71 protein-coding genes, 5 tRNA genes, 1 other RNA gene and 3 pseudogenes (1 of these 80 only partly in view) are annotated in these 88,982 nt (G+C 47.5%); 35 read left to right on the forward strand and 45 right to left on the reverse strand.

Translation table 11 applies throughout. The annotated features are described in order from the left end of the window. The 3 genes in view from lspA to K7J14_RS15655 are tightly spaced (at most 36 nt apart) and all read right to left on the reverse strand, a layout consistent with a single transcriptional unit that may run on beyond the window. Positions 1 to 214: the 5' end (the start) of a signal peptidase II gene (lspA, locus tag K7J14_RS15645; protein ID WP_230758627.1), read on the reverse strand. 311 nt of this gene lie to the left of the window's left edge; 214 of the gene's 525 nt are visible here — the first part of the coding sequence; its start codon is at positions 212 to 214; the stop codon falls past the left edge of the window. A gap of 36 nt (positions 215 to 250) precedes the next feature. After that, positions 251 to 1,012: a Nif3-like dinuclear metal center hexameric protein gene (locus tag K7J14_RS15650; RefSeq protein ID WP_230758638.1), complete on the reverse strand. Its 762-nt coding sequence runs from the start codon at positions 1,010 to 1,012 to the stop codon at positions 251 to 253. Continuing rightward, a complete protein-coding gene (locus K7J14_RS15655; RefSeq protein WP_230758640.1) occupies positions 990 to 2,078 on the reverse strand; it encodes a hypothetical protein in 1,089 nt (362 codons plus the stop codon). The genes K7J14_RS15650 and K7J14_RS15655 overlap by 23 nt, the downstream gene beginning before the upstream one ends. A gap of 56 nt (positions 2,079 to 2,134) precedes the next feature. Between K7J14_RS15655 and K7J14_RS15660 the strand changes: the two genes are divergently transcribed. Then, the gene (locus K7J14_RS15660; RefSeq protein ID WP_230758642.1) at positions 2,135 to 4,498 is read left to right on the forward strand and encodes a Lon protease family protein; all 2,364 of its coding nucleotides are present in this window, start codon (positions 2,135 to 2,137) and stop codon (positions 4,496 to 4,498) included. A gap of 48 nt (positions 4,499 to 4,546) precedes the next feature. Further along, positions 4,547 to 6,043 carry an HDOD domain-containing protein gene (locus K7J14_RS15665; protein ID WP_230758644.1) on the forward strand — a complete coding sequence of 499 codons (1,497 nt, stop codon included), beginning with the start codon at positions 4,547 to 4,549 and terminating at the stop codon, positions 6,041 to 6,043. On the opposite strand, the gene K7J14_RS15670 is transcribed toward K7J14_RS15665, so the two are convergent. From K7J14_RS15670 to rsmI, 4 genes are all read right to left on the reverse strand, one after another. Then, a complete protein-coding gene (locus K7J14_RS15670; protein WP_230758646.1) occupies positions 6,010 to 6,819 on the reverse strand; it encodes a TrmH family RNA methyltransferase in 810 nt (269 codons plus the stop codon). The two genes, K7J14_RS15665 and K7J14_RS15670, sit on opposite strands and share 34 nt — an antisense overlap. Further along, entirely contained in the window at positions 6,819 to 7,967 is a 1,149-nt protein-coding gene (locus K7J14_RS15675) for an iron-containing alcohol dehydrogenase (RefSeq protein ID WP_230758649.1), read from the reverse strand. Before K7J14_RS15675 ends, K7J14_RS15670 begins: the two co-directional genes overlap by 1 nt. Before the next feature lie 104 nt (positions 7,968 to 8,071). Next, entirely contained in the window at positions 8,072 to 8,353 is a 282-nt protein-coding gene (locus K7J14_RS15680) for a flagellar biosynthesis anti-sigma factor FlgM (RefSeq protein WP_330165607.1), read from the reverse strand. A 32-nt stretch (positions 8,354 to 8,385) separates the two neighbouring features. Beyond that, positions 8,386 to 9,081 carry a 16S rRNA (cytidine(1402)-2'-O)-methyltransferase gene (gene rsmI, locus K7J14_RS15685; protein WP_408033994.1) on the reverse strand — a complete coding sequence of 232 codons (696 nt, stop codon included), beginning with the start codon at positions 9,079 to 9,081 and terminating at the stop codon, positions 8,386 to 8,388. A gap of 62 nt (positions 9,082 to 9,143) precedes the next feature. Between rsmI and K7J14_RS15690 the strand changes: the two genes are divergently transcribed. From K7J14_RS15690 to K7J14_RS15700, 3 genes are all read left to right on the forward strand, one after another. Further along, positions 9,144 to 9,563 carry a hypothetical protein gene (locus tag K7J14_RS15690; RefSeq protein ID WP_230758654.1) on the forward strand — a complete coding sequence of 140 codons (420 nt, stop codon included), beginning with the start codon at positions 9,144 to 9,146 and terminating at the stop codon, positions 9,561 to 9,563. 240 nt (positions 9,564 to 9,803) lie between these two features. Beyond that, the gene (locus K7J14_RS15695; RefSeq protein ID WP_230758656.1) at positions 9,804 to 10,664 is read left to right on the forward strand and encodes a flagellin N-terminal helical domain-containing protein; all 861 of its coding nucleotides are present in this window, start codon (positions 9,804 to 9,806) and stop codon (positions 10,662 to 10,664) included. A 107-nt stretch (positions 10,665 to 10,771) separates the two neighbouring features. Beyond that, positions 10,772 to 12,334, forward strand: coding sequence for a hypothetical protein (locus K7J14_RS15700; RefSeq protein ID WP_230758658.1), 1,563 nt, complete (start codon positions 10,772 to 10,774; stop codon positions 12,332 to 12,334). Here the strand turns inward: K7J14_RS15700 and recR are convergent. The 3 genes from recR to dnaX are packed head-to-tail and all read right to left on the reverse strand — an operon-like array spanning position 12,326 to position 15,158. Further along, positions 12,326 to 12,913 carry a recombination mediator RecR gene (recR, locus tag K7J14_RS15705; RefSeq protein ID WP_230758670.1) on the reverse strand — a complete coding sequence of 196 codons (588 nt, stop codon included), beginning with the start codon at positions 12,911 to 12,913 and terminating at the stop codon, positions 12,326 to 12,328. The genes K7J14_RS15700 and recR overlap by 9 nt on opposite strands. Further along, positions 12,910 to 13,221 (reverse strand): YbaB/EbfC family nucleoid-associated protein, encoded by a 312-nt coding sequence (locus K7J14_RS15710; protein ID WP_230758674.1) that lies wholly within the window; start codon positions 13,219 to 13,221, stop codon positions 12,910 to 12,912. The genes recR and K7J14_RS15710 overlap by 4 nt, the downstream gene beginning before the upstream one ends. Beyond that, positions 13,218 to 15,158 (reverse strand): DNA polymerase III subunit gamma/tau, encoded by a 1,941-nt coding sequence (dnaX, locus tag K7J14_RS15715; protein WP_230758677.1) that lies wholly within the window; start codon positions 15,156 to 15,158, stop codon positions 13,218 to 13,220. The genes K7J14_RS15710 and dnaX overlap by 4 nt, the downstream gene beginning before the upstream one ends. A 128-nt stretch (positions 15,159 to 15,286) precedes the next feature. Here dnaX and K7J14_RS15720 point away from each other — a divergent pair, with 128 nt between their 5' ends. Beyond that, positions 15,287 to 15,901, forward strand: coding sequence for a GNAT family N-acetyltransferase (locus K7J14_RS15720; RefSeq protein ID WP_230758680.1), 615 nt, complete (start codon positions 15,287 to 15,289; stop codon positions 15,899 to 15,901). Here K7J14_RS15720 and K7J14_RS15725 read toward each other — a convergent pair. Further along, a complete protein-coding gene (locus K7J14_RS15725) occupies positions 15,879 to 16,643 on the reverse strand; it encodes a type II CAAX endopeptidase family protein (protein WP_230758683.1) in 765 nt (254 codons plus the stop codon). The genes K7J14_RS15720 and K7J14_RS15725 overlap by 23 nt on opposite strands. 132 nt (positions 16,644 to 16,775) lie before the next feature. On the opposite strand from K7J14_RS15725, the gene K7J14_RS15730 reads away from it, so the two are divergent. Next, complete coding sequence (locus K7J14_RS15730) at positions 16,776 to 17,369, forward strand: manganese efflux pump MntP (RefSeq protein WP_230758685.1); 594 nt, start codon at positions 16,776 to 16,778, stop codon at positions 17,367 to 17,369. A gap of 9 nt (positions 17,370 to 17,378) precedes the next feature. Here the strand turns inward: K7J14_RS15730 and K7J14_RS15735 are convergent, their stop codons facing one another. The 9 genes from K7J14_RS15735 to K7J14_RS15775 all read right to left on the reverse strand — a co-directional run bounded on the left by K7J14_RS15735 (position 17,379) and on the right by K7J14_RS15775 (position 22,359). Further along, positions 17,379 to 19,202, reverse strand: a complete 1,824-nt coding sequence (locus K7J14_RS15735) for a methyl-accepting chemotaxis protein (protein ID WP_230758688.1) — start codon at positions 19,200 to 19,202, stop codon at positions 17,379 to 17,381. Positions 19,203 to 19,220: 18 nt separating this feature from the next. Further along, positions 19,221 to 19,631, reverse strand: coding sequence for a chemotaxis protein CheX (locus K7J14_RS15740; RefSeq protein ID WP_230758691.1), 411 nt, complete (start codon positions 19,629 to 19,631; stop codon positions 19,221 to 19,223). Positions 19,632 to 19,713: 82 nt separating this feature from the next. Continuing rightward, positions 19,714 to 21,471 (reverse strand): B12-binding domain-containing radical SAM protein, encoded by a 1,758-nt coding sequence (locus K7J14_RS15745; RefSeq protein WP_230758693.1) that lies wholly within the window; start codon positions 21,469 to 21,471, stop codon positions 19,714 to 19,716. Positions 21,472 to 21,529: 58 nt separating this feature from the next. Further along, an RNA gene (gene ffs / locus K7J14_RS15750) (signal recognition particle sRNA small type) lies at positions 21,530 to 21,628 on the reverse strand. A 67-nt stretch (positions 21,629 to 21,695) separates the two neighbouring features. Next, a tRNA-Ser gene (locus K7J14_RS15755) sits at positions 21,696 to 21,781 on the reverse strand. Positions 21,782 to 21,802: 21 nt separating this feature from the next. Continuing rightward, positions 21,803 to 21,887, reverse strand: a tRNA-Ser gene (locus tag K7J14_RS15760). Positions 21,888 to 21,957: 70 nt separating this feature from the next. Next, positions 21,958 to 22,031, reverse strand: a tRNA-Arg gene (locus tag K7J14_RS15765). Positions 22,032 to 22,135: 104 nt separating this feature from the next. Next, positions 22,136 to 22,223 (reverse strand) — tRNA-Ser (locus K7J14_RS15770). 51 nt (positions 22,224 to 22,274) lie between these two features. Beyond that, a tRNA-Ser gene (locus tag K7J14_RS15775) sits at positions 22,275 to 22,359 on the reverse strand. 124 nt (positions 22,360 to 22,483) lie between these two features. Here K7J14_RS15775 and thyX point away from each other — a divergent pair. Beyond that, positions 22,484 to 23,320, forward strand: a complete 837-nt coding sequence (gene thyX / locus K7J14_RS15780) for an FAD-dependent thymidylate synthase (protein ID WP_230758697.1) — start codon at positions 22,484 to 22,486, stop codon at positions 23,318 to 23,320. A 5-nt stretch (positions 23,321 to 23,325) separates the two neighbouring features. Here the strand turns inward: thyX and K7J14_RS15785 are convergent, their stop codons facing one another. Then, entirely contained in the window at positions 23,326 to 25,017 is a 1,692-nt protein-coding gene (locus K7J14_RS15785; RefSeq protein WP_230758700.1) for a hypothetical protein, read from the reverse strand. Between the two features lie 10 nt (positions 25,018 to 25,027). After that, entirely contained in the window at positions 25,028 to 26,065 is a 1,038-nt protein-coding gene (locus K7J14_RS15790; protein WP_230758703.1) for a DUF2804 family protein, read from the reverse strand. 88 nt (positions 26,066 to 26,153) lie between these two features. Here K7J14_RS15790 and K7J14_RS15795 point away from each other — a divergent pair, with 88 nt between their 5' ends. The 3 genes from K7J14_RS15795 (at position 26,154) to trhA (ending at position 29,063) form a co-directional block, all read left to right on the forward strand. After that, complete coding sequence (locus tag K7J14_RS15795) at positions 26,154 to 27,563, forward strand: MBL fold metallo-hydrolase RNA specificity domain-containing protein (protein ID WP_230758706.1); 1,410 nt, start codon at positions 26,154 to 26,156, stop codon at positions 27,561 to 27,563. Next, entirely contained in the window at positions 27,560 to 28,342 is a 783-nt protein-coding gene (rlmB, locus tag K7J14_RS15800; RefSeq protein WP_230758708.1) for a 23S rRNA (guanosine(2251)-2'-O)-methyltransferase RlmB, read from the forward strand. Before K7J14_RS15795 ends, rlmB begins: the two co-directional genes overlap by 4 nt. Positions 28,343 to 28,412: 70 nt before the next feature. Beyond that, entirely contained in the window at positions 28,413 to 29,063 is a 651-nt protein-coding gene (gene trhA / locus K7J14_RS15805) for a PAQR family membrane homeostasis protein TrhA (RefSeq protein ID WP_230758710.1), read from the forward strand. Positions 29,064 to 29,099: 36 nt separating this feature from the next. Here the strand turns inward: trhA and K7J14_RS15810 are convergent, their stop codons facing one another. Next, positions 29,100 to 30,680 carry a sensor domain-containing diguanylate cyclase gene (locus tag K7J14_RS15810; protein ID WP_230758712.1) on the reverse strand — a complete coding sequence of 527 codons (1,581 nt, stop codon included), beginning with the start codon at positions 30,678 to 30,680 and terminating at the stop codon, positions 29,100 to 29,102. A 95-nt stretch (positions 30,681 to 30,775) separates the two neighbouring features. Here K7J14_RS15810 and aspS point away from each other — a divergent pair, with 95 nt between their 5' ends. From aspS to K7J14_RS15825, 3 genes are read left to right on the forward strand one after another with little or no spacing between them, the layout of a single operon-like run. Continuing rightward, positions 30,776 to 32,548, forward strand: a complete 1,773-nt coding sequence (gene aspS / locus K7J14_RS15815; protein ID WP_230758951.1) for an aspartate--tRNA ligase — start codon at positions 30,776 to 30,778, stop codon at positions 32,546 to 32,548. A 24-nt stretch (positions 32,549 to 32,572) separates the two neighbouring features. Next, the gene (locus K7J14_RS15820; protein WP_230758713.1) at positions 32,573 to 34,789 is read left to right on the forward strand and encodes a diguanylate cyclase; all 2,217 of its coding nucleotides are present in this window, start codon (positions 32,573 to 32,575) and stop codon (positions 34,787 to 34,789) included. A 50-nt stretch (positions 34,790 to 34,839) separates the two neighbouring features. Continuing rightward, complete coding sequence (locus K7J14_RS15825; RefSeq protein WP_230758716.1) at positions 34,840 to 35,880, forward strand: FAD:protein FMN transferase; 1,041 nt, start codon at positions 34,840 to 34,842, stop codon at positions 35,878 to 35,880. Positions 35,881 to 35,887: 7 nt separating this feature from the next. Here K7J14_RS15825 and K7J14_RS15830 read toward each other — a convergent pair whose 3' ends face one another. Beyond that, positions 35,888 to 36,196, reverse strand: a complete 309-nt coding sequence (locus tag K7J14_RS15830; RefSeq protein WP_230758719.1) for an isoamylase early set domain-containing protein — start codon at positions 36,194 to 36,196, stop codon at positions 35,888 to 35,890. 89 nt (positions 36,197 to 36,285) lie between these two features. On the opposite strand from K7J14_RS15830, the gene metK reads away from it, so the two are divergent. From metK to K7J14_RS15845, 3 genes are all read left to right on the forward strand, one after another. Then, a complete protein-coding gene (gene metK, locus K7J14_RS15835; RefSeq protein ID WP_230758721.1) occupies positions 36,286 to 37,455 on the forward strand; it encodes a methionine adenosyltransferase in 1,170 nt (389 codons plus the stop codon). An 83-nt stretch (positions 37,456 to 37,538) separates the two neighbouring features. After that, positions 37,539 to 38,096: a hypothetical protein gene (locus K7J14_RS15840; protein ID WP_230758724.1), complete on the forward strand. Its 558-nt coding sequence runs from the start codon at positions 37,539 to 37,541 to the stop codon at positions 38,094 to 38,096. Then, the gene (locus tag K7J14_RS15845; RefSeq protein WP_230758726.1) at positions 38,093 to 39,277 is read left to right on the forward strand and encodes a hypothetical protein; all 1,185 of its coding nucleotides are present in this window, start codon (positions 38,093 to 38,095) and stop codon (positions 39,275 to 39,277) included. The genes K7J14_RS15840 and K7J14_RS15845 overlap by 4 nt, the downstream gene beginning before the upstream one ends. Here K7J14_RS15845 and K7J14_RS15850 read toward each other — a convergent pair whose 3' ends face one another. Continuing rightward, on the reverse strand, positions 39,278 to 41,659 hold the full coding sequence (locus tag K7J14_RS15850) for a methyl-accepting chemotaxis protein (protein WP_330165608.1): 2,382 nt from the start codon (positions 41,657 to 41,659) through the stop codon (positions 39,278 to 39,280). Positions 41,660 to 41,676: 17 nt separating this feature from the next. On the opposite strand from K7J14_RS15850, the gene K7J14_RS15855 reads away from it, so the two are divergent. Further along, positions 41,677 to 42,663 (forward strand): RluA family pseudouridine synthase, encoded by a 987-nt coding sequence (locus tag K7J14_RS15855; protein WP_230758731.1) that lies wholly within the window; start codon positions 41,677 to 41,679, stop codon positions 42,661 to 42,663. A gap of 67 nt (positions 42,664 to 42,730) precedes the next feature. On the opposite strand, the gene ilvC is transcribed toward K7J14_RS15855, so the two are convergent. Continuing rightward, entirely contained in the window at positions 42,731 to 44,200 is a 1,470-nt protein-coding gene (gene ilvC, locus K7J14_RS15860; RefSeq protein ID WP_230758734.1) for a ketol-acid reductoisomerase, read from the reverse strand. Positions 44,201 to 44,304: 104 nt separating this feature from the next. Here ilvC and K7J14_RS15865 point away from each other — a divergent pair, with 104 nt between their 5' ends. Both K7J14_RS15865 and K7J14_RS15870 read left to right on the forward strand, forming a co-directional pair. Then, on the forward strand, positions 44,305 to 45,237 hold the full coding sequence (locus K7J14_RS15865) for a LysR substrate-binding domain-containing protein (RefSeq protein ID WP_230758737.1): 933 nt from the start codon (positions 44,305 to 44,307) through the stop codon (positions 45,235 to 45,237). A 48-nt stretch (positions 45,238 to 45,285) separates the two neighbouring features. Continuing rightward, positions 45,286 to 46,791: an ATP-binding cassette domain-containing protein gene (locus K7J14_RS15870; protein WP_230758740.1), complete on the forward strand. Its 1,506-nt coding sequence runs from the start codon at positions 45,286 to 45,288 to the stop codon at positions 46,789 to 46,791. Between the two features lie 2 nt (positions 46,792 to 46,793). On the opposite strand, the gene thrH is transcribed toward K7J14_RS15870, so the two are convergent. Beyond that, positions 46,794 to 47,399: a bifunctional phosphoserine phosphatase/homoserine phosphotransferase ThrH gene (thrH, locus tag K7J14_RS15875; RefSeq protein ID WP_230758743.1), complete on the reverse strand. Its 606-nt coding sequence runs from the start codon at positions 47,397 to 47,399 to the stop codon at positions 46,794 to 46,796. 106 nt (positions 47,400 to 47,505) lie between these two features. Further along, entirely contained in the window at positions 47,506 to 48,105 is a 600-nt protein-coding gene (locus K7J14_RS15880) for a nitroreductase family protein (RefSeq protein WP_230758746.1), read from the reverse strand. Positions 48,106 to 48,190: 85 nt separating this feature from the next. Here K7J14_RS15880 and K7J14_RS15885 point away from each other — a divergent pair, with 85 nt between their 5' ends. Continuing rightward, positions 48,191 to 49,018 (forward strand): DNA/RNA non-specific endonuclease, encoded by an 828-nt coding sequence (locus tag K7J14_RS15885; protein ID WP_230758749.1) that lies wholly within the window; start codon positions 48,191 to 48,193, stop codon positions 49,016 to 49,018. A gap of 4 nt (positions 49,019 to 49,022) precedes the next feature. Here the strand turns inward: K7J14_RS15885 and K7J14_RS15890 are convergent, their stop codons facing one another. Next, a complete protein-coding gene (locus tag K7J14_RS15890) occupies positions 49,023 to 49,550 on the reverse strand; it encodes a DUF1836 domain-containing protein (RefSeq protein WP_230758762.1) in 528 nt (175 codons plus the stop codon). A gap of 151 nt (positions 49,551 to 49,701) precedes the next feature. Here K7J14_RS15890 and arfB point away from each other — a divergent pair, with 151 nt between their 5' ends. Beyond that, positions 49,702 to 50,118, forward strand: a complete 417-nt coding sequence (arfB, locus tag K7J14_RS15895; protein WP_230758765.1) for an alternative ribosome rescue aminoacyl-tRNA hydrolase ArfB — start codon at positions 49,702 to 49,704, stop codon at positions 50,116 to 50,118. 288 nt (positions 50,119 to 50,406) lie between these two features. Here arfB and K7J14_RS15900 read toward each other — a convergent pair whose 3' ends face one another. From K7J14_RS15900 to gyrB, 5 genes and pseudogenes are all read right to left on the reverse strand, one after another. Next, positions 50,407 to 50,769, reverse strand: coding sequence for a type II toxin-antitoxin system VapC family toxin (locus K7J14_RS15900; RefSeq protein ID WP_230758768.1), 363 nt, complete (start codon positions 50,767 to 50,769; stop codon positions 50,407 to 50,409). Further along, positions 50,766 to 50,924, reverse strand: coding sequence for a hypothetical protein (locus K7J14_RS15905; RefSeq protein ID WP_230758771.1), 159 nt, complete (start codon positions 50,922 to 50,924; stop codon positions 50,766 to 50,768). Before K7J14_RS15905 ends, K7J14_RS15900 begins: the two co-directional genes overlap by 4 nt. A 42-nt stretch (positions 50,925 to 50,966) precedes the next feature. Further along, positions 50,967 to 51,068 (reverse strand): annotated as a pseudogene (locus K7J14_RS16475) (FitA-like ribbon-helix-helix domain-containing protein); the annotation flags it as partial. 146 nt (positions 51,069 to 51,214) lie between these two features. Further along, positions 51,215 to 53,833: a DNA topoisomerase (ATP-hydrolyzing) subunit A gene (gene gyrA, locus K7J14_RS15910; RefSeq protein ID WP_230758775.1), complete on the reverse strand. Its 2,619-nt coding sequence runs from the start codon at positions 53,831 to 53,833 to the stop codon at positions 51,215 to 51,217. Between the two features lie 17 nt (positions 53,834 to 53,850). Then, on the reverse strand, positions 53,851 to 55,764 hold the full coding sequence (gene gyrB / locus K7J14_RS15915) for a DNA topoisomerase (ATP-hydrolyzing) subunit B (RefSeq protein WP_230758778.1): 1,914 nt from the start codon (positions 55,762 to 55,764) through the stop codon (positions 53,851 to 53,853). An 85-nt stretch (positions 55,765 to 55,849) separates the two neighbouring features. Between gyrB and dnaA the strand changes: the two are divergent. From dnaA to K7J14_RS15950, 7 genes and pseudogenes are all read left to right on the forward strand, one after another. Then, positions 55,850 to 57,255 (forward strand): annotated as a pseudogene (dnaA, locus tag K7J14_RS15920) (chromosomal replication initiator protein DnaA). Positions 57,256 to 57,491: 236 nt separating this feature from the next. Next, on the forward strand, positions 57,492 to 58,595 hold the full coding sequence (gene dnaN / locus K7J14_RS15925) for a DNA polymerase III subunit beta (protein ID WP_230758788.1): 1,104 nt from the start codon (positions 57,492 to 57,494) through the stop codon (positions 58,593 to 58,595). Between the two features lie 10 nt (positions 58,596 to 58,605). Continuing rightward, on the forward strand, positions 58,606 to 59,682 hold the full coding sequence (gene recF, locus K7J14_RS15930; RefSeq protein WP_230758791.1) for a DNA replication/repair protein RecF: 1,077 nt from the start codon (positions 58,606 to 58,608) through the stop codon (positions 59,680 to 59,682). Then, complete coding sequence (locus K7J14_RS15935) at positions 59,672 to 60,145, forward strand: DUF721 domain-containing protein (RefSeq protein ID WP_230758796.1); 474 nt, start codon at positions 59,672 to 59,674, stop codon at positions 60,143 to 60,145. Before recF ends, K7J14_RS15935 begins: the two co-directional genes overlap by 11 nt. A 51-nt stretch (positions 60,146 to 60,196) precedes the next feature. Beyond that, entirely contained in the window at positions 60,197 to 61,489 is a 1,293-nt protein-coding gene (locus tag K7J14_RS15940) for an ISNCY family transposase (RefSeq protein ID WP_230751995.1), read from the forward strand. A 15-nt stretch (positions 61,490 to 61,504) separates the two neighbouring features. Continuing rightward, entirely contained in the window at positions 61,505 to 62,251 is a 747-nt protein-coding gene (locus K7J14_RS15945) for a hypothetical protein (RefSeq protein ID WP_230751994.1), read from the forward strand. A gap of 109 nt (positions 62,252 to 62,360) precedes the next feature. Then, entirely contained in the window at positions 62,361 to 62,765 is a 405-nt protein-coding gene (locus tag K7J14_RS15950) for a YHYH domain-containing protein (RefSeq protein WP_230751993.1), read from the forward strand. Positions 62,766 to 63,359: 594 nt separating this feature from the next. Here K7J14_RS15950 and K7J14_RS15955 read toward each other — a convergent pair. Both K7J14_RS15955 and K7J14_RS15960 read right to left on the reverse strand, forming a co-directional pair. Further along, positions 63,360 to 64,067 (reverse strand): PilZ domain-containing protein, encoded by a 708-nt coding sequence (locus K7J14_RS15955; protein WP_230751992.1) that lies wholly within the window; start codon positions 64,065 to 64,067, stop codon positions 63,360 to 63,362. Then, on the reverse strand, positions 64,045 to 64,491 hold the full coding sequence (locus tag K7J14_RS15960; RefSeq protein ID WP_230751991.1) for a hypothetical protein: 447 nt from the start codon (positions 64,489 to 64,491) through the stop codon (positions 64,045 to 64,047). The genes K7J14_RS15955 and K7J14_RS15960 overlap by 23 nt, the downstream gene beginning before the upstream one ends. Positions 64,492 to 64,664: 173 nt before the next feature. Here K7J14_RS15960 and K7J14_RS15965 point away from each other — a divergent pair, with 173 nt between their 5' ends. The 5 genes from K7J14_RS15965 to K7J14_RS15985 all read left to right on the forward strand — a co-directional run bounded on the left by K7J14_RS15965 (position 64,665) and on the right by K7J14_RS15985 (position 74,245). Further along, positions 64,665 to 65,483: an ArdC-like ssDNA-binding domain-containing protein gene (locus tag K7J14_RS15965; RefSeq protein ID WP_230751990.1), complete on the forward strand. Its 819-nt coding sequence runs from the start codon at positions 64,665 to 64,667 to the stop codon at positions 65,481 to 65,483. Between the two features lie 104 nt (positions 65,484 to 65,587). Continuing rightward, a complete protein-coding gene (locus K7J14_RS15970; protein ID WP_230751989.1) occupies positions 65,588 to 70,837 on the forward strand; it encodes a MuF-C-terminal domain-containing protein in 5,250 nt (1,749 codons plus the stop codon). A 107-nt stretch (positions 70,838 to 70,944) separates the two neighbouring features. Next, the gene (locus tag K7J14_RS15975) at positions 70,945 to 71,325 is read left to right on the forward strand and encodes a hypothetical protein (protein ID WP_230751987.1); all 381 of its coding nucleotides are present in this window, start codon (positions 70,945 to 70,947) and stop codon (positions 71,323 to 71,325) included. A gap of 982 nt (positions 71,326 to 72,307) precedes the next feature. After that, positions 72,308 to 73,738 (forward strand): SIR2 family protein, encoded by a 1,431-nt coding sequence (locus K7J14_RS15980; RefSeq protein ID WP_230758799.1) that lies wholly within the window; start codon positions 72,308 to 72,310, stop codon positions 73,736 to 73,738. 21 nt (positions 73,739 to 73,759) lie between these two features. After that, the gene (locus K7J14_RS15985; RefSeq protein ID WP_230754684.1) at positions 73,760 to 74,245 is read left to right on the forward strand and encodes a TIR domain-containing protein; all 486 of its coding nucleotides are present in this window, start codon (positions 73,760 to 73,762) and stop codon (positions 74,243 to 74,245) included. Between the two features lie 379 nt (positions 74,246 to 74,624). On the opposite strand, the gene K7J14_RS15990 is transcribed toward K7J14_RS15985, so the two are convergent. The 5 genes from K7J14_RS15990 to K7J14_RS16010 form a co-directional block, all read right to left on the reverse strand. Continuing rightward, on the reverse strand, positions 74,625 to 80,288 hold the full coding sequence (locus K7J14_RS15990) for an Ig-like domain-containing protein (protein ID WP_230754682.1): 5,664 nt from the start codon (positions 80,286 to 80,288) through the stop codon (positions 74,625 to 74,627). 163 nt (positions 80,289 to 80,451) lie between these two features. Further along, positions 80,452 to 81,810, reverse strand: coding sequence for a TrbI/VirB10 family protein (locus tag K7J14_RS15995; protein ID WP_230754680.1), 1,359 nt, complete (start codon positions 81,808 to 81,810; stop codon positions 80,452 to 80,454). Positions 81,811 to 81,813: 3 nt separating this feature from the next. Then, the gene (locus K7J14_RS16000; RefSeq protein WP_230754678.1) at positions 81,814 to 82,794 is read right to left on the reverse strand and encodes a TrbG/VirB9 family P-type conjugative transfer protein; all 981 of its coding nucleotides are present in this window, start codon (positions 82,792 to 82,794) and stop codon (positions 81,814 to 81,816) included. Continuing rightward, on the reverse strand, positions 82,794 to 84,833 hold the full coding sequence (locus K7J14_RS16005; RefSeq protein ID WP_230758804.1) for a VirB8/TrbF family protein: 2,040 nt from the start codon (positions 84,831 to 84,833) through the stop codon (positions 82,794 to 82,796). The genes K7J14_RS16000 and K7J14_RS16005 overlap by 1 nt, the downstream gene beginning before the upstream one ends. Further along, positions 84,833 to 85,063, reverse strand: coding sequence for a hypothetical protein (locus K7J14_RS16010; RefSeq protein WP_230754827.1), 231 nt, complete (start codon positions 85,061 to 85,063; stop codon positions 84,833 to 84,835). Before K7J14_RS16010 ends, K7J14_RS16005 begins: the two co-directional genes overlap by 1 nt. 177 nt (positions 85,064 to 85,240) lie before the next feature. Between K7J14_RS16010 and K7J14_RS16015 the strand changes: the two genes are divergently transcribed. Further along, positions 85,241 to 85,543 carry a hypothetical protein gene (locus tag K7J14_RS16015; RefSeq protein WP_230758807.1) on the forward strand — a complete coding sequence of 101 codons (303 nt, stop codon included), beginning with the start codon at positions 85,241 to 85,243 and terminating at the stop codon, positions 85,541 to 85,543. Between the two features lie 429 nt (positions 85,544 to 85,972). On the opposite strand, the gene K7J14_RS16020 is transcribed toward K7J14_RS16015, so the two are convergent. From K7J14_RS16020 to K7J14_RS16035, 4 genes and pseudogenes are all read right to left on the reverse strand, one after another. After that, on the reverse strand, positions 85,973 to 86,239 hold the full coding sequence (locus K7J14_RS16020) for a hypothetical protein (protein WP_230758810.1): 267 nt from the start codon (positions 86,237 to 86,239) through the stop codon (positions 85,973 to 85,975). Next, positions 86,236 to 86,754 (reverse strand): hypothetical protein, encoded by a 519-nt coding sequence (locus K7J14_RS16025; protein ID WP_230758813.1) that lies wholly within the window; start codon positions 86,752 to 86,754, stop codon positions 86,236 to 86,238. The genes K7J14_RS16020 and K7J14_RS16025 overlap by 4 nt, the downstream gene beginning before the upstream one ends. Further along, positions 86,755 to 87,441 (reverse strand): annotated as a pseudogene (locus K7J14_RS16030) (TraG/VirB4 family ATPase); the annotation flags it as partial. A 650-nt stretch (positions 87,442 to 88,091) separates the two neighbouring features. Further along, a complete protein-coding gene (locus tag K7J14_RS16035; RefSeq protein ID WP_230758815.1) occupies positions 88,092 to 88,271 on the reverse strand; it encodes a hypothetical protein in 180 nt (59 codons plus the stop codon). Positions 88,272 to 88,982 lie beyond the last annotated feature (711 nt).

Genomic DNA, 88,982 nt, shown 5'->3' on the forward strand with positions numbered 1-88,982 from the left:
TGCTCCGGATATCATGCGAAAGCCCTCCGCCGATGCTGAACGCGATTCCGGGATTATACACATGAATTATACGAAAAAAGTCGCCCCAGAGCGAAAAACCGACAGACCAGGGACGAACCAAAACGCTCACCGCGAGCTTCGTCAGTTGATCTGCCGCCAGGACGGCGGCTGTCAGGGAAAACGGCAACAGTTTCGCCAGAAATTTAGTATCCATACGAACCCTCGAATGTAAAAGTTAGGTTCATTGTACCTATAAACCGGTGGGTACGTCTATAAAAACCGTATCCAGGGAGGTTTCCCGTCCGAGCCGTTCGGCAAGCAGCTTCACGCCGACTGTTTCAGTCTGGTAATGGCCTCCGGAAATCACCGATATCCCCTGCTCTAAACAGGCATGATATATTTCATGGCTGACGTCTCCGGTTATGAACAGATCGCATCCTTCGGCGATGGCCTGGTGAACCTCGTCGGTCGCGCCTCCGGAAACCACGGCGGCCGAATGTATTTCCCGCGGTCCGAACGGCAGAATAGACAGGGGCTTCGAACCGTCCGGAAAAAGCCGCCGGACAGCCTCGTCGATCGAAACCGGCGAGGCGAAAACCCCTTTATATCCGATCCGAACGCCCCGCCACTCGCCGAAACTCTCCAGATCGATCAATCCCAAACGAGCGGCGATTCCGGCGTTATTCCCCACCTCCGGATGAGCGTCGAGGGGGAGATGGGCCGCGTACAGCGCGAGATTGGCGTCCAGCAGCGCCTTGATCCTGCGGTAATGGGCGCCGGTAACGACAACCGGATCCCGCCAAAAGAGCCCGTGGTGAACGATAAGGACACCGGCGCCGGCTTCGGAAGCCCGTAGAATCGTTTCAAGCGACGCGTCCACGGCAAAGGCGGCCCGCGAAATATCGCTGCCGTCGTTTTCCACCTGTATTCCGTTCCGCGAAGGATCCGAACCGCTGTATCTTTCCAGGTCAAGAACGGAATCAAGCCATTTATCGATCTCCGGCAGCCGCATACGCCCTCCTCATGTCAAACCAGGAGCCGATCCTCCGCGCCAGCAAAACCGCCGCGGAGCGATCCTTCTCCCTCGGATAACCGAGAATCACGGCTCCGAGCGGATCGTCGAAAACAAGCTCGCAGGGAATTTCTTTTCCCCCGTCATGAAAAAACACCGCCGGAGCAGACGAATAAACCGAAGGCATGCTGCCCGAACGGATATCGAACGCCGGCAACGAATCGGAAAGAACCGCTATTCCGTCGCAGATGCCCGGACCCGCCTCCCACGTTTTGACAACTACGGAAACGGCGTCCCCCTCAGCGACAACATAGAGCGGCTCGTCGTCCGCTTTCATTGCAAGCGCAGTATCGAAGCGCCGGCCGACAGAACGCTGCAGGGCATCGCCTGCTTCATCAGGCAGGAGAGCGTCGTTCCGGAGCAAGGCCGCCGAGTAAAACAGTATCTTCCGAATGCCGGATGCGTTAAATAGAGGGGAAATGAAATCGGAGGCGCTCGAAAACCTCGGCTCGATCACCCGAAAGCCCATTCCGGCGAGAGAGGCCGCAAGGGTGTTCCGGGAGCCTTCCGTGAAAAAATCTCCCTGAAGAAGCACGAGGCCCCTGCTTCCCGGATATAGCTGCGGATCAGGCTTCCATTCCGAAACAGTCCGCCATGAACCCGGATAAAACTGCTCCCTGGACTCGGCGTGCGAAATATCCGAATCGGGAACCGCTTCAGCGACCGGCGCGAAGTACGCAGCGCCGTACGATACGGGGACTAAAAGCAGCAACAGCAACACCGCCGCAATATAGGAACCGATACCGTACCAATCCGTCGGAAGCCGGAAACAGAACCGCGCGAAACGCGGGAGGTTGAGCAGATTCAGAAAAACGGAAAACGCCAAAACGGGAACAAAGGAGAGTTGAAACCCGCAGGCGAAAATCAGCGAAACCGCCAAAGCCAGCGAAAGCAGCGGCAGCAGGGGAATGCCTTCGATGCGCTGGAGCCGCCTGAAAAACGGCCGAAGCAACACCGGAACAGACAGCAGCAATACAAGGATTTCGCCGACAAGTAGATCGCTCATGATGCCCTCACAGGAAAATTAGGGTATACTTTAGTCTGGAAACAAGGAGACTCAAAATGACGCACACCGAAAAAGAGCTTACAGTCGGCCAGATTGCATTCGCCGTTTCCGAAGAACGAATAAAAAAACTGCGTATTGAAGGAAGAAAGAATCCGCTCATCGGACAGCAACGGGCGATAGAAGCGCTCGAGCTGGGGCTCGGCATACGGGCCGACGGCTACAACATCTTCATCATGGGAGCGTCCGGAACTGGGCGCAGGACAGTGCTGACTTCGCTTCTGGCAGAATATAAAGCAAATACCTCCGAGCTACAAGACATAGCGTATGTATATAATTTCACAAAACCGCTTGAACCGAAAGCCCTTTTTTTTCCGCCGGGTACGGGCGGCTATTTCGCCAAAAACCTGAAAAGCGCGATCGAATCGATCCGGAGGCAGGCTCTTCAGATAACCAAGTCCGAAGTCTTCGCGGCGGCGAGAAAAAGAGTAATAAGCCGGTCCGAGACCGACGAGAACCAGGTACTCGCAGAATTTGAAACTCAGATGGCCGCTGAAGGCTTCAAGCTCATCCAGATCAAGGACGACGACGCTCAATCGATGGATCTTGTTCCCGTGATAAAAGGCCGCGCCGCTTCATTCGACGAGCTTCAGGAACTCGTGGGCCGGGGGAAATTCCCGCTCCAGCAGCTGAACTCGCTGAGGGAGCGCTATTACCAATGCCTCGACCGCATGGCGGATCTCTTTAAAATTCTGCGCGAGAAGCGCCGCGCCACCGAGAAGCAGATTCGGGCGCTCAAGGCAGAATCCGCCTCGCCCATCATAGACAACGAGCTTGCCATGCTGAGAAGCCTGTGCAAGAAAACCCCGGAAAACACAGAAGCCCTGAACCATCTCGACGCGATCCGGGAGGATCTCCTCGCGCGAGCCGCGGTGTTCATGGAGCCCTTCAAATCCGCCGCGCATAAAAAAGCCTTCTTCGGAAGATACGCGGTAAATCTCGTTTCCGAACATCCGGCGGATAAAAAATACATCATCCATGAAGAGGTTCCGACCTTCCCGAATCTGTTCGGAAGCATCGAAACGACCGGCGCAACTGACGACATCAGCATAAACGGACATCTCAAGCTCAGGCCCGGAGCCGTTCACCGCGCGATGGGCGGCTTCCTCATACTCAGGCTTCAGGACCTCCTGCAGGAAGACGGCGCATGGACCTACCTCAAACGGGTCCTCCAGTCGGGAAAGATCGAAATTCAGGCGCCACCCTCGAGCATCCACGGACCCAGCCTTCTCAAGCCGCAGGCGGTTCCCGCCAAGCTGAAGGTAGTCATTATCGGCGGCCTGCACTCGTACGACTTCCTGTATCAGGAAGATCCGGATTTCCAGAAATTGTTCAAGGTATGCGCCGAATTCGACAATGTAATGCCCCTGTCCGACCAGAATCTCGGTGAGTTCATCGCGTTTTGCGACGATTTCATCCAGAAAAACACGCTGCTCCCCATCGACGAGGGCGGACTCGCGCGCATCACCGCCCACGCGGCAAGGCTCGCGGAATACCGCGGCATGCTCACTACCCGCTTCATCGCGATATCCGATCTGCTCACCGAAGCGGACTATCAGGCAAGAAAAAACGGCGAGTCGGCGATCACCTACGGAACGGTTGCCAAAACAATAGAACGGAGAAACTATCTCCACCGCCTGCCTGAAGAAAAATACGCGGAAATGATCCAGTCAAAAGAGATTCTTCTCGATGTAAGCGGAACCTCTATAGGCAAGGTGAACGGCCTCGCCGTCCAGGACCGCGGTTATCACGCCTTCGGCATCCCGGTGGCCGTAACCGCGCAGGCCGCCCCGGGCGACGCCGGAGTCATCAATATCGAGCGGGAATCAGGACTTTCCGGAGAAATCTACGACAAGGCCCACCTCATCATCCAGGGGCTGCTGCACCGCCGCTACGCCCACAACATCCCCCTCGCCCTCTCGGCGAGCATCTGCTTCGAACAGTCTTATACGGAAGTGGACGGAGACTCGGCCTCGTGCGCCGAATTTTTCGCCCTCCTTTCCGCGATCGCGGGCATACCGCTCCGCCAGGACATCGCGATTACCGGCAGCCTGAACCAGCTCGGAGACGTGCAGCCGGTCGGCGGAATTCCGGAAAAAATCGAAGGCTTCTTCGACGCCTGCTCGATTCTCGGCATAACCGGAACCCAGGGAGTCATCATCCCCCGGCGCAACGCGGAAAACCTCTTCATCCCGGACAGAATGAACGAAGCCGTAACGAGCGGACGGTTCCATATCTGGGCTATCGATACGGCAGACGAAGGACTGGAAATTCTTTCCGGAACTTCCGCGAAGGAATTCGGCGACAAGGTGTACGCGGTGCTGGAAGACTACGCAAAACGGATGCAGAAATGCTGCAAATAGCAAAATCCGCTGGAAAAATGAACAACGGTAGGTTACACTAAACGAGTTATGCAGGAAAAAAACAAAACGTCGATCGATGTTGCAAAGATTAAAAAAGCTACCCGGATGGGCGTGCCCTTGTCCATTACCACCTTTACTCTTCCCCACGAGATAGAGCTCTACATCGCGGATGTGCTGTCCTATTTCCTGGAAGAAATCAATCAGGAAAAGCTGAAAGACTACCTCATTTACTGCATCAACGAACTCGCGACGAACGCGAAGAAAGCGAACACCAAGCGGGTATATTTTACGGAAAAAGAACTCGACATCAACGACGCCGGGGACTACACCGTCGGAATGTCGAAGTTTAAGGAAGACACCCTTTCAAACATCAACTACTACCTCCAGCTCCAAAAGGAAGCCGGGTTATACGTAAAAATTGTCATGCAAGTGAAGGGAAAGGACATTCTGCTGGAAGTCCGGAACAACTCGGAGATGACGAAGGTCGAGTTCAAGCGGGTGTTCGACAAGCTCGCTCGTTCCCGCCAATTCACCTCGCTCGAAGAAGCCTTTTCACAGGTTCTGGACGACTCCGAAGGCGCGGGACTCGGCCTGGTTATCCTCATTCTCATGCTGAAAAAGGCAGGCCTCAACGACGATAACTACCAGGTGTTCGTCGAAGGCGGCGAGACGATTACCCGCATAATCATCCCGATGGACACCCAGATCGAAGAACAGGTGGCGTCTCTCACCAAAGAAATCATCGAGTACATCGACACCTTGCCGAAATTTCCCGAGAACATCGCCGAAATCGAAAAGCTTCTCAACGATCCGGATTCGAAAATGTCGGCGATCGCGGCCCACATCAGCAACGACGTCGCCCTTACGACGGATTTGCTGAAATTGGTAAATTCTGCGGCTTTCTCGCTCGCGAAAAAATGCACCAGCATCACCGAAGCGGTGAAGATGATCGGAATCCGCGGCATCAAGAACCTTTTGTTCTCCGTCGGAACCCTTCAGATCCTCGGACACATGTCCGACGAGCAGAAAAACCTGTGGGACCACTCCTACAAGGTGGCCTTCTATTCCTACAACCTTGCCAGAAATTTCCTGCACGACCGCATCGTCACAGAGGACGCCTACGTATGCGGACTTCTCCACGACCTGGGAAAGATCATCTTCAGCGCCCTGTATCCGGAAACGCTGGCTAAAATGGAAGAACTGAAGCACCGGCACAACATACCGGATAAACTCTATAATGCTCTGCTTTCCGGCATGAACCATCCGGACATCGGCGCGGCCCTGGCGGAAAAGTGGAACTTCCCCCCTGCCTTGATAGCGGCGATCAAGCATCACCATTCGATCGAGACGGCTCCGGAAGAGTACCGCATGCTCGCGTCGACCGTATGCCTTGCCGACATGCTGGTTCATTTCTCGGAAGGCGGTCTCGAATTCTACCAGATCAATCCCGAGCTTCTGGCCAAATTCAAGATAACGAACGAAGCGCACCTCACCAAGATATGCGCCGCTTTTCAGAAGGGCTTCGACGCCGAACAATCAAGATAGGAAGTCCACCGTTCCATGAGGATTCCGAAGGCGACGCCGACATTGAGCGACGCCTTCAGGCCGTACATCGGAATGGTGACCCTCCCGTAAGCTGCCTTTTTCAGCCCTTCAGGGCTCACTCCCAACTCTTCAGACCCGATAATCACGATGCCCCTCTCGGGAAATTCGAAGTCTTCCAGCGGCGTTCCGCCGGTTTCAAGGGCGAATACCGGCAGGTCTCCGGGAAGATCGTCCAACGACGATACGGAATGCGGAAGATAGTCTTGCGTTCCCATCGAGGACCGCACCGCGCGCGGATGAACCATCGGAGCGCACAGGGGCGACGCGTACAAACGCTCAGCTCCGAAAGCCTCGGCCGTGCGGAAAATCGAACCCAGATTGAACGGAGACCTGATGTCTTCCGCGTATACGCAAACTCCCGGAAAAAAAGGCCGGGCGGTTCTGGGGCCGTCGACAACAGCGGCGAGGCCGGCGGGAACCACGAGATCCCATTCCGCCGGAAAGGTTCCGATCGCGCCCAATAGCGCGTGGCGGGCATGGTTGCACACCCGCAGGGGATCGCGGTTTTCAGGCGGTCCGGAAACCAGAGCGGACAGCTCGTCCCGATGAACGGGATCTATCGAGGAATCCTCAAGCGCGAGCTTTACCAGCCCCCACAGATACTCCAAGTCTCCCGAACCGGCAAGAATCTGCCGCTCCAGGGTCGCGAACGACATCGCGAGCTTTCTCCTCCGCTGTCCGAACGGGAGACGATCGAGTCTATAGAGAGGAACCATCAATACGCCTGCTTGATCAAATCGAAGAGGTCGTCGCTGGACATGGCGCGGGGAATGTAGTTCATCAAATCCAGGGCAGCCGCGTCTTCGGCGGCCGGAACAAGCTGGTCAATCGAAAGCCCGAGATCCTTTAACCGGGTCGGGATTCCGGAAAGAGCAAGACGGCGGCGAACATCGTCTATCGCGGCTTTCGCTCCGTCGCTGGCGCTCAAGCCAGCCGTCGAGACGCCCAGCATTTTGCCGATCGTCGCGATCCTGTCCACGCGGGCGCGGGCGGCGTCTTCCATGATATACGGCAAAAGCACGGCGCACACCAGGGAAGTCGAGGTTTTATAGCGCGCGTTGCAGGCAAGCGAAATCGCGGTGGCCACGCCGGGAGAACTCGCCGCGACTCCCATGGACGCCATGCATCCGCCCTGGGCGATGAGCATCTCGGAAGGAGTTCCGACAAGCTTGCTCTGTTCGGGATCCAGCGCGAGAAGCAGCATTTCAATGGATTTTCCCAGAATGGTTTCCGAGAAAAAATTCGATTTCGTGGAGACATAGCCTTCGATAGCCAGGGAAATAGCGTGGAAAATCATCGAGGTCGCGGTGTTGGGCGACATGTGCATGTAGAGATTTGGATCCATCACGACGGCTTTGCAGATTCCCGCTTGAGTCTTCATCAGCCTGATCTGCCTGTTTCTGGCGTCGATGACCGGCGTCCTGTCCATGAAAACAAAGGCGTCGCGGCAGGTAGAGGGTACTTCTATAAAGGGCATTGCGCCGGAATACGGCTGCGCTCCTGCAAGATACTCGTATATATCGTGGTTTTCGTTATACAAGGCCGCGAGCGCCCGGCCGAGAGAGGATGTTTTCGTTCCGCCCAGGGAGATGAACCCATGGACGTGAGCGCCCCGGGCAAGGGAAAGAGCTTGTTCAAGAGTAGTCGAGGTCGCGGCGGAGGGGATGTCGTCGAACACGAATACGGAAATCCCCTTGTCTTCCAAAGCCGCTACGGCTTTTTCCACAATGCCGAACTCTTTCAGAATAGGATCGGCGATCAGCATGAAGTTGCTGCCCCAGTTCGAAGCAACCTGTCCTATTCTGGCTAACGTATGCGGCCCGAGCATGATATTGGGCGATATGCGGAAAACAAAATCTGCCATAAGAAATCCTCTTGTCCTTAAATGTATCATCTTCCGGAGAAAAAAAAAGCGGTTCCCCCGCAAGGGACCGCTTTTTTCCGAAACAACCGCTATTCTGCGTCGTCTTATATTCCGTATACATCCATTAGCCGGTCGGCGACTATGTCCACAACCGCGTTGTTTATATAGGAGGGATCCTTGATTTTCTGCATGACTTCGGCAACACGATCCGCTCGCACGTCCGGAGCCGAAGAAGCTGCCTCGTTGGCGAAGTAGATCTCGGCTAGTTCTTTCGCTTCAGCGGAAACCGCTATCGAATCCGACTGCGAAACCTCGCCGGTTTTCCGGGTTTTATGAGCGTTCTGAACATTGTTGACGGGGTCGATTCCCCCCAAACGGTCAATCATCATACATATCCTGCCTTCATACTAACTATCGGTTACTCATCCGGACAAGTTGAGCTTTTTTTTCCGGAAACATACACAGAAAATTCGCCGAGAATCTTCTCCCGATCCGCGAAACTGTCCCGAACTTCGATCGCCGTGCCTGAAACGATTTCTTCGTAGAGCTTGGTAAGCTCCCGACCGACGACAACCATCCGCTCTCCGTCTATTTCGGCAAGTTCAGTCAAAAGCTTTACAATCCGAAACGGAGATTCATATAAAACAAAACCGAATCCTGTTTCCGCCAGTTCCCGCAAACGTCCCCGGCGCCGACCCGGCCGCGGAGACAGGAAACCTTCAAATACAACCGACTTGTCGTATCCGCCGGCGACGCTCAAGAGGGTTGCGAAAGCAGACGCTCCGGGAATCGGTATAACCGCATGGCCGGCGTCGCGGGCCGCGCGAACAAGCACGGAACCGGGGTCGCTCAGCGCCGGAGTTCCCGCATCGCTCGCGTAGGCTACTTTCTGCCCTTTTTTCAGGATCTCTAAAACGCGTTTAGAGGCTTCCTCTTCATTCCGGGCGCGGCAGGACACCAGCGGCTTCCTGATGCCGAAATGGGTCAGCAGCTGCAAAGTATGGCGGGTATCCTCGCACGCGATGACGTCCACCGTTTTGAAAGTCTCGAGAGCGCGATAGGTGATATCCCCGAGATTTCCAATAGGGGTTGCGACAATATACAGTTCTGACACGTTTTAATGATAACCCAGTTTGAACATTGCGACAAGGCTCGTTTCATGAGACAATGAAGGATATGAATCTTTCGCTTGCGTATATCGTCGTTCTTCTGTTCGTCGGAATAGCCTTATTAGTCTTTGCCTACGGCCTGTTTACGCTCCCGAACCGCAAAAACAAACGGCCGCCCTTGCTGAAAAAAACGGGAGTTCCCGGAACCCCGGGAGTCTGTCCTATATGCGGAACCGTTCTTAATAAGAACGAACAGATTAAAACAGCCCTGTATCCGGGAGAAGACGACCGAATCTGTCATATCTTCGGCTGCCCGCATTGCCATCCCTACGCCGATGAAAACACCGCCCGGCGCTGCCCTGTCTGCAAAAAGCCGCTTCCCGCCGAAGGATATCTTTTTGCCCGCCTGTTTTCCCGTCCCGGAAACAAGAATCATGTGCATATTCTGGGATGCTCCTCGTGCCGATTGCCCAAGAAAAAAAACTGACCCCCGAATGTCATGTTTTCATGACATTTTTCTTACAAATCCCCTCAAGAGTTTTCTCCCCGCTCCGATATTTTTAATATGCCGCCGACGACCCCGGAACAGCTGACCGGGGAAGAAAGCGGCACCGTCTTCTGATGCAGGTAGTCAGAGATCCGGAAAACAAAGATTGGACCGATCGGCAGGGATGCCGCGGCAGGTATATTAAAAAAAACCGCCGAAAATCGCCAAAGGAGTAGCATTATGATCATCAATCACAACCTGAGCGCTATGTTTTCTTCTCGTTCGCTGGGGGAAACTTCAGGGGCTAACCAGAAAAACATAGAAAAACTGTCTTCTGGCATGCGGATCAACCGCGCTGGAGATGACGCGTCCGGACTTGCCGTATCTGAAAAGATGCGCAGCCAGGTGCGCGGTTTGAATCAGGCGAATACCAACGCACAAAACGGTATTTCCTTCATTCAGACCACCGAGGGCTACCTTCAGGAAACCCAGGACATTCTCCAGAGAATCCGTGAACTGAGCGTCCAGTCTTCTAACGGCATCTATACCGCAGAAGACCGAATGCAAATCCAGGTCGAAGTATCGCAGCTTGTCGCAGAAATCGACAGGATCGCGAGCCAGGCCCAGTTCAACGGAATGAACATGCTCACCGGACGTTTCGCACGGGAAACCGGAGAGAATTCTGTCACCGGATCCATGTGGTTCCATATCGGCGCCAACATGGACCAAAGAACCCGAGTGTACATAGGCACCATGACCTCTACGGCCCTTGGTGTCAGGAATACCGGCGACGAGAAGATCATGTCTCTCGAATCGCCCGATTCCGCAAACAGATCAATCGGAACTCTTGACGAAGCGCTGAAGAAGGTAAGCAAGCAGAGAGCAGATCTCGGCGCTTACCAGAACCGCCTTGAGTATACAATGAAGGGCCTCGCCGTCGGCGCGGAAAACCTTCAGGCAGCCGAGTCCCGCATCCGCGACACCGACATGGCAAAGGAAATGGTCGACTTTACGAAGAACCAGATCCTTTCCCAGGCAGGAACCGCAATGCTCGCCCAGGCGAACCAGTCGACACAGGGCGTCTTGAGCCTCCTCAGATAAAGGACTGCTCAGGCGGACGGAACGGGCAGTTTACAGCGAGTCGCGGCTCCCTCGAGCCGCGATGCCACTGTAAATTGCCCGTTTTTTTTGGTATAAAGAGAGCCACTATGCGCAGTTTGTCGGATCTACAGAAAAGAATACTCACGGAAGAATACCCGCATATCAGCCTCGATCACGATTCCGACGTCGAACGGTATTTCGATCTCCGCAGATCCGGCCGGCAGACAGACGCGCTCAACCTGTACAATTCAAAAATCGTTCAAAAATATCCAAAAGCGGAGCAGAGAAAGCTTCTGATTCAATATTACCGTTCGAACGATCCCCGGTTCGCGGAAATACTGCAGGAAAGCCTCGTCGAGCTCGCGGATCGGCTTTTAAACAAAACAAGATACATCATCAGTCTGCTCTCAAAAGACATAGATACCGTAAATCTATCGGACGCCTACGCGGTAATAAGGCTCGCAGAGAACCTCCTGGCCGTAATCTCTCCCGATAGATACGCTGCCATCGGGTTCGCGGAGAAATACGCGCGATACGCAAAGCTTCTGAATTTTCAGGAAGTCCAGATGGAGCGTACGGCCGAACTGATCCGGCTGTACGTCACGGAAACCCTCGACAGCGTCCAGGAACTGAAAAAGGAGCGGGAAGAACGTCGGCGTAAAACCTTGAGGAAGCGCATCGAAGGACGAAGATTCCAGCCTAACTTCAATGTGAGCCAGATCGTGTTTTCCGCGGAAGACATAAACAAGATCCTCATACCGTCAGGAATCACCCGCATCGAGGACCAGGTAATCGCATACGCCCTGAAGTACTGGAATAAAGCGTCGGACCCGTCCTTTGAAAAAATAATTGTACTGTACAGCAAGAAATACCATACGCAGCATGCCGACATTTATCAGGCGGTAAAAAACGGGCGGGATCATGCGTGGAAGGATGAAGAAATACTCAACGCGGTTCTCGCGACGGTCGTGAAAGGCTACTATTACAGCATATCCGGAGACGCCTATCTCCAGCGCACCTGGGCGCGCTACAAGCAAAATCTCGCTCCGGCGCCGGAAGCAGAGCCGCTGCCGGCTGAGACGGAGAGCCGGACTGTTCCCCGCTCGCAGAAAAGGCCTTATACCAGGAAGGCTCCTGCCAACAAACGTCGCTTGCCTTCGAAAATTTGCAAACAAGGAAAAACAGCCGCGGCCGCCGGGATCGCGCAAATCGGATCGTCGTCCCCGAAAAAAGAAATCCGCAGTACGCACGCGTATTCTAAACATCCGACGAGGAAGGGCGTCAGAAGCTTCATTCCGGAAGACAAGGCCCTGCGCAATGGATATACGCGAGCCGTGCCCGAAGCGCATCTTTCAAATTCGATAGCGGACATGATTAAAAAAATGACGGGAAAAACATACACGGTGTATAAGGAACTCTTCTTTAAGAACGTGAGACCGGCTATCCGATCGGTATTATCCGCGTCATCCAGCCGAAAAGGGCTCTTTTTCGACGCAAAGCAAAACGACGCAGAAGAGCTCGTGTATCAATTTTTATTCGCGCATTACAACGATCCGTACCAGAATTGGCAGCAGAGCAGCGAATGCAAAAAGCTGAGCGATCTCGGCTATAACATTCCCGAAATCGAACCAATCATACAATCATGGATGAAGACATCGGCGCTACAGTGACGTTCTGCCCCTGAAACTGCGCGCGAGAGTCAAACGGTCAGCGTATTCCAGATCGCCCCCGACGGGCAGACCGGATGCAAGCCTGGTGACGCTCACGTTCGAGTTTTTCAAAATTCGTTGAATATAGAGGGCCGTCGTATCGCCTTCGACGGTCGGATTGGTCGCGAGAATCACCTCGGTGACGGATTCGGCCGATATCCGGGCCAGCAGGCCCGAAAGGTTCAACTGCTCGGGCCCCATGCCGTCGAGCGGGGCGATAACGCCGCCGAGCACATGAAAAAGCCCGTTGAACTCGTGTACCGCTTCTATCGTCTGCACATCCTGAGGCTGCTCGACAATGCAAATGGTGTGCCGGTCGCGCCTGGGATCCGAGCAAACCTCGCACAGATCGTCCTCGGTATAGGCTCCGCAGATTCTGCAGGGTTTGATTCTCTCATGCAGCACCGATATGTCCCGAGCAAGCTGATCGCACAGCGACTTATCCGTTTTCAGAAGATAATGAGCGATGCGGGACGCGCTTTTTTTACCGACGCCCGGAAGCCGCGAAAAGGAATCGATAAGATCGTCGAGGGCGTTCATAAACCGGGAAAGCCCCCGGGCATTCCGGCGGCCATCGGACCGAGCTTGGCCTTGAGCAATTCTTTCACCTTATTCGAAGCGTCGGCATGGGCTGCTACGATCAAATCCTGCAGCATGGGAATGTCCCGCTGGTCCACCGCGATCGGATCGAGCTGGATGCCGGTCATGCCGAAGTGTCCGTTCAAGACGACTTTCACAATTCCGCCGCCCGCTGATCCGGTAACGGACACAGTCTCCAGTTCGGATTGAACCTTCGCGATCTGTTCCTGGATCGCTTTCGCGTTTTTCAGCATATCAAACGGATTCATTTTGTTTCTCCCATTATAGTACCTCGAAACACATGCCGAATCATTTCGACCGATGCCGGTATTTTATTTTCGCTCTCAGAGCGGGCGGTGCCGCCCCGTGTTTGATCCAAACGAATAGTCAAGGAACCTTTTTTCCCGAGCAGCCGAAAAGCCGCGTCGGCAATGTTTTTGTGTTCCTGTTCAAGGAAATTGTGCACGAACGGTTTTTCAACCGCGAACGAAATGCCTTCGCCGCTTTCGAGCCAGTCGAACGCCTGTTCTATTCCGGTTGCGATCATATTCTTCGACGCGCGGAATTCCTCGACAAGAGCAGCCTGCAAGTCGGCAAACGAAACCGACGCGTTCGTCTTCGGAGCTTCATCCTCTTGGCCGGATGCGGAATTACGCTCAGGGGCCTGTTCCGGCTGATCGCCGGCGGGATTGCGGGAGGGGAAAACATCCGGTGGTTCAGCGGAGGAATCGCGTACCGGCGAATGTTCCGGCTGTTCCCAAACCTGTCCGCGCGATGCCGTATCGGCGTTCTGCGCCGGAACTTCGGCCGGCTTCTGTTCCGTCCTCACCCCGAATCGTTGTTTGAGAGCGGCGAAGGGGTTTTCGAGAAACGCGTCCGGATCGTCTGAATCTCCGGCTGCTCCTGCCGGAGCGAGCGCGGCCGTTTTTTCCTCGCGGCTCGGGGCATCTCGTCCGGACGACGACGGGATCTGAACCGCCGCTTGTTCTTTCGTCTCGCGGACCGATTCGCTTCCCGAGAATCGGGAAGCGCGATCCGCTCCGTCAAAAGGGCCGCTGCCGCCTGAGACTAAAAGGCCTCGAGCCCTTTCCAGGGAGTTTTTCAATTCGACGGGCGACACATACGACGAAAGCCAGCACAGCCGTGAAACAGCAAGCTCGAGCTCATAACGCGGGTCCATCGAGTACCGTATGTCCCGATACAGTTGAAGCATCAGGGAGAGGGCCCGCTCTGTTTTTATTCGATCCCAGGACTCGCGGACTACCGCGGAAAACCTCTCGGGATCATGTCCCAGAAGAGAATCCCGCGTAATGCCGCTTTGCAGCAGCAGCAAAGACCGGAAATAATCTGCCAAGTCCGTAACGAACTGCTCGACGGAAACACCGCCGAAAATGATGGAATCAAGCAAGGACAAGGCCGAATCCGCGTTTCCTGATACGCATTCTTCCATCAGAGGATTGATGCGGTCCACGCCTACCAAGCCGAGTTTGTCCCGAATCTTCGCGAAGGTTATCTCCCCGTCGGAAAAAGCGGCGACCTGGTCGAACAGCGTATACGCGTCCCGGACGCTGCCTGTTGCCTCGCGCGCGACCCAAAACAGGGCTTCGTCCTCGGCTGCTAAACCTGATTCCGAAGCGGCGTCCGACAATACAGCTTTCAGCTGTTCTACCGACACAAGGCGGAAATTGAACTGCTGGCAGCGGCTCTTTATCGTCGCCGGCACTTTATGGAGTTCAGTCGTGGCGAATATGAAAATAACGTAGGGCGGAGGCTCTTCGATGGTCTTCAGCAACGCATTGAACGCGCTGGTCGAAAGCATATGCACTTCATCGATTATATATATCTTGTATTTTGAAGAATTCGGAGGAAACTGAACTTCATCCTTTATCTGGCGCACGTCGTTGACGCTCGTGTTCGAGGCGCCGTCGATTTCGATCACGTCAAGGCTCGATCCCCGGGTAATTGCCCGGCAAGAGTCGCATTCGCCGCAGGGAGTCGCGGAAGGGCCCGATTCGCAATTCAGAGCCTTGGCCAAAATACGCGCGGAACTTGTTTTACCGCATCCCCTGGGGCCTGAAAACAAATACGCATGAGCTATTTTTCCGGCCGAAATCGATTTCTGGAGGGTTGCGACCACGAATTCCTGTCCAACCAAATCTTCGAATTTCTGAGGCCGGCGGCGGGTAGCCGTTACTTCATATGCCATAACAAGCAGGATACCATAAAATAAAACCAGATGAAAGAGATTTCAGATTCTGTCCTGCTCGGAAGACTCGGCTGTTCTCGTTTTACTTGTATTATTCTATACTACATTCATAAGCGAACGGAGGAACAATGACGCAGAACATCAGACCGGCTGCTTTAAGCGACATGCCCTACTTATATGAAATCTGCCTTAAAACAGCTGCGAACGGAGGAGACGCCACAGCTCTCTATTCAGACCCATGGCTTGTCGGCCAATATTTCGCCGCGCCGTATCTCGCCAACGACCCGTCGGCATGCTTTGTAGCCGAGCTGGACGGCGTACCCCGCGGATACATCGTCGGAACAACGGATACAGCCTCGTTCGAACGCTGGATGCGCGAATCATGGCTTCCTCTCCTTAAACAAAGATATCCGCCCGCCGGAACCGAAAGCGGACTTTCGTCCATGGAACAATGGATGCGCTCCGTGCTTCACGAAGAACCGGACGGAAGCGAAGAAAAAAGCCGGCTTATTTCTGAATATCCTGCGCATCTTCATATAGATCTGTTGCCCGAACTTCAGGGGATGGGAACCGGCAAACTGCTTATCCGCACATTCATGGATGCGCTCAAAAAACGCAACAGTCCGGGACTTCATCTGAGCGTCAGCAAAAAAAACGAAAGAGCTGTCGCTTTTTACGAAAAAACAGGATTCTCGGTGATCGCCGACTATTCGAACGCGATTACGATGGGGATGCGGTTCTAATAAAACGATTCTTGACCGCAAACCAGGCGATGACACAGCATGCGAATCCGGCGCCGAGCAGAATGAGCATTTCTACGACGCCCGGATCCATCGCGCTCCAAACCGGAACGATCGCCAGCAACAGCGAATTATGAAGAACATGCATCAGAATCGAGGGAACGACAGAACCGGTTAGCCCGGCGGCCGCGCCCAGCGCCAGACCCGCGACGAAAACAACCGGAAGGCTGGCCGGAATCGGATGCAGTACAGCAAACAATAAAGATGAAAGAATCAAGGCTTTGCGGTTGCTCATCGTCCTCCGCAACGAAAAATAAAAAAAGCCCCTGAATGTAAGTTCCTCGCATATCGCGGGAAGCAGGGCGGTTAAAACGAATTTGACGGCAAATCTCTCGTATCGGGGCATCGCTCCGCTTGAAATCTCGGGAAAAAGCCGATGCACGGGAGCGAGGAGGAGGGACAACCCCAACGTTGAGGCGAACATCGCGATAAAAAGCAAAACGCAAATGCCGGCGGCGAAACCGGGTAGGCTCTTACAGACTCCGTTCTTGCCCCATGCAAAAAAAGAACGCCGTCTCGCCATAGAGTAGAAAAGCGGAACCGCAACAATGGCGAGAGAGGTCGAAGCCGACAGAAACTGCGCAGGCATATCGCCCAGAAAAAGCGGAATCAGGTAAATCGCGGAAACAATGCCGAGATATACGCCGAAGAGAGAAGATACGCTCGTTTCAGTTGTACTGTTCATCCTCAGTTTTATACCTGTTTTACGAAATAACTAACACACCCTCGGTTGACCTCATCCCTTGTCAGGTTATATTCTGTGCCCTGAATTTCCCGCTCGACGAACTCAATTCTTGTTTAGGACGCACAGAGACGCATGACAGAGATCATTTTAATTGCTTTGAGTCTTTCGATGGACGCCTTCGCGGTGTCCGTATCCTCGGCTGCATGCACAAAAAATCTCAGAAAGAAACATATGCTCCGTGCGGCTCTGGCCTTCGGCGTATTTCAAGGCGCGATGCCCCTGGCGGGATGGTTCGCCGGATACGCATTCATCGAGCGGATTTCCCGCATCGACCACTGGATAGCGTTCGGCCTCTTGTTTCTGATCGGAGGCAAGATGCTGATCGAGGCGGCCGAAGACTTCGTAAAACATCCGAATCCGGCCTGTCCGACGGACGCCGAAAAGAAAAAGCGCGATCTTTCCAGCAAAAGAGTGCTCATAGCTCTCGCCATAGCGACGAGCATCGACGCTCTCGCGGTTGGGATGAGCTTCGCCGTCATTCGGCAGCCAATCCTGCTTCCCTCCGCCGTTATCGGTTTTGTCACGGCGCTGGTCTGCGGAGCGGGTTTCATCTTCGGAAAACGCATCGGGCTGTTGTTCGGGCGGTTCGCCCAGATCGCCGGCGGGATTACGCTCATCGCCATCGGCGCGAGAATCCTCGCCGCCCACCTGCGCCTGGGCATATAGAAAAATAAGCTAAATAATAAAACGCCCCACTATATCCGACACCTTTTCGATATGGTTCTCGTTTTCGCCGGTCGCGTTCATGAAGCGTTCAACCGACTCGCGCATTTCCGCAATCTGATCCTTCGTCGAATCCGCCTTGCTGAAAATTTCGTTCGTCAGCCGCCGGAGCGCTTCTACTTCCTTCATAACCTGCCGGGCGTCGCCCTTTATGGCGGCAGAGTCGGACGTAACGTTCTTGCAGCTCGTCTTCATACCGGTAACGGTTGTAAGAACCTGGCGCGATCCGGTTTTCTGCTCGGCCATCGCGTAAGAGAGCTCCGTCACCATATTGTTTATTTCTCCGATTTTACTGTTTATCCCCGTAAAGCTTTCTGTCGACGACCTTGAGGACGCAACGATTTGTTCGATCAATCCGTGGATGCCGTCGAGCATGGTCTTGATGGACGAAGATTGGTCGAGAGACGTTGCGGCCAATTTTCTGATTTCATCCGCGACCACGGCGAACCCTTTGCCGGCGTCTCCCGCGTGGGCGGCTTCGATCGCGGCGTTCATCGCCAACAGATTCGTCTGGTCGGCGATCGCCTGAATCAGGGTGTTCGCTTCGGAAAGTCCTTCAGAATGCTGCATGATCGCCGCGATCTTCGTCGACACTTCTTCCTGTATCGTCTTGCCCTGCTCTGATTCTTCCACCAGATTGCGATAATGGTCCGAAATCCTGTTGATCGTAGAATTCACCGTTTCAATATTCGCGGTCATCTCTTCAATGGCGGAAAAAGAATCGTTGAGTTCATTCGCCTGATCAGACACCAGCGTGTCCAGCGAATCGATCCGCTTTTCAAGATCGCTTATTTCATTGAAGGTTCCGTCCGTCATCGCATCCTGCTGCTGGGCAAGTCCGCGGATTTCATCCACAGTTTCGATGAATTTACCCAGCGAATCCCGGGCGACAAGCGAGTTCTCCCGGAGAGACTGTCCGGCAATCCGCAGATGGCCGACGGCATCCCGAATTCCCCCTATTATGCCGTGCAAAGTCGACACGAACCGGTTAAAACAGCTGGCAAGATATGTAACCTCGTTTTCCTTATGCACGGGAATCTGAACCGTCAGGTTTCCGGCGCCTTGTGCGATCTCGGTCAAGGGTTCGGCGATGGCTTTCAGAGGACTGAATATCAAACGGGTTATAAAATAAATAAAAACAAGGCCGACGAGTACCGACAAAACGGTTATCAAAATCTGGATGCGGGTAAACGAATCTATTTGTGCCTTCAAGGCCGATCCGTCGTAGTCGCAGGCTACAATGCCGACTATCGATCCCGATCTGTCTTTTATCGGAGTCGCGACTGTTATCAGCCAGCCCCATCCTTCCTGATACTCCAAACCGGATTCATACACCGCCCCCGAATCGAATACAGCCTGAAACTCAGGCCCGTAGGTGCTTACATCCTCCTCCGATCCGAGCGGAGAAAAATTTTCCTCGTCGTCCGGAGTAGAGCTTCCGTCGATGATGTACAAAAAGCGATTGTCGGGCGTTCGGAACATCGAATACAGATACTGGCAATTGTACTGCGTTTTCAATTGGTGCAAAGACTCGCAGGCGGCAAGATACCCCGGATCGCTTGAATCCAGGGTCGCCGACAATCTTGAGAACAGATCCACATCGAGCAGGGCGACCGCCTTCTCGGCCAGGAAAAGCGCGTCTTTTTGGGAGACCTGCACGGTTGTCCGTATCATCGCATTCGTTGAAAGAACGCCGAGAACGACGCACAAACCGATTACAAACACGTTAAAAAGAACCAGAAATTTAAATTTAATCGTTTTAAAAATAGGAATCATCGAAAACCTCTTTATGGATTATTTTTTCTTAAAACACACATCCACCTCGAACGGACCGCTGGGAGAAGAAAAAGGAATGGCGATTACCGGCATAGTTTTGGGCCAGGCGATGCGATGGTTTTCGCCGAAAATGACGACCGGCGGCGAAATATCGATCGACGCGTGGTCTATCGCGGACGAAGCGTTTCCGGCAATGATGTTCGTCATTTCTCCGATCATCCCGTACACCGTTTCCTGTCTTTCTTCCTCGGTCTTCGTTTCAATGCCCGAGCGCTCGAGCATTTTGTCGGCTAATAACCGGGGCAGGCGAAAGCCGACCAAGCCTTGATAATCTCCGGTCAATCCGAGAATTCCCGAAATTTCCCAGCGATGCTTAAGTTCATCGCCGAGAAGATATGGTTCCCCTGCCTGGGCATCGATAGAAAACATATGAGAGAATAAATTTAATGCTGAAGACAAAAATGGATTAATAATCTTTACGTCCATGAGAACTCCTGTAAAGAAAATTGTACTACACCTTTGTCATCTTTGCCCTTTTTCCATTATTTTTTGTGCGGGAATACTCGAAAAAATACCCTTCGGGTTCTGAGGAACCGGATAAATCCAGTCGTTCATATTCAGTCCGGGCGAAAAGCAGACGATTTGGTTCTTCAGGAGAGGAAGAAATGCATGTCGCGATCGCTTTTTCATGCTCTTCGCGCGAATACCGCCTCACAAACCAGTCTGGATAGAACCCGGGCTTTCCCATCATGAGATAATCGAGCTTTAAATATTCCAGTTCAAGGCCGCTACAACGAGTCCTCAAAAATGAGGCAAGACAGGCAAAAATATCGATCGGTTTTCTCGGCAGATATAAATCCCCGTCGGGAAACCAATCGCGGACGAATCGGACAAGATCCAGAAACAGACGGAACGGACCGCCTGGATGCATCGAGGCGGCGCGGAAAAGCGCGTTCGGGGCAAAGCCGGAATTATACCAGCCGTCGAGCAGATGCTCCACGTCTTTTAAAATCAACAGTTCGCTGTACGACAAAGATCCCGATGAATACACCTCGTACGGCGGAACGCGGGACCAGGAATATTCAGGGTGCGAGACTGCGTACTCTTCCATCGGAGCCCCGGGGAGAATTTTCAGGAAACCCAGCTGCAGTTGATCAGAGCGCAAATTCCAGGCGAAGTTGAAAGACTCCTCGAACAGCGAAACGTCTTCGCCGGGCAACCCAGCGATCAGATCGACATGAACATGGATCGTTTTCGGTATTTTCCGGATGCGGTCTGCGAGAACCTCAGGCGACGAAAATCGGTTGACCCTCTTCAGAATCTCCGGGTGCGCGCTCTGTATTCCGATTTCGAACTGAATTGCGCCCTCGGGCATCGTCGAAAGCACGGCGAACGCCCGATCGTCGAGAAGTTCCGCGGCGATCTCGAAGTGAAACATCGTGCTTCCGGCATGATGATCCCTGATCCATTCCCAGATCGCGAGATACCGTTCGGGTTTTATATTGAAGGTTCTATCGACGAACTTCACCAGCGGCCATTTATTCTCTATAAAAAAACGCAAATCCTGAAACACCAGATCAAGAGAACGGAATCGGACCGATTTTTCCAGCGACGACATGCAATACGCGCAATTGAAGGGACATCCGCGAGATGATTCGTAATACACCAGTTGATGGAAGGGATCGAAGCCGTTTTCCTGTTCTCGATACGGAAAAGCAATGCTGTCCAGATTTTCCAGCGTTTGAGAGGGCGGACCCGACTCGAAGGCTGGCGAATCGGGATGCGTCGAGTTCTGCCTCCCGTTGTTTCGGAGATGAATTCCCGGCACGGCCAATAACCGTTCGCGTTCGCCCGAGCCGTTCGCATCGAGAACCTCGAGCAAGGCAGAAAACGCCAGTTCTCCTTCTCCCGACAGGATGAAATCGGATGCCGGGGATGCCGAAAACACCCGCTCGGGGGACCAGGAAACCTCAGGCCCCCCGAATCCGATGAGCGCTGCGGGCAGAAGAACCCTCGCCTCGGCTGCGAGGTCGAAAACGAAGCGGCTGTTCCAGATATACACGGAAAAAAGCAATACATCCGGCTTCTCTTCGTATATTCCCCGAAGCGCGGACGCAAGAGGCTGGTTTATATTCCATTCCCGAAACAGAACGGAAACGGATCCCTCCTGCACCGGCCGCGAATGGGCGTGAGCCCATGAGGTAAGAAGACGCACGGCGAGATTGGTTTGAATATATTTGGCGTTTATGCCTACAAGGAGAACTTTCATGCGAGGGGTAGAATAGCATCCGACGGAAAAAGGGACTAGATAAAAAAAACCTTTCCGGGAAGCCCAGGTACACTACGGCACAACTGCGAAGCTCCTACCGTTGCTTCCTTCCGGATCTGGCGGAGTTCGGAAATCGCAATTTGCATAGGACCTGGGCTATCCGGAAAGGTCCGGAAAAAAACATGGACCGCGCCTTAACAGGAACGGCCCATGCGCTTTTTTTGCGGAGAGAGAGGGATTCGAACCCTCGGTACCTTTTGGGCACACACGCCTTCCAAGCGTGCACCTTCGACCACTCGGACATCTCTCCAAAGTAACAAAACAAGCGAAGCGGAGAGAGGGGGATTCGAACCCCCGATACCTTGCGGTATAACGGTTTTCGAGACCGCCCGATTCAGCCGCTCTCGCATCTCTCCAAAAGGCGTCGCCGCCCTTCACGAAAAGTCAAAAACTTTCCCGAGTAGCACCCGATAGACAGTTTTTTTATGAGACTAAGTGGGTTCGAACCACCGGCCTTCAGATCCGCAATCTGACGCTCTATCCAGCTGAGCTATAGTCTCGCGAAATGGAAATCGTCAAAACTGACGATTTCCATTTCGCTTGGAGTTTTTTCGCATTGCAAAAAAACTCCACACGCATTTGCGCTTATCAAGCGCTGTTCATACGGAGCAGGGGGGATTCGAACCCCCGAAACCCTTTTGGGGTTTAACTCCTTAGCAGGGAGCCCGATTCGGCCACTCTCGCACCGCTCCAAGGAATCTTTCAGTAAGCATCGCCCGGTTAACGCGGCGGAGTATCAAAGCCGGAGCAGGGGGGATTCGAACCCCCGGTACCTTTCGGCACAACGGTTTTCAAGACCGCCTCCTTAAACCGCTCGGACACCGCTCCATAAAGATGCTCCTCACAGTATAGTAAAAGCATTGCGCGTGTCAAGAAGGCCTCGACGCATGAACTCCCCTCAAAATCCACTTTTTACTTGAGCAGAATCTTCCTTGGTTCTATACTCCTTCACATGGCACATTGTATAGTCCCCGAAGCAGAAGCACTTTTGGATAAGGAAATCCCGGTTTTAGACAAGGGATTCATCCGGTTGGTCGATTATCTGGGCGGAGATTCCCGCATCGTTCAGTCAGCGCGCGTTTCGTACGGAGAAGGAACCAAGACCGTCAGGGAAGACGGCGCGCTCATCGATTATCTGCTGCGGCATCAGCACACATCGCCCTTCGAACAGGTGGTACTCACCTTTCACGTAAAACTGCCGATTTTCGTCGCCCGACAGTGGATCCGCCACCGAATGGCCCGCGTCAATGAAATCTCGGGAAGATACTCGATCCTGAAAAACGACTGCTATCTGCCGGACCCGGCGGATATCGCCCTGCAAAGCTCGGACAACAAACAGGGGAGAGCCTCGGAACCAGTGGCCCGGGAAGAGGCATTGAAAATACGCGAAGAAATGAGGATTCAACAGGAAGAGGCCTTTTCCGGCTACGATTCCCTTATAGAACAGAATCTCGCGCGGGAAATCGCTCGCATAAACCTCCCTGTTTCCACCTACACCGAATGGTACTGGCAGATCGACCTGCATAATCTCTTCCATTTTTTGCGTCTCCGCTGCGACGAGCACGCGCAAAAAGAAATACGCGACTACGCGAACGCCATGCTTTCCGTCTGCCGGGCGGTCGCGCCCATGGCGACAGCATCTTTCGAGAGGCATCAAAAGAACGGCGTAAACTTTTCAGGCGAAGAAATGGTTGCGCTTCGGGCCATGCTCGAAGGACAAAAACCGGAGCTTGAAGGAAAAGCGCTCGAACGGCTCGAAGAAAAAATCCGCTCGGGAAAGCAGCTCTAAGCGAATTATTTAGCGCGCAGCGTTTTTGCGAAAAGAGCGTCGATATCCGTGCGGGCCTTCACTCCGAAGGCCGGCACGGAGCTTCCCGGCTCCAAAACCCGATACAGATGTTCCGGGTTTTTTCGGTACGCCGGGCTTTCCTTATCGTTCACCCACCAGTCAAGCACAGACAACACGCCGAACGTCGTCTCGATGAGATACGCGTTATTTCCCTTTTTCGAGTGCCTTCCGCCGCACAGGGCGTCGAGACGCACCGAGAGAGCGTTTGGAATGGCGAACTTGTAGGGCATCCAGGGATTGCCGATCCCGGGCACGGAGCTTTCAGGATCGGGGTCAGGAACGGAGAACTCGTGGATTTCGGCGGAGTATCGGGAAAGAAGCCGTTCAAGGCGGCGAACTCGAACGTAAAAGGGCGGAATCCGGTCGTCTTTCTGCAATCGGCTCGATCCGTACATTCTGATGTCGAAATACGGCAAAAACATATTCTTAATCAGCGAATACATATTGGATAACAGTTTTCGTCCGTAGGGAGACTTGCCGAAATCAGGCTGCGTATAAATTTGGTGCGTAAAGGATTTTAAATCGACGCTGAATTGCTTATCGAAGATGCTTTCCTGATACAAAATCCAATCGTCGAGAATCGTATTAATGTCTTCTATATCGTCGACGGCCGATTCCGGTTCAAGGCGTTCGAATTTAATCAGGCGCAAGCCCTGAAACAGTTCCTCGAGAATCCAGAAGAGTATCATGGCGAAATGCAACGGATTATCCGGAGCCAACTGAATAAAAGCATCCTGAAATTCCAGCATCGAAAGAAAATACGGACAAAAATCGGGATAGTTCTCCAGATTGTTCCAGCCGGCCTCGGGAAACAGGCGTTCAAGCAAATGCAAACCTTTTTGGACTTCTTCGGGAATCTCAGGAGGCCGCTCTTCCTCGACATCTGCCGCTGCGGTTCCGGAAGAAGCATACACGATTTCCGGTTCGTTGCCGCGCTGGATCAACACCTCGGAGGGGGACACATCGAGCCAGGAAAGAACCTTCGAACCATGGGCATAAAAAAGCTGTTGGAAGGAAAGATATTCAGGCGAAACGTACCGCAGCACCAGGGGATAGAGGCCGGGAATCACCTTGTCCAGAATGTAGTACCACTCTTCCGTTGCCGAGGAAACCTGGCGCCGCAGGCCGTCGGGATCGGAAGGAACGAAGTCGTTAATCAGGCAGGCGTAGGCGTTTTTATATTTGCGGGTTATCGCCGGACCGCCGAGATAGCAGCCCTTGATTAAAAAACGGAAAAGGGTTTTCACGAAGGGAGCGACCTCGGGAATCGTTGCTTCGGAAGCGCGATGCTGCAGATCTACCAGCAGCCGTGTCATGGCAGGAACATCCATTGAAGCGGTAAGAACAAGCAGGCCGGAGGCTATCGGATCGGCCTTGGCCAGAGACTGAATAAAATCGTCTTTTCTATCGAGCGGGAGCATCTTTCTGGTAGAAGTTACGCATTGCTGAATATGACCGATGTAATCGTTCAAGGTATACAGAAGGAAATCCGGATTGACTTTATCGGTCCTGTCCGGCTTCAGGAAATTAACCGGCGCCTTGATTCGATATTGGCGATCGGACAACAGCTGATTCATCGCCTGAAGTTCTTTATCTGTCTGCGTCGCCAGCAAAATCGAGCCTGTCTTTACATCCATGATATCATCCTTAAATACGCAACAAAACCTTTTTTCCGATGCCGGGAAAGTTTTTTAATACGACTCGCTCCCCCTCGCCGGTCAACAGCACCCCGTCGAACGCGCCGTACACCGTATGATACATCGTGCGCACGATCAGAGCGCTCAACGCGCGGGAGCTGTCCGATATCGGGGTAAACACCAAATCGATCATGCTTTCCGTGTCCTGGATAATCCAATCGCCTGTAACGCCCCAGGGACGCGTAATTTTAACCGGAGGAAGAGGCCACGCCCTGCCGTCGATAAAAAGAACATTGTCGTTATACCGATAATCGTCGCGCGAAAGCGAATTCGCAAGATGAAACGAAACCAGCTTGCCGTTAATCCGCCCCATTCCGACGAGGGTGCTGCTTTTAGACCGCAGCGGCAGATAGGTTTTCCGGACATCGAAAAAACCGACTCCCTGATCCGCTGAAATCTGCCGGTCGTCGTAGCCGGTGCTTATCCACCCATGGAGAGGGCCGGTCGCCATATACGAACCCTGGCAGCGCCTGCGCACTTCGTAGGGAACCAGAAACGAGCACTCTCCGCCTTCATGTTCAGAAGGATTCATTTCCAGGCGGCCCTCGCACGGAGGACGAACGCTGTCTCCCAGAAAATCGAAATCGACATGGATGAGGCTTTTTTGCATGCGGGAATGGATCCGGACGTATCTGCGATGGGACCGGCAGGCGGTAACGCCGTTTAAAAAGCTGCGGGGGATGCGGGTCAAACCCGGCGGAATTATGCGCCGGTACGCGATTCGCCTTCCGGTTTTCCGGTTCCAGAGCGTCGTTTCCATGAAACCGAAGAAGCTGGAGTTGAATATCTCGATCTCGCCGATGTTTTCAGAATCGCAAAAGAGGAAACGGAGAGTTTCCATGATCCGGAGATTGGTAAATGATACAGGCAGGGGTAAATCCCCGAAAGGACGCTTCATGCCGCGGATATCAAAATGGCCGAATGCGCCGTTGAACGATCCGAAACACGCTTTTCCGTTTTTTACCGGATAGTCAGGAGCAGGCCCCATCTCTCGTGTATACAATGAACACCTCGAATCTCGATTATACCATAACTCCCGACTTGCGGAACAGTTCCAATGCGTCTATCCTTTCTATATGAGCATATACTTTTATTCCCTCGGGGCGGCAGAAGAGGTAACAGGATCTAAGCACATCATCGAGGTCGACGGACGGATGATTCTCGTCGATTGCGGCGCATTCCAGGGCCGAAGGGCCGAGGCAGACGAAAAAAACCGCAATTTCGAGGTTCCGGCCGATAAAATGGACGCGGTCGTACTCACCCACGCGCACTATGACCATTGCGGACTCCTCCCCCTGCTCGGACTAAAAGGCTTTAACGGCAATATCTACGCTACGCCGGCTACAAGGGACCTTGCTAACATCATCATGATGGACTCGGCGCGCATTCAAGCCCGCGACGCGGAATACCTGCAAAAGCAGGCGAGAAAGCACGGCCAGGAATTTTCCTGGCGCCCGTTATACAACGAACAGGACGCGATAAACACGACAAACCAGATCATCACCATCTCCTACAGAAGGCCGACGTGGATCACGCCCAATATACTGCTTGAATTCTTCGACGCAGGCCACATCCTCGGCTCCGCCATGGCTCTCATTACCGTAACAGACGGCGAAGGAAACACGAAAAAGATCGCCTGCACCGGCGATCTGGGGAGGAAGGGAAAAGCCATCATCCGCGATCCCGAGATTCTCCCCCCGGCCGATTACATCGTGTTAGAAAGCACCTACGGCGACCGTCTGCATGAAACCACCGAGGACGCGCTTGCGAAACTGGCCGACGTGGCGACAAAGGCCATAAAAATGAACGGCAAGATCGTCATCCCCGCGTTCGCGATCGAGCGCACCCAGGAGCTGGTATATTACTTCCATGTCCTCGTCGACCGGAAGATCATCCCCGAGATTCCCATATTCGTCGATTCGCCGATGGCGGTGAACGCGACGAGCATCTTCCAGGTTCATCCGGAGTGCTACGACGAAGCGACCCATGAAGCCTTCATAAAGCATCACAAGAACCCCTTCGGCTTTAATTCGCTGAGGTTCGTCACCAGCGTCGAAGAATCGAAAAGCTTGAACGAGATGGAAGGACCGATGATAATCATCAGCGCCGACGGCATGTGCGAAGCCGGCCGCATCACCCATCATCTGGCAAATACCATCGGAGATCCCTGCAACCAGATTCTTATCGTGGGCTATATGGCCGAACATACGCTCGGAAGGCGGATTTTAAATCGCGAAATGGAAGTAAGAATATTCAATCAATGGTATAACGTACGTGCGGAGATAACCCAGATCAACGCTTTCAGCGCTCATGCAGACTATCAGGAAGCTACCGATTGGCTTCAGTCTATGGATACATCAGGCTTAAAGAGAATCTTCATGGTTCACGGAGAACCTGAAGTTCAGGTGGTTTTTAAAGATCACCTTGAGGAAAACGGGTTCAAGTCCGTTCAGATCGTCAAATACGGAGAACACTACGAATTATGAGAATCATCACCGGCTTCCATGCAATCGAAGAAGAACTGCGGGTTCTAGAGTCGAATCTTGAAGGAAAAAACTCCAAAGGGAAAAAAACGCCCCTGCCAGAGGGTCTTACAATACTGTACGCAAAGCCCGGACCCCGCGTAAAGAAAATACTTGAGCTCGCAGGAAAACTCGGAATCGCGGCGGAAGAAACCGATCCCAAAAAACTGGACGCGCTCGCCTCTGCGTTGCCGCCGCTCGCCCGCGATCACCGCGGCATCGTCTTCCAGATGGCGCATGCAGATGAAAAAGCGCCCTTGCGCCTCGAGGACGCGATAAAACAGCTTGCCGTCAAAGAAAAAGCGATTGTGATTATTCTGGACTCGATTACCGATCCGCATAATACCGGCGCGATAATCCGAAGCGCCGACCAGTTCGGGGTGGATCTCGTCATCATTCCCGAACACAGAAGCGCTACCGATTTCGAAGTGATAGCCAGAACGAGCGCGGGCGCCTCGGCCTGGGTTCCGATAGTCCTGGCTACGAACCTCGTGCGCGCCGCCGAACAACTTAAAGAAGCAGGCTTTTGGCTCTACGGCGCGGACGCGGGCGGAACGCCGCTCGGTCAGCTTGCGTTCGCCGACAAAGCCGCCGTCGTCATGGGCAGCGAGGGAAAGGGCATCGCCCAGCTGTTGTCCAAAAAATGCGATGCGATCGTTTCGATACCGACTCGCGGCCGCCTCGACAGCTTGAACGTTTCCGTGGCAGCCGGAGTAATTCTCTACGAAATTACAAGAAAATAATTAACGCGCCTTTTCGCAACCTTTTCTGTTTGACGGGAGTCTAACAACCAGAAACAGAAAAGGATGCGCCATGAATAAACTCCCGAAACCCTATCGCCTCAGCGAAGAAATTGCGAACGCCATAACGCACGGCATCGCCGCTTTTTTATCAATAGCCGGACTCGTCATACTGATAACCCGCGCCGTCCTGCATGCGCCTGAAGGCGAAACCGCGTATTACGTCACCGCGTTCAGCATCTTCGGTTTTTCGATGGTATTTCTCTACCTGATGAGCACTCTCTACCATTCGCTGTTAAAAACAAAGGCATACAGCGTATTCGAACGGCTGGACCACTCGGCTATTTACGTACTAATCGCGGGAACTTACACCGCTTACTGTCTGACGGCGCTGAGGGGAACGGTCGGATGGTGGATTTTCGGAATCATCTGGGGACTTGCCGCAGCCGGAATTTCGCTGTACGCGGTTTTCGGCTCGAAGCTCAGATACATATCGCTTTTCACCTACATCGGAATGGGATGGATAATCGTTTTCGCCGCCGATCCGCTGAAAGCAGTCGTAAGCGAGGACAGTTGGGTCCTCCTGCTTGCCGGAGGCATCGTATACACAGTCGGCGCCGGAGTATATGCGCTTAAAAAGATCAAGTGGACTCACCCGGTATGGCATCTCTTTGTAATGGGAGGAACGATCCTCCACTTCTTTTCAATACTAAAGAGTTTTTAACCCTATCTTTTGATTCCTTGCTGAAACCGGAAACGCTCAGGTTCCAGCGACCACCTTGTTCTTTCCGGTTTTCTTTCCTTCATAGAGAGCCTCGTCCGCGGCGATTATCATTTTTTCTATATTAGTTCCGGCATACGACGAAACGCCGAGGGTCACCGTAACAAAAACGCTACGGCTTCCGTCGCTAATCGGCGTATCCGCAATAACGCGCCTGATCTTCTCCGCGATGCCCTTGCCTCGAATTATGTCCGCGTTGCGGATTACCACGAGAAATTCCTCGCCGCCCCAGCGGAACAACAAATCGTCGACGCGCAAAACTCCGAGCGAACGAGCCGCGATTTCTCGCAGCACCAGATCTCCGAACACATGCCCATTAAAATCGTTAATCTTCTTAAAATCGTCGATATCGAACATTATTATGACGAAACCGATTCCATCCCGTCTATATTCATCGATGAAAGTAGAAACCCGGCTCAGCATGCTGCGCCTGTTCAACAAGCCGGTCAAGGGATCGGTTTCCGAAATGAGCTCGAGTTCCTGATGACGCTTCGAATACTCCCGGGCTTCTTTAGCCATATAGCTGAACATGGCGATGGTTCCGAACACGGACGATAAAACAAGGACAATGATAGATATCACGTACAGCTGCACAAGAGAAAATGCTTCCCCGGCGTCCTGTTGCACGACAAGAATCCAGTCCTTGCTTTCTAGCTTGGCATACGAGGCTAAAATTTGTCTCCCTGATTCCTGATCCGCGTATAGTCCCGCTTTATATATATTTTTCTGCGCGTTCTTGAAAATCGGACTATTCTCCATGCTGTGAAAGTCCTGTGTCTCTTTATCGCCGTCCAAACCTTTCAGATCTCCGAATCGGGGATGGGCAACGACGCGACCCTGCGAGTCGATCAAATAGACCTGTCCTGTTTTGCCGTACTGCAACGAAGAAACATAGAGGGACAAGGTGTCGAGAAGAATATTGCCGTAGAGGATGGCTTCAAGATTTCCCTCTTCACCCGGAATTCCGACAGACATTGAAACAGCCGGATAATCCCCCGGTTGCGACAAAAACACATCCGATACGTGAACCTCGGGAAACCCGGATCCGTTCCAAAGTGAAAACAGACGCTTCGTTTCTTGCGCCCACCTTCTCCAGTTATAGCCCATGAAATACTGCATATCGGTCAATTGTTCCTGCGCCTCATAGGGTTCGGTTAACAGGAGCTTGGTCTCTTCGGCAGTCAACAGGGCAAAAAACCGGAAACTGGGAAATTCCTGATGTATTTTGGACAAAAAGGTACGATATTCCAAAGCTTCGGCAGACGGAATGCCCTTATACCGGCTGCTTGCGCTTTTCTTTAGAAATTCGATATCCGGAAGCTGATTCGTCGCGGCCAAGCGAAGCAATGCGCTTTTATCGGCCAAAAACTCTTCGATATGCTGTTTGCCTAAATTGAGAACGATTTCCTGTTCCTGGAGATACGCTTTTTGGATGGAATAAAAAAATAATACCGGAAATACAATGCCTAACACAAAGACAAGACACACAATGAGCCACACGAGAAGAACCATTTTTTTCATCATTTTTTCAATTTTCTCAGGTATCCGGGAAGCGCCCATCTGACAAGTATAGTTCACTCATCCGCAATTGCAAAATTCAACGGCTCTTCTTGTCATGAACCGACGCTTCTGCATATACTGGTTCAATGGAAACCATGAAAAGAACCCATACTTGCGGGGATTTACGCAAAAGCGATACGGGAAAAACCGTCATTCTCAACGGCTGGATACACAGGAAGCGCGACCATGGAGGCATTTCCTTCATTAACCTCAGGGACCGCTACGGATTAACCCAGGTCGTCGTCGACTCGGACGCCGCGGCCGAACTTTCAGCGACGACGGCAGAGCTTAAAATGGAATACTGCATCGCTCTGGAAGGCGTAGTGCGCGCGCGTCCTGACACAATGGTGAATCCAGACATGGCCACAGGAGAGATCGAAGTCGCGGCGAGCAAAATCGTCATTCTCTCGGTTTCCGATACGCTTCCATTCATGATCGACGAAAAATCGAATGCGAACGAAGATTTGCGGTTAAAGTATCGATATCTCGATCTGCGCTCCGCTCACATGCAGAACCACATCGCGCTTCGCTCGAAAGTCGCTTTCGCAACCAGGCAGTATCTCACCGATCGAGGCTTCTTTGAAATAGAAACGCCGACCTTTATCGCCTCGACTCCCGAAGGCGCCCGGGATTATCTGGTTCCGTCCCGGCTATACGCGGGGAAATTCTACGCCCTGCCCCAGTCTCCGCAGCTGTACAAGCAAATTCTCATGGTTTCCGGATTCGATAAGTACTTCCAAATTGCGCGCTGCTACCGGGACGAAGACGCCCGAGGCGACAGACAGCCCGAATTTACCCAAATCGACATCGAGATGAGCTTTGTCGGAAGAGACGACGTTTTGTCCTTGATCGAAGGCATGATGGGCCACATCTTCAAGGAAACGCTCAAGGTTCAACTGCCGGCCGTTTTCAGGCGCATCTCCTACGACGACGCGATCGAACTGTACGGCACCGACAAGCCTGAACTCCGCTTTGAAATGCAAATGCAGGACGGAGCATTCCTCGCGGACCTCGGGACCTTCCAGGCGTTCAAGGACGCGATCCAGGGCGGCGGTAAAGTCAAAGCCCTCGTCGTGCCGGGCGTCGCTGAAAAATACAGCCGCAAACTGATAGAAGAACTTGAATCGACCGCTAAAATATACAAGGCGAAAGGTCTTGGATGGATGAAGGTCTCGGGAGCAGAGAAGGCCCCGGCGCTCGAGGGCGGAATTTCCAAGTTCTTCGAAGGAAAAGCGGAATCCGTCTGCGACACCCTCGGCGCGAAACCGGGAGATCTCCTTCTGTTCGTCGCCGATTCAAAGGCGAAGATCGCCTGCACGGCGCTCGGAGCCGTCAGAACAAGGCTCGGCAAGGATCTCGGGCTCTGCGAAGAAGGAAGATTCGAATTCGCCTGGATCGTGGACTTCCCCATGTTCGAGTGGAACGAAGACGAAAACAAATGGGACACCGCGCACCATATGTTCACCTGGCCCCAGGACAAATACCACGCCACGCTTGAATCCGATCCGGGCAGCGTAAAAGGCGATTTGTACGACCTCGTCCTCAACGGCTACGAACTCGCTTCCGGCTCTATCCGAATTCACGATCCCGAACTGCAAAAACGCATTTTCAAGATCGTCGGGTTCAGCGAAGAAGAAGGCCAGAAGAAGTTCGGATTCCTGACCGAAGCGTTCAAATACGGAGCGCCTCCCCACGGAGGCATCGCGCCCGGTTTGGACCGCCTGGTAATGCTCATGGCGGGAGAAACTTCCATAAAAGAAGTCATAGCGTTCCCGAAAAACAGCTTCGCGATCAGCCCGATGGACGATTGTCCGAGCGAAGTCGACCAAAAACAATTGGATGAGCTTCATCTTAAGATTGTAAAATAGAAACGGAAGACCGATACTTTCGGTATGTCCAACTTTAAATCGAATCCGGATGATTCCAACGGACCTAAAACCGTTGGAATCATGCTGGATTCAGTTGATACATTTTTTAATTCCCGCGCTATCTCGGACTTAATCGATGCATGCGAAGAGCGTTCCATCCGCCCTGTTTTCTTTTTCGGCGGATCTCTGGAAAGAAGCTCTTCTGCCGGCAGATATTCCTATGCATACAGCCTGCCGAATTCGAAATTCATCGACGCTTTAATCGTTTTTCCTCATTCAATTGCCCCGTACGACCCGATTGAAGCAGTCCGCACGCTGATAGAGCGAATCCCCGACCTTCCGGTGTACTCTTTTTTCGGCCATCTCCCTGCGATATGGAGCATCGGTCCAGAGAACTCGCGCGCAATTCAAGAAATAATTCACCACCTTCACGCCGATCATGCATATACGAAATTCGCGCTGCTCACCGGTCCAGACGCGCCGGGGACGACGTCCAGAGAGCGGCAGCTTCAAATTGAAAAGGAGCTCCACCGCATCGGAATAACGATTCCCGATGAATGGATCTTTCCCGGCACATACTCGCAACACGACGGAAAAACGACCGCGGCGCAGATATTGAAACTCGACGGCGATACGCCGGAGGTTCTTATCTGCATGAACGACCAAATGGCGATCGGCGCGGTGACGGAATTTCAAAACCACGGAATCTCCGTACCCGGCGACATCGCTGTAGTCGGATTCGACGACGTAGAAGAAAACAGCTCGCTGCCGACAAGCTTCACCAGCGTAAATTTTCCCATATGGGAAATGGTCTCCATCATGATGGACCGAGTCGTCTCCGATCTCAACGGCATCACCTCTTATTTCCCCGAGCAGATTTTTCGTCCCGCCCAGTTCATGCACCGCGAATCCTGCGGATGTTCGTCATGGTTCGATCATGCCGATCGCCAACAGGGAAATTTCACTCCGCTGGAACTTACCCGCACGCCTCAGAGAAATTTAAAGAAACTTTCGGGGTTGCGCCGGTCGTTGGAAAGCATCATAGATCAATGCCTGCAATCGGGAGACTACGGCGCCTTTACATCCTTTATGCAGGGAATAATCCAAACCCTGTCCCGTTCGGGTCACTTATCGGACTCGTTCATCGACCTGTTCTCTACCCAATGGACAAGCACCCTGCTGAAACACAACGATAAGGAATCTCAGATTCTTTTGAATTCGCTGTTTCTCGACGCGTTCCGATTGCTAATACAAACAAAACAGAAATCCTTCAGAAAAATACGCGAGCAAGATCTTGGCAGCCTCGCCTTTTATCGGGAAGGTAACGAGCTTTTAAGCAAGAAAATCACCATTAAGGACGCTGTGCGCGGAATCGGCGCGAATCTCCCGATACTGGGCATAGAAGAATGCCACCTCGTGTTCCTGAATCAGCACGACCCGAAAAAAGGAGACCTCCGGTTTTCCTTTTATGCGGGGCAATATACGGAAGTATACGAGGAGCCGTATACCCGCTTCCCGGTCGAGGAATTGCTTCCCAAACAACAGATGAAAAGCGGGAATCCCCTCGCCGCCCTTCCTCTCGCCTTCAATAATTACGTTTACGGCTATCTCGTCGTCTCGATAACCGACAAACATTTTTCCCAATTCGACATGATACAGGACCTTGTTTCCCGGATTATCGACGCCGCCATGGGAAACGAGATCCTTTCCTGCCATATAGAGACGCTTACACAAAACAATTCCACGTTGTCCCGGCTTTCGATGATCGACGAGTTCACCGGCTTATACAACCGCAGAGCCCTGGACATCACCGGAAAATCGATGTTCGACCAGGCGGTTAAGTCGAGGCAAAGCTGCTGCTTCATCTTTCTCGATATGGACGGTCTAAAAAAAATCAACGATTCATGGGGACACAAAGAAGGCGATCAGGCGATTCTCTCCCTGGCGGAAATATTGAAGGCCAGTTTTCGTGAACGCGACTTGGTTGCGCGCTACGGAGGCGACGAGTTCGTCGTTCTCATGATAAATGTGCAGGAAAACGTCGTGATTCGAACCCTGGAGCGAATTTCGGCAAAACTCGACTCTTTCAACCAAACCGGCGCATATCCGTGGACCCTTTCGGCGAGCTGGGGTTTTTCCATGCGCACTAAAGAAGACGTCGATAAAACTTTTGAATCGCTGATCGAGGAAAGCGACGCCATTTTGTATCAGCACAAGAAAAAGAAAAGATCTTCGCAGTAAAAGCTCCGTACCTCTTTTTTTCCCCGGTCATATCTTTATATACTATCGGCATGACTTTCATTCGCTCACGCTCCGAACAAAAGAATCAAAGACATCTCTTCTTGCTTTTTAGTCTTTTCGCCTTCGTACTTGCTTCTTCCTGTACGGTAAAAGAACCGATTCGAACTGAGTTCGTTCTCGGTACGGTTTGTTCAGTTCAATTGTTTGAAAAAGGAACTCCGGAGATTCACAATACAATCTTCTCGAGATTGCGCGAGCTTGAATTGATTTTCAGCGCGAATAGAGACGATTCCCTCCTTATGAAAATCAACAAAGCTGCAGGTTCGGAGGCGGTTCAGGCGCCTGAAGAAATTCATACCGTCTTAACCGAAGCGCTCCGAATAAGCTCCCTTACCGACGGAGCCTTCGATCCGACCATAGGACCGCTGGTGAAAGCGTGGAATATCGGCACAGACTATGCGGCAGTCCCGGATGAATCGGATCGGCTTGAGGCCTTGAAACTGATCGACTATCGAAAGGTTTCAATATCCGGAGACGCTGTTACGCTGGAAGAACCCGGAATGAGGTTAGACCTGGGAGGAATCGCGAAAGGGTATGCGGCTGATGAAATCGTAAAACTTTTAAAAAAATACGGAATACAGCGGGCGATCATCGATCTCGGCGGAAACGTATATGCGTACGGCAAAAAAGCAAAAAACCAGAAATGGACGATCGGAATCCGCGATCCTGAAGAATCCGAAGGCGATCCGGTTCTCTCGATACCGGTGGAGAACCAATCCGTCGTAACCTCGGGCGTATACGAGCGCAATTTTCTTTCGAACGGCATTCTCTATCATCATATTCTCGACAAGAAAACAGGCTTCCCCGCCGACACCGGTTTAATATCAGTCACAATCGTATCGGAAAACTCGATGATGGCGGACGCTCTTTCCACGTCGGTGTTTCTCCTGGGAGCTGAAAAAGGGCTTGAATTGTTGAACGGAGCCGATAATACGGAAGGAATTCTCATCACTAAAGACAGAAAAGTTCTCATAACGCCGGGCTTGAAATCGCTCGTTAGGGTTCTCGACGAGCGATTCCAACCGGAATAAGACGCGTCTACACTATTACAACGGAATTGTCAGCGTTTCCGAAGTTGGAGGGCATATATTTGTCGGCTGCCCAATCGTTTTCCCAGCGAATGTCGTCCATCAAATAGCGGAATTGATACTCGTTACCCTGTTCAAGAGCAACAGTGATGGAATACAAGCCTTCTTTGTTCAAAGACAACACATGGGCTTTTGTATCCCAGCTATTAAAATCGCCGACCAACGCGACTTTTTTCACCCCCATTGTCGCTTCCGCAGGCAATTCGAAGGTCACCTTGCAGGTTTTGCCCTTCTTCGGGTACGCCTTATATAACGCCATAAATATCTCCTTCTTCTGGCATTTATTGATGAACTTGTGTATATTTTCAGCGTAATCATATTTTTTCTATATTGCAAGGGAGACCGGCTATGAATAACGCACGACATCTATTTACCTCGGAATCGGTGGGAGAAGGACATCCCGATAAACTGTGCGATCAGGTGTCGGACGCGATTCTCGACGCCTGTCTCCGCGACGATCCTACGAGCCATGTCGCCTGCGAAACCTTCGCGTCGACGGCGCTCGTCCTGGTCGGCGGGGAAATTACAACGAACACCTACGTCGACGTACAAAAAATCGCCCGCGATATTGCCCGTGAAATCGGCTACACGGATTCTGACTACGGCCTCGACTGCGATTCGATGGCGGTAATGGACATGATCCACTCTCAATCTCCCGATATTAATCAGGGCGTAGCAGGATCCGGGCTCGAAGAATACAAAGGCCAGCAGGGCGCCGGAGACCAGGGAATGATGTTCGGCTTCGCGTGCACCGAGACGCCCGAGCTCATGCCCGCGCCCATAATGTACTCTCACGCGCTTCTCCACAAAGCGACGCTTCTTCGGAAAAGCAAGCAAATCCCCTGGCTCAGGCCGGACGCGAAAAGCCAGGTTACGGTAGAATACGACGGCCACAAACCGATTCGGGTCGATACAGTCGTCATTTCCCACCAGCATGATCCGGATGTTTCGCATGCGACAATCAAAGAAGCGATGATCGAAGAAGTTATCCGGCCGGTTCTCGGATCCACCGGTTTACTGGACGCGGATACTAAATTCTTCATCAACCCGACCGGACGCTTCGTCATAGGCGGGCCCTTCGGCGATACCGGCTTGACCGGACGAAAAATCATCGTGGACACCTACGGCGGCATGGGACGGCACGGAGGCGGAGCGTTCTCGGGAAAGGATCCGTCGAAAGTGGACAGATCCGCGGCGTATATGGCCAGATATGTCGCTAAGACCATAGTCGCGGCAGGACTTGCCGAACGGTGCGAAATACAGCTTGCGTACGCGATCGGAGTTCCCTTCCCCGTATCCATTATGGTCGATACCTTCGGCACCGGCCTCGCCGACGAAACGGCGATTACGAACGCGGTAAAAGCTGTTTTCGACCTGTCTCCCGCCGGAATAGTCAAAACGCTCGACTTGTGCAGACCTATTTATCAGGCAACAGCGGCTTACGGACATTTCGGCCGGTCCCAGTTCCCCTGGGAAAAACTCGACCGGGTGGAAGAGCTTAAAAAAGCCGTAAAATAAACGTGCCGCAAAAAACTATATTACCAAGAATCACGGCAGGGACGGTTTTATCGCTGTCCCTTCTTTTTACCTCGTGTTCCAATGTGCTCAACGTAGTAATTTCGCCTTTCGCTCCGGATTTTCTCCCGGAAGCGCACGCTGAAAACGGTAGCGTGCTCATACCTCTTTCTTTGTCGTCAGAATATGAAACAACCGATAAAGACGGAAGCTGGGAAACCGACTACGCGTGGTACGTGTACCGCTCCGAAATTTCCCCCTACCAGGGAATGGCTCTCGTCGGCAGGCTGTACCGGCCGGGAGCGCTCGGCGTTTATACAGACAGACGACACCGCCTTGCCAGCGACGAAGACGGCGATCAATATATAGCAACAACATCCAGCGATAAGGATTTCACGCTGTCCCGCCTAAATGCTTCTGGATCGGAAACAGTGCAAAATCAAAACTCAAACGCATCAAGTTACTTCATCGATGAGAATGCCCCGCGAACGACCCTATACTACCGGGTTTCCAGGGTACGCCTGCGAAAGGAAGTTACAGAACGAGAATTCACCATTTCTGATTCAAAAACAACCGTAACAGACATCGAATATTCCCTGGAACATACAGAAACGAGCGGCTGGACCGCGGCGGAAAATCAATGAAAAAAGCCTTTTTTTGCGCTTCGTCGAAGCTTGCCTTCGCCCTCGCCATATCCCTTATGAGCGGCACAGTATCAGCCGAAACCATCTCCTTCGACCCCGGCGATCTTGGCAACAGGCTCGGAAGATCGATCTCCCTCACCGAGGCCTTCCTTCCCCGCTACCATGGCCTTGCGGATATGCTCGGCGGCAGATCGAAAGATATGTTTCAAACCGCGAGTCTTCAGGCGATCTGGTACACGAACTACTCGATTTCTACGGATTTCGGAAGCGAGACCGGATCTCTGGGACGTGTATACGGAGATGTATTCGGCGCGAGAGTCGGGAAAAACCTCTCCCTTCTGTTCGGCGCGGGAGGATTCCGGTACGGCGTATTTCTTACCGACATATCGCTCCCCGCTCCAGCCGGAGATCCCGCAGGGAATCCCTTCGTAACAGACTTCACCGGCACTCAGTTTTTCCAGGACATTTACGCGATCGGCCTATTGATTCGTAAAGAAGTTCTTCTTACCGCCTTCGTAAATCAAAACAGGCAGTATGCTCCGGACTCGGGAGTCGTCGACATATATAAACCGGAAGTTTCCGAATTTATTTTCGGCGGTGAATTAGCACTCGGGGGAGCCCTCTCGGTAGAGTCCTTCGCCACAGAAACCGGCGCACATCTCAGAACAGAAGGAAGAATACATCCGACGCGCATCGTCTACCGCGCGATGGGGATGCCGGGGAAGGGATCTTTCGACCTTTCGACAGGGATTCGATGGATCAACGCCGGCGACGGAAAATTCACCCTTTCACGTTACACGATACCGACCGATTTCTCCTTCAAGCCCGGAAAACGGGTTGTTCTCTTTTCAGGGTTTTCTGTTGCCGGCAAAGAAATCAGGGAAGAAACAGACAGCCTTTTTCGGTACGGCTATGGAAAAGCCGGTTGGAACCTCTCGGACGAAATTCAGATCTCAGCCGGCGCTTCGTACATTGCCGACCCGCGCATGGCCTATTTTTACCAGGGAAACACGGAAGCTATCGGATACTGCGCGGAACTGCAGTTCTGTTATGAAGATCTTGTGCGTTTCTCCATCGGCGCGAGAAAAAATTGGCACCAGGACCTTGCCGACCTTATCGAGACGGTCGATCGCCCGGTTTTCTACGCTTCGCTAAACCTTCTCGTACCCACGCTTTTCTGATCACTCATCGCGAAGCTGAAAGCGCGATACAAGCCCCCTCAAGGAAACCGCCTGTGACGAAAGTTCCTCGCTCGTGGCGGCGCTCTCCTGCGAAACCGACGCGTTCGCCATAACCACCCGGGACACCTGCTGAAGGTTTTCAGTTATATCCCTTATACCGTGCGTTTGATCCGCAGAGGAATGAGCAACCTCTTCCACAAGGCCGGCGATCTCTCGCGACTTGTCCGCAATGCGCCGAAGCACCTCCGCCGTGCGGTTCGCGATATCGGATCCGGTTTTTACCGTCGCCAAAGAGGTTTCGATATAGCCTGCGCTTTCACGGGCGGCTTCGGAGCATCGTCCCGCCAAATTCCTGACCTCGTCTGCGACGACAGCAAAGCCCTTTCCGTATTTTCCGGCCCGCGCGGCCTCGACTGCAGCGTTGAGAGCCAGAATATTCGTCTGGAAGGCGATATCGTCGATCGTCTTCAATATGCCGGTGATGTTTTCAGACGACGCTTGTATTTCTTTCATGGCATTCAGCATTTCGCTCATTCTGAAATTTCCCTCCTGAGCGAATTCCTGAGCCTCGCTTGTCATGACCCGCGCGCCGGCCGCGTTCTTCTCCGTCAGATTGTTTTTCTCCGAAAGCAGTTTCACCTGGGCCGCCAGATTATCCACTGCCGTCGTCTGCTCCTGCGTACCCGCCGCGAGATCCGCGCTTCCCAGGGATACCTGATCGGCGCCCGCGGTAAATTCATCAGCCGCAAGACGGATTTCCAAAAGCGTTCTGTCGAATGTTTCCAGAATTTGATTTATCGAGCCGCTGATCTTCGCGAAATCGCCTTCGAATTCACCGTCCAGCGAAACCTGTAAATTCAAAGCGGCGGCCTCGTCCAATACCGAAACGATTTCGTTGGTATACCGGGACATTTTTTCGATTATTCCTGTTTTCTCGCCGATGTTTCGCGACTCGCGCTCTATTTCCTTCCGATTGTAATCGATGCAGTTGCCGGGAAAATTGCACCCGTTGAATATCGCGGTAACCATGTCGTCGCAGGTGTGGTATCCGCAGGCCGAACAATCGATCGACCGGTCAGCTTCCGCTTCTTTATGAAGTTCGAGCCAGATTTTCTCTTTCTCTGCGGCGTTCGGCTTCCCCAACTGCACAGTCTTTGGCGTATATTTTCTGAGAAAATCGTCCAGAACCAGGGTTTTATCGAAATATCGATACAACTCCTTTTGCTTCGTTTTCCCGAACGAAGCGCGTTCCTTCATTTTCGCGTTTCTGATTTCATTCAACGACTTATCGACATCGTCGATCTGCACGTTCTTGCAGGTGCCGGTTCCGATGTTGCATCCGTGAGAACAATTGAGAATATCCACTAGCAGAGGCACCGGTTTATTTTTCTGCACGCGGTTTTCATATTCCTGCAGATACGGATACGCGTGGCGGCTTCCTTCTACCTGGCGAACCCACACGCCGGGAACGAGAGCTTCGACGTTTTCCCGCAATCCGCCGGGACGGCTGAATAATGCGCCGAGCCAGCATCCGATATCATCGTAAGAACCATCCTGCTGCCGGGATAGATCGATTTTCTTGTTTTCGATGTATTCATAGAGTTTTTTATACGTAACATTGTACGAAACAAGTCCTTCGGTGTTCGGATCGGTAAATTCATCCGTTTTTCCTACGCACGGAGATAAAAATGCGATTTTATCGCTGTTTTTCGCGTATTTCCGCAGATACACCGCGGTGCAGAGCGTCGGACTATGTATAGGGGCCAGCGTATCGATCAGTTTCGGCTGATATTTCTCGATATAATTAACAATGGCAGGACAGGGCTGCGCTATCACGGATTGCAAATTCCGCCGCTGTATCGCTTGTAAGTAGGCCCAGGTCGTAATATCCGCGCCGAAAGATACATCGTACACAGAACGAACGCCGAGAGACTTCAAATAACCGATCATTTTTCGGTGTGTATTGAAATTTACCCGAGCCGCAGGGGCCGCGACGACAGTGATTGAAGAGCCTCTTTTCAGATCATTGAAGAAATCTTCAGTATCATCCGTATAATCCCGAGCTTTATGCGAACAGGCATCCAAACAAGCGCCGCAACGTATGCATTTTTCCTGATCTACGCGAACCCGGGTAACGCCGTCCTTGACATAAGAAATATTCGCTCCCAGCACAGGACAATTACGTATGCATTTATTGCATCCAACGCACTTTTCTTCGATAGTAAACACAACCTCGGAATTTGAAATCTTATTAGACATTTCCGCATACCGCCTGAAGAAAAGTGTTGTACCCGGAGGCGCAATTGTCAAATTTCGTTTAGTAAAACAGTAATAAAACGACACCCGCGGCCGCAGGAGTCCTGCTTGTTTTTGCGTCTCCATATCAGTAGGATGCTTTCATGTCTTTCCAGATATTTCGCTTATCAATTTCGGCAAAAGGCGGCACTTCATTACAGGAAGCCTGCCGGCAGTGCCTGACAACCAACGGAATCCCGGCGGCCGAACTTTCTAATTCCAAAGTCCGCCGGCTTGTCATAGCAGGAATGGCCTCGATCAACGGTATTCAGGAAAGACAGCCCGCCCGCCGCATGAAGGCCGGAGACCTTGTGGCCGTCAAGTTCGACTCCTCCAGATTTTTCCGCGAAAAGCAACCCGACGACATCGACTTCGAAATGACGCAAGACCGGATTCTCTTCGAAGACAGCTCAATCATAGTAGTAAACAAGCCCGCGTGCTTTCCAACCGAAGCGACTATCGTCGCAGACAGAAAACACCTTCACGCTGCGGTAAAGGAATTCCTGCACCGGCGAGACAACACCAGAAACGAACCCTATGCGGGCCTTCATCATCGTCTGGACAGGGAAACTTCAGGCGTCATTCTGTTTTCCAAAACGCGAGAAGTTAATCCGGCGATCCACGCGCTATTCCTGGAACAGCGAATACATAAAGTATATACGGCCCTTACCGTAGTTCCGGTGCGCGCCTGCGCGTACGAAAAACAAGATCGATTCGTTCTCTCGAACAACATAGACCGGATTACCCCCAAAAGTTCTGCGGGAAAGTGGGGAGTCGTTCAAACGGGGGGCGATCCTGCCGTAACCGATTTTGTCGTTCGCAACAGACGTTCCTGTTATCTTGAAGTGCAAGCCTCTCCGCTCACCGGAAGGACGCATCAAATCAGGGTGCATCTTTCTTCGGTCGGGCTCCCCCTGCTGGGAGACGTACTGTACGGAGGGCCCAAACAGTTGCAGGGAATTCCGTTCGACATAACGCGAACCATGCTTCATGCCGAAACCCTCTCCTTCCCGCATCCGCTCACCGGAGAATTGATAGAAGTTACCGCGCCGATTCCGCCTGATATGCAAAAGATACTCGACCTGCAATAAAAAAACCCGCCGAAGGCACAGGCCAGCGACGGGTTTTTAATTTAATTCCGAATACCCTATACGCCGATTAGATCACTTCTTTCATAGCAGTCATATAGGCGCGCAATACGCTTCCGATTTTTTCAACCGGATGATTGCGAATTGCATCGTTTACTTTCACGAGCTCCCGGTTCGAAACGGACGAGTCCTTGACGGAAAGTCCTTTTCCTATGACGTCGGTATCCACTTTCGCCATGAAATCCTTAAGCAGCGGGCGGCACGCGTTGTCGAAAAGGTAGCAGCCGTACTCGGCCGTATCGGAGATAACCTTGTTCATCTCGTACAGCTTCTTTCTGGCAATGAGGTTGGCGATAAGCGGAGTTTCATGGAGAGACTCGTAATACGCGCTTTCCGCCTTGATTCCTGCGTCGGTCATGGTTTCGAAGGCGAGCTCTACGCCCGCTTTCACCATTGCGACCATCAGAATGCCCTTGTCGAAGTACTCCTGCTCGCTAATTTGCACGTCTCCGGCGGGCGTTTGTTCAAACGCAGTCTTTCCGGTAAGTTCGCGCCAGGTCAGCAGGTTCTTGTCGTCCGCGGCCCAGTCTTTCATCATAGTGGACGAGAATTCGCCGGAAATGATGTCGTCCTGGTGCTTCTGGTACAGAGGCGCCATGATTGCCTTCAGCTGCCGGGACAGTTCGTTCGCCTTGATCTTTGCGGGATTGGAAAGACGATCCATCATGCCGGTGATTCCGCCCCATTTAAGGGCCTCGGTGATCGTTTCCCATCCGTACTGGATGAACTTCGATGCCCAGCCCTTGTCGATGCCGGAGGCGACCATCTTGTCGAAGCACAACAGAGAGCCGGTCTGAAGCATTCCGCAGAGGATGGTCTGCTCGCCCATCAGGTCGGATTTTACTTCCGCGACGAAGCTCGATTCAAGAACGCCCGCGCGGGAACCGCCGGTTCCGACGGCGAGAGCCTTAGCGATCGCCCATCCGCGGCCGTCCGGATCGTTCTCGGGATGAACGGCGATAAGGGTCGGAATACCGAATCCGCGCTTGTACTCGACGCGCACTTCCGATCCCGGACCCTTCGGCGCCATCATCACGACGGTAAGATCCTTGCGGATCTGCATTCCTTCTTCAACGATATTGAATCCGTGGCTGTACCAGAGAGCGGCGCCTTTTTTCATCAGCGGCATGACCGCGCCGATGACCGGAGTATGCTGCTTGTCCGGAGTCAGATTTCCGACTACGTCGGCGGAGGGAATAAGCTCCTCGTAGGTTCCGACCGTAAAACCGTTTTCAGTCGCATTTTTCCAGCTCGCTCTCTTTTCCGCGATCGCTTCCTTGCGGAGCGCATAGCTGACGTCGAGACCGGAATCCCGGAGGTTCAAACCCTGGTTCAAGCCCTGGGCGCCGCATCCGACGATTACGATTTTCTTTCCTTTCAGGGCGTTCGCGCCGTCGTTGAATTCTTCGCGGTTCATGAAACGGCAGGTGCCCAATTGCTGCAGGGCGACTCGCCACGGTATTGAATTAAAATAGTTCATTTGATTTCTCCTCGTCTTGTTATACACGTTTCATATAAATGCGTAAAGTGAAATAAAATCACTTAATTATTGAATAATATGCATCATAACGATACTATCTCGACATGGATTTCTCGGAACTGGAAACCTTCATCGCGCTGGCGGAAACGCAGAACTTCGCCAAGGCCGCTCAACAAATACACCTCAGCCCTTCCGCCGTAAGCAGGCTTATTTGCAGGCTGGAGGACGAATGCGAAGCGAGGCTGTTCGAGAGAGATACCCGCCAGGTGAGAATAACCCGGCAGGGAGAAGACTTCCTGCGATTCGCCCGCGACTGCATCGGTAAAAAAAAAGAGCTTTCTCTCAACTTCCAGGGCAACGCAACCAGGCTGCGGGGCCCCTTCGCGATATACGCCTCCGTTACCGCCTGTTATTCGATACTGCCTCCCCTGGCGGAGGCTATCACTCAAGAATATCCGGAAGCCCAGCTGTCGGTCGAAACGGGCGACCCCGCGGGCGCAGCCCAGGCTGTCAGGGAAGGACGGGCGGAGCTTGCAGTGACAGCGATTCCGGTCAACGGCTTTCCGGATTTGCTCTCGTTTTCCGTCAGAAAATCCCCGCTCGTCTTCGTCTCCGCGAAAACAGGGCCCTTCGGAAATATCAAAGCCCTGCTCGATACTCGCAATACCGAATCGTCTCTGCTGAAAACTCTTCGGACAACGCCGCTCCTCCTCCCCCGGGCCGGCCTTTCCCGGCAGCGTTTCAATGCCTGGGTGCATCGAATCCAGCAGCACGGCGAACCGTTTAGCCCGGGCATTGCGGCTGAAACCGGCGGTAACGAAGCTCTGCTCGCCCTGGCCCGCCTCGGCCTCGGCCTTGCGCTCATCCCGCATCTTGTGTTGGATAACAGCCCTTTTTCGGAAGGACTTACCATATACCAGGCTGGATCGCACTTCGGCGACTACGACATAGGCTTCATCCAGCAACCGTCAAAACTTCCGGACTCGAGAAAACAAGCGATAGCCGATCTCATTACCCGGGTCTACAATCTCGCGTAAAACCGCAACGCATACACATTTTTCCGGTTTCGCGATACAGTGCTTCTCATGAGCGAACATCCCCTGCTTTCGATTCAACACGCGTCGATTCTCCACCAGCAACAGATTTTTCTCCGCGACTTTTCCTGGACAGTGCTGCCGGGCGAAGCCTGGGTGATAACCGGGTCAAACGGCTCGGGCAAGACAACGCTGATCAATGCGATCATCGATTCCGAAAAGATGGTTCCGTCGTCTGCCGACGGTTTCTTCTCGGCCTTTTCAAAAATCACGCTTCTTTCTTTCGAAGCTGTAGCGGCCTTCATAGAAAATGAACTGAAAAACGACGACTCTGACTTCGTCGAAGGAGGCATAGATCCGGGCAGAACTCCGGCCGCGTTATTGGAGGGATGCCCGGAGGCCGAACGGTACGCCTCTATTTGCGGCATTAGCCATATACTGCATCGGGGTTTAAAGTTCCTGTCCACCGGCGAGATCAGGCGGACACTCCTGGCTCAAGCCTTGGCCGGAGCTCCTGACCTTCTCATTCTCGATGATCCGTTCGACGGACTTGACTCGGAAGGAGTCGCGACTCTATCCGCGCTGCTCGATTCGCTCATCGGATCGGCATCCTCCAGCAATAAGACAGCGTATATGATCGTCCTCGATCGCTATATCTCTGTTCCGCGATCCTGCACCCATGTCCTGGAACTTGAGGGCGGAAAAACCGTATTTTCAGGAACCCGCGAGGATTTCGAGCAGCGTCTCGCGGAAAGAACTCTTCTGGGGGCCTGCGAACCCCAAAACGCATCCTTTCCCGCCGATCTGGACGAAGAGCTGGCCGTCCTCGATACGGAAAAGACTCTTTCCGACGACACAAAGCCTTTAATCGAAATGACGCGGGTCTCCGTAGAATGGTCCGGCAGGAAAGTGTTGGATGATGTAAGCTGGACAGTGAACAAGGGCGAACACTGGATCATCAGGGGCCCGAACGGATCCGGAAAAACGACGTTGCTCGAATTAATAACCGGAGACAATCCTCAAGTGTTCAGAAACAGGGTATCCCTTTTCGGCGCCCCACGCGGATCCGGAGAAACGATCTGGGAAATCAAGGAAAAAATCGGTTTTGTGTCGCATCGGCTCCATCAGGAATACCGGCGCGTCGGAGACGTCACAGTCGAAACCGTCATCGTTTCAGGCTTTTACGACTCGATCGGATTATACGAAAGAGCTTCTACGGAAGAAAGAGAAAAAGCGGCGAGATGGCTTGAGTTGGGAAATCTGCAAAATCTGGCAAAGGAGGCGTTCAACGCTCTTTCCTACGGAGACCAGCGAAGCGTCCTCATACTCAGGGCAGCCGTTAAACTGCCGCCCCTCATCATTCTCGACGAGCCCTGCCACGGCCTGGATGAGCAGCACCGAGCACGAACCCTTTCACTCATGCAGCGAATCGCGGAAACAGGACACTCGACCCTGCTTCATGTTACCCATGATCCGGACGAATACCTGCCCTGCGAAACAAACATTCTTGAACTGCTTCCCGGCGGCGATCCGATGTACCGAATCATAACACGCTGAAATCAGCTCTTTAAGAAACCTGAAACATGATTCAGCAGCTCGCTGTATTCTTCATAGGCGGGAACGGCGGGGTATTGAGAACGTATGCTTGAGGGGGAACGGAACAGGGCTCCGCTATCCGCGGCAAAGATCATCCCCAGATCGTTATACGAATCGCCCGACGCCAACACCTTCATGTTGATCGATTGAAAGGCCTGCACCGCCTTCTTTTTGCCGTCGCTCTGTCGCAGCCTGTATCCCTGGACAAAACCGTCATCGGATATATCAAGCTCATTGCAGAAAAGAGTCGGAAATTTCAGTTTTTTCATTAAGGGCTGGGCGAACTGGGTAAAGGTATCCGAAAGAATAACAACCTGCGTTTTTTCCCTCAACTCGTCCATGAACTCTTTCGCCCCCGGCAAGGGATCCATTTTTCCAATGACATTTTGAATATCGCCCAGTTTCAAGCCCTTGCGTTCAAGTATGTCGATGCGATACTTCATCAGCTTATCGTAGTCGGGTTCGTCCCGTGTTGTTATCCGCAATTCATCGATTCCGGTCGCCGCGGCAAATTCAATCCAAATTTCGGGAACCAATACGCCTTCCAGGTCAAGACACACAACATGCATAGGACTCTCCTCGCAGGAAGAGTAGCAAAAAAAGCCCTTCGCCTCAACAGCGTCATCCGCAAGCGAAGCATCCCGATATCCAGGACGCCTCGCTGACCAGATGCGCTTATTTAAACGTCAGCACTCTGCCTTCCAAGGGAGTAAAGGTTTTTTCTCCCGCGGGCGCTTCTACGGAGCCAAAGGGCATTTGAGCCAACAACTTCCACGAGGCCGGAACATTCCACTCTTTGCGAACGAAATCGTCGACCAGCGGATTATAATGCTGGAGCGACGCGCCCAGACCCAAGTCCTCAAGCATCGTCCACACGGCAAACTGGAGCATTCCTGAAGACTGCAGCGACCATACGGGGAAGTTATCCTGGTATAAGGGATACGATGTCATGAGAGACTCCACGACTTCCTGATCCTCGAAAAACAGAATAGTGCCTAGTCCCGCCGCGAAGCTCTGCAGCTTAGCCTCGGTCTGTCCGAACGATTCAGGCGGAACAATCTTCTTCAATACATCTCCGACAGCCTTCCAAAAAGAGTCGCTCTGTTTACCCCACAAAACGACTATCCGAGCCGACTGCGAATTAAAGGCAGAAGGAACATGCAGAATGCTTTCATGTACCGCTTTCTCCACTTCGCCCTGTGTTACCGCATCCATGCGTCCCAACGCGTAAATGCTTCTTCTGTTTTTCACTGCTTCTATAAATGAACGAGCCATAACGACCTCCTGAATTCTATTACTTGAAATGTAATTATTAACTAACAACGAGTACAGAAAAATCACCTGTGCTATACTCGTTTTCATGCTTGATCCATTGCTGATCCCCGGAACCATCTGCTCGCTATTCATTGCTTTTTTCACGCCCCAGAATAAAACCTTCCCCTTTCCCGAATCCATCGTATCCTCGGATTCTCTTGCACGCCCGTCTCAAACAGAAAACATCCCCGAATATACGAAATCAGGGTTTATTGTCGGTTGGAATGCAGAAACCAAGCAACCTGCGTGGATCGCGTACGAATTAACCCTGGAAGAAGTCTACGGATCGCAGGCGAAGCGCGAATCGGCATTCAAAGCCGACGCAGAGATAGTAACCGGCACTGCTAGTAATGAAGACTACTATAAATCAGGTTACGATCGCGGCCACCTTGCGCCGGCGGCGGATATGAAAGCTTCTCCGGAAGCGATGAAAGATTCTTTTTTATACAGCAACATCAGTCCCCAGGAACCTTCTTTTAACAGAGGAATCTGGGCCGATCTGGAAGCCATGACGCGCTATTGGGCTGTACTGGACCAATCGCTGTTAATCGCCGTAGGGCCGGTTTTTCTTTCACACGAGAGAAGAACTATCGGCCCGAATGCGATATCGGTCCCCGACGCCTTCTATCGCGTGATCGCCGATTGGTCCCTGCCCCAAAGAAAGGCGATCGCCTTTCTTATCCCGAACAAAAAACAGACAGACTCGGTATTCGCTTTCTCGACGACCGTCGATGAAATTGAAGACCTAACAGGACTCGACTTCTTCTCGTCTCTTCCTGATTTCATAGAAAACGAAATAGAGGGCGAATTAGATCCGGATCTATGGCCGGAAGAAGAATTTTCGCTTAATCGGCATCCGTATCCGGAACGGTAAACGATTACGCCCCGCCCTCGATGAGGAGAACCGCAAGCGATTGAAACAGCCGGGCCGCTCCCGCAAATTCCAGGGCCGCCTTCGCCCGCTCCTCGGCAGAATCCAAATCCACACCCTCGCAACGCGACGCCGCGGTTCGGCATAGCTCGATCATCTGCGTCATCATTCCTGATACGACGGAATCATACCAGACATCGCTTTCGGAAACTGTATCAAGGGAGTCGATCGCGGCGGAGATATCGCCAACGGATAATACCTGCTTCAGCATCCGGAATATCGAAAGAGCCGCAAGATGATGCGTACCGTATCTCCTGTTAATGGGCGGCTTGATCAGTTTGTCCTTAACGTAATTATTTACCATATTCGAGGTAAGAAGGTCGCCGCTCGCACCGATCGGCTCAAAAGGCGTTGAGCGCCCGTTAATCCAACCTAAAAGCTGCTCCATATACAAAGTCATTTCAGGAAAAGAGTCTGAACGATCCGGCAGGAAACTCTCGACTCTCCGCAAGTAGTCGGCTACATCAGATTTCATCAGGATCTCCTTATCAAGGCACATCATAAAGTTATACTTACCAGATTATATTGTACCGCAAACAAGAAGATAAGAAAACTACCGACGCAGCGATACAATGCCTTGCTTCTGAGTGATTGACCACCATTGAGGAAAACAGGAGAATCATGCCATGAACATTCAACTTCTCCACGAATCAATACTCAGCAACGCTCGCTTTTCGTTCAGCAAATCAGGAGGTCCAGGAGGACAAAACGTCAATAAGGTAAACTCAAAAGCCAGCTTGGAGATTCCCATAAGTCTTCTTCTTGGCCTAAGCGAAGAAGAACGTTCTCGCATAGAAAACAAGCTTAAACACAGAATTTCCTCAGAAGACTGCTTATTCTTGAGCATAGACGAGGACCGAAGCCAGCTTATTAACAGAGAAAGAGCTTTAGCACGCGCCGAAGAATTACTTGTCCAGGCAGCGCATATTCCGAAAAAGAGAAAAGCCACGAAACCGACCAGGGGATCAGTCCTCGACCGTCTTAAAACTAAAAAGCAAAAGGGTTCTATTAAGGACCTCCGTAGAAAGCCTATCACTGACTAAAGTCCTTTTGTTCCACGTGAAACATTTAGATTCGCGTTCATAAGGCGCATTAAATCGTGCCAAATGTTCCACGTGAAACAAACAACCTTTATAACCCTGCTATTAACAATCCGCTACTATTATTTGTTCCACGTGAAACAAATAAAAGATCTTTGCTGGGATTTATTAACAGGAAATTCTGTTTACAACAGATATCATTGAAAAAAGCCGTAGACACAAAAAAAGCTGCCGGATTTCTCCGGCAGCCGCATGATGGACTTCTGTCTTCCCCAAAACAGAAAAAATGAATTATGTAAAACAATACCTTTTGCCCATAGTTGTCATTAGCTTCGCTCCGTGCGTTTTAGAAAGGGCATACACAGTTAGATCCTCGGTCGATATGGTTTTGCCCTTTTTCTGTAAAACATGTCGGACATCGGCCATAAGCTTCAGCGTTGCAAGCTCTGGAAAGAGCACGCGAACAGTAAGAAGAAACTGATCAATAAGAAGACTGTTTCCTTCGACATCGGAAGATCTTTTTGCGTGTCTATACAGTTCTTCAACAGTGATAGAAGCTATGCATACTTCTTTAATGCTACCCTTTAGAATATCCTCAGGAGTTATTTTTCCAAAAAAAAGGGATAAGCAAATATCGGTATCCAATAAAATCATGACAGTCCTTCTCTATTGCGTATCTGTTCGGTAATAACCTGCGATACGGATCTTTCATCGACCCAGGCCCCGAACAGATTTTTCCACAACAGCGCCCGAACTTCCGGAGAGCTTACCTTCTTGGCGCCGGTCTCGGCTTCGGCGAATTCTTGCATAGCCTTTTCCTCCACCAACGCGCAAAGGCCTGCTTCAAGAGTTATCAATAATTCGCTGTTCAAGCTTCGCCGTTCTTTGGCCGCAAGAATTCTAATTTTTTTGAGGATTTCAGTTGGAATATTTCGTACTGTGATATTAACCATTTTATAACCGTTATCGTTATAATACAGTTACTTCTACTGAGCGGTCAATCGAAGAAGGATAAAAAAAAACCGTTTGACAGATCCGGTTGCTACCGGCCTGTCAAACGGTCCTCCTTTATTTAAACGGTCCTTTCTAAACCGTTTACTTACTCTTCGTTTGAATCCTCTGAGGATTCAGCGTCGGCGTCCTGAACTTCATCATCGGATTCAGAATCGTCTTGAGCATCGCTTACAGTAAGCGCGACATCGTCCGATCCGTCAAGATCCAGTTCGCCGGCGATTTGAATCTCGCCTGACGATTCTTTATCCGCGTTCTGTTCGGTATCTCCCGTAGCGACGGTATCGATGCCGATCAAGGTGTCGGGCCGTTCGATATTCAAAATGCGAACGCCCTGAGCCGCTCTACCCATAAGACCGATAGTAGAAGCCTTCACGCGCAGCGTCTTTCCCTGACCGGTAATGCACACCACTTCGTCGATATCGCATACGGTGATCAGGCCGACGATTTCCCCGGTTTTCTCGGAGATCGTATAAATCTTCTGGCCGCCGGTCGCTCGTCCGTGCGGAGAGAATTCAGAGAACTTAACGCGCTTGCCGTATCCGCATTCAGACATCACAAGCATGCACCGTTCGTTATCGACGCGAAGCGCGCCGGCCAGCTCGTCGCCTCCCGAGAGGCGGATCCCGGTAACTCCGCGTGACGCGCGTCCGAGAACCCGAAGATCCGTTTCATTGATGCGGAGCGCCTGGCCCTGGCGGGTGATAAGCATCACCTCGTCTGAACCGCTGGTCAAAATCGCGCTCACCAGGCGATCGCCTTCGTCGAGCTTTATAGCAATGATTCCGCGCGTTTTTGCGTTCTGGAAGTCGCTTGTCTTAACCTTCTTGGCGACTCCGCTCGCGGTAGCCATTAACAGATACTCGGTATCGCTGAAATCCTTCAGGGTTACTACTCCGGTGATTTCTTCATCGGACGTTACCGTCAGCAGCGATTTGATATGGGTGCCGCGGCTGGTTCTGCTGGCTTCCGGTATTTCATGAATCTTCAACCAATAGGCCTTTCCTATACTGGTTATGAAAACTACATGATCGTGTGTTGATGCAGTGAAAATCTGGTTAACGAAATCATCTTCGGCAAGCTTGGCGCTGTTAGATCCCTTTCCTCCCCTGTTCTGGCTTTTATAGGAAGAAGCAGGCACGCGCTTGATATATCCGAGATTGGAGATGAGAAGAACCATCTCTTCGTTCTGGATCAGATCCTCGATGTTGATCTCTTCGACTTCGTCGGCGACGATATCGGTTCTGCGCTTGTCTCCGTACTTTTCCGCCAACAGCTGGGCTTCGGATTTAATCAGGGCCATGAGCTTTGCGGGGCTGGCGAGGAGTTCTTTGTAATACTCGATAAGGGCTTCGATTTCCTTCAATTCCTGCTCGAGTTTTTCAATTTCGAGGCTGGTAAGCTTTCCAAGCCGCATATCGACGATGGCTTGAGACTGGGGATCCGAAAACTGGAAGCGCTCCATAAGAGCGGCTTTCGCCGTATCGATGTTTCGCGACTTTTTGATTATTGCGATGACTTCGTCGATATTGTTGAGTGCGATGACGAGTCCGCGCAATATATGCGCCCGCTCTTCGGCTTTTTTCAGATCATAGCGGGTTCGCCTGGTTACTACGTCGACCCGGTGCTCGACATAGTATTTAATCATCTGCTTGAGCGTAAGCGTTTCCGGCCGGCCCTTAACCAGGGCGAGATTTATTACGCCGAAGGACGACTGCAGCGACGTATGGGAGAAAAGCTGATTTAAGACAACCTTGGCGATTGAACCGCGCTTCAGTTCAATGACGATGCGCATTCCGTCGCGGTCGGATTCGTCCCTGATTTCGGAAATTCCGTCGATAACCTTATCCCGGACAAGCTCCGCGATGCGGGTTATCAAGGTAGCCTTATTAACCGCATACGGGATTTCGGTAAAAATGATGGTTTCTTTTCCGCGCTTGTCCACTTCGAGGGTAAAGCGTCCGCGGACAATGATTTTGCCCCGGCCGGTTTTATACGCCTGGCGGATTCCCTTCTTGCCGAAAATGAGTCCGCCGGTCGGAAAATCGGGGCCCTTCATATGCTTCATCAAATCTTCGATCGTGCATTCGGGGTTGTCTATGTATTCGGAAACGGCGCCGATGATTTCATTCAAATTGTGAGGAGGCATGTTCGTCGCCATGCCGACGGCGATTCCGCTCGCTCCGTTCGCCAAAAGAAACGGAAAAGCTCCGGGGAGAACCAAGGGCTCCTTCATCGAGTCGTCGTAGTTCGGACCGAAATCGACGGTTTCTTTTTTAATATCTTCTATTATAGCTTCTGCTACTTTCGCAAGGCGGCTTTCGGTATAACGCATAGCCGCGGGAGGATCGCCGTCGACGGAACCGAAGTTTCCCTGTCCCTGTATAACCGGATATCGCAGCGAAAAATCCTGGGCGAGACGCACCAAGGCGTCGTAAATAGACTGATCTCCGTGAGGATGGTATTTACCCAGAACATCTCCGACGATGCGTCCGCACTTCTTAAAAGGAGTGTTGGCGCGAATACCCATTTCTTCCATTGAATACAAAATTCTGCGATGCACGGGCTTTAAACCGTCGCGTACATCGGGCAACGCTCTGCTGACGATGACTGACATCGCGTAATTAAGGTATGCGGTCTTTACTTCATCCTCAATGGAAATAGATATAAGTTTACCACCGGGAAGAGGCGTGTTTGTATCACTCATGGAAATTCAACTCCTCGTTATACGTCCAGGTTCGAAACGTATACAGCATTTTCTTCAATAAATTTACGACGCGGTTCAACCTGGTCTCCCATCAATGTAGACAGGGTTCTGTCCGCCTCAACCGCGTCGTTAAGGGTTACTCTCATCATCATGCGGGATTCCGGATTCATGGTTGTTTCCCATAGCTGATCCGGATTCATCTCGCCGAGTCCCTTATATCGCTGGATATTTATCTTTTCAGGATCTTTATCGATGGTCTTCATGATCTTTTCTTTTTCAGCATCGTCGTATGCGTACTGAACTTTCTTATCCCAGCTTATCTTGTACAGAGGAGGCATGGCGAGATACACATAGCCGTCCTTAACCAGATCAAACATATATCTATAGAAGAAAGTCAATAAAAGCGTGCGGATGTGCGATCCGTCGACGTCGGCGTCGGCCATGATGATGATCTTGTGGTATCGAAGCTTTTCGGTATTGAACGTTTCTCCGATTCCCGCCCCGAGACTTGCGATAACCGGTTGCAGCTTATCGTTACCGATAACCTTGTCGATGCGGGTTTTCTCGACATTGAGCATCTTGCCCCACAAGGGAAGAATGGCCTGAAAGCGGCGGTTTCTGCCCATTTTTGCCGATCCGCCTGCAGAGTCTCCCTCTACGATGTAAATTTCGCACTGGCTGGGATCTTTCTCGGAACAGTCAGCCAGCTTTCCCGGCAAACCGGTCGAATCAAGAGCGCTTTTCCTTCGGGTTGCGTCTCGAGCCTGCCGGGCCGCAATGCGCGCCTTGGCGGCCAATACGCTTTTTTCAAGAATTTTATTGATAACATCGGGATTCTGCTCAAGATATAAAGTGAGCTGATCGTTTACAAAGCTTTCGACTATGCCGCGCACTTCGGAGTTACCGAGCTTCGTCTTTGTCTGTCCTTCGAATTGAGGTTCGGGAACCTTTACGGAAAGAACAGCGGTCAAACCTTCGCGTACGTCTTCTCCGGAAAGAGTTTCTTCCATCTTCTTCATCAATTTGGAGTTCTTCAGGAACTCGTTCAGAACCCTGGTAAGAGCGCTCCTGAATCCGACGAGGTGCGTTCCGCCCTCGCGGGTATTGATGTCGTTAACGAAGCTGAACATGATTTCACTGTAGGAGTCGTTATACTGAAGAGCGATTTCTACGATGATATCGTCTCTTTCTCCCGAAATATACACCGGCTCGTGATGCAGGACATTCTTGCTTTCATTAAGGTAGCTGACGAAAGAGCGTATGCCGCCTTCAAAGCTGAAAACAACCTCTTTCGGAGTCGTAAGGCGCTCGTCTCGCAATACGATTTTAATGCCGCTGTTCAAAAAGGCAAGTTCGCGGATGCGGTTGGCGAGGACATCGAAATTATACGTGGTTGTTTCTGTGAAAACAGTCGGATCGGCCTGCCAGCGGATCGTCGTTCCGCGTTTATCGGTTTCGCCCAATTGTTTAACCGGGGCGATTGTATTTCCTGTTTCAAACTTGATGTAATGATCGAATCCATCGCGGGATACGAAGGCTTCCATCCATGTCGACAACGCGTTTACGACGGAAACGCCTACTCCGTGAAGTCCTCCGGAAACCTTATACGAACCCTTGTCGAATTTACCGCCCGCGTGAAGCCTGGTAAGAACCAACTCAAGCGCGCTGACTCCTTCCGCAGGATGAATATCGACAGGAATTCCGCGTCCGTTGTCTTCGACTCTGACAATATCGTTTTTTTCGAGAACCACAAGTATCGTATCGCAATGTCCGGCCATGGCCTCGTCGATGCAGTTATCGACTACCTCGTACACGAGGTGATGAAGTCCGTCGGGACCGGTTGAGCCGATATACATGCCGGGGCGCTTTCGTACAGCTTCAAGACCCTTTAATACTGTTATATTATTGGCTGAATAGGAAGGAGAAGTCATTCTGTATCCTTATATGGTAGAAACAATTAATCGTTATAATACCGTCATTGTCAAAAAAAGTAAAGAAGGAGTATAATGCCCCACTATGGGTAGCTGGGATTATAGTATATTTTGGAAAGAAGCATTGAATCAATTCAAATCCGAATTGACGGAACAAGAATTCAGCATGTGGTTTAATATTGAATACGAGACTTCGGGAGAATCATCCCTTCTCGTATCGGTCCCCTCTGCCTTTTACAGAGATCAAGTAAAGCAAAGATATCAAAACCGGATCGAAGCCAAACTTTTTGAACTATCGGGACAGCACATCGATGTAGAATTCGAGGTTAAGCCGCGCAAAAGAGAAGAATCTCCCGCAGCGAACAAACCTGTGCAAAGAAACGAATCGACGTTTGAAGTACAGCGCTCAACGTATTCTCAGCCCCACAGGGCGGCGCCTGTTCAGGAAGCTCCAAGGGAAACACACCCTCAGCTCAGGAAGGATTATACCTTCGACAGCTTCGTAATAGGCGAAAACAATTCCTTCGCCGCGAACGCGGCTATAGCCATCGCAAAAAACCCGGGAACCTTATACAACCCCTGTCTTATTTACGGCGGAGTTGGTTTGGGTAAAACGCATCTTATGCAGGCGATAGGAAATATGGCCTGGAAAGAAAGAGACTGTAAAATCATTTATATCACCGCAGAAAATTTCACCAATGAGTTCGTTGAATCGATAAAAAACAATAAAACGCAGGATTTCAAGAATAAGTATCGTAAGACTGACATGCTGTTAATCGACGATATTCACTTTCTGCAAAAGAAAAACGAAACGCAGGAAGAGCTTTTTCATACATTCAACGCCTTATACGACGCAAGCAAACAGATTATATTCACCTGCGACCGCCCGGTTTCCGAACTCAAGAATCTGTCGGAACGATTGAGATCTCGATTTGAACGCGGTTTGAATGTAGATCTGCTTCCTCCAAACTATGAAACCCGCTGCGCGATTCTCGCTAAGAAAATCGAAGCACGCGGAACTTTGATTCCTTCGGAAGTCATCAATTTGGTCGCCAAAAACATATCATCCAACGTCCGCGATCTGGAAGCGTCCTTGACCAAATTGATTGCGTACGCTGAGTTGACCAAAAAACCCGTCACTCTTGAATCCGCCCAACAGCAATTAAGAGACTCGTTCGGCGCCCCAAAACAGAATAATGTAACGATTGATACCATTCAAAAAGTAGTAGCTGAATACTTTTCCCTGTCTTCGACAGATATAAAGGGGAAAAAAAGAACAAAAGCGGTTTCGTTTCCCCGCCAGCTTGCTATGTATATTGCCAGGGAGATAACCGAATATTCCACAACTGAGCTTGGCATGGAATTCGGAGGAAGAGACCATACCACTGTAATGCACGGCTGCCAAAAATCGAAGAAAGATTGAAAGCAGAGCCTTCTTTAGAAACCACGATCAATAAATTGAATAAAATGATCAAGGATTATAACAGCTGAGATTATTGTTTTTTTCTTGTGTATTTTATGCTACTATGTTGTGAAAAGATCGTGTACAACCGACGATCCTGTTGATTTGTGGATAACTATGCAACTGTAAGGCTTGCCTTTAAATGAATAACAAATGCTTATATCAAAACGAGATAAGCCTCTTATTAAGAATTTAACAGGCATTACTACTATTACTATTATTATTTATATATATGTATATATAGAGAACGATATTCGGAGGAATTATGAAATTTAGCTTTGACAGGGATTCATTATTAAAGGAAATAGTAATTGCTCAAGAAATTATCGCGACTAAAAACGCTATATCGATATTATCAAATGTGTTGTTGGAAGCACAAAACGGATCTCTCATAATCAGGGCGACTGATATTAAAGTTCATTTTGAAACTCGAATTCCCGTGGATGTCCAGGAAGCCGGTTCAACTACGGTATTCTGCGACAAATTCATGAGCATTCTTTCATCTCTTCCTTCCGGCGAAATCGAATTTGAACAAAACGACATCAAGATCAACATCAAGCCCGTCACCAAAAAAGCTAAATTTCAATTAAAAAGCATAACAAGCGATAAGTTTCCTGAAACGACTTCTTCCGAAGGAATCAGTTTTTTCGACGTTCCGGTGAAAGAATTCAAGGAAATGATAAATCAAACGGTTTTTTCCGTTTCTGACGATGAAACGCGTTATTTCATGAACGGCGTTTTCATGGAAAAGAAAAACGATGAACTGTTGTTAGTAGCTACTGACGGACGCCGTCTGGCATATATTTCCAAGAACTTCGGATTTTCGCTGCCTGATTTCAAGGGAATCATTATTCCTCCGAAAATCTTATCGATCATCAATAAGCGCGCTACCGACGAAGGTCCGATAGCCATCGGCGTAGGTGAAAAGAATATTTTCTTCCGGTTTGCTAATTACGAATTTTCTTCCGTTCTCATAGAGGGACAGTTTCCCAACTATAACAGGGTAATTCCTGAATCCCAATCCAGTTCATTCAGCGTCGACAGCAAGGATTTATTGGAAGCGTTGAAACGTGTCGCTTTGCTTGTTGAGCAGAAATCCAGAAGAATCTATCTCAACGTCGGACCGGGAACTCTAACAATCAGTTCGCAGGAAACAGAAATCGGAACCGCCCGCGAAGAAATTCCCTGCAGATACGACGGAGAAGAACTGACTATAGCGTTGAATTATTTATATGTTGAAGAGCCGGTCAAAGTTATCGGAACGGAACGGGTAACCTTCGAGTTTACCGAAGCTATGAAGGCCATAACGATTAAAGCCGATCCGGATAAAGACTTTTTCCATATCGTTATGCCGATGCAGATGGAATAGCAGATTACAAGTGCCCTTTCTTTCTGTTAGTTATACGTCCTTTCGAAATATTGCCGATACAACAATAGACCTCCTTTCGAAGGAGGTCTATTTTATTGGCGATAACGGACAGGGTAAAAGCAATATTCTCGAAAGCTTGTACATGGCATCGTATGGATCATCCTTTAGAACGAGGGACGATAGCGAAATTGTTAGAACAGGCAATTCCCAGTATGGAATACGCGCGATTTTTCGGGATCAAAAAGAACGGACGAATACGATTCATGTATCATGGAAAGACGGAAAAAAAAGAATTGAAAAAAACGCAAAACAGATAATAGACCGTAAAGAACTGGTAGATACCGTTCCCTGCGTGCTTTTTTGCCACGACGATCTGGATTTTGCCATCGGCACGCCGGAACGCAAGAGGTTTTTCATAGACCAGTCTTTGTCGATGTACGACAGTTCTTATATCGACATACATCGGCAATACAAAAAAATACTGAAAAGCAGAAACTGTCTGTTGAAAGATAAAAAAGCCGATTTGCTTGACGTTTTGGATGTTCAGCTGGCTCAAACCGGATTGCAGGTGATTCAAAAACGGCGAAAAACAATAGCCAATTTCAACCAGGTTTTTGCTCGACTATATCAGGAAGTGTCGGGAATTTCCGGAGTGCATATCGAGTATTCTCCGTCCTGGAAAAGCGAAGACGAACATTCGATTGTTCAACAGCTCATTGAAAGACGGGAACAGGATTTGTTGATAAATACGACATTAACCGGCCCTCATCGGGACAGAATTCGATATGTGATAGGAAAAACGCCGTATGTGCCGACAGCTTCTACCGGACAGAGAAGGCTTTTATCGTTGATTTTAAGAACGGCTCAGGCTCAGTTCTATACGGAGCTTACGGGACGCCTTCCGGTTTTACTGATGGACGATGTCATGCTTGAATTGGATCCGGACAAACGGCAGCGATTTACTTCCGTGCTTCCGGAATACGATCAATTGTTTTGCACATTTTTGCCGGGAGAGCCGTATGAGCGGTATAAACGTTCGACAACTCGCGTATTCGATGTGAGCGGAGGAGAATTTAATGTGCGCTGACTATAGAAAGGCCGCTGATCTGGTTTCCGCCCTTTTCGACGGCATGATGAATAAAGAAATGAATCAATCCATGTCCTTTATCAGAGGATGGAAAAGCGTTGTCGGTGATAAACTGGCGGCACATAGTAAAATAATCGATTTGGACAGAGGTTCCATCATTGTTGAAGTCGATCATCCGGGATGGAGCCAACAGATATTGCTTCAAAAAAAGAGGATTGTTTCTTCTCTTTCACGCAGTTTTCCGGAACTGCAGATACAGAATATACAAATCAGGGTATTGTCGGAATGCAGTACGCCCTATGTAAAAGAAGCGACGCCAATAGGCGAAGGATTGCATCGGAATAGCGAAGAGGAAACCGATGTATCGGTAAACGCCGAACTACCCGATGAACTTCAGGATCTTTTTTCCAAATTGAAAGAGAGCATACGCAAAGGGAAGCCGAAGTCTGTCAAGCACTTTTGATAATTTACCAATAACTAATAAAGATTCTTTTTACTAGTTATTGTAAATTATATGAAATTCTTGAAAAGAGGTAAAGTTATGGAAAATGAATTACAAAAAACCTTTGAACGAGCGTATTTCATCAAGGGTGCATGCGAAGGAATGTTTACTGTTTCTGAATGCGCTGATCGTTTGAAAATTACTCAACAACGGGTTAAACAGCTAAAACGAGCCTATAGAACGATCGGCGCAGCAGCTTTTATTCATGGGAACAAAGGACGAGCGCCTGCATCAAAAATCCCTGAGGAAATTAAAAAACGAATAGTCGAGTTAAAACAGTCTGATGCATACCGAACAACAAATTTTGTTCACTTTAGAGAATTATTAGCGGAATATGAAGGAATTCGTTATAGCAAAACAACAATAACGAATATTTTAAAAAATGCAGGTATAAAAAGTCCGAAACGACGGCGGCCAAGGAAATTAAAGCAACCGCATCCTCCAAGACCACGAAGAGAGTGTTTTGGAGAATTGCTTCAAGCAGATGCAAGTCCTTATGATTGGCTTAATACTGGAGAAAAGTATTCGCTCCACGGATATCAAGATGATGCAACAGGAAAAATCACTGGATTATACTTGTGCAAAAATGAATGTCTTCTAGGATATCTTGAAGTAACACGTCAAACACTTGAAAACCATGGAATACCTTTAAATATTTACCCGGATCGTGTAGGTGTGTTCTTTGTAAATCGAAAAGATAGGGACAAAATAAGTATAGAGGAACAATTAAAAGGGAAATCTGAAGCAAAAACACAAATGGGAGAAATTCTTGAAGAATTAGATATTTCCTTATTTCCAGCGGGATCACCCGAAGCTAAAGGAAGAATTGAGCGATTATGGCAAACACTTCAAGGGCGTTTACCGACAGAATTTCGAATACGAGGAATTAAGACAATTGAAGAAGCAAATTCTTTCTTAACACAGGTATATATAGAACAATTTAATAAACAATTTTCTGTTCCTCCTGCAAAAGATGATAGCCGATTTGTACCTTTGGAAGACACCACATTCCTGGATACGCTTTTAACAGCACGAGTTATTCGGAAAACCAATAGCCAGGGAGTGTTCTCATTCGAGAACTTTAAGTTCGTTATCGATGCACCGGAATGTCGAAACAAGCAAATTACAATTGTAATGAGCGAAAAAATTGGAATAAAAGCTATGTGCGGTAAATCGTTTTATGATATTCGTTTCTGCGATTTTTATGACAATCGTCATTTATATACTCATATGCCAGAAGTCACTCAAATTCTTATAGATAAATACCTCCGAGTAAATGCGAAAAAGGATAGCAAGGTGAGTTAACGTAAGGAGACGGCCATGGCAGAAGAAATAAAATGCCTCTTTGACCCGATTCAGCAAGCCCGTGAATATGTATGGGATGCCTGGGACTCAATAAAAACTGAAGAAAAAAAAACTATGGCGTTAAGAGCGCTTCAACTCGATCCCTTATGTTGTGATGCATACAATATCCTTGCCTTGTATGCAAAAAGTAATAAGAAACGTTTAGAATTTTATAAAAAAGGGTTGGAGAGTTTTCTTGAACGTACAAATCAAACCGAGTTTGATGAATACATAGGGAATTTCTGGAGCATACAATTCCGCCCATATCTTCGTAGTATATATGGATATGGAACAGCATTGTGGGATGAGAATCTAACCACTGATGCAATATCACAGTTTCAATATTTGCTCACACTTGATGAAACGGATCACATGGAGGCACGCGTAAAACTGATGTACTGGTTTGCGAGTAGCAAGCAATATATGGAAGCGACAGAAGAATTGTTGTTTTTTCCTAAGAACTCATATCACTATATTTTTGGAAAGCTATTTATAGAACTTCAAATAAACAATAATTATTCTGGGGTAATTAAAGCATATGAAAGGGCAACTGAAACCAATCACATCATAATCGATTTAATAACAGGAAAAATGAAAGAACCAGAGCAGTATCCAGAATCCTACAAACAAGGAAGCAAAGAGCAAGCTCTCTGTTACTATCACCAAATTAGTTCTGAATGGAAGGATTCACGAAAAAAATTACGTGCCGTAGTCATGAAATAGCTTCACATGAAGCTATTTTGGCTGTTAAGAACATAAATTATTTTATAATAGATTTGTTCAATATTTGAATAGATAATAAAGAATCTTTTGCTTGTTAAGGAAGGAACTTATGAAAAAGTCTTTAATGGTTTTATTATTTCTGAGTGTATGTGCAACACTAACATTTGGTCATAGTGGGAGAACTGATGCGAATGGAGGACACTATAACAGAAAGACAGGAACCTACCATTATCATAATGGTGGCAAATCCAGTACTCCCTCGGAAAAGGCAAAAACTTCAGAAACACCGAAAACGACAATATCCTCGTCCGACGTAGGAAGCAAGGTTCATGTTATTCAAGATGCTAATTTACGAACAGGTCCAGGGTCAACGTTTGAAATACTAAAAGTGATAAAAAAAGATTCCTATGTAACGATATTAAGTGTTGAAGGAAATTGGGCAAATGTTGAGTCGGAAGAGTTATTTGCTGGCACTGCGTGGATTTCAACTTCATTACTAAGAACGGAAAAATAGAATCATATATTTCTTTTGCAACAGGTGTTTATAACACCTGTTGCCCTGCTGCTTAATCTTCTATACAAAAAAATCATAGTAGCATGCGAGATACTATCCACAATCGTCCGGCTCTTTAATGGCCTCCCTCATGTGGATAGTATCTAGAGCAAAAATTAAGTTCCGCGACAGACAAGAAAGAATTAGCCTCACATGAAGCTATTTTCCCAAATTCGAGGTTATCAAGCTACTAATTAAATTAGCTTCACATGAAGCTAATTCTCATCAATGAAGAAGATGTGGGCTTGTCAATGATATCCTACTGGCCCGCATACAGGGCAAGATAAAGGGCGTGGTACAAGGCGGGTTAATTCTTTGTTATATATAGATATATCTGTACCACATAGATTCATTAGTACCACACTTGCGATATATTTCCTTGTATGGTATGGACTTATTTGTACCACACACCAGAAAAGTTATGATTAGAGAGAGCTAGACAAGTTTAGAAGAAAAAAAAGCCCTGAACCAGAGTGTTCAGGGCTTAATCGGTCTCAGTTAATTAGCTTCATGTGAAGCTAATTTATGGCTTGAGAGAATTAGCTTCACATGAAGCTAATTCTCGATAGATTGTTTTTGAAAGTAGTCGGCAAGACGTGAGCGAAGTACTAAATCGATTGGTTCAAAAAAACGTACCGCAATATCAACACAAGAAGTTCCGGCAATATCAATTATCTGTTTTCGCAATACGACAGCGCGAAGGGTTGCAATTTCACTGGGAGACGTAAATGGAATTTTAAGTACTAGCTTGTCGTCGCCTTCGATCAAGTTGTTTTCAATGCATAGCAATCGTGCTCCTGAAAAAGAAATATTCTGTATAGAACAATCCAATTTTGTTTCATGAAAAAAGACTTCAGTCGCCATTGGATTCATGCGAAGCGCATCTATATTCTTCTTAGATGCGCTCACGCGTACATCGGCGCGCAACCGCTGAACGTGTGTAATATCGAGAAGGGTCATCCATGTATCATGCAAAGGCGGCTCGATTGTGTCCGGTGAATAAGAAAAGGTGAATATCCAATGTCTTGTTTTTGTTTGCATAGTCGTTTCATATGATACCGGAAGTGAAAATGAATCCAATCTGGTTGTAATCTTCACGAAGGTGGGATCAATGAATTGATCTGGCTTTTCTTTTGAAATGAACGAGATATGAGATTTTGAAAAAGCAAATACAACGGAAGGTTGTATTGTGTTCGTACTATGAATTGATACACTTGCAATATCAAGACGAGATATAACATCAGGTGTGAGTAAAACATCCATGAGAAAGACTCCTTTGAAGTAATGAATCAATCGCTTCATACGATAGCTTGCCTTTTGTGAGCAAGTGTATTCCAAGTCGTGTATAAAACGAATCAGATAATGAATATGTATAATCAGGATAGTGTTCCCGAAGATATGAGACTGCGCGTTTTGTTTTATCAACCCGAGAGGCATACTGCTTAAATAGTATCGATACTGGCATGGATAAGCCAGGTAAAGAGCTTTTCCCAGTTTCAGAATTTCTTACACAATATACTCTTCGATGAGCAGGGAATGTGTAATACAGAAATAACACAGCATGAGGGGGATAGAGTAATTCAACACCGTTTGGTTTTTCAATCATGGTGTCCTCATGACCATCAGCATAGAGAGTATAAAAATGAGGTGCATTCAATATCTCAACACTCAGAATTCTATTGTTCATATAAATCACTATACAGCGAATAACAAAAAGTGCAATACAATGACATTGACGCATACAAGTGGTTGTTGTTATACTAACTACAAGCTGAACTCAACGACAGAATCAATCACTCGTTTTTTCTTACGAAACATTATTCGTGAGCATTGATTGATTTCCTCATCAGAGAGGTGTCTATGAGTATCAGAGAACGGCAGATCACTGACGAACTGTTCTATAAAAAATTTGAACGAACTTATCAAAATCTTACATTAACCGGAAAAGCACCATGGCTCAAAGAAGGAAAGATTGAACGTGATATAGCGTACAATCCAACTTCCGGAGTTATATTTAAAGGCGTTAATGCACTCATGCTCGAAATGAGTGCTGCTGAGCAAGGCTTCAAAGAATCCAGATGGTTATCAGAAAGCGAAGTCAATAATCTGAAATTACGTGTTCGCCCAGGAATGGAACCAACACCCATTGCCTATGTAAACCGTTACGCTCATGCAACTGATGTACATCCTTCAACTGGAAAAGCATTCGACGAAAAACATCCGAAACAGAAATACTACTACATGTACAATATTGAACAACTGAAAGAGTATTCTTTAATACGAGAATCAGGCTTAACACTTGATCGAGCACTGGTTCAAGAAAAGATTAAAACAGTTGTAGAGAATACCAAGACAAATCGGTTTCCCGAAATACTTGATAAGGTAAGTAGTAGTGCAGAACAGAAGATAACGGATGAAAAAGCACGGCTTATCGCTCAAGAACTTTCACGTTATCGTATGACTCAAGAATTCAAAGGAAATTTTATTCCACAGGCTCCACTACTTGCCATGAAGGATGCTTCAATTAAAACACACGGAGCTACACTTCTTACAACCTTATATCACGCAGAAGTTGCAAAAGATCGTTTTATCTCCCGAGGTATGAATCTTGAAAATGATAAAGTGCGAACAGTCGCACGAACTAGACAACAAGAACATCAACAAGGGCTTTCACTGTAAGAAATGTAACAATTTAAATAATTAGCTTCATATGAAGCTAATTATTTTTTTATCCCACCTGAGCAATCATTCTTTTAACAACTGTTCGATGGAGCAAAAATACAATGAGCGATTCTGACTTTAGACAAGCTTCAAGCAATACTTATAAATATATCCCTTCAGTCGGAGCTGATGGTTTTATTGATTACACGGGAGTAGAACCGGATAAAGTTTACCTTGCAAACCGGAAAACAATACTGGAAGAAGAATACCCTTCCTATCTTCCACCAGTACACATACGAAGAAATACCAACTATGACATTCCTGCGTACAAGGTACGTGATAATGTGTATTTACTTCGTGAATCCGATGAATTACGGCGTGATGAGAATGGCAAACTCCATAATCCACGTATCTATAAAGTCTCGCTTGATGTATATGCCGCCTTGGTCAATTATCATCTTGAGTTTGACCGTGCCGCCTTCGTAGCAGTCGCAAAGCTAAACGAAGAGTCACGTGCAAAAGCGTTAAAAGAGGGAATAAATGAATACCCTGCAATAAGAGAAAAAGATATACCAATAATCCCTGGTAGATTTGATGCACGTTCAATAAGTAACACGTACACCCATAGATACCCGCATATAGAACATAAACCATCCAGGGTTTCCTTAAAGAGCACTAAAAGCGGACGAATGGGGGTAGAAGCCTTTTATTTCATTCAAGACATGAATAACGCGTATGGAGGAACATTAAATCGGGGCGGCATATTTAGAATGCACCGTGAATGCCTTGATGATGTTAACCAGAAAATACTCGATATGGAGCTACAGAAGGCCGACTGGGAATCGACCTGGACTAAGGGTCGGGAAACCTCGTATGGGGATACAAATCTTGATGATTCGTTGCTGCAAACGTATGGCATACGGGTTAAACGACAGAACGGTGAGAATATATCCAAAAAGGAGATTGAGGAGCTAAAAATAGCTCTTGATCGAGTTCATTCAGTATTTGGAAATATCTCTGATGTTTCACAAGCATGGGGGCTAAAAGTAAGCCATGCAGGAAACACAAAGATGCACGCTTCAAAGTATATCGGTCTTTTTACCCCGTACTATCGGGCAATCGGTATTTCCTTTGCTGGAGGTGAAGCCGAAGCAAGCCTGACGGCAATTCACGAATATGCGCACTTTATGGATCATTTGTCCGGCAAAGAACTAAATGCATGGCACGCTTCCGATATTCCAGGAACTCTTGAAAACCAAATTGCGGTGGAATTCCGTGGACAGATGATAGATGTAAAAGGCGCATATTGGAGCAGAACGTGTGAGTGTTTTGCCCGTGCGATAGAAGAGTATGCACAGATCACGCATATTCGTGAACAAGAGGTGGTTGACAACTTTTCGATAGACTCTATAAACAAAATCAATGAAAAAATAGCGAAGCCCGGTAGTGTGAAATATCTTCCTTTCAAAGAAAATATAGAACCTTTGGTTAATAGACTTTTAGAGCAGTATAGAGAGCGTTATACAAGTAAACAGCAAGAGGTGAGTAAGTCCGGTCTTGTTCTGGAAAATACTACGAGCAAAGCTATTCCTGCTATTCCTCAGGAAGTCACTATCGAAGAGCTTCAAAAAGAGATCTATAGCCTGGCCGTGGAAAAAAACAGACTTGAGAAAGAAGCGAGAAGTATAACTGAAAAAATAAATGAAGAACGCAGAATTCTTTTCGAGCAGGAATTGAAAAGAATCAGTACAGAAATAGGAGCCATTGATAGGAAGCTATTATTGCAAAGTGAATCAGGCGGTGCTGAAGAACTAGCACGCAACCTCGAAGGACAAAAAAAGGAACTTGCTGAAAGATACAATGCCGTTCGATATGATTTTACTCCAGAAAGCGAAAGCCTAAGAGCGTATCGTGAAAAGGAAACGCAACTACATTCAAGCCTACAAGAAATCGATAAAGAAGGTATGCGACTTACCCTCAAGTTGATGGAACTTGAGAAGAAGGAAGAGGAAAGAAAAAAGGAAGAAAAGGAACATTCTCTACTGACGGGTACGTTTACTCAGCTAGAGTTATTTGAAAAGGCGGCAGAATATAGTGCGCAAGAGAGGGAAGAAGGGAGAAGTGTTACTGAAATAATCGAAGGAGATCCCACGATAACGAGGGAGCATATTCGAGAGGTAAAGGCAGCGCAAAGAAAATATACCAAGGGGATTCTCAAGGGAACAAAAAGCGGATTATGGACAGCCTTTAGAGATTTCAAAAAGCACGGTATTTTTGATATTCAAGGCGCTCAGGTGGCAACCGGTCAAGATGGAAAAATTACCCGTGAAGGATGGGAGCAACTTCACCAAGCATTACATATTTATCGCGATAAACGATTTGAAACATTCCGTGTGCTTTTCGTCACCCCTGATGGGGTTATCACTGACCAGTTAGCGATTTCCAGCTATTTACCCACAAAAGTGGCTCTTTTTTCACTCACTAGTGAACTGGGAGAGCACGTTAAAGACTATGCTGTACGAACAAATACTAAAATTGTATTTGTCCATAATCATCCTTCAGGGAATGTGTCTCAAACACCACAAGATGAAGCAATCACCAAAGACCTTGAATCAACATTGATCGGGACAGATGGGCGGCCTCTTTTACTTGGTCATATTATTCTTGACCATGATTCTTTTGGATTATACGAATCGAATACCTGGGATACCATTCATGTTAAGACTCAGGGGCGTGATCCACTACTAAAAACACGATTACCGGAGTTTACTCAAGAGAAAATCATTAATCCGATGGTATTGCGCGATATAGCCGAAAAAATCAATGAAAATGATAGATGGAATAATACGGACTGGGTTCCTGTAGCATTTACCAGTGCCGATGCTCGAATTGGAGGCATACGGTATTACTCAAAAGAATGGTTTGAAACCGTCTCTTCCAATGACATGGCGAGACAATTTCAGACTATAAGCGTTCAAACAGGTGCACTATGGGCATTTCCAATTCTTTCAGATGAACTTGCTCAGGACACCCTTTTATGCACTGCTATCAAAGAGCACATGAAAGAAGGGTGTTTCATGGACTTCTATATTGCCGGAGCCACATCAGAAGAATTTGACCTCCATCATTATAGAGGCTCTTATTTCTCGTTTATGTCACAAGCAGAGGTAAAGGAGCGAACAACGACCGATGCGACTTTCGCGCTTGAAGGACTAACTGTAATTACACAAACAACGGATGAGTCTGTAGCATCAAAAGTTTTGGAAGAATATAACGGAAAAGAACGTAATGAGAACCTCTTCCGAACGGACATTACCGCTGGACTTTTTGCAGCTCTTGAGGGTATCTCACGAGCGGATATAGGTAAACCAAATGTGTTTATCACTATCACAGAAAAGACACCTTTCGCCCTTACAGTAAATGGGTTACCTGACACAAAAATAGCTATGTACCGCGATAAAATTGCACGTGCGTTGTATCTGGAGCCGGTACAGCCTGGCCAACGGTTCCAACATGGGCATTCCGATGGACTGGATAAAAATATCATTAAGAGGGTCTTCAAGGAGCTTGCAAACCCATATTACGTGTTTGCGTCGAGAGATGGAGCTTCACTGGTGGGGGTGTATGACATTCAAGATAAAAACGGCGAGCCCGTTATTATTTCATTCCGACATAAAAATGCAGACCACCAAGTAGAGGCAAACTGGATCACTTCGCTCTATGGGAAAAATGAAGCGGGAATTGAACGATGGGCACAGGATGGTCTTTTACGATATGTAAACGACAAAGAAAAAGCGACTGAATTGACCTTTACGCTCCAAATGCGAGTTAAGTCCAATTCAGTCGCTTACAGTAAAAATATAATACGTAAATCTGAGCTTGTCAACAGTGGTTTTGTACAAGAATCACAACAAGAATATTCAAGAGGAAATGGAGGAAGAACGATGGAAGATAACAGAAAAGAAGCAAATTCATTGGAGTCTTTTGTGTTAACCAATGAGCAGGACAGAAAGCATTTTTATGTAAGCATCGGTATTGACCCTGCTGAACCCTTGTTTCCCGAAGGGAAATCATTACAAGACATTACTTCGGTTATGGCGGGGCCGCTAGCTCATGATGAGTCAGGCTTTGTCAGCCAGAAAGAATATGTATTATCAGCAGATGACGTTTTATATGCAGCATTTGTTTCTGATATAGACCATGAACAGGGTACGCCACTTTCGTCTATACACGGACTTGATAGTTTTCTAGTCAAAAAAAACTTCAGTCTCGATGGTATAGAACAAGGAAATTACTTATTCAATAAAGCGCTCGCTGAAAGAGAGAGATACCTCGAAATACAGAAAGACCTGAAAAACCCTCAACAGACTGAAGTTAAAGAAGCGATAGAAGAACCTAAAAAGTCGTATAATCAGCTACACACAGAACGGATTCTTGCTTCGCTTAAGTCAAGTTCCGCCCCCTTCCTTGGTCAACCGGCTAAGAATGCTTCCATAACACTTGTACCACAAGCAATCCGTTCTGCAGAAACAGGAAGAGCGTTTCGTGGAATGAATCAAATCATTGCGCAAATTATGACACAGGAAGCAGGAGGAAAAGACTACGAGCTTATTACCTACGAACAGGCAAAACGGCATGGGGCAGGTATTAAGAAAGGTTCTGTAGGGATAAATCTTACAACATTTGATGTTGCAACCAAACATCAGAATGTCTATCGCTATTATCCTAAATCGTCTGTATATAATCAGGAAAAACTTCCAAAATTACCAGAACAGAACAAGAATCCTGAAATTATTGTCGAGTGTAATGAAACAACACCAGATAAATATCTTGGTAAGTATCTAGCGGCAACATCTCTCGGTGCTCGATTTGAAACTACGAAAGACACGATGGAGGCATTTCAGAAGAACCTTGAGGAAGATCTCAAACGATCTTATGATGAGAAGTGTTATACCAGAATTTTCGAGCTTGGGAATAAAGCGAGCGTGATTTGTCAAAATACCATGAGTGAAATTGGACAACAAGCACGTGACGGAGAAAAAATCAGGCAAAAGGTGAGTGAAAGCAGATCTAGATATGAGCCATACAACCCGGTTACAGGGGAGAAGTTTGTTGGTTTGGCCGCAAAAAAAGCTCAGCATGTTATGGGGATGAGCAATTCTCATGATCCACGATTCTTAGAGCTTTCCGATATATTGAAGGCCGGATTAAAACTAAAAGAGGCTGTAAAAGAGCCCTTGGTTATCTCTGATAATGGTAAGTCACGATTTTTCTATAATGCGAAAGATGTTGAAGGGGTACCACCTATCAAGATTAAGACAATTAGCCTGAGTCAACAACGAAGTAAAACCGATGCGGAGCTGCAATTATGAGAAACAGACCTCTTGTGCTATTACTCATATGTCTTTCCCTCTTAAACATTGGGTGTAAGAAATTTCAAAGTCGCTCTTCACAAGAAAATCCGTATGTAGGAACATGGATGAGTACATATGTATATAAATCTGGATATACAAACTCATATTTTATGCCAGTCGCAATTAAACTTGTAGAGCACGTGATGACTGTAAACGATGACGGAACCTTTGAACAAAGTGTTATTCTACAATATGTCGATGATACAGTCTCCATATCTTCATATTCTGGTACATACACATTTTCAGATACTGAAATAACTCTTCAAACGACAAGAGGATTCTCAGATAATGATATTATTCCCGAAGACAGACTTCCTGGTAATGAATCATATCTCAGGCAGAAAAAAAGCATAACAGCAAAGGAGGTATACTTCTCAGAATCGCCAGAAAGAGATGAGTATAATCAGCTTAAATATCCAATCATTCTTACTTATACCAAAAAATAGTGTATAAACATCACTTTGGAGAATCTTTGATCACCCAACTTTAATGTAGGTACTATCATATAAAGGCCAGTACATAGGTACTGGCCTTTCTTGTTGATAACACTTACGAACCACTTGAATATCACTCAAATACCTATTACAGAAGTAAGAATTACAATAATACCCACAATGTGCCAAAATACGATACCCTTGTTGTTCATGCAATAGAATTCACTCAATCAACAAGGATGAAAACAATCTGGTTTTTCAAAAAGGCAGTGTTAAATTAAACCCTACTTTTCTTATAGGGAGTAAGAATCCTAAGAAAGCACACTTGTTAACTAATACATACTCCGAATAGTTGAAAAAAAGAAGATCGAATCTTCTGGATATCAGTAATAAGACTAATAAGGCATTAGAAATATTCTAAATAGTGGAAATTCAAAGATCAAAATGAAGAACTTAGGTTTAAGTCAACACAAAGAATAACTATATAAAATAAAATCAGTGACATTTTTTTAGATCATGTTATACTGATCAGTAGAAAACCCTTTGAAGTGTATGAATTCACAACAAAGATTTACTTGAGGATACTATATGTAATAACTATTCATTAACTAATGATTTTTTGTGGTTCTTTACTAGTTTCTTTTAACATATTTTATCAAAACCATATTAATGTCCTAAAACAAGATAATATTGATTCTTTTCATGTACACAAGAAGATTCTACATGGACAAACAAGCAACTGTGAATCTATCACTCCAGACAAGCTACATACGAGAATTGTTAGATTCGTAGTTTCTATCAATCTTATTTTTTCAATCTATATTTATCATATTATCTTGTTGTTTAACATAAACATATTATTTATTGAGAACAGCCAAATAGTTGTTCGACGGACGCCTGCGGCGCAATGAGATGAAAAAATTACACCTATTTTGTTTTCCGCTTTATGCTCAATAGATTATAGAAAATTTGTATTAAATGAAGGAGTAATAGAATGAAATTAGATAGGGATATTGAATCGTTTATAAATAACTATGTAAAAGCGTTGAAAGAAAAAAATGCTGTAGCGTTTATTGGATCAGGAATGTCGGTATCTCAAGGTTTTTTCGATTGGAAAAAACTATTAAAACCAGTTGCTGATAAGCTTGGGCTTGACATTAATGATGAGCAACATGATTTAACTTCATTGGCTCAATTTTTTGTTGACGATCATGGAGGAGTTAGGGGAGAACTAGACCAAATACTTGTCGAAGAATATGGTAAAACAAAAATGTCAGTCTCTGATAATCATCGGATTCTAGCTAGACTTCCAATTCAAATATATTGGACCACCAATTATGATAGACTAATTGAAAACGCATTATTAGAACAGGGTAAAACACCTGATATTAAAAAAGCACAATCAGATTTGACAGTAAATCTACCAAAGCGAGATGCAATTATATACAAAATGCATGGAGATATTGAAACTGTATCTGAAACAGTTCTAACAAAACATGAGTATGAAGATTATAATAAAAAAAGAGAATTGTTTAGTAATGCATTTAAAAGTGACTATGTTTCTAGAACATTTTTATTTATCGGATTCAGTTTTACTGATCCCAATCTTGACTACTTAATTAGTCGTATAAGAACAACATTAGGCCAGAATATAAAACCAGACTATTATTTCATAAAAAAAGAAACGGATACAAGATTGCAGAGAAGGCAAGAACTTAGAGCGAACTCCTTAAAAAAATACGGATTAAATCCATTATGGATAAATGAATATCCCGAAATAACTACAATTCTTAAGGAAGTAGAATCTAGATTTTTACGGACAACAATTTTAATATCAGGTAGCGCTGAAAATTATGGAAGTTTTGGTGAAAAAAGAGCTGTAGAACTTCTACATGACCTTAGCAAGTCTCTTTCAAATAATTCATACAAGATTCTGACAGGCTTTGGCTGGGGTGTTGGTAGTGCTGTAATTAACGGGGTTTTAGATAATATGGAAAGTGAAAGAAATCAAAACATGGACAATTACTTAATTATGAGACCTTTCCCTCAATTTGAAACTCACGGAAAAAACTTAAAAGAATTATGGGTCGAATATCGAAAAAGATTTATACCCTTAGCTGGTATTGCAATTTTTGTTTTTGGAAACAGAAAGAACAAAACTACCGGAGTTCTTGAAGAAGCAACTGGAGTAATTGATGAGTTCAACATTGCTTTTGAGAATGGACTCTTATTAATTCCTATTGGAGCCACAGGATTTGTGTCAAAATGCCTTTGGGATCAAATTATTGCTTCATTTAAGGATTTCTTTCCTAATCATGAATATTTACTTGACGATTTCAAACTACTTGGTGATACTACTATTGATAACTCAGTGATAATTAAAACCGTTTTAAAAATAATCAATACATTGAATTCAAGGCAATAGAACACAAAAAGGAGCATTTATATGGCAACAAAAAGAAGAGTTTTTTACAGTTTTCATTACGACAACGATGTTTTTAGAGTTCAACAAATTAGGAACATGGGTGCTATTGATGGAGATGAACCTGTCTCGAAGAATGACTGGGAAACAGTAAAGAAAGGTGGGGATAAAGCAATTGAAAAATGGATTGATGAAAATATGGATGGAAAAAGTTGTGTAGTTGTTCTTATAGGTGAAGATACTTATAAAAGACCGTGGGTTAAACATGAAATTGTAAAAGCTTGGAATGAAAAAAGAGGGCTTGTTGGTATTTACATACATAATTTGAAAGACCCAAAAACAGGAACTTGCTATAAGGGAACAAACCCTTTTGAACAATTTACTTGTAATAGTGGTAAAAAATTATCTGATTATGTAGAATGTTATAATCCTAAAAGTACAGACGCTTATAATGATATAAAAGAAAATCTTGCAGACTGGATTGAAAAAGCAATTGAAGACAGAAAATAAGCTCTAACTCAGACCAATATTTTTTCACGATTAATAAAGTGTATATATGTGGTCTATCAATTGTAAGATTTATTGGATATCTGAATTTATAAGGATGTGAAACTATATAATAGGCCAATAATATCGTCGAACAACTGCTTCAACCTGACATTGCTATTGTCACACTTTTTGCTAGTCGTCGCTTTGCTCCTCGGCAAAAAGTGCGCCAATGTACGCAATGCAGGTTAAGCAAATGTTCAGCAGATAATAATACAAAAATCGAAATTAAGACATGAAATTACATATTTAACTCAGAATTATAATTCTGAACTAAGTAATTTGCGTATTACGGTTACAAAAAAGGCCGTCCTGTTGGGACGGCCTTATAAGGTAGTACTTACTATTTAGTACACTTTCTTGTCTCTACAACAATCGGAATCTGGAAGGCTTGATTTCCGCTTGGCCGTACAACCGTTCCATTAATATACCCGGCTGTTACTGTGCTGATAATCGACTTATCAAGTGATGGTACTTTTGCAGCTTCATTTATATCCCATGCAGACCAGGTTCCATGATGATCATACCAACTTCCCCAACTTTTATACGAATATCTTTGTTCATGTTCTGGCCAATAATAATCTGTATTGGCTTTATAGTCAGATTCAGACATTCGTAACGGAGTAGAACGCTCTTGCCTAACAAAAGTTGGAGACCATGTTGTAATTGGAGTCCAGCTTGAGTTACCGTTTCCGTTCGGAAGATTTGGTGAAATATAGGCATTATACCCAGTATGAGTCCCGCCATCATCTTTATAGCGAACAAAATACAAGTTATTTCCGAATGAAGCATACCAGTATTGGTTATCACCATTATACACTGCATGTTCCCATCTTACTGTTAGCCGGTCATTATCTTTTTTGAAATATGTATCATGAGTAACAAGCCGTTCATAAATAATGTAATCTACCGTATGCTTGACATTCCACAGTCCTGTTGACGGTTGACTTAGCACTATTGGAGTCGGAGATGAAGTTGCATTAACATATTGCACATTGCTAATTGAGTATGAAGCGTTCTCTTCTACAACGGACAAAGAGACTGATACATCTTCTCCATCACCTAAGACCAACATACCACCTTCAGCGTTATACCTTGAATACGATCCTTGCTTGGAGATTATCACTGGTTTTACTGTAAGGCGGCTATATCCGAAATTTAGGCTACAGGTCTGTGTTCCGAATTTGTAATTATTATACACATTTGTTGCTGAAACCGAGAAATTAGCGGTTCCTTCCTTTGTTGGACGTATGTAAATCTCCCGTTTAGTCTTATCAATGGTATATGTTGCAATATCATTATCAATGAGCAAATCAATGCGAGCATCAGCAGGGTTTACCTCATAACTAATTATGTACAATTGTGGGTTTGATGAATCATATTTTGGTTCAGTCTTAATAAGCGTCTTATTTATGCTCAGCTTATAATCCCAAGCACAAGTAATATTGATACTTGCGCTCATACTGTTCGCTGTTCCGGAAAGTTTTGTAACTCCTTCGGAAAGGCCTGTAACGGTCACTGTTTTTGAGCTCGTATCAACAGCGTACGTTACAAAATCATTTGAATTGGTCATCCAATTTATCGAAGCATCCTCAGGAATCAAGACATACTTGAAAGTCTTCTTTTGACCAGGTTGTAGACGCATTGACTGGGTATCAAAACTGAATTGCCTTGATGCAGCTATCAACACATCACATTTAGCTGTTTTTCCCTTGAACTCGGCCGTAACCGTGGTTTTTCCGGTAGATAAGGCATAAAGGGCGACTGTTTTCCCGCTTCCGAGAATTGACACGATCTCAGCACCACCGACCTTATCAGCGCTCCATGTAATAGCTTTATAGTCCTCGCTTGTACCAAGATCTATATTTGCAGATATTTCAACCGTTTTACCGGTCTCTGTTGCTATATAGTTCTTGTTTAGCGAGATTCCAGCATTTGATCCTTCTACCTGTACATGTATGGTATAGATAGTTGATGTCTTCGGGTGAGAAATCCGTATGGACGTTTCACCGGCTTTTAACGGCTTAACGATGATATTTGATCCAGAGGTGCCTATAAGACTTGCAATAGATGGATCAGTAATTTTCCATTGTAGATTATACTGGTCTGGAGTCGAGATTCCCTCTCCGACAATCGAAGCACTCACAGATCTCTGAGAATCAGTAATTTTCATCGCAAGGACATTGGTTTGAGACGTAATATAAGGAGCTGTCATCTCAGTAGCTTTCTTAACATAAATCATTAAGTCGCTTTTAGCTCCGGAAGGGCTTGTAGCAGTAACAATCGCTGTTCCAGTTGCAAGAGCAGTTACCTGAGCGACCTTATTAGTGCCAGTGATTGTTACAATCTTTGAGTTGTCAGTTGCATAGGTAACTCTACCGGAATACTCTCCTTCGATAGCCGGAACCTGCATTGCAACAAATTGAGTCGTACCTTCAGCAATCGTCATTGATGACTGAGAAAAAGCAAATTGAGAATATTCGGTGACCCTGACAATTATCTTCCCATCATACGGAGATTTTGGATGCGAGATAGTTATTTCAGCTTTTCCTTCTTGTCGGGGCGTTATGACCGCTGTATTTGCAGAATAGGTAAGGTCTATAACATTATAGTTATCCGCGCTCCATACAAAGCCATATTTATCTTCAGCTGTACCGCCAACTAAGGTAGCTGTGACAGTTTGTGCTGAATCAGCAGGTTTCATTGATACAATTGGAAGCGAAGGGTTTATATAGAGGTTTGAAGATGGGGCCGCTTCATCAACAATTACCACCAAGGGGAATGGATATGTCGATTTTGGATGAGTGACAGTAAGACGGCACTCTCCAGCGGAAATACCTTTCACGACTGCGCTTTGACCATTCGAGGTAAGCTGAATAAGATCTCCACGATCAACCGTCCACACAAAATGTTGGTTATCCGATTCACTTCCACCAGCGAGTGTCACTGAAAGCGTTTTAGAAGATCCTCCCTTGGTAACGGAAAGAATGTTTTGGCTTGATGTGATGTAAGGACTTGAGGCTGCGTCTTGGAGTGTATTTGATATAATTACAGTAATATCAAGCGGATAAACACAGGAGGCGTGCTTCACTGTAACACGAGCGACACCCGCACTGATTCCTGATAATACCGCAGTTCCACCATTATCAACGATTTGCAGGATAGAGGGGTTGTCAGAAGTCCAAGCATAATCCGCAGCACTTGTTTCAGATGTACCTGATAAACGAACACTTACGGTTTGTTGAGTACCGGTTACCATCCGAACAACGTTTTGTGTTGTAGTAAGATAGGAAAGTCCATCAATATCTGCTTGAGTGTTCCCAACCAAAATAAGGACATTTTTATCATAGGTGGAATTAGCATGACGAACGATAAGACGTGCTTGGCCGGGAACTTTTGGAACAATGTAGCATTTGTTTCCAAGAGGGCTTATCGCTGCAATAGAGGGATCATCGATTTCCCATGAGAATAACGTTGTATCAGCCCCATTTTCAAGTTTAGCAGTGATCTGCTCCCCCTGAGACCCAGAAATAAGACCAACAACATCCTTACTTGTACTAATAAAGGGATCTTTTGGATTTACGATAATATATTCATCACCAATACGTACTGTGATTTTAAGTACATTGTCAGCCTTTGGATGTGATATCGAGATGACCGCTGTACCCTTGCTTTTTGATGTAATAGTTGCAGTATTTCCGTTCGGAATGACTTCTACAATGGAAGGAGAATCAGAGATCCAAGATATTCCAGAATAGTCTGAAAGAGGAAGATTTACTGGCGTTACAGAAACGACCTTATCCGTATTGATCGATGGAAACTGCACAACATTCTGAGCTGTGGTAAAGAATATTGAAGGTGGCAGTACCGATAAATCAGTCCCAACTGGGTATACGGTAACAGTGAATCGTACTGACTGTAATCCAGCTAGTGAAGCGGTTATAATCGCTGTTCCACTTGAAACACCAGTTATCGTAGATACTGTATTTTTATCACTGGGTGTAACAGTTGCAACAGAAGAATTACTGGAACTCCATTGAATGGCAGTAAGTTCTTCCGGCGAAAGATTCCGTGTCATTAAATACAGTTGATCTGATTTTCCAGCGATTAGATTGTAGTATGTTTTCTCTGAGTAGAGAACCTGCATAGCCTCCAGTTCTTCAGCAGTTTCTGCAACATAACAGAGAATCTTTTTCGGATTATCAGCCCGAGGATTAGTTATAGTTATAAAGGTTTGTCCATTTCCGACGGCTGTTACCAGCTGTTCTTTCCCTGCACCTGCAACAGTTACAATATTTGAATCTGCACTTGACCAGTCAAGAGACGATTCATCATTTATTGTCACATTACCTTGAAGGGTCACTGCAAGTTTCTGAGACGTTCCACGAACAAGTCCCAGGAGTGACTGACCCTTGATGACAAGGGGTTCTTCAAAGGAGGCGTATGAAGGGAAAACCTTTACCAATACCTCTGTAGGGGTCAAAGCCTTTGGATGCGTGATATAGATAACAGCAGAACCTTCTTTTTTAGGTTCAATAAAGGCAGTTCCATTTGCTCGCTGCGTAATGATAGAGGCGGTACGTCCCCAAACTCCAGTTGTTCCATTTGTTGTACGAAGAGAAATGATATCAGGATTATCAACTGACCAAACAAAATTTTTCTCATCTCCGGCTTCACCACCAACAAGAGAAACAAGGAGTTCGCTTTCCTCGAGTCCTAGTTTTGTCCGGATATAATTCTGACTCGTCGTAATAAACGCACCAGAATGCACTGCGCCATCTGCTTGATTCTCCACAAAAATCATGATTTCTCGCGGATATTTCGCGGCCGGATGAGATACCGTGAGCTTTGCTATTCCATTCTTTTTGCCATTCAAGACAACTTCATTATGATAAGAAGCAAAATCACAAATAGACGAATCATCAATCGTCCATTGAAATTGAGAAGGATCGAGTTCATTAACACGAGTAGAGCCCTTTAACGAAACCGACAAGTTTGCAGGAGTTGAACCATTTACGGTAACCTTACTCTCAATAACATCGATATACACATTCTCAATAATGGTAACAACACGGACTTTTATATCAAGAGGATAAAGGGCTCGAGGGTGGCTCACCCTGACTGTTGCCCGTCCATCAGCTCGTGGGGATATTTCTGCATTAGCACCATTTGCAGTTAGCGAGATAGTGCCAGGAGCACTTTCTTCCGAATCAAGCACTTCCCAGGTAAAACTATTTTGATCTGCTCCATCCCCATTGACAAGGGAGACAGAGACTTTTCGGTCTGCTCCATTGTGAGCAAGCGAGATAATATTCTGGCTTGTTGTAAGGTATATCGCTTTTTCATTCTCCGGCTTGACGAATACAAGTAGTTCTAGTGGATAGGTGCTTGACGGATGAGAGACAGTAATTCGCGCGACCCCATTTGTTTTCGCACTGATAATTCCATTCTGTCCGGAAGCCTCTACTGTAGCAATACTGGACTTATCAATACTCCAAGAAAATTGTGACATCTCAGCGGATGAACCCTTTGATAAAGATACCAGTATTTTCTTTGTGGTTCCTGCTTCCATTTCAACCACTGGCATGGTTGTGGATATATAGGGAGCGTTCTCGGTAATCGGATCAATACCAGACACACCAATGACGCAGGCGGCCGCCTGACCATTTGCTTTTGCGATGAGCACCGTATTTCCATTTCGAAGACCTGAAACGGTTGCACCCGAAGAGTCTCCATCAACTTTGATGACTGATTCATCATATGTGTACTCTATTCGCGCATTACTCTTTGCTTCAGTCGGATTTATGGAAAGAGTTAAGTACTCAATTCCACCAATACCCAGAGAGAGTGTAGTTTTTGAAAAAGCTAACGATTTGACAGTAACGCTCTCGTCTTTATCATTCGATAAAAACAAACTACACGAAGCAGTCAGAAAAGAAATGAGTACCATCAGAAAAGAAATGAGTACCACAAAAGCTAGAAAAGCGTTAGGTTTTGAGTGTCGCATACGGTGAACTCCTTTTGTTCAAACATGTATGTATAAAGAGTGAAGACTCTTTATATTCTGTGTTTCTAAAGAGAAATCAAAAAAAGGTGAGGATAATAGAAGGAAATATGTGATTGTCGTTACTAGAATACAGAAGACCGCCTGTATCAGCGGCCTTTACGCATCATCTTTTATATACAGATGTAACAGGTGGAGATGAAACAGGTGGAAGGCGAATATTTTTATTAAGCATAATATTGATCTTTGTTCCGCTTTTCACCGTAAGTGTCGGTTGAATATTCATTGTTCGATCAATAATTTTGGCTCCCAGTTGGTTAATGACATTCTGGTTTGCAGCTATGAGATTCTGTGCTGTCTCATTTTGAGTAGTAGCCATAGTTGCAGCAAACTCACCATTAACCAATGTAAATGCTGAAATAATCCCCATCGCTTTCACGTACTGGAAAAGATGCTCATCAACCTTGCCTTTGGTTCCTGAATATCCTTTATCATCTACGCCATTCATATTCCCAAGTGAAACCTGAAATCCATCCGGCCGGATTAACGTGTTCCAGGCTATCTGAACACGGCTTTGTGCAAAAGAAACAGAAGAATTATACGATGCAATCAGTATGCTTCCTTGAGGGATGAGAAGTTTCTTGCCTGTCAGTGAATCATAGATGTTTTCAGTTACTCGTGCCTGAATATCACCCGGAAGGTCAGTGTTTATACCGGTAATAAGAACACCAGGAATTATTGATCCATTCCACAGAGTATCATTTCCGATAAAATACCCCGTTGCCTCATCCTCTCGGCCAGAACTATAAAACGATTGCTTGTCGTCTTGCATATTCTGTTCACGGTATCCCATCGATTCTCCACTTCCTGTGCCGCCAGAGGAGCCAATTCCCCCAAGAGCCGCGATCCGATGTGCCGTATATTCGTCCTGACCCATGGGAACAGAACCAAAAGCAGAGATGGTTTGCATTAACGGGTCTTGTCCTTGAGAATTTCCCCTATACGCTCCTTGAGTTTCTTGGCCGAGAAGTCTTCCTTGAACCACTGGTATAATTGCAGATCCATAGGCATTCAACGCACTTTCATCTACTTGAGCCGGTCTTCCACCACCTGTCGGTTGTGACTTTTTCGTTTGCTGAGTGGGAGGTATATACACCGGACTCTCTTCCTGAATGGCCGGAGGAGACGAATTGCGTATTTCCGTACGTTCCTCGTAGGGCTTAGGTTGCACAGAAAAGTCAGGGACATTCAATTCAGAAGCGACGCCGTCTTCCATCTTCTTCTTTTTTTTGCTCTCAGAAGGGGAGATAATCGAAACAACAACGATGAGGGAAGCAAGCCCACCGGCCAACAACAAAATGAGTTTTTTGTTAATCCTCGGAACAACTGTTTTCGGCTCAACTGAAGCACCATCTTTTTCTGAAGAAACATCTTCGGTACCTTTTTCTTCTTCCAGCGCTGCTTCTCGTGCAATTTCATCTTCATCCGAAAGAACAAGGCCGGTTTCCTCGTCATATTGACTCATTACTTACCCCTTTTTCTTCTCGATTGTAATTCGCTCTTTTTTGTACTTGACTGTCACACGCTCGATAAGCTTATCAATGACAATCAAATTCCCCTGTGGGCGATAATTTACCACGTCGGCCTTATTTTCAAAGATCCCTGGTAATTCCATCTGTAAGACTTCTTCACCGAAGGTTATATAGGTCTTCTTTCCATCATCATAGACTCTTGTTGGAATCCATCGAGGTTTCTTGAAAACATTGAAAGTAATCTTGTAGTCGAATGATAGAAAGCGTGGATCTATTGTATCCATTTCTGTTGCTACTTGAATTTCTTTGGTTATGTCTTTAGCAAAGATCTGTGGCATCCCTTGATTGTGATATTTCCATTTCACAATAGGCATATACACGTTTGAATAACTTCTTAAAACCACATGGTATACTCTCATATTTGTATTTATGATGAGTGTGGCATCAAGTCCGGCCTGTTTCGGTTTAACATAGATATGTTGAACGACAACATTGTTCTGCTGATTAACACCTGCACCAATAATCCATCGCTCGGTATCTGAAACAAATGGACTATCGATGACTATCTCACCGGGCTGTAGGTGTATATCTGTTGTGCGTAGTATCTGACAATATACTTCATACACCTGATCTGGATCATAATCATAGATTCTCGCTGCGTGTGAGTACTCAGTTGGTTTGATAGTTCCCTCTTCAGTAGATTGTTTGACTGAATCAAGACCGGTAGTCCGTTTTACCGCTGGCTCAGGAGTCGGAATATACACAGGGCGATCAACATAGACTATTTGATTTTGAACATCGATGGAGGCTTTCAGTTCTTCAACTGCAACTTCTTCTTCGCTCTTTTCTTCCATTTCAACAAGTTTGTCTTTGACAACTTCGTTTCTCGGCTCCATGTCCATTGTTTTACAGGAAACTCCCAGAATAATACTGATAGCGAGTAAAAAAATGGCGCGGATCTCATGTCTTTTGTACATTACTGTGCTCCTTGTATGCGAGTGATTTCAGTGAGATTGTATTCTTCGATGTAAATACCTAGTGGATTGAGTTTTTCTGCTTTCTTGGGCGGCGTCTTCCGGGTTGTCGTAACCAATGCGCGGAAACGTTTAGTTCCCGCTCCCCGTCCGGTTACAGTTTCAATAAAATCAACTTGATAGGTACTACCTGATACCCGTATTGTCGATTCTATTGTTACTACTCGCTTCTTGAATCCAATATCTGCGAAGGGATTATCCTCACGGATTGCAGGGGTCATTCGATCTGCACAGGAAGGAGTAATGATGTTATAGAGGGAGCTGATATTTGAAGTGAGAACTTCTCCATCGGTGGGAAGCGTACGTAAGTTTTGGAGGAATGTTTCCACCTGGTAGATATATGCGCTTTCAGGGATGTTCATCGTTTGATAGGAATAGCTGGATACATCCCCTACATATTTTGCTTCGCCCCATGGTAGAACAGTAATTACAACCGGGATCTTCTTCGGTAGTGTCATTGCCCATGACAGTGACACTGCAAGAACAATGATCACAGCGAGTTCCACTATCGCTATAATAAGCCACTCTTTTTTGCCTTTACTCTCCCGAGCCACTAAATCGCAGTATAGTTTTTCATTTCGCTTCATAGGGTTATCAATATCAAATTCTGTGTAGATTACTTTCTTATGATGACTTGCCATTATTTCCTCCAGATGGTGGTGTAGGTGGTGTAGGTGGTGTAGTACGTTGTGGGATTGTTGTCCTAACGGAGTTCCACCGTCATACTTTTTGGTATCTTGCTGAACAGGTTTTTGCATTCCGCCTATTTGTGCTTTCCATGCAGAAGATTCAGCATTTTTAGTTTCTTGCTTATGTTGTGCATATCGTTCCGCTCCTTTTGCTTTATTCTCCTGAGCAAATTCACCGCTTGTTTTCCGATTCCCATCTTCTTTTGGTTTGTTCCGAGCCTCAAGAGATGAGAATCGATTTCCGCCGCCACTATTACTTCCGCCTCCTCCTTTACCATTCGTAAGACTTTTTGCAAGTCCATGAACACCGGACTTCACAGACTCTTTGGCAGAATCACCCATCGAGCGCGCACCTGCTGCAATTGAGCCAAGCTTTCCTTTCCCATCAGCGGCGGCAGCCTTTCCAGCACCAACAGCCTGATCAACCGCTGCTTTCCCTTGTACAGCGGTTTTGACTCCAGCAGAAGCTGCACCCTTAACGGCAGCTCCACCGGCTGCGGCGGCTCCTGCCATAGAGGCAGCAGTCCGAAGACCTTCAGCCATTGATAATTGAGGCGTACCGGTCAACAGAGCTGTCGCAAGGGCGGGGCCGTTTTGGCAAAGAAGCCAATGAAGGAAGATGGTGAATAGCGTATAGATCGTCTGGTCGATGAAGTTATCAAAGGGTCGAACCATGAGCGCAAGAAACCCATTTATTGCGAGCATGAACGTAAGGGTTACAAAGAGAAGTTTTAACGCCTGACCGACTATTGCTCCCACCAGTTTCTCTGTAAGGAACTTTGTTCCATCCCAGAGCATGAAGGGAAGCATAATACATCCAACACTTGTGATAAGTGTAAATTCAATTGCACCAATGAAATATTGAATGGAACAGAATATTCCACCAAGAAGAACCGCAAGTGAAGCAAGTGCAAGTAATGTAAAACCTCCGATATCAGGACCTTTTGGTGGAACCACACTTACACTTAAGCAAACAAGTGCTTTGCTCCAGATATTTTCAAAGGTAAGCATCAGTAGGCGCATAACCGCGTTTGGTCTTATGAACATACCCGGACGTTTATCAGAGCCTTTATCAAAGATATCAAGCACATACTTTTTTGCGACATTACCTTTCCCAGTTTCTTCTTCCAATACTTTAATGATGTCTGAATATGCATCAGGGTCGTTTGCTTTCTTTTCCCAGAACTCAGTTGCCTCGCCATCAGAAGTAGTTTTCTGGATCATCGCGGCAACCTTCCCGTAGCTTGAACCATAACTCCAGGCATAGATAATTCTGTTTATACCTTGAATCATTAAGGATAAGCATTAATGAAAATTAAGAAGAAAATCACAGATGTGAATGTCTTGATTAACTGCTCTGATAATCCTTCACCTTTAGCAATATACTTAATCGCGATAAACCCAAGATTAAGTGTTAGGATAATTTTTGCAATAAACATCGCTTGTCCCATGAAATACCCTTGAAGACTGGAAAAGTCCTCTAACAAGGTAAAGAATGGGGCATCAAGCCATTTTGGTTCCATTTGTCCTCCTGTGCCTTTTGTGCTTTTGCATCCGATAACTCCTGTTCTATAGTTATATTTAATTAAGGGAATCCTTAACTTACCTTGTTTTTCAGTGTCTAGAAGTGTTATACTTTTTAGTAAGGAGATGTAGATGAAAAAATATTTATGCTTCTGATATTTATTCTTACTGGATATATGAGTTTTACAGAAAATTACTCAACACCTCTTTTTATTAGTACAGAACTAGTTGCAACTGTTAATGATGAAATTGTTCGCTTCTTTTCCTTTGAAAAGGATTCTTGGAAGTCTGATCCCTCTGCTAATTTGACTTTACCGGTTGGTTGTTCCGATGTTTCTTTGACAAGTGTTCTAGGAAATATTGTTGTCGCAACCGTTGATGGAAACATTGTTCGTTTCTTTTCCTTTGAAAAGGATTCTTGGAAGTCTGATCCCTCTGCTAATTTGACTTTACCGGTTGGTTGTTCCGATGTTCTTTGACAAGTGTTCTAGGAAATATTGTTGTCGCAACCGTTGATGGAAACATTGTTCGTTTCTTTTCCTTTGAAAAAGATTCTTGGAAGTCTGATCCCTCTGTTAATTTGACTTTACCGGTTGGTTGTTCCGATGTTTCTTTGACAAGTGTTCTAGGAAATATTGTTGTCGCAACTGTTAATGAAATACTGTTCGTTTCTATTCCTTTGAAAAAGGTTCCTGGAAGTCTGATCCCTCTGCTAATTTGACTTTACCGGTTGGTTGTACCGGTATTTCTTTGACAAATGTTCTGGGAAATATTATCGTTGCAACTGTCAATAAAAATTCTATTCAGTTATATTCATTTGAAAAAGGTTTCTGGAAGACTGATCCTTCTACAATTTATCATTTTGATTCTATCCAGCCGTCTAAACTGACGGCTCAATCCTCTTTAACTTATTTATTCGATCCAATCTTTGAAAAGCGACCTTTTTGTTGAACAGGCATATCAGCTGCGATATCTTTATCAGCCTGATAACGAACATTTAACGCGTTAATACGGTTCGCTTCCATTTGTTGGCCAATAAGTATTTGCATGAGCGCAGTCAGGGATTGTAAGACAGCCAGATTACTTTCAGATTTCTCTGCTTCTTTCATTATTGCATCCATCTCCTGTGCAGCAACCTTATTGTTTTCTTCGATTACATCTCCGATAACAGTCATTTGCTTTGCTGCCTCATTAATTCTGCCTTTCCATGCAACCGCATATGCATAGTTAGCAGGATTAAGACCATAGTGACTCCACGCTCTTGCTTTTCCCAATCACTCATATCTGAGGTCATATCATTTTCAACCATGTCAATTGCTTCGCCTGGGAGTCTATAGAATTGACTTATCGGGACTTTCTTCCCACCGACTTCAACACTGATTGCTTTAAACCGATTCTCTGTCTTTCTCACAAAATCAATTTGTTTATCAACATAAGAGACAGCATCGCTAAATGACTTAATCTCGCTCATATCCAATTGCTGTAATTGCTTCAATTGTGCCTGAGTGGTTACATAGGCGTACTCAACCTGCTTTATCGAGTTCAATACAGACTGGTACATTTGATATCCGTTATGAACTGTTTCAAGAATATGTGCCATATCGATTACTGGCGCATTTGCTCTCAGAGGACTACAGAAAAATACCAACAGGCACACGCCATGTACTACTCTTAATACCGTATTCTTCATTTACGCACTCTCCTTCATGTACCGTGAATAATCGAGTCCTTTTGCCTTCAAGATATCAGCAGCATATTCGTATCCACTCTCGTCTCCATGTTCAGCGACAAGCTTATCAAGAAGTTCATGATCTGGAGTTCCTATAAGTGCGAGTGTAATGCTATCACGCTTCAGATCAAGCTGAAACTTTCTACTTCCCATCGTTGAGGTGTATAAGTAGTCTTGTTTCATTATCCCATGAGAAAGAGAGCTGATTTCTGCATCAGTAAGACCAAAGGTAGAATAGGCATGATGCATGGCCGGTGTTTCAGCCTCCGGATCTGCAAGGAAAATCTTTGTATGGCACTGTTGTATGATCGTTGAACACAAGGACGAATTAACTGCATCAGCAACATCCTGTGTAGCAAATACAACAAAAACATTCTTCTTTCGGAGTGTTTTGAGCCACTCTTCGATCTTTGCTCTGAATATTGGATGACGAAGAAAAAGCCATGCTTCATCAAGGACAAGCAACGTAAGACGGCCAGTAAAGAGGCTTTCTATGTAATGGAAAATATATGATATAGCTGGAGCTACACACGATTCTCCCATTTGCATGAGATATTCCATTTCAAGTGTAATATACCGGCTATCAAGGGAGATTGAAGTGGAGGAAGCATCAAATATTGCTCCATACTTACCGCCAAGTTGATACGGACGTAATGTTTCGCGTAGTAACGGTTGTTTAGTTTCAGGATCAAGATAGTTAACACTTTGACAAAAGTAGTAATCGTTCGCTTCGACTTTGGAATACTGGCCATTCGTTCAATTGCATCGGTAATAGCACTACTCATCGAAGGAGTGACTGTTACTCCTTGAATTTCTACTAGAGACTCAATCCATTCAGTTGCCCAGGTACGATCAAGAATTGTTTCAAGGTGTGCTAACGGTTGAAAACACACACCATTCGTTCCCGGCTCATAGTAGCGACCACCGAAGGCCATGGTTGGCTGTCTGGCAGATCGTCCTTTATCAAGTACGATTACCTGGCTGTCAGTATATTTGAAGAACTGTAATTCTAGAAGGTTAAGAAGCGTTGATTTTCCAGCTCCTGTCGGTCCAAGTATGATTGTATGGCCAACATCACCGAGGATTTAAGCTAAGAAAAAAGGGAGTCCCATCTTGAGTCGAGCAAGTAACATGAGGTAGATCAATTCCGCTTACATTACCTGCATGTTCATTTTCAATCATTCCTGCCCAGATTGCAGACAAAGTACTACATGACTAAAATTACTTGATACAACCGGAAGGAGCGGATATTACTAACAACATCCCCTGGCATCATAGATTTCCATGCTTCGAATGCATTAAAGGTCTCTTCCTTTGCTACAAAACCAACACTCTGAACCAGTTTTTTGACTTCTTGAGCTTCTATGTGCTTTTTTTAAATCTGTATCCCATACCATTATATTTGAGGTATACAGGCCAAGAGAGACTTCATCTGTATCAAGAGCAATCTGAGCGGCAGCAGCGTCTTCTTCCTTCACAATCGCGCCACCGTTTATTTGCTTTGTGGCTCCTTTGTTGCAGAAGCAATAAAGGATTGGAACCAACCAACCTGATTACCACGATGGTTTTGTTGAGCTTTTTCAGTCTTCTTTATCGCTTCCTCTTTATCAAGACAGATATATCGTGTGCTCCATCGATACTCCAATTTTGCCTTATTGAGCTTGTCGAATATAGCCGGATACGTACTCTGAGGAAAATCGACAATACCATTACTGGTATATAGTTCTCCCCTAATTTCATAGTAAGCCCAATATCAAGGACTTCATCCGGAAGAAGTCGATCAATAAAAAAAGGATTATCGGGCAGAGTTAAGGAATGCCTATTATTAGATATAGTTGAATGAAGATATTCACAGGTCTGAGAATCACTCAAAGGAGCGATGAGTATTTTAGTTGCGAGGATTCCAACGATATCATCTGTAGTGGTTTCAAAATAGGAAATGTCTTCTTCAAGAGAGTTACTGTGTCCAGTTTCAGTATAAAGAGATTTGTTGCTTTTTTTGTGATTTCTCTCGGAGGCCGATATGTGAAGGTTAAATAGTATGAAGATCAAAGTGCTTTCCGAAAGATCGAAAAGCTTCTTCTCGTTCTTTATCAATTAGATACGGAGCGAGATTCGTAAACTTTCCTCCGGGTATTCTTGTGTTGAAAACCGTTGAACTTCCATTTGAATAGCCCAACCAGAACCAA

Source organism: Teretinema zuelzerae, assembly GCF_021021555.1.
GTDB classification, from domain to species: Bacteria; Spirochaetota; Spirochaetia; order Treponematales; family Treponemataceae; genus Teretinema; species Teretinema zuelzerae.

What these genes read in the sequence shown, in the direction of transcription:
- K7J14_RS15960 (WP_230751991.1), bottom strand. Translation starts at nt 64,491, where the DNA reads ATGAACAATAGAATTCTGAGTGTTGAGATATTGAATGCACCTCATTTT.
- K7J14_RS15785 (WP_230758700.1), bottom strand. Translation starts at nt 25,017, where the DNA reads ATGGATGTAAAGACAGGCTCGATTTTGCTGGCGACGCAGACAGATAAA.
- K7J14_RS15680 (WP_330165607.1), bottom strand. Translation starts at nt 8,353, where the DNA reads ATGATTGACCGTTTGGGGGGAATCGACCCCGTCAACAATGTTCAGAAC.
- K7J14_RS15690 (WP_230758654.1), top strand. Translation starts at nt 9,144, where the DNA reads ATGAATCTTTCGCTTGCGTATATCGTCGTTCTTCTGTTCGTCGGAATA.
- K7J14_RS15725 (WP_230758683.1), bottom strand. Translation starts at nt 16,643, where the DNA reads ATGAACAGTACAACTGAAACGAGCGTATCTTCTCTCTTCGGCGTATAT.
- ilvC (WP_230758734.1), bottom strand. Translation starts at nt 44,200, where the DNA reads ATGAACTATTTTAATTCAATACCGTGGCGAGTCGCCCTGCAGCAATTG.
- K7J14_RS15655 (WP_230758640.1), bottom strand. Translation starts at nt 2,078, where the DNA reads ATGAGCGATCTACTTGTCGGCGAAATCCTTGTATTGCTGCTGTCTGTT.
- K7J14_RS16015 (WP_230758807.1), top strand. Translation starts at nt 85,241, where the DNA reads ATGAGTTTTACAGAAAATTACTCAACACCTCTTTTTATTAGTACAGAA.
- K7J14_RS16020 (WP_230758810.1), bottom strand. Translation starts at nt 86,239, where the DNA reads ATGACTGTTATCGGAGATGTAATCGAAGAAAACAATAAGGTTGCTGCA.
- K7J14_RS15735 (WP_230758688.1), bottom strand. Translation starts at nt 19,202, where the DNA reads ATGATTCCTATTTTTAAAACGATTAAATTTAAATTTCTGGTTCTTTTT.
- K7J14_RS15700 (WP_230758658.1), top strand. Translation starts at nt 10,772, where the DNA reads ATGCGCAGTTTGTCGGATCTACAGAAAAGAATACTCACGGAAGAATAC.
- K7J14_RS15855 (WP_230758731.1), top strand. Translation starts at nt 41,677, where the DNA reads ATGTCTTTCCAGATATTTCGCTTATCAATTTCGGCAAAAGGCGGCACT.
- K7J14_RS15980 (WP_230758799.1), top strand. Translation starts at nt 72,308, where the DNA reads ATGAAATTAGATAGGGATATTGAATCGTTTATAAATAACTATGTAAAA.
- recR (WP_230758670.1), bottom strand. Translation starts at nt 12,913, where the DNA reads ATGAACGCCCTCGACGATCTTATCGATTCCTTTTCGCGGCTTCCGGGC.
- K7J14_RS15990 (WP_230754682.1), bottom strand. Translation starts at nt 80,288, where the DNA reads ATGCGACACTCAAAACCTAACGCTTTTCTAGCTTTTGTGGTACTCATT.
- K7J14_RS15660 (WP_230758642.1), top strand. Translation starts at nt 2,135, where the DNA reads ATGACGCACACCGAAAAAGAGCTTACAGTCGGCCAGATTGCATTCGCC.
- K7J14_RS15675 (WP_230758649.1), bottom strand. Translation starts at nt 7,967, where the DNA reads ATGGCAGATTTTGTTTTCCGCATATCGCCCAATATCATGCTCGGGCCG.
- K7J14_RS15950 (WP_230751993.1), top strand. Translation starts at nt 62,361, where the DNA reads ATGAAAAAGTCTTTAATGGTTTTATTATTTCTGAGTGTATGTGCAACA.
- K7J14_RS15985 (WP_230754684.1), top strand. Translation starts at nt 73,760, where the DNA reads ATGGCAACAAAAAGAAGAGTTTTTTACAGTTTTCATTACGACAACGAT.
- K7J14_RS15665 (WP_230758644.1), top strand. Translation starts at nt 4,547, where the DNA reads ATGCAGGAAAAAAACAAAACGTCGATCGATGTTGCAAAGATTAAAAAA.
- K7J14_RS15830 (WP_230758719.1), bottom strand. Translation starts at nt 36,196, where the DNA reads ATGGCGTTATATAAGGCGTACCCGAAGAAGGGCAAAACCTGCAAGGTG.
- arfB (WP_230758765.1), top strand. Translation starts at nt 49,702, where the DNA reads ATGAACATTCAACTTCTCCACGAATCAATACTCAGCAACGCTCGCTTT.
- K7J14_RS16010 (WP_230754827.1), bottom strand. Translation starts at nt 85,063, where the DNA reads ATGGAACCAAAATGGCTTGATGCCCCATTCTTTACCTTGTTAGAGGAC.
- K7J14_RS16025 (WP_230758813.1), bottom strand. Translation starts at nt 86,754, where the DNA reads ATGAAGAATACGGTATTAAGAGTAGTACATGGCGTGTGCCTGTTGGTA.
- K7J14_RS15790 (WP_230758703.1), bottom strand. Translation starts at nt 26,065, where the DNA reads ATGGGGCCTGCTCCTGACTATCCGGTAAAAAACGGAAAAGCGTGTTTC.
- rlmB (WP_230758708.1), top strand. Translation starts at nt 27,560, where the DNA reads ATGAGAATCATCACCGGCTTCCATGCAATCGAAGAAGAACTGCGGGTT.
- K7J14_RS15745 (WP_230758693.1), bottom strand. Translation starts at nt 21,471, where the DNA reads ATGAAAGTTCTCCTTGTAGGCATAAACGCCAAATATATTCAAACCAAT.
- metK (WP_230758721.1), top strand. Translation starts at nt 36,286, where the DNA reads ATGAATAACGCACGACATCTATTTACCTCGGAATCGGTGGGAGAAGGA.
- K7J14_RS15975 (WP_230751987.1), top strand. Translation starts at nt 70,945, where the DNA reads ATGAGTACATATGTATATAAATCTGGATATACAAACTCATATTTTATG.
- K7J14_RS15795 (WP_230758706.1), top strand. Translation starts at nt 26,154, where the DNA reads ATGAGCATATACTTTTATTCCCTCGGGGCGGCAGAAGAGGTAACAGGA.
- K7J14_RS15885 (WP_230758749.1), top strand. Translation starts at nt 48,191, where the DNA reads ATGCTTGATCCATTGCTGATCCCCGGAACCATCTGCTCGCTATTCATT.
- K7J14_RS15820 (WP_230758713.1), top strand. Translation starts at nt 32,573, where the DNA reads ATGTCCAACTTTAAATCGAATCCGGATGATTCCAACGGACCTAAAACC.
- K7J14_RS15650 (WP_230758638.1), bottom strand. Translation starts at nt 1,012, where the DNA reads ATGCGGCTGCCGGAGATCGATAAATGGCTTGATTCCGTTCTTGACCTG.
- trhA (WP_230758710.1), top strand. Translation starts at nt 28,413, where the DNA reads ATGAATAAACTCCCGAAACCCTATCGCCTCAGCGAAGAAATTGCGAAC.
- K7J14_RS15900 (WP_230758768.1), bottom strand. Translation starts at nt 50,769, where the DNA reads ATGATTTTATTGGATACCGATATTTGCTTATCCCTTTTTTTTGGAAAA.
- K7J14_RS15730 (WP_230758685.1), top strand. Translation starts at nt 16,776, where the DNA reads ATGACAGAGATCATTTTAATTGCTTTGAGTCTTTCGATGGACGCCTTC.
- K7J14_RS15695 (WP_230758656.1), top strand. Translation starts at nt 9,804, where the DNA reads ATGATCATCAATCACAACCTGAGCGCTATGTTTTCTTCTCGTTCGCTG.
- K7J14_RS16005 (WP_230758804.1), bottom strand. Translation starts at nt 84,833, where the DNA reads ATGATTCAAGGTATAAACAGAATTATCTATGCCTGGAGTTATGGTTCA.
- K7J14_RS15825 (WP_230758716.1), top strand. Translation starts at nt 34,840, where the DNA reads ATGACTTTCATTCGCTCACGCTCCGAACAAAAGAATCAAAGACATCTC.
- K7J14_RS15945 (WP_230751994.1), top strand. Translation starts at nt 61,505, where the DNA reads ATGGCAGAAGAAATAAAATGCCTCTTTGACCCGATTCAGCAAGCCCGT.
- K7J14_RS15810 (WP_230758712.1), bottom strand. Translation starts at nt 30,680, where the DNA reads ATGGGCGCTTCCCGGATACCTGAGAAAATTGAAAAAATGATGAAAAAA.
- K7J14_RS15905 (WP_230758771.1), bottom strand. Translation starts at nt 50,924, where the DNA reads ATGCAAGAATTCGCCGAAGCCGAGACCGGCGCCAAGAAGGTAAGCTCT.
- K7J14_RS16000 (WP_230754678.1), bottom strand. Translation starts at nt 82,794, where the DNA reads ATGTACAAAAGACATGAGATCCGCGCCATTTTTTTACTCGCTATCAGT.
- dnaN (WP_230758788.1), top strand. Translation starts at nt 57,492, where the DNA reads ATGAAATTTAGCTTTGACAGGGATTCATTATTAAAGGAAATAGTAATT.
- gyrA (WP_230758775.1), bottom strand. Translation starts at nt 53,833, where the DNA reads ATGAGTGATACAAACACGCCTCTTCCCGGTGGTAAACTTATATCTATT.
- K7J14_RS15670 (WP_230758646.1), bottom strand. Translation starts at nt 6,819, where the DNA reads ATGGTTCCTCTCTATAGACTCGATCGTCTCCCGTTCGGACAGCGGAGG.
- thrH (WP_230758743.1), bottom strand. Translation starts at nt 47,399, where the DNA reads ATGCATGTTGTGTGTCTTGACCTGGAAGGCGTATTGGTTCCCGAAATT.
- K7J14_RS15955 (WP_230751992.1), bottom strand. Translation starts at nt 64,067, where the DNA reads ATGGATGTTTTACTCACACCTGATGTTATATCTCGTCTTGATATTGCA.
- K7J14_RS15935 (WP_230758796.1), top strand. Translation starts at nt 59,672, where the DNA reads ATGTGCGCTGACTATAGAAAGGCCGCTGATCTGGTTTCCGCCCTTTTC.
- K7J14_RS15940 (WP_230751995.1), top strand. Translation starts at nt 60,197, where the DNA reads ATGAAATTCTTGAAAAGAGGTAAAGTTATGGAAAATGAATTACAAAAA.
- K7J14_RS15720 (WP_230758680.1), top strand. Translation starts at nt 15,287, where the DNA reads ATGACGCAGAACATCAGACCGGCTGCTTTAAGCGACATGCCCTACTTA.
- K7J14_RS15740 (WP_230758691.1), bottom strand. Translation starts at nt 19,631, where the DNA reads ATGTTTTCTATCGATGCCCAGGCAGGGGAACCATATCTTCTCGGCGAT.
- K7J14_RS15965 (WP_230751990.1), top strand. Translation starts at nt 64,665, where the DNA reads ATGAGTATCAGAGAACGGCAGATCACTGACGAACTGTTCTATAAAAAA.
- K7J14_RS15845 (WP_230758726.1), top strand. Translation starts at nt 38,093, where the DNA reads ATGAAAAAAGCCTTTTTTTGCGCTTCGTCGAAGCTTGCCTTCGCCCTC.
- K7J14_RS15850 (WP_330165608.1), bottom strand. Translation starts at nt 41,659, where the DNA reads ATGGAGACGCAAAAACAAGCAGGACTCCTGCGGCCGCGGGTGTCGTTT.
- K7J14_RS15880 (WP_230758746.1), bottom strand. Translation starts at nt 48,105, where the DNA reads ATGGCTCGTTCATTTATAGAAGCAGTGAAAAACAGAAGAAGCATTTAC.
- gyrB (WP_230758778.1), bottom strand. Translation starts at nt 55,764, where the DNA reads ATGACTTCTCCTTCCTATTCAGCCAATAATATAACAGTATTAAAGGGT.
- K7J14_RS15870 (WP_230758740.1), top strand. Translation starts at nt 45,286, where the DNA reads ATGAGCGAACATCCCCTGCTTTCGATTCAACACGCGTCGATTCTCCAC.
- dnaX (WP_230758677.1), bottom strand. Translation starts at nt 15,158, where the DNA reads ATGGCATATGAAGTAACGGCTACCCGCCGCCGGCCTCAGAAATTCGAA.
- aspS (WP_230758951.1), top strand. Translation starts at nt 30,776, where the DNA reads ATGAAAAGAACCCATACTTGCGGGGATTTACGCAAAAGCGATACGGGA.
- K7J14_RS15995 (WP_230754680.1), bottom strand. Translation starts at nt 81,810, where the DNA reads ATGAGTCAATATGACGAGGAAACCGGCCTTGTTCTTTCGGATGAAGAT.
- K7J14_RS15865 (WP_230758737.1), top strand. Translation starts at nt 44,305, where the DNA reads ATGGATTTCTCGGAACTGGAAACCTTCATCGCGCTGGCGGAAACGCAG.
- thyX (WP_230758697.1), top strand. Translation starts at nt 22,484, where the DNA reads ATGGCACATTGTATAGTCCCCGAAGCAGAAGCACTTTTGGATAAGGAA.
- K7J14_RS15890 (WP_230758762.1), bottom strand. Translation starts at nt 49,550, where the DNA reads ATGAAATCTGATGTAGCCGACTACTTGCGGAGAGTCGAGAGTTTCCTG.
- K7J14_RS15970 (WP_230751989.1), top strand. Translation starts at nt 65,588, where the DNA reads ATGAGCGATTCTGACTTTAGACAAGCTTCAAGCAATACTTATAAATAT.
- K7J14_RS15710 (WP_230758674.1), bottom strand. Translation starts at nt 13,221, where the DNA reads ATGAATCCGTTTGATATGCTGAAAAACGCGAAAGCGATCCAGGAACAG.